General features: G+C 60.0%; 70 protein-coding genes and 3 pseudogenes. 51 read left to right on the top strand and 22 right to left on the bottom strand.

The genetic code is table 11. The features are described from left to right. The 4 genes from FFS64_RS24235 to gcvP form a co-directional block, all read left to right on the top strand. Positions 1-1,615: iron ABC transporter permease (locus tag FFS64_RS24235; RefSeq protein WP_137807440.1), on the top strand; the 1,615-nt coding region annotated here is incomplete at its 5' end. 156 nt (positions 1,616-1,771) lie between these two features. Continuing rightward, positions 1,772-2,854 carry a glycine cleavage system aminomethyltransferase GcvT gene (gene gcvT, locus FFS64_RS24230; RefSeq protein ID WP_137807439.1) on the top strand — a complete coding sequence of 361 codons (1,083 nt, stop codon included), beginning with the start codon at positions 1,772-1,774 and terminating at the stop codon, positions 2,852-2,854. A gap of 49 nt (positions 2,855-2,903) precedes the next feature. Further along, entirely contained in the window at positions 2,904-3,287 is a 384-nt protein-coding gene (gcvH, locus tag FFS64_RS24225; RefSeq protein WP_137807438.1) for a glycine cleavage system protein GcvH, read from the top strand. Positions 3,288-3,454: 167 nt separating this feature from the next. After that, a complete protein-coding gene (gene gcvP, locus FFS64_RS24220; protein ID WP_137807437.1) occupies positions 3,455-6,328 on the top strand; it encodes an aminomethyl-transferring glycine dehydrogenase in 2,874 nt (957 codons plus the stop codon). A gap of 114 nt (positions 6,329-6,442) precedes the next feature. On the opposite strand, the gene FFS64_RS24215 is transcribed toward gcvP, so the two are convergent. From FFS64_RS24215 to FFS64_RS24205, 3 genes are all read right to left on the bottom strand, one after another. Continuing rightward, positions 6,443-6,760 (bottom strand): DUF2388 domain-containing protein, encoded by a 318-nt coding sequence (locus FFS64_RS24215; RefSeq protein WP_137807436.1) that lies wholly within the window; start codon positions 6,758-6,760, stop codon positions 6,443-6,445. Positions 6,761-6,832: 72 nt separating this feature from the next. Further along, entirely contained in the window at positions 6,833-8,617 is a 1,785-nt protein-coding gene (locus FFS64_RS24210) for a GspE/PulE family protein (protein WP_137807435.1), read from the bottom strand. A gap of 90 nt (positions 8,618-8,707) precedes the next feature. Then, complete coding sequence (locus tag FFS64_RS24205) at positions 8,708-9,037, bottom strand: hypothetical protein (protein WP_137807434.1); 330 nt, start codon at positions 9,035-9,037, stop codon at positions 8,708-8,710. Between the two features lie 126 nt (positions 9,038-9,163). Between FFS64_RS24205 and FFS64_RS24200 the strand changes: the two genes are divergently transcribed. Then, positions 9,164-9,628, top strand: a complete 465-nt coding sequence (locus FFS64_RS24200; RefSeq protein ID WP_095196284.1) for an Lrp/AsnC family transcriptional regulator — start codon at positions 9,164-9,166, stop codon at positions 9,626-9,628. Positions 9,629-9,749: 121 nt separating this feature from the next. On the opposite strand, the gene FFS64_RS24195 is transcribed toward FFS64_RS24200, so the two are convergent. Continuing rightward, positions 9,750-11,117 (bottom strand): inorganic triphosphatase, encoded by a 1,368-nt coding sequence (locus tag FFS64_RS24195; RefSeq protein WP_137807433.1) that lies wholly within the window; start codon positions 11,115-11,117, stop codon positions 9,750-9,752. 156 nt (positions 11,118-11,273) lie between these two features. On the opposite strand from FFS64_RS24195, the gene argE reads away from it, so the two are divergent. From argE to FFS64_RS24140, 11 genes are all read left to right on the top strand, one after another. Then, positions 11,274-12,431: an acetylornithine deacetylase gene (argE, locus tag FFS64_RS24190; protein WP_137807432.1), complete on the top strand. Its 1,158-nt coding sequence runs from the start codon at positions 11,274-11,276 to the stop codon at positions 12,429-12,431. A gap of 204 nt (positions 12,432-12,635) precedes the next feature. Beyond that, positions 12,636-13,934: an amino-acid N-acetyltransferase gene (gene argA / locus FFS64_RS24185; RefSeq protein WP_137807431.1), complete on the top strand. Its 1,299-nt coding sequence runs from the start codon at positions 12,636-12,638 to the stop codon at positions 13,932-13,934. 550 nt (positions 13,935-14,484) lie between these two features. Then, entirely contained in the window at positions 14,485-15,816 is a 1,332-nt protein-coding gene (locus tag FFS64_RS24180) for an OprD family outer membrane porin (protein ID WP_137807430.1), read from the top strand. A gap of 383 nt (positions 15,817-16,199) precedes the next feature. Further along, entirely contained in the window at positions 16,200-17,561 is a 1,362-nt protein-coding gene (locus FFS64_RS24175) for an OprD family porin (protein ID WP_137807429.1), read from the top strand. Positions 17,562-17,850: 289 nt separating this feature from the next. Then, on the top strand, positions 17,851-18,489 hold the full coding sequence (locus FFS64_RS24170) for a peroxiredoxin (protein ID WP_137807428.1): 639 nt from the start codon (positions 17,851-17,853) through the stop codon (positions 18,487-18,489). Positions 18,490-18,788: 299 nt separating this feature from the next. Beyond that, complete coding sequence (ssuE, locus tag FFS64_RS24165) at positions 18,789-19,382, top strand: NADPH-dependent FMN reductase (protein WP_095196291.1); 594 nt, start codon at positions 18,789-18,791, stop codon at positions 19,380-19,382. Positions 19,383-19,487: 105 nt separating this feature from the next. After that, on the top strand, positions 19,488-20,468 hold the full coding sequence (locus tag FFS64_RS24160) for a sulfonate ABC transporter substrate-binding protein (RefSeq protein WP_137807427.1): 981 nt from the start codon (positions 19,488-19,490) through the stop codon (positions 20,466-20,468). Positions 20,469-20,493: 25 nt separating this feature from the next. Then, positions 20,494-21,642 carry an FMNH2-dependent alkanesulfonate monooxygenase gene (ssuD, locus tag FFS64_RS24155; RefSeq protein WP_137807426.1) on the top strand — a complete coding sequence of 383 codons (1,149 nt, stop codon included), beginning with the start codon at positions 20,494-20,496 and terminating at the stop codon, positions 21,640-21,642. Positions 21,643-21,650: 8 nt separating this feature from the next. Beyond that, a complete protein-coding gene (gene ssuC, locus FFS64_RS24150) occupies positions 21,651-22,433 on the top strand; it encodes an aliphatic sulfonate ABC transporter permease SsuC (RefSeq protein WP_095196293.1) in 783 nt (260 codons plus the stop codon). After that, entirely contained in the window at positions 22,430-23,236 is an 807-nt protein-coding gene (gene ssuB, locus FFS64_RS24145) for an aliphatic sulfonates ABC transporter ATP-binding protein (protein WP_137807425.1), read from the top strand. Before ssuC ends, ssuB begins: the two co-directional genes overlap by 4 nt. 32 nt (positions 23,237-23,268) lie before the next feature. Then, positions 23,269-23,484, top strand: a complete 216-nt coding sequence (locus FFS64_RS24140; protein ID WP_007967989.1) for a molybdopterin-binding protein — start codon at positions 23,269-23,271, stop codon at positions 23,482-23,484. Positions 23,485-23,614: 130 nt separating this feature from the next. Here FFS64_RS24140 and FFS64_RS24135 read toward each other — a convergent pair whose 3' ends face one another. Together FFS64_RS24135 and FFS64_RS24130 are read right to left on the bottom strand one after the other, a co-directional pair. Continuing rightward, complete coding sequence (locus FFS64_RS24135) at positions 23,615-24,253, bottom strand: TetR/AcrR family transcriptional regulator (protein ID WP_137807424.1); 639 nt, start codon at positions 24,251-24,253, stop codon at positions 23,615-23,617. Between the two features lie 153 nt (positions 24,254-24,406). Next, positions 24,407-25,783, bottom strand: coding sequence for a glutamine synthetase family protein (locus tag FFS64_RS24130; protein WP_137807423.1), 1,377 nt, complete (start codon positions 25,781-25,783; stop codon positions 24,407-24,409). Positions 25,784-26,061: 278 nt separating this feature from the next. Here FFS64_RS24130 and FFS64_RS24125 point away from each other — a divergent pair, with 278 nt between their 5' ends. From FFS64_RS24125 to FFS64_RS24090, 8 genes are all read left to right on the top strand, one after another. Beyond that, complete coding sequence (locus tag FFS64_RS24125) at positions 26,062-26,370, top strand: glutamine amidotransferase (protein ID WP_171017127.1); 309 nt, start codon at positions 26,062-26,064, stop codon at positions 26,368-26,370. A gap of 91 nt (positions 26,371-26,461) precedes the next feature. Further along, complete coding sequence (locus tag FFS64_RS24120) at positions 26,462-27,820, top strand: glutamine synthetase family protein (RefSeq protein WP_137807422.1); 1,359 nt, start codon at positions 26,462-26,464, stop codon at positions 27,818-27,820. A gap of 61 nt (positions 27,821-27,881) precedes the next feature. Continuing rightward, positions 27,882-29,246, top strand: a complete 1,365-nt coding sequence (locus FFS64_RS24115) for an aspartate aminotransferase family protein (protein ID WP_137807421.1) — start codon at positions 27,882-27,884, stop codon at positions 29,244-29,246. A 169-nt stretch (positions 29,247-29,415) separates the two neighbouring features. Beyond that, positions 29,416-30,528, top strand: coding sequence for a polyamine ABC transporter substrate-binding protein (locus FFS64_RS24110; RefSeq protein ID WP_137807420.1), 1,113 nt, complete (start codon positions 29,416-29,418; stop codon positions 30,526-30,528). 253 nt (positions 30,529-30,781) lie between these two features. Next, the gene (locus tag FFS64_RS24105) at positions 30,782-31,879 is read left to right on the top strand and encodes a polyamine ABC transporter substrate-binding protein (protein ID WP_137807419.1); all 1,098 of its coding nucleotides are present in this window, start codon (positions 30,782-30,784) and stop codon (positions 31,877-31,879) included. Positions 31,880-31,951: 72 nt separating this feature from the next. After that, complete coding sequence (locus tag FFS64_RS24100) at positions 31,952-33,094, top strand: ABC transporter ATP-binding protein (RefSeq protein ID WP_137807418.1); 1,143 nt, start codon at positions 31,952-31,954, stop codon at positions 33,092-33,094. Positions 33,095-33,129: 35 nt separating this feature from the next. Beyond that, a complete protein-coding gene (locus FFS64_RS24095) occupies positions 33,130-34,011 on the top strand; it encodes an ABC transporter permease subunit (RefSeq protein ID WP_171017129.1) in 882 nt (293 codons plus the stop codon). After that, positions 34,008-34,898, top strand: coding sequence for an ABC transporter permease subunit (locus FFS64_RS24090; protein ID WP_137807416.1), 891 nt, complete (start codon positions 34,008-34,010; stop codon positions 34,896-34,898). Before FFS64_RS24095 ends, FFS64_RS24090 begins: the two co-directional genes overlap by 4 nt. A 142-nt stretch (positions 34,899-35,040) precedes the next feature. Here the strand turns inward: FFS64_RS24090 and FFS64_RS24085 are convergent. Continuing rightward, positions 35,041-35,487 (bottom strand): annotated as a pseudogene (locus tag FFS64_RS24085) (phosphohydrolase); the annotation flags it as partial. Between FFS64_RS24085 and FFS64_RS24080 the strand changes: the two are divergent. Next, a pseudogene (locus FFS64_RS24080) lies at positions 35,487-35,926 on the top strand (GlxA family transcriptional regulator); the annotation flags it as partial. The pseudogenes FFS64_RS24085 and FFS64_RS24080 sit on opposite strands and share 1 nt — an antisense overlap. A gap of 127 nt (positions 35,927-36,053) precedes the next feature. On the opposite strand, the gene FFS64_RS24075 reads toward FFS64_RS24080, so the two are convergent. Further along, entirely contained in the window at positions 36,054-38,456 is a 2,403-nt protein-coding gene (locus FFS64_RS24075) for a penicillin acylase family protein (RefSeq protein ID WP_137807415.1), read from the bottom strand. Between the two features lie 110 nt (positions 38,457-38,566). Beyond that, positions 38,567-39,148 (bottom strand): DUF6436 domain-containing protein, encoded by a 582-nt coding sequence (locus FFS64_RS24070; RefSeq protein WP_137807414.1) that lies wholly within the window; start codon positions 39,146-39,148, stop codon positions 38,567-38,569. Between the two features lie 96 nt (positions 39,149-39,244). On the opposite strand from FFS64_RS24070, the gene FFS64_RS24065 reads away from it, so the two are divergent. Further along, positions 39,245-40,192 carry an alpha/beta hydrolase gene (locus tag FFS64_RS24065; protein WP_137807413.1) on the top strand — a complete coding sequence of 316 codons (948 nt, stop codon included), beginning with the start codon at positions 39,245-39,247 and terminating at the stop codon, positions 40,190-40,192. Positions 40,193-40,249: 57 nt separating this feature from the next. Here FFS64_RS24065 and FFS64_RS24060 read toward each other — a convergent pair whose 3' ends face one another. After that, on the bottom strand, positions 40,250-41,002 hold the full coding sequence (locus FFS64_RS24060; protein WP_137807412.1) for a DUF2059 domain-containing protein: 753 nt from the start codon (positions 41,000-41,002) through the stop codon (positions 40,250-40,252). 108 nt (positions 41,003-41,110) lie between these two features. On the opposite strand from FFS64_RS24060, the gene FFS64_RS24055 reads away from it, so the two are divergent. Both FFS64_RS24055 and FFS64_RS24050 read left to right on the top strand, forming a co-directional pair. Next, positions 41,111-41,743, top strand: a complete 633-nt coding sequence (locus FFS64_RS24055; protein ID WP_137807411.1) for a 2OG-Fe(II) oxygenase — start codon at positions 41,111-41,113, stop codon at positions 41,741-41,743. Positions 41,744-41,745: 2 nt separating this feature from the next. Then, on the top strand, positions 41,746-42,231 hold the full coding sequence (locus FFS64_RS24050) for a DUF523 domain-containing protein (RefSeq protein WP_137807410.1): 486 nt from the start codon (positions 41,746-41,748) through the stop codon (positions 42,229-42,231). Between the two features lie 124 nt (positions 42,232-42,355). Here FFS64_RS24050 and FFS64_RS24045 read toward each other — a convergent pair whose 3' ends face one another. Further along, the gene (locus FFS64_RS24045; protein ID WP_137807409.1) at positions 42,356-42,943 is read right to left on the bottom strand and encodes a transporter substrate-binding domain-containing protein; all 588 of its coding nucleotides are present in this window, start codon (positions 42,941-42,943) and stop codon (positions 42,356-42,358) included. Between the two features lie 135 nt (positions 42,944-43,078). On the opposite strand from FFS64_RS24045, the gene FFS64_RS24040 reads away from it, so the two are divergent. After that, positions 43,079-43,504 carry a DUF4399 domain-containing protein gene (locus tag FFS64_RS24040; RefSeq protein ID WP_137807408.1) on the top strand — a complete coding sequence of 142 codons (426 nt, stop codon included), beginning with the start codon at positions 43,079-43,081 and terminating at the stop codon, positions 43,502-43,504. 51 nt (positions 43,505-43,555) lie between these two features. On the opposite strand, the gene serA is transcribed toward FFS64_RS24040, so the two are convergent. After that, positions 43,556-44,785, bottom strand: coding sequence for a phosphoglycerate dehydrogenase (gene serA / locus FFS64_RS24035; protein WP_137807407.1), 1,230 nt, complete (start codon positions 44,783-44,785; stop codon positions 43,556-43,558). A 204-nt stretch (positions 44,786-44,989) separates the two neighbouring features. Between serA and FFS64_RS24030 the strand changes: the two genes are divergently transcribed. The 4 genes from FFS64_RS24030 (at position 44,990) to FFS64_RS24015 (ending at position 49,306) form a co-directional block, all read left to right on the top strand. Then, the gene (locus FFS64_RS24030; RefSeq protein WP_137807406.1) at positions 44,990-46,384 is read left to right on the top strand and encodes an FAD-binding oxidoreductase; all 1,395 of its coding nucleotides are present in this window, start codon (positions 44,990-44,992) and stop codon (positions 46,382-46,384) included. Between the two features lie 31 nt (positions 46,385-46,415). Next, complete coding sequence (locus FFS64_RS24025) at positions 46,416-47,081, top strand: fumarylacetoacetate hydrolase family protein (protein WP_137807405.1); 666 nt, start codon at positions 46,416-46,418, stop codon at positions 47,079-47,081. A 264-nt stretch (positions 47,082-47,345) separates the two neighbouring features. Beyond that, entirely contained in the window at positions 47,346-48,272 is a 927-nt protein-coding gene (locus FFS64_RS24020) for an SdiA-regulated domain-containing protein (RefSeq protein WP_137807404.1), read from the top strand. Between the two features lie 116 nt (positions 48,273-48,388). Beyond that, a complete protein-coding gene (locus FFS64_RS24015) occupies positions 48,389-49,306 on the top strand; it encodes an SdiA-regulated domain-containing protein (RefSeq protein ID WP_137807403.1) in 918 nt (305 codons plus the stop codon). 128 nt (positions 49,307-49,434) lie between these two features. On the opposite strand, the gene rpiA is transcribed toward FFS64_RS24015, so the two are convergent. Beyond that, positions 49,435-50,109, bottom strand: a complete 675-nt coding sequence (gene rpiA, locus FFS64_RS24005) for a ribose-5-phosphate isomerase RpiA (protein ID WP_137807401.1) — start codon at positions 50,107-50,109, stop codon at positions 49,435-49,437. Between the two features lie 147 nt (positions 50,110-50,256). Here rpiA and ilvA point away from each other — a divergent pair, with 147 nt between their 5' ends. Then, positions 50,257-51,771, top strand: coding sequence for a threonine ammonia-lyase, biosynthetic (gene ilvA, locus FFS64_RS24000; RefSeq protein WP_137807400.1), 1,515 nt, complete (start codon positions 50,257-50,259; stop codon positions 51,769-51,771). 39 nt (positions 51,772-51,810) lie between these two features. Beyond that, positions 51,811-52,236 carry a DUF2269 domain-containing protein gene (locus tag FFS64_RS23995; RefSeq protein ID WP_137807399.1) on the top strand — a complete coding sequence of 142 codons (426 nt, stop codon included), beginning with the start codon at positions 51,811-51,813 and terminating at the stop codon, positions 52,234-52,236. Positions 52,237-52,342: 106 nt separating this feature from the next. Here FFS64_RS23995 and FFS64_RS23990 read toward each other — a convergent pair whose 3' ends face one another. Beyond that, a complete protein-coding gene (locus FFS64_RS23990) occupies positions 52,343-52,999 on the bottom strand; it encodes an HAD family phosphatase (protein ID WP_137807398.1) in 657 nt (218 codons plus the stop codon). A 143-nt stretch (positions 53,000-53,142) separates the two neighbouring features. Here FFS64_RS23990 and FFS64_RS23985 point away from each other — a divergent pair, with 143 nt between their 5' ends. Both FFS64_RS23985 and ptsP read left to right on the top strand, forming a co-directional pair. Next, a complete protein-coding gene (locus tag FFS64_RS23985) occupies positions 53,143-53,622 on the top strand; it encodes an RNA pyrophosphohydrolase (protein ID WP_007897732.1) in 480 nt (159 codons plus the stop codon). Between the two features lie 22 nt (positions 53,623-53,644). After that, complete coding sequence (gene ptsP / locus FFS64_RS23980; protein ID WP_137807397.1) at positions 53,645-55,924, top strand: phosphoenolpyruvate--protein phosphotransferase; 2,280 nt, start codon at positions 53,645-53,647, stop codon at positions 55,922-55,924. Positions 55,925-56,072: 148 nt separating this feature from the next. Here ptsP and FFS64_RS23975 read toward each other — a convergent pair whose 3' ends face one another. Then, positions 56,073-56,819, bottom strand: coding sequence for an NRDE family protein (locus tag FFS64_RS23975; RefSeq protein ID WP_137807396.1), 747 nt, complete (start codon positions 56,817-56,819; stop codon positions 56,073-56,075). Positions 56,820-56,942: 123 nt separating this feature from the next. On the opposite strand from FFS64_RS23975, the gene FFS64_RS23970 reads away from it, so the two are divergent. From FFS64_RS23970 to FFS64_RS23960, 3 genes are all read left to right on the top strand, one after another. Beyond that, complete coding sequence (locus FFS64_RS23970) at positions 56,943-57,725, top strand: sulfite exporter TauE/SafE family protein (RefSeq protein WP_137807395.1); 783 nt, start codon at positions 56,943-56,945, stop codon at positions 57,723-57,725. A 96-nt stretch (positions 57,726-57,821) separates the two neighbouring features. Continuing rightward, positions 57,822-58,634 carry a prolipoprotein diacylglyceryl transferase gene (gene lgt / locus FFS64_RS23965; protein ID WP_095196328.1) on the top strand — a complete coding sequence of 271 codons (813 nt, stop codon included), beginning with the start codon at positions 57,822-57,824 and terminating at the stop codon, positions 58,632-58,634. Positions 58,635-58,682: 48 nt separating this feature from the next. Continuing rightward, positions 58,683-59,654 (top strand): thymidylate synthase, encoded by a 972-nt coding sequence (locus FFS64_RS23960; protein WP_137807394.1) that lies wholly within the window; start codon positions 58,683-58,685, stop codon positions 59,652-59,654. A gap of 53 nt (positions 59,655-59,707) precedes the next feature. Here the strand turns inward: FFS64_RS23960 and cadR are convergent, their stop codons facing one another. Next, positions 59,708-60,157: a Cd(II)/Pb(II)-responsive transcriptional regulator gene (gene cadR / locus FFS64_RS23955; protein ID WP_137807393.1), complete on the bottom strand. Its 450-nt coding sequence runs from the start codon at positions 60,155-60,157 to the stop codon at positions 59,708-59,710. Positions 60,158-60,242: 85 nt separating this feature from the next. Here cadR and FFS64_RS23950 point away from each other — a divergent pair, with 85 nt between their 5' ends. The 6 genes from FFS64_RS23950 (at position 60,243) to FFS64_RS23925 (ending at position 68,101) form a co-directional block, all read left to right on the top strand. Continuing rightward, positions 60,243-62,498 (top strand): heavy metal translocating P-type ATPase, encoded by a 2,256-nt coding sequence (locus tag FFS64_RS23950; protein WP_137807392.1) that lies wholly within the window; start codon positions 60,243-60,245, stop codon positions 62,496-62,498. Positions 62,499-62,514: 16 nt separating this feature from the next. Next, on the top strand, positions 62,515-63,378 hold the full coding sequence (locus FFS64_RS23945) for a LysR family transcriptional regulator (RefSeq protein WP_137807441.1): 864 nt from the start codon (positions 62,515-62,517) through the stop codon (positions 63,376-63,378). 162 nt (positions 63,379-63,540) lie between these two features. Then, complete coding sequence (locus FFS64_RS23940; RefSeq protein ID WP_137807391.1) at positions 63,541-64,617, top strand: putative 2-aminoethylphosphonate ABC transporter ATP-binding protein; 1,077 nt, start codon at positions 63,541-63,543, stop codon at positions 64,615-64,617. Continuing rightward, positions 64,617-66,341, top strand: a complete 1,725-nt coding sequence (locus FFS64_RS23935; protein ID WP_137807390.1) for a putative 2-aminoethylphosphonate ABC transporter permease subunit — start codon at positions 64,617-64,619, stop codon at positions 66,339-66,341. Before FFS64_RS23940 ends, FFS64_RS23935 begins: the two co-directional genes overlap by 1 nt. Before the next feature lie 40 nt (positions 66,342-66,381). Beyond that, on the top strand, positions 66,382-67,407 hold the full coding sequence (locus FFS64_RS23930; protein ID WP_095196333.1) for a putative 2-aminoethylphosphonate ABC transporter substrate-binding protein: 1,026 nt from the start codon (positions 66,382-66,384) through the stop codon (positions 67,405-67,407). A gap of 136 nt (positions 67,408-67,543) precedes the next feature. Further along, positions 67,544-68,101: a phosphonate degradation HD-domain oxygenase gene (locus FFS64_RS23925; protein WP_137807389.1), complete on the top strand. Its 558-nt coding sequence runs from the start codon at positions 67,544-67,546 to the stop codon at positions 68,099-68,101. 52 nt (positions 68,102-68,153) lie between these two features. On the opposite strand, the gene FFS64_RS23920 is transcribed toward FFS64_RS23925, so the two are convergent. Both FFS64_RS23920 and FFS64_RS23915 read right to left on the bottom strand, forming a co-directional pair. Then, on the bottom strand, positions 68,154-69,530 hold the full coding sequence (locus FFS64_RS23920) for a GTPase/DUF3482 domain-containing protein (RefSeq protein ID WP_137807388.1): 1,377 nt from the start codon (positions 69,528-69,530) through the stop codon (positions 68,154-68,156). Further along, positions 69,523-70,893: a DUF2868 domain-containing protein gene (locus FFS64_RS23915; protein WP_137807387.1), complete on the bottom strand. Its 1,371-nt coding sequence runs from the start codon at positions 70,891-70,893 to the stop codon at positions 69,523-69,525. Before FFS64_RS23915 ends, FFS64_RS23920 begins: the two co-directional genes overlap by 8 nt. 85 nt (positions 70,894-70,978) lie before the next feature. On the opposite strand from FFS64_RS23915, the gene FFS64_RS23910 reads away from it, so the two are divergent. Further along, positions 70,979-71,491, top strand: a complete 513-nt coding sequence (locus FFS64_RS23910; protein WP_137807386.1) for a dihydrofolate reductase — start codon at positions 70,979-70,981, stop codon at positions 71,489-71,491. 122 nt (positions 71,492-71,613) lie between these two features. On the opposite strand, the gene FFS64_RS23905 is transcribed toward FFS64_RS23910, so the two are convergent. Beyond that, positions 71,614-73,005, bottom strand: a complete 1,392-nt coding sequence (locus FFS64_RS23905; protein WP_137807385.1) for an L-cystine transporter — start codon at positions 73,003-73,005, stop codon at positions 71,614-71,616. 239 nt (positions 73,006-73,244) lie between these two features. On the opposite strand from FFS64_RS23905, the gene FFS64_RS23900 reads away from it, so the two are divergent. Further along, complete coding sequence (locus FFS64_RS23900) at positions 73,245-74,300, top strand: haloacid dehalogenase-like hydrolase (RefSeq protein WP_137807384.1); 1,056 nt, start codon at positions 73,245-73,247, stop codon at positions 74,298-74,300. A gap of 186 nt (positions 74,301-74,486) precedes the next feature. Here FFS64_RS23900 and ilvD read toward each other — a convergent pair whose 3' ends face one another. The 3 genes from ilvD to FFS64_RS23885 all read right to left on the bottom strand — a co-directional run bounded on the left by ilvD (position 74,487) and on the right by FFS64_RS23885 (position 79,115). After that, positions 74,487-76,328 (bottom strand): dihydroxy-acid dehydratase, encoded by a 1,842-nt coding sequence (ilvD, locus tag FFS64_RS23895; RefSeq protein ID WP_137807383.1) that lies wholly within the window; start codon positions 76,326-76,328, stop codon positions 74,487-74,489. A gap of 258 nt (positions 76,329-76,586) precedes the next feature. Beyond that, positions 76,587-77,786 (bottom strand): MFS transporter, encoded by a 1,200-nt coding sequence (locus FFS64_RS23890; protein WP_137807382.1) that lies wholly within the window; start codon positions 77,784-77,786, stop codon positions 76,587-76,589. A gap of 132 nt (positions 77,787-77,918) precedes the next feature. Continuing rightward, positions 77,919-79,115 (bottom strand): class I SAM-dependent rRNA methyltransferase, encoded by a 1,197-nt coding sequence (locus FFS64_RS23885; protein ID WP_137807381.1) that lies wholly within the window; start codon positions 79,113-79,115, stop codon positions 77,919-77,921. Between the two features lie 248 nt (positions 79,116-79,363). Between FFS64_RS23885 and FFS64_RS23880 the strand changes: the two genes are divergently transcribed. The 3 genes and pseudogenes from FFS64_RS23880 to FFS64_RS23870 all read left to right on the top strand — a co-directional run. Beyond that, entirely contained in the window at positions 79,364-80,173 is an 810-nt protein-coding gene (locus FFS64_RS23880; protein ID WP_171017128.1) for an HDOD domain-containing protein, read from the top strand. Further along, positions 80,166-80,978: a bifunctional DNA-formamidopyrimidine glycosylase/DNA-(apurinic or apyrimidinic site) lyase gene (mutM, locus tag FFS64_RS23875; protein ID WP_137807379.1), complete on the top strand. Its 813-nt coding sequence runs from the start codon at positions 80,166-80,168 to the stop codon at positions 80,976-80,978. Before FFS64_RS23880 ends, mutM begins: the two co-directional genes overlap by 8 nt. A gap of 53 nt (positions 80,979-81,031) precedes the next feature. Then, positions 81,032-81,206: pseudogene (locus tag FFS64_RS23870) on the top strand (multidrug transporter); the annotation flags it as partial.

Below are 81,206 nucleotides of genomic sequence, written 5' to 3'. Positions count from 1 at the left end.
GGCCCACCCCGCCCAACGCCGCTGGTACCCCCTGGTCTTCGCCATCGCTGCGCTGGTCCTGCTGCCCCTGAGCGTGTTGCTGCTTTCCTGGCAAGCCGTCGATCAACAGATCTGGTCTCACCTGTGGGACACGCAAATGCCGCGTCTGCTGGGCAACACCTTGACCCTGGTGCTTGGCGTCGGTGTCGGGGTGACGGTCCTCGGTGTAAGCCTGGCCTGGCTCACGAGCCTCTGTGAATTCCCCGGCAGGCGTTGGCTGGATTGGGCCTTGATGCTGCCCTTTGCAATTCCGGCCTACGTGTTGGCCTTCGTTTTCGTCGGTCTGCTGGATTTTTCCGGCCCCGTGCAAACCCTGCTGCGCGAGTGGTTCGGCACTGGCCTGCGTTTGCCGCGCGTGCGCTCCACGGGCGGGGTGATTCTGGTTCTGGTACTGGTGTTTTATCCGTACGTTTACCTGCTGGCGCGCACCGCGTTCCTCGCTCAAGGCAAAGGCCTGATGGAAGCCGCGCGGGTGTTGGGGCAATCGCCATGGCAGGCATTCTGGCGGGTGGCAATGCCCATGGCGCGTCCCGCCATCGGCGCTGGCGTGGCGTTGGCGCTGATGGAGACCCTGGCTGATTTTGGCGCGGTGTCGGTGTTCAACTTCGACACGTTCACTACGGCGATCTACAAGACCTGGTATGGGTTTTTCAGTCTTTCCACCGCTGCACAACTGGCCAGCCTGTTATTGCTGGTGGTGATGGTGGTGTTGTACGGCGAGCGTCGAGCGCGCGGGGCCAATCGGGCGAGCAATGAACGGCCACGGGTCAAGGCGTTGTACCACTTGCATGGCATCAAAGCGCTGTTGGCCACGGGGTGGTGCGCTCTGGTATTCGCCTGCGCCTTTGTCATTCCGGTGCTGCAACTGTTGGTGTGGTTCTGGCAGCGCGGGCGCTTCGATCTGGATGAGCGTTACAGCGGTTTGATTCTCCACACCCTGTACCTGGGTGCGATGGCCGCGTTAATCACCGTCAGTGTTGCGCTGATATTGGCATTTGCCCGACGCCTGGCGCCGACCCAGGGGATTCGCGCCGGGGTCAGTCTGGCCAATCTTGGCTACGCCTTGCCAGGATCGGTGCTGGCGGTATCGATCATGCTGGCGCTCAGTTACCTGGACCGCGAACTGGTGATCCCCATCTCCGGCTGGCTCGGTGGCGCTGGCAAGCCACTGCTGCTGGGCAGTCTGTCGGCTTTGCTGCTGGCCTATCTTGTGCGCTTCATCGCTGTGGCTTACGGACCGCTGGAGAGCAGTCTGGCGCGTATACGGCCATCTTTGCCCGAAGCGGCACGTAGCCTGGGGGTCAGTGGACCGCGACTGTTTTTCAAAGTGTATCTGCCGTTGTTGCTGCCTGGTTCGTTGAGCGCGGCGCTGCTGGTGTTCGTCGATGTGCTCAAGGAAATGCCCGCGACCCTGCTGATGCGCCCGTTTGGCTGGGACACACTGGCCGTGCGGATCTTCGAAATGACCAGCGAGGGCGAGTGGGCGAGGGCGTCTTTACCGGCACTGACCCTGGTTTTGGTCGGGCTGCTACCGGTCATCGGATTGATACGACGTTCGGCGCATCGAAACAGCTAGGTGTCAGTCCTACACCTTGCGGCTACAATGCGCGGCATTCGGTGCGGTCTGTCTGACAGACAAGGTAGTAGAAGTCGGCTGGAAGCCTTTTGTTTCAAGGCTTTTACTCGATAGAACACTCGCCCGCACCTTCGCCACGCCCGGAAGGAGAAACCCATGGGACAGCGTACGCCTCTGTATGACCTTCATCTCGCCCTCGGCGCGAAGATGGTCGATTTTGGCGGTTGGGATATGCCTCTGCATTACGGATCGCAGGTCGAGGAGCACCATGAGGTGCGCCGCGATTGCGGTGTTTTCGATGTATCCCACATGACCGTGATCGATGTCGACGGCCCCCAGGCCAAGGCCTGGTTGCAGCATTTGCTGGCCAATGACGTCGAGCGCCTGCACAGATCGGGCCGCGCGTTGTACAGCACCATGCTCAACGAGCGCGGCGGCATCGTCGACGACATGATCGTCTACCGCCTCGATGACGGTTATCGTCTGGTGGTCAATGCTTCAACCCGCGATCAGGACATGGCCTGGATGCAGGCCCATCTCGACGGCTTCGATGTGCAGCTCAGCGAACGTTCCGAGTTGGCGATGCTGGCGATTCAAGGCCCTCACGCCCGGCAGAAGGTTGCTGAATTGGTGACCCAGTCCCGCGGCAATCTGATCCAGCTGCTCAAACCCTTCGAAGGGCAGCCCGACGGTGACTGGTTCATCGCGCGCACCGGTTACACCGGTGAAGACGGACTGGAAATCATCCTGCCGGCCGATCAGGCGCCGGGGTTTTTCAACGACCTGGTGGGCGCGGGTATCTCCCCGATCGGCCTGGGTGCGCGGGATACCCTGCGGGTCGAGGCCGGCATGAACCTGTATGGCCGGGATATTCACCAAGACGTTTCACCGCTGGCCTCCAACATGGCCTGGAGCATTGCCTGGGAACCAGCCGCTCGCCAGTTCATCGGGCGCACCGCGCTGGAAGCCGAACGCAGCGCTGGCGTACAGCACAAACTGGTCGGTCTGGTTCTTGAAGAGCGTGGGGTTTTGCGCGCTCATCAAGTGGTCCGTATCGCCGATGTTGGCGAAGGAGAGATCACCAGTGGTAGTTTCTCTCCTACGCTTAGCAAGTCGATTGCACTGGCGCGCGTGCCGATGGCAACTGCCGACCGCGCGGAAGTGGAAATCCGTGGCAAGTGGTACCCGGTCCGAGTGGTCAAACCGACCTTCGTACGCCATGGCAAAACCTTGATCTAACCTTTTCTGGCGGCAATCACCGCTGACAATATCCTTGAGGACACAGAACATGAGCGATATCCCTGCCGACCTGCGTTTTGCCGAAAGTCACGAATGGGCTCGCCTGGAAGCCGATGGCACCGTTACCGTGGGCATCAGCGATCACGCGCAGGAAGCGCTGGGCGATGTGGTGTTCGTCGAACTGACCGAAGTTGGAAAAGTCTTCGCTGCCGGTGATCAATCCGGTGTGGTGGAGTCGGTTAAAGCGGCGTCCGACATCTATGCCCCGGTGTCCGGTGAAGTGATCGCGATCAACGATGACCTGAGTGCTTCGCCTGAGCTGCTGAACTCCGACCCGTACGGCGCGTGGATCTTCAAGCTCAAACCAAGCGACAAGGCTGACCTGGACAAGCTGCTCGATGCAGCCGGATATAAGGCCGCCATCGGCGAATAAGCCTTTAGCGTCATTCCAAAGCCCCGATCCGTCGGGGCTTTTTGTTGCCTGCCCAATTTCCCACAAGGGTAAGTAAGCTCTGCCAAAGGCTCGCTGTTGGCAGTGACTGCTATGCTGGTTTGACCGTGTTGCATCGACGTTGAGCGCCAGTCAAGAGAGAGCCCGTCATGTCCCAGTTGCCGTCCTTGAGCCAGTTACGCGACCCCAATGCCTTTCTTCGCCGCCACCTCGGGCCGGATGCCGCCGAGCAGCAGGCCATGCTCGACAGTCTCGGCCTCGGTAGCCGGGTCGAGCTGATCGAGCAGACGGTCCCGCCGGGTATTCGCTTGAACCGGGCGCTGGATTTGCCGCCGGCCCTCGACGAAGAGGCCGCGTTGGCCAAGTTGCGAGGCTACGCCGAACAGAACCAGGTATGGACCAGCCTGATCGGCATGGGGTATCACGGCACGCTCACGCCGGCCGTCATCCTGCGCAATGTGCTGGAAAATCCCGGTTGGTACACCGCGTACACGCCCTATCAGCCGGAAATCGCCCAGGGGCGGCTCGAAGCGTTACTGAATTTCCAGCAATTGACCATCGATCTGACCGGGCTGGAACTGGCCAATGCCTCGCTGCTGGATGAAGCCACCGCGGCAGCGGAAGCCATGGCCCTGGCCAAACGGGTGGCCAAGTCGAAAAGCAATGTGTTCTTTGTTGATGAAAACTGCCATCCACAGACCATTTCCGTGGTGCAGACCCGCGCCGAAGGCTTCGGCTTCGAGTTGATCATCGACGCTGTGGATAACTTGAAGCAGCACCAGGTGTTCGGCGCGCTGCTGCAATATCCCGACACCCATGGCGAGATCCGCGACCTGCGTCCGTTGATCGACCATCTGCATGCGCAACAAGCGTTGGCCTGTGTGGCGGCTGATCTGCTGAGCCTGCTGCTGTTGACGCCGCCTGGGGAGTTGGGGGCAGATGTGGTGTTCGGTTCTTCCCAGCGCTTCGGCGTGCCCATGGGCTATGGCGGACCGCACGCGGCGTTTTTTGCCAGTCGCGACGAGTACAAACGGGCGATTCCCGGGCGGATCATCGGCGTGTCGAAAGATGCGCGCAGCAACGTTGCCCTGCGCATGGCCCTGCAAACCCGTGAGCAACATATTCGTCGTGAAAAGGCCAACTCGAACATCTGTACCGCGCAAGTGCTGCTGGCCAACATTGCCAGCTTCTATGCGGTCTACCACGGACCGGAAGGGCTCAAGCGCATTGCCCAGCGCGTGCACCGACTGACCTGCATCCTCGCTGCGGGCCTGGAGCGCAAGGGCATCACGCGCCTCAACCCGCATTTCTTCGACACCCTGACCCTGGAAGTCGGCGGCACCCAGACCGCAATCATCGAAAGCGCCCAGGCCGCGCAGATCAATTTGCGCATTCTGGGGCGTGGGCAATTGGGCTTGAGTCTCGACGAAACCTGCGACGAATCCACCGTAGCCAAGCTGTTCGATGTATTCCTGGGAACCGATCATGGGCTGAGCGTCGATGAACTCGATGCCGAGGCGCTGGCTCCCGGTATCCCGAGCCATTTGCAAAGAACCACACCCTATCTGCGCCATCCGGTGTTCAACGCCCACCACAGCGAAACCGAGATGCTGCGCTACCTCAAGCAGTTGGAAAACAAGGACCTGGCGCTCAATCAGTCGATGATCCCGCTGGGCTCTTGCACCATGAAACTCAATGCCACCAGCGAGATGATTCCGATTACCTGGCCGCAGTTCGCCAATCTGCATCCGTTCGCACCGAAAGAACAGGCGGTCGGATATTCATTGATGATCGAAGAACTGGAGCGCTGGCTCTGCGCGATCACTGGTTTCGATGCAATCTGCATGCAGCCCAATTCCGGTGCCCAGGGCGAGTACGCGGGGCTGCTGGCGATCCGCAAATACCACGAGAGCCGTCAGCAGGGCGGGCGGGATGTCTGCCTGATCCCGTCTTCGGCCCACGGCACCAACCCGGCCTCGGCGCAGATGGCCGGGATGCGTGTGGTGATTGTCGAATGTGACGAAGCAGGCAACGTTGACCTGGATGACCTGAAAGAAAAGGCCGCCGAAGCCGGCGACAAGCTCTCCTGCCTGATGGCGACCTATCCGTCGACCCACGGCGTGTACGAGGAAGGCATCAGCGAGATCTGCGAAGTTATCCACAGCCATGGCGGCCAGGTCTACATGGACGGCGCCAACCTCAACGCCCAGGTCGGGCTGGCGCGGCCGGCGGACATTGGCGCCGATGTGTCCCACATGAACTTGCACAAAACCTTCTGCATTCCCCATGGCGGTGGCGGACCGGGCATGGGTCCGATTGGCGTACGTGCGCACCTGGCGCCGTTCGTCGCCAATCACCCGGTGGTGCCGATCGAGGGGCCGCTGGCGCAGAACGGTGCCGTCAGTGCCGCGCCCTGGGGCAGCGCGAGCATTTTGCCGATCAGCTGGATGTACATCGCCATGATGGGCCCGCAACTGGCCGACGCCAGCGAAGTGGCGATTCTCGCCGCGAATTACCTGGCGCGGCATTTGTCCGGGGCGTTCCCGGTGCTCTACACCGGGCGCAACGAGCGGGTGGCCCACGAATGCATTCTCGATTTGCGACCGCTCAAGACGTTGACCGGCATCAGCGAGGAAGACGTCGCCAAGCGCCTGATGGACTATGGCTTCCATGCACCGACCATGTCGTTCCCCGTGCCGGGCACGTTGATGGTCGAACCGACCGAAAGTGAATCGAAAGCGGAACTGGACCGCTTCATCGGCGCGATGCTGAGCATCCGTGCGGAAATCACCGAGGTGCAGAACGGCAACTGGCCGGCCGAGGACAACCCGCTCAAACGTGCGCCGCATACCTTGGCCGATATCACCGGGATTTGGGAACGTCCCTATAGCATCGAACAGGGCGTGACGCCGGATGCTCACACCAAGGCCCACAAATACTGGCCAGCGGTGAACCGGGTGGACAATGTGTATGGCGACCGGAATCTGTTTTGTGCGTGTGTGCCGCTGGATGAGTACCGCTGATCTCCTGGCCAAGCCCGCTCCCACAGGGATCTTCAATGAATGTGTAGTTTATGTATGAAATCCGGGCAAAAAAATGCCGCTCAAGTGAGCGGCATTTTCTGTTTGGCTGGAAGCTTATTCCGAAGCCACGGCGTTCTTCGCCAAAATCGCGTTCGCCAACTCCATGTCCGTGGCCTGCAGGCCCGGGTTGTCAGCGCGGACTTTCTGCATCGCGGCTTCCAGATACGGGCCGCGGATGCCGCCGTCACTGGCGACGAAACTGCCGGCATCGTCCTGGGCAGCGACGATCAGCTTGTTATCCTTGAAGGTCAGGTAGGTCGAACCGGTGGTTGCACCGGAAGTAAGAACGTTACGCCAAAAGCTATCAGCCATCGCCGAACCGACAGGCAGGGACAACAGGGCGATGGTAGCGATAGCAAGTTTGAGACGCATAGAAGGTAACTCCACTGGATAAACTACCGCCTTTGATAGCGATTCCCCCAATCGAGTTCCATTGCCGCTTACCTACTTCTGCTCGCTCTGCGGCGTCACGCGCAGGACCTCCTCGACAGTGGTCAAGCCGGCCGCCACCTTCTGTGCGCCTGACAGGCGCAAGCTGCGCATGCCTTCCTTGAACGCCTGACGCCGCACCGCCAGCAAATCGGTGTCGGGACTGATCAGCGCTTTCAGACCGTCGGTCAATTGCATGATTTCGTACACCCCGGCGCGGCCGTGATAGCCGGTGTCGCGACACTCCAGGCAGCCGATGGCGCGTTGTGCGTGGGTGGGCAGGGGGGCTTGCCAGGGCCGGGTCAGTGTTTGCCAGTCTTCTTCCCCCAGGGTGTTCGGAGCCTTGCAGTGCGGGCACAAGGTTCGCACCAGCCGCTGGGCCATGACCCCGAGTACCGTGGCCTTGATCAGGTAATGCGGCACGCCCAGTTCCAGCAGGCGGCTGATGGCGCTCGGTGCATCGTTGGTATGCAGCGTCGACAGCACCAGGTGACCGGTGAGGGCGGCCTGGATCGCCATCTCGGCGGTTTCGAGGTCGCGGATCTCGCCGATCATGATGATGTCCGGGTCTTGCCGCATCAACGCGCGCACCCCGGAAGCGAAGGTCAGGTCGATGTTGTGCTGGACCTGCATCTGGTTGAACGCCGGCTCGACCATTTCAATCGGGTCTTCGATGGTGCAGAGGTTGACCTCCGGCGTCGCCAGTTTCTTCAGCGTGGTGTACAGCGTGGTGGTCTTGCCTGAACCGGTCGGCCCCGTGACCAGAATGATGCCGTTGGGCTGACGGGTCATGTCCTGCCAGCGCCGCAGGTCATCGGCTGAAAACCCCAGCTGATCGAAGTCCTTGAGCAACACCTCCGGGTCGAAGATCCGCATGACCATTTTTTCGCCGAAGGCAGTCGGTAGGGTCGACAGCCGCAGCTCCACTTCGCCGCCGTCCGGGGTCTTGGTCTTGACCCGGCCATCCTGGGGTTTGCGTTTCTCCGCGACGTTCATCCGCCCCAGGCTTTTCAGGCGGCTGACGATGGCCATGGTGACTTGCGGCGGGAATTGGTAGACGTTGTGCAAAACGCCGTCGATGCGAAAGCGCACCGTGCCTTGTTCGCGTCGGGGTTCGATGTGGATATCGCTGGCGCGCTGCTGGAACGCGTACTGGAATAGCCAGTCGACGATGTTGACGATATGCGCGTCGTTGGCATCCGGTTCCTGATCGCTGGCGCCGAGATTGAGCAACTGTTCGAAATTGCCCAGGGTGCTGGTCTGCTGATCGGCGTTGCTCGCCCCCGTGACCGATTTGGCCAGGCGGAAGAACTCCACACTGAAGCGCTGGATATCCACTGGGTTGGCCACTACACGCTTGATCGGCAACTTCAGCACATGCGTCAGGTCGGCTTCCCAGCCGTTGACGTAGGGCTGGGCGCTCGCCACCGTCACAGCGTCGCGGTCAATGGAGACCGCGAGAATCTTGTGGCGCTGGGCGAAGGCGTAGGACATCAGCGGTGTCACGGCCGCGACGTTGATTTTCAGCGGGTCGATACGCAGGTAGGGCTGGCCAGCCTGTTGGGACAACCACAGGGTCAGGTTTTCCAGATCGAGGTGCTTGCCGGGGCGACTGAGGTCGTTCAGCTGTTGGCTGGCGATGAACTCCAGTGGATGCATCTGGCCATGAGCGGCGTGGCGGCGACGGGCATTGAGCGCGTGTTCTGCCGAGTCCTGGCTGATGAAGCCTTGGGCGACCAGCTCACGCAGCACTTCATTGAGATCCAGCCAGCGGTCCTGAATGGCGAGTTGAACGGACATGCGGGCTCCTTTTGAACAACAGTGCGCAAAGGATAGTCGTGGCGCCACAGACCGTTGGGCCACTACCCGACGAAGCCGTATCGGGTTTTTTCAGCCGATTGCCTGAGCGGCTTCAACCCAGGCAGGGTCGGCGCTTTGCAGATCCACCGAGCAGACGCTGATCAGGTTACGTAGTTTTTCTGCGATTACCTGGGCGCGGTGCCAGCTCAGTCTGTCGATGACCACCTCGATGGCCAGCAAATCGTCCTGGCGCTGCACGTGCACCTCATCCGGCGTCAAGAACTGCAAGGCGAACAGGTTGAGCGCGCGACACAGCAGGTCGGGCTCGGCTTCGGCCAGTAATTGGTAGCGCACGCGGCAGTGCACGTTACTGACATTCCAGACATCGGCGCGGGTGTTCACGGCTTCCAGGTGCGGCATGGTGGTTCTCCACAATCAATGGAGAAATTTTTACATTCGGTGGCGGGTATTTCTTATCTATGATGGGCTGAATGGCGGTTAAATCGAATCGCATAATTCATAAAATCAGTAATCAAAGGTTTTTTTATGCAAAGCGAGCTGGACGGCTACGACCGCAAGATCCTTGCGCTGCTTCAGGAGGACGCTTCGCTTTCCAGTGCGCAGATCGCCGAGCAGGTGGGACTTTCGCAGTCGCCCTGCTGGCGGCGAATCCAGCGGATGAAAGAGGAGGGGATCATTCGCGCCCAGGTGACCCTGCTCGACCGCAAGAAAATCGGCCTGAACACGCAGATTTTCGCCCAGGTCAAACTCAACGCCCACGGACGCTCGAACTTCACTGAGTTCACCGAGGCGATTCGTGGGTTTCCCGAGGTGCTGGAGTGTTATGTGTTGATGGGGGCTGTGGATTTCATGTTGCGGATCGTCGCGGCGGACATCGAGGCTTATGAGCGCTTCTTCTTCGAGAAGCTGTCGATGGTGCCGGGGATTCAGGAGGTCAACTCGATCGTGGCTTTGTCAGAGATCAAGTCCACGACGAGTTTGCCGGTCTGAACTGCGTTGATTGTGTGGGCCTCATCGCTGGCAAGCCAGCTCCCACAGGTTTTTGTGTTGAAACACAATATGCATTTCAACATCGACCCTTGTGGGAGCTGGCTTGCCAGCGATGGCGGTGTCAGAGGCGCAGCAAAGTCTTCCAGGCCCGATTCTGATACACCGCAATCGCCTGCTGCTTGCGCGCATCCAGGGCTTCGTCGGTGATCGGTTCGTTGGCCAGTTGCGCCAGTTTATTCAGCTCGCCATACAGGCGATCCATTTCCGGGATTTCCATCACGTTGCGCGCGTGGTGCAGCCAGGCCTGGATACGTTCGATACGCGGCAGTTGCTCGGCCAGGTCTTCCGGTTGTTGCTGGTAGCGCTGCAATTGCAGCGAGTTGGCTTCTTCGCCCAACAGTCGCGGCAACCAACTACCCAACTGCGCAGCGCCCTGGCGATTGCCACGGGTGTTACGGTCGGCGGTCCAGGTGCGGGCCAGCAACCAGCGTGAAGTACTCAGGGAAAACAGGCCCCAGCGCGGGTCTTCGAGTTCTTCGAGGAACTGTTCCGGCGCGGCTTTACGCACGTCTTCATCATCCATACCGGCCTGGACCAGCGGACGCCAGTCTTCCAGCAAGGCATCCAGTGCGGCGCGCAGGTCGTGGGTCGATTGACGCGGCGCGGCCTGGCCGAGGCTGCTGATCAGTGCACGCAACTCGGCGAGGTTTTCCACCCAGTCTTGCAGCAATCGCCAGTGGCCGTTGAAACGATACTGCTCGGCCAGACGCTGACTGCTGGCCAGCAAATGCCAGCACAGGGCGGCGAAGGCATCGTCCAGCGGCGTTTCGGCGCTGAGTTGCGGTGCCGGCAAGCTCAACGAGTAGCTGTTGGCGTCGTGCAAGCGATAACCGCGTTCGGCCTTGCTGATGTCACACGGCATCAGTGGTAGGGTCGCGGCCAGTTCAGCGGCCAGTTCCAGCAGCGCGGCCGGTTCGCCTTCGCGCAATTCCAGTTCCAGTTCGCAGATTTCTTCTTTCTGCTTGCCGACGATCACCTGGCCCAGATCCAGCGCGGCTTCGATGACCACTTTGGACTTGCCGCGACCCCAGGCGATCTCGGCGTATTCGCGCACGAAATCGGTGGTGAAAATCGGCTTCAGGGTTTTCTTGTCCAGTTCGGCCAGCGCTTCGGGCCAGCATTCGCCGTCGAGTTTCTTCACATCGAGCTTGGCTTTGGGCAGGTGCCATTCGAACTCGTTACGCTCGGACAGACCGGCGACGCTCTGGCCGCGGGTCTTGAGGGTCTGAATCACGGCATCGCCATCCTTGCGCAGACGCAGGGCCACCTTGGCGCGGGCCAGGTCGCGTTCGGGCGTGTCGAAGTACTGGTTCATCAATTCACGGCTTTCCCAGCCACTTTTGTTGCGTTTTTTCAGTAACGGGTGCTCGCGCAGGGCGGCGAGGGTTTCGCGGCTGACGCGGAGTTTGATTTCGGTTTCTTTCTGCATGGCCGGAAAATCCAGGATCGGGAGCGCAGCCGGGGGAATGTGTGGCTGCCAAGGTCGTGCAGTGTACAGGACTCGTTCAACCTACGCGCCGCAACGGTTTATTCCTGTCATTGGATGGCTCTATGATGGACTTCAATTCGGGAGTTGGAGCCAGCGATGCCTTTGCCATCCATGAAAGATCAGTTCGCTGCACTGATCGCTGCACCGTCCGTCAGTTGCACCCAGGCGAGTCTCGATCAATCCAATCGTCCGGTGATCGACCTGCTGGCCGCCTGGCTCGGCGACCTTGGATTTGCTTGCGACATCCAACAGGTCAGCCCCGGCAAATTCAATCTGCTGGCCAGTTTCGGCAGCGGCCCCGGTGGTCTGGTGCTGGCCGGTCACAGTGACACGGTCCCGTTCGATGGCGCGCTGTGGCAGACCGATCCGCTGAAATTGACCGAGGTCGACGGCCGTTGGGTCGGCCTGGGCAGTTGCGACATGAAAGGCTTTTTCGCCCTGGCCATCGAAGCGGTGAAGCCGCTGCTCGATCAACCGTTCAAACAGCCGCTGCTGATCCTTGCCACCTGTGATGAAGAAAGCTCGATGTCCGGTGCCCGGGCGCTGGCTGGAGCAGGGCGCCCTTTGGGGCGGGCAGCGGTGATCGGTGAACCGACCGGACTCAAACCGATCCGTATGCACAAGGGCATCATGATGGAACGCATCGATATCCTTGGGCAGAGCGGTCATTCCTCGGACCCACGCCTGGGCCACAGCGCCCTGGAAGCCATGCACGATGCCATCGGTGAACTGCGCGGTTTGCGCTTGCTGTGGCAGCGTGAATTTCGCAACCTGCAGTTCAGCGTGCCGACCCCGACCCTGAATCTCGGTTGCATCCATGGTGGCGACAACCCGAACCGCATCTGCGGCCAGTGTTCGCTGGAGTTCGACCTGCGACCGTTGCCGGGCATGGACCCCAAGGCGCTACGTGCGGAGATTTTGCAGAGGCTCAGGCCGGTCGCCGAGCGGCATCAGGTCAAGATCGATTACGCGCCACTGTTCCCCGAAGTGCCGCCGTTCGAGCAGGCCGAGGACGCGGAGCTGGTGCGAATCGCAGAAAAGCTCACCGGCCATCGTGCCGAAGCGGTAGCGTTCGGCACCGAAGCGCCTTATCTTCAGCGTCTTGGCTGCGAAACACTGGTACTCGGCCCTGGCGATATCGCCTGCGCTCACCAGCCGGGGGAATTCCTCGAAATGTCACGTTTGCAGCCTACGGTGCATCTATTACGTCAGTTGATTGAACATTACTGCCTGACACCGGCACCGGTGAGTTGATTGCTATCAATGTGGGAGCGAGCCTGCTCGCTTCCACAGGGTTTGTGCATTGCCCGAAAGGCCGTATAAATTGCCGGTATCCCAACCCGTATTCATGAGGAGAGCGCGCGTGTCGCCAAGCCTGTTCCGACGATAACCACCAGCCCGCTGTGCGTTTTCTGTTTCGCCCTTTTTTCGGCTGCTATTTATTACAGGCCCAGGTTCATGCCCGAATACGTCAATTGGCTTCGTCACGCTTCGCCTTACATCAACGCCCACCGCGATTGCACCTTTGTCGTCATGCTTCCCGGTGACGGTGTCGAGCACTCCAACTTCGGCAATATCGTCCACGACCTGGTGTTGTTGCACAGCCTGGGCGTGCGGCTGGTGCTGGTGCACGGCTCCCGCCCGCAAATCGAAGCGCGTCTTGCCGCCCGTGGTCTGACCCCGCATTACCACCACGGTATGCGCATCACCGATGCCGCGACCCTGGAGTGCGTGATCGACGCCGTTGGCCAACTGCGCATCGCCATTGAAGCACGGCTGTCGATGGACATGGCTTCCTCACCCATGCAGGGCTCGCGCCTGCGGGTGGCCAGCGGCAACCTGGTGACCGCACGACCGATCGGTGTGCTCGAAGGCGTCGACTATCACCACACCGGCGAAGTGCGCCGGGTCGACCGCAAGGGCATCAACCGCCTGCTGGACGAGCGCTCCATCGTGCTGCTGTCGCCATTGGGTTACTCGCCGACCGGCGAAATCTTCAACCTCGCCTGTGAAGACGTCGCCACCCGCGCCGCCATCGACCTGGGCGCGGACAAACTGCTGCTGTTCGGTGCTGAGGAAGGCTTGATCGATGAACACGGGCGACTGGTGCGTGAGCTGCGTCCGCAACAGGTGCCGGCGCATCTGCAGCGCCTGGGCAACAACTACCAGGCGGAACTGCTCGATGCCGCGGCTGAAGCCTGCCGGGGCGGCGTGGCCCGCAGCCATATCGTCAGCTATGCCGAGGACGGTGCTCTGCTGACCGAACTCTTCACCCGTGACGGTGGCGGTACGCTGGTCGCCCAGGAACAGTTCGAAGTGGTGCGCGAAGCGGCCATCGAAGATGTCGGTGGATTGCTGGATTTGATCAGCCCGCTGGAAGAGCAGGGCATTCTGGTGCGGCGTTCCCGTGAAGTGCTGGAGCGCGAGATCGAGCAGTTCAGCGTGGTCGAGCGTGAAGGCATGATCATCGCCTGCGCGGCGTTGTATCAGATTGCCGATTCGGATGCCGGTGAGCTGGCGTGTCTGGCGGTGAACCCGGAGTACCGTCATGGCGGTCGCGGCGATGAACTGCTGGAGCGCATCGAAACCCGCGCCCGGGCTAAGGGATTGAAAACCTTGTTTGTCCTCACCACCCGCACGGCCCACTGGTTCCGCGAGCGTGGCTTTGCGCCGAGCAGCGTCGAGCGCCTGCCGTCGGCGCGGGCGTCGCTGTACAACTATCAGCGTAATTCGAAGATCTTCGAAAAGGCCCTCTGATCGCCCCACCCACTGTAGGAGCGAGCTTGCTCGCGATGAGCGCGAAGGCACCTCGTTCATCCAGGACGCCGTCGTCTTCGTTGACGTCCATCGCGAGCAAGCCCGCTCCTACAAGTCCTCCGAAAAATAAAATCGCCGATACATAAACTGTAACAAACGGGCTGGATAGTGCGCGTTTGGTCGGCAGGGCGTTGGCCATTTCGACAGCAATTGTTGCGGGATTGTGTCAAGGCCGGATCGATCTATAGATCGCTTGGGGGATATCCTTTAGGAATTAGCTAATCAGCCGCCGCTCTATTCTGAGCAGTCGCAGGACGGGGAGCTTAATTCCTAAACGGTATGAGAAAAGAATCCACCCATTCTTTTCAGGTTCATGACGAACTCATGACCCTGCATGGACCAAAAAACTGGGGATTAGACTATGGTCGTAGACACACATGGTTACGATTGACTTGTGAGTCACCGTCCGGCGCTAATCGCGCATCTTAGGATTCCGGGCAATGGACCCGGGACCAGGACTACAAGAATTAGAGACGAGAGGAGCTTAACAATGAACAAGTCCACCTTGGCCCTGGCCGTGGCCGTAGGGGTTTTGGCGCAGCAGGCAGGCGCCGCGGGTTTCATCGAAGACAGCAAGGCTTCCATCAGTTCGCGCACCATGTATTACAACGACGATAACCGTGATGCCGGGGGCTCGGATCAGAGAGAGACCGCTGAAGGCCTCAAGCTCGATTATCTGTCTGGTTTCACACAAGGTACCGTTGGTTTTGGTATCGATGCTCAGGCGCTCATGGGTATCCACCTGGACGGCGGCAAAGGTCATCACCCAGCCAACAACAACACGTTCTTCCCAAGCGACACCGATGGTTCGGCCGTGGACGAATGGAGCCGTGCGGCTGCCAACGTCAAGGCTCGCTTCTCGAAGACCGAGGCCCACTTGGGTGGCGCTCTGCAGCCGAACATGCCGATCCTGGTAGCGAACGACAGCCGTTTGCTGCCGCAGACCTTTGACGGTGGCACCATCACCTCGAAGGAAATCGACAACGTGACCTTCAACGTAGGTCAGCTGGAACACTCGGCGGGTCGCGCCTCGTCAAACTCCACAGGTCTGGCCGTGGCTGGCGGTACTCAGGACAGCAACCAGTTCCGCTACGCCGGTGCTGATTGGAAGGTCACCAAAGACCTGATGCTGCAGTACTACCACGCTAATCTGAAGGACTACTACAAGCAGGACTTCCTTGGCTTGGTTCATGTCTTCCAGATCGACCCAAAACAGTCCTTCAAGACTGATCTGCGCTATTTCGACAGCAGCTCCGATGGCAAGAACGGTGACGTTGGCTACCGCTTCAATAACAACGGTGGTTTTGCCAAGACCCCGGGCGAGGTCGATAACAAGACCTGGAGCGCCATGTTCACCTACACCCTGGGTGGCAACGCCTTCTTGTTGGGTCATCAGCGGGTCAACGATGACGGTGGCTTCGTTTACCTGAACCAAGGCAACGTGGTTGATAGCAATGGTCGTCCGGAAGCGAATGGGGGCTCCAGCTTCTACCTGTTCACCGATGCCATGATCAACGGCTTCGTTCGGGCAGGTGAAAACACCACCTTTGGCCAGTACACCTACGACTTCGCTGCTGCAGGCGTGCCAGGTCTGAAAGCTTCTGTGGCTTACTTGAAGGGTGAAAACATCAAGTCCGCCACCGGCGGCAGTGATGCATCCGAGTGGGAACGCGACATGCGGGTGGACTACACCATCCAGCAGGGCGCGCTCAAAGGCCTGGGCGCAACCGTGCGTCATGGTGTTTACCGTGGCGACGCGGTCGGCCTGCCCGACAAAGACCAGACCCGTCTGATCTTCAACTACACCTACGCCTTCATGTAAGCTGTAGCTAAAAAGCCTCGTCAATTCGACGAGGCTTTTTTTCGGGTTGATTTTTATATTCCATAAAGAATGCACATGATGATTTTTTATTCTTTTTAGATTCTGTCGTGACCACCTAAAGTAGGCCCACCTGACACATCAGGCCCCCGCATGACCTCTTCAGTCCTCTAGTAGAACAACCTCAGTAATTGATTTTCGAGCCGATACCGATGTCCTGGCTCGGGCAACTGCTGCGAATCCATATTCCATTGCGATATGAATAATGATGCGCTGATTCTTTTTAGATTTATGAACAGGTATCCTGCGCGGCCCAAATTCAAGGATCCAGGGCGTTCGACCCCGGACCAGCAACACAAAAATTAGAAACGATAGGAGCGAAACACATGAACAAGTCCACCCTGGCCCTGGCTGTGGCCGTAGGGGTTCTGGCGCAGCAAGCAAGCGCCGCCGGTTTCATCGAAGACAGCAAGGCTACTTTGGGGCTGCGTAACTTCTACATCAACCAGGACTTCCGTGACGGGAGTGCCGAGCCGAACAAAAACGAAGAATGGGGCCAAGGTTTCGATCTGCGTTTCACTTCCGGCTACACCCAAGGCACCGTTGGCTTCGGTATCGACGCCATCGGCCTGCTGGGTGTGCGTCTGGATTCGGGCGGCGGCACTAATGGCAACGTTAACGCTAATGGCACCTCTGGTAACGCTTATGGCGGCACTGTGTTTCCGAGCAAGTCCAACGGCGAAGCAGTTGATAACTTCTCCAGCCTGGGTCTGACAGCCAAGGCCAAGATCTCCCAGACTGAGCTGAAGCTCGGTACTTTGCAGCCGAAACTGCCGGTGATCGTGACCAACGACGGTCGTCTGCTGCCACAAACCTTCCAGGGTGGCCAGATCACCTCGGGCGATATCAAAGACCTGACACTGATCGGTGGTCAGATCGAACACGCCAAGGGTCGTAACTCCAGCAACAATGAAGAGCTGTCGATTGCCGGTGCCAACGGTCGCACGGCTGCTGGTCGCGACAGCAACAAGTTCATCTACGGTGGCGGTGACTACAAAATCACCAAAGACCTGACTGCCCAGTACTATTACGGCAATCTGGAAGATTTCTACAAACAGCACTTCCTGGGTCTGACACACAACTGGGCAATCGGGCCAGGCGTACTGAAATCCGATCTGCGCTACTTCAACAGCCGTGATGACGGTGCCAACGGTCACGATCCGTTCTACTACACCTCGGGCGACTACAACGCGCCTAATGGTAAAGGCAAGGTCGACAACAACCTGTACAGCGGCCTGTTCCTGTACACCGTTGAAGGTCACACCTTCGGTGGTGGTTATCAGGTCAGCAACGGCAGCAGCGACTTCCCGTTTCTGAACCAGGGTGATGGCTCGTCGGCCTACATCATTACTGACATGCAAATCCAGAAGTTCGCCCGTGCCGGCGAGCGCACCTGGCAGGCACGCTACTCGTTTGACTTCGCCAAGGTCGGCGTACCTGGCCTGACGGCTGGCGTGATTTACCTGCACGGCGACGACATCGATACCGTCAACGCGGCCGGTGGACAAGCAGCTAATGGTGCTTCCGAGTGGGAACGCGACCTGACCGTAGGCTACGTCGTCCAGTCGGGCCCGCTGAAGAACCTCGGCCTGCAGTGGAGAAACGCCATGTGGCGTACCGACCTGCCGAATACTCGCTCGCAGGACGAAAACCGCCTGATCGTCAGCTACTCGATCCCGCTGTTGTAATCGCGTAACCGACGCAAAAAAAGCCCCGCCCGGCATCACGCCGGGCGGGGCTTTTGCGTTTTCAAGCCGGGCTCACCCCCGTAAACCCGCCTTGAAGTTCCCCTCTTTTGCAGCAACTCAAGGCCTTCTCGAACCTTGTGGCCGATGTTCGACGGGATGGGAAGTCGCGTCCAGTGAACAGATCTTTAATATTTCATTTGGATCTAAATAAATTGATATTTATTCTTTTTAATAGATAAGAAACGCAGGCACAGTTGAGTTCAACCAGCACTCACCAAGGAGCAGCACAATGAGCATCAGACTGGGCGATATCGCCCCCGACTTCGAACAGAATTCCAGCGCCGGCACCATCCGTTTCCATCAGTGGCTGGGCGATAGCTGGGGCGTGCTGTTCTCCCACCCGGCGGACTTCACGCCGGTGTGCACCACCGAACTCGGCTTCACCGCCAAATTGAAAGATGAATTTTCCAAGCGTGGCGTCAAGGCCATCGCACTGTCCGTCGACCCGGTGGATTCGCACCACCGCTGGATCGAAGACATCAACGAAACCCAGAACACCGTCGTTAATTTCCCGATCCTCGACGACGCCGACCGCAAGGTCTCGGACCTCTACGACCTGATCCATCCCAACGCCAACGACACCCTGACCGTGCGCTCGCTGTTTGTGATCGACCCGAACAAGAAGGTGCGGCTGACCATCACCTACCCGGCGAGTACCGGTCGCAACTTCCACGAAATCCTGCGGGTAATCGACTCGCTGCAGCTCACCGACAACCACAAGGTGGCCACCCCGGCCAACTGGCAGGACGGTGACGAGGTGGTCATCGTGCCTTCGCTCAAGGATGAAGATGAAATCAAGCAGCGCTTTCCCAAGGGTTATCGTGCGGTGAAGCCTTACTTGCGCCTGACGCCGCAACCAAACCGTTGAGTCATTGAGCCTGGTGGTGTGGCGGATGCCGCGGTCAACTCTGGGAGCGAGCCTGCTCGCGAAGACGATGGCCCAGGCGCCGCAAGTTTCAAGGTGAATTGAATCCATAAAGCAGGGGATTTTCAGGCCGTTTCGACGGCCTGTTTTTTTGTCTGGAACACATGAAACTGCATATTGCTTAAATGCATAACCAAATGAATAAATATGATTTATGGATATATAAGTCAGCTGTTAAGGTCACTCCATCGAAGCGAGATCGCAAACCGCGAATCGCCAACACCGTTCAAGGAATTGTCTGAATGCTGGTCGTCTCACTCGGTGGCAGTCCCAGCCAACGCTCCCGTTCCGGAGTGCTGCTGGAGCGCTCCCAACGTTGGTTGCAAGGGCAAGGCGTGGAAGTGGTGAGTTACCAGGTGCGGGACTTCCCGGCCGAAGACTTGCTGCATGCGCGCTTCGACAGCCCGAAGGTGATCGATCTGCTGCAACAGATTGAAAACGCCGATGGCTTGCTGATCGCCACGCCGGTCTACAAAGCCTCTTTTTCCGGTGCGTTGAAAACCGTGCTGGACCTGCTGCCCGAGCGCGCTCTGGCGCACAAAGTGGTTCTACCGATGGCAACGGGAGGCAGCATCGCCCACATGCTGGCGGTGGATTACGCACTCAAGCCAGTGTTGTCGGCCTTGAAAGCCCAGGAACTGCTGCAGGGGATTTTCGCGGTCGACAGCCAGATTGCTTATGGCGAAGGCAGTGCCCAGGCGCAGCTGGCTCCTGAGCTGGAAGAACGGCTGAATGAATCGCTGGAATTGTTTTTCAGCGCCATGGCGCGACGGCCCAAGCCGCTCGATCCGAATCTGTTGAATGATCGTTTGTTGAGTGCTCGCTGGAGCATTTGAATTCCACTGAAAGTAAGCCCCACCCAAAATTGATGTACTGGCCTTACTCGCCCGCCAACGGGCAAGCAGGTGCAGCCAAAACCCAACAGCAAAAAGGAGAGCGCCATGCGCCCTGTCATTTTGCGTCGTGGTCTGGTCGCTCTGTTTGCTGCGGCTGTCACCTTCGGCGCCATTACTCAAGCTCAGGCCGAGACGTTACGAATCGGCTATCAGAAATACGGCACCCTGGTGCTGCTCAAAGCCAAAGGCACTCTGGAAAAACGCCTCACCGCCCAGGGCGTGGACGTGCAATGGACTGAATTCCCCGGCGGCCCGCAACTGCTCGAAGGGCTGAACGTCGGCTCCATCGACTTCGGCGTGACCGGCGAAACACCACCAGTGTTCGCTCAAGCGGCAGGCGCCGATCTGCTCTACGTCGCCTACGAACCACCAGCACCCCACAGCGAAGCGATCCTGGTGCCGAAAGACTCACCGATCAAATCGGTGGCCGAACTCAAGGGCAAGAAAGTCGTCCTGAACAAAGGTTCCAACGTGCACTACCTGCTGGTTCGCGCCCTGGAAGACGCCGGCCTCAAATACACCGATATCCAGACCGTGTTCCTGCCGCCGGCCGATGCCCGCGCCGCATTCGAGCGTGGCAGCGTCGACGCCTGGGTCATCTGGGACCCGTACCAGGCTGCCGCCGAACAGCAACTGCAAGCGCGCACTCTGCGCGATGGCCAAGGCATCGTGGACAACCACCAGTTCTACCTGGCGACCAAGCCTTACGCACAGAAAAATCCTGAGGTGATCAAGACCCTCGTGGAAGAAGTGCGTGCGGTTGGCGAATGGTCCAAGGCTAATCCTGAAGACGTGACCCAACAGGTTTCACCACTGCTCGGCCTGCCGGCGGACATCACCCTGACCTCGGTGAAGCGCCAGGGCTACGGTGCGCTGTTCCTTACTCCGGAAGTGGTCGCCGCGCAGCAGAAAATCGCCGACAGCTTCTACCAGCTCAAGCTGATTCCGAAGCCGTTGAGCATCAAAGACGTGATCTGGACGCCACCGGCGGCCGTTGCCCAAAGCTCAGTAACCAAAGCCCAGTAATTCGATTCCCCAAGGAGACCACTCCATGAGCCTCAATATCTTCTGGTTCCTGCCTACCCACGGCGACGGCCATTACCTTGGCACCGCCGAAGGCGCTCGCGCTGTCGACCATGGTTACCTGCAACAGGTCGCGCAAGCGGCTGATCGCCTGGGTTTCGGCGGGGTGCTGATTCCTACCGGTCGTTCCTGCGAAGACTCTTGGCTGGTAGCTGCATCGCTGATTCCTGTGACCCAGCGTCTGAAGTTTCTTGTCGCCCTGCGCCCCGGGATCATTTCCCCGACGGTGGCCGCGCGTCAGGCGGCGACGCTGGATCGGTTGTCTGGCGGGCGAGCATTGTTCAACCTGGTAACGGGTGGTGATCCGGAAGAATTGGCCGGTGATGGCCTCTTCCTGACTCATGAGGAGCGCTATCAGGCCTCGGTGGAGTTCACCCGTATCTGGCGTCGGGTGCTGGAAGGCGAAACCGTCGATTACGACGGTCAGCACATCAGCGTGAAGGGCGCCAAGCTGCTCTATCCGCCGATCCAGCAACCGCGTCCGCCGCTGTACTTCGGTGGCTCTTCCGAAGCGGCGCAGGACCTGGCGGCAGAACAGGTGGAAATGGTCCTGACCTGGGGCGAACCACCGGCGGCCGTTGCCGAGAAGATCGAACAGGTACGCGCCAAAGCCGCCAAGCTCGGGCGCACCGTGCGCTTCGGTATTCGTCTGCATGTGATCGTTCGCGAAACCAATGCCGAGGCCTGGCAGGCGGCGGATCGACTGATTTCGCATCTGGACGACGACACCATTGCGCGCGCCCAGGCTTCGCTGGCGCGTTTCGATTCGGTTGGCCAGCAACGCATGGCCGCGCTGCACGGCGGCAGTCGCGACAATCTGGAAGTCAGCCCCAATCTGTGGGCCGGTGTCGGTCTGGTGCGTGGCGGTGCCGGGACGGCGCTGGTGGGCGATGGTCCGACCGTGGCCGCCCGCGTGAAGGAATACGCGGACCTGGGCATCGACACTTTCATATTCTCCGGTTATCCACACCTGGAAGAGTCCTATCGCGTCGCGGAATTGTTGTTCCCGCATCTGGATATCGAACGTCCCGAGCGGCCGAAAAGCGCCGGCTACGTCAGCCCGTTCGGCGAGATGGTGGCCAACGATATTCTTCCCAAAGCCGCGTCCCAGAGCTGAGGCGCGCCATGAAGAAAATCATCCACAGCCTCGCGCCCTGGGCGTTGCCGGTATTGCTGTTGGCGGTGTGGCAGTTGTCGGTGTCGGCGGGCTGGTTGTCCACACGGATTCTGCCGGCACCCATCGCCGTGATCGAAGCCGGTGTAAGCCTGGTGCGCAGCGGCGAGATCTGGACACACCTGGCTATCAGTGGCTGGCGTGCGGCGCTGGGCTTTGCCATCGGCGGGGGCCTCGGCCTGACCCTGGGCTTTATCACTGGCCTGTCGAAATGGGGCGAGCGCTTGCTCGACAGTTCGGTGCAAATGATCCGTAACGTGCCGCACCTGGCGCTGATTCCACTGGTGATCCTGTGGTTCGGCATCGACGAGTCGGCGAAGATTTTCCTGGTGGCGCTGGGCACGTTGTTCCCGATCTACCTCAACACCTATCACGGCATCCGTAACGTCGACCCGGCGCTGGTGGAGATGTCCCGCAGTTACGGTTTGTCCGGTTTCAGTCTGTTTCGCCAAGTGATCCTGCCAGGCGCGCTGCCTTCGATTCTGGTCGGTGTGCGCTTCGCCCTGGGCTTCATGTGGTTGACGCTGATCGTGGCAGAAACCATTTCCGCCAGCTCCGGCATCGGTTATCTGGCGATGAATGCCCGGGAATTCTTGCAGACCGACGTGGTGGTGCTGGCGATTCTGATGTACGCGGTACTCGGCAAACTCGCTGATCTCGCGGCCCGTGGACTTGAGCGTGTGTGGCTGCGTTGGCACCCGGCCTATCAAGTCGTTAAAGGAGGTGCCGCATGACGGCTCAACAACCTCTACGCCTGCTGCGCGGCATTCCGCTGGCGGTGCGCAAGTTGCAAAAAACCTTCGGTTCACGGCAGGTGCTGCGCGAGATCGATCTGCATATTCCGGCGGGCCAGTTCGTCGCGGTGGTCGGTCGTAGCGGTTGCGGCAAAAGCACCTTGCTGCGCTTGTTGGCCGGCCTCGATCAGCCTACGGGTGGTGAATTGCTGGCCGGTTCCGCGCCGCTGAGTGAGGCGCGGGAAGACACCCGGTTGATGTTCCAGGAAGCGCGTCTGCTGCCATGGAAAAAGATCATCGATAACGTCGGCCTCGGGCTCAAGGGCAACTGGCGACCAAAGGCACTGGAAGCCCTGGAAGCGGTCGGCCTGGCGGACCGCGCCAACGAGTGGCCGGCGGCCTTGTCCGGTGGGCAGAAGCAGCGTGTGGCGCTGGCCCGTGCGTTGATCCATCAACCGCGCCTGCTGTTGCTCGATGAGCCCTTGGGCGCGCTGGATGCCCTTACCCGAATCGAAATGCAGCAACTGATCGAACGGCTCTGGCAGCAGCACGGCTTCACTGTGTTGCTGGTGACCCACGACGTCAGTGAAGCGGTGGCGATTGCCGACAGGGTGATCCTGATCGAGGACGGCGAAGTCGGCCTCGACCTGCACGTGGAGCTGCCGCGCCCTCGGGTCCGCGGTTCCCAACGGCTGGCGGCGCTGGAAACCGAAGTCCTCAATCGCGTGCTGTCACTGCCCGGACAGCCGCCGGAACCGGAACCTGTTTCACCCTTGCCTACGCAGTTGCGTTGGGCTCAATAACTCAAGCCTTATCCACGACAGGAATCAACATCATGACTATCAAAGCCATCAACGTTCGCAACCAATTCAAAGGCTCCATCAAGGAAATCGTCCTCGGTGACGTGCTGTCGGAAATCGATGTGCAGACCGCTTCCGGCATTGTCACGTCGGTGATTACCACTCGTTCGGTGAAAGAGCTGGAACTGGCGGTGGGCAGTGAAGTGATCGCTTTCGTGAAATCCACCGAGGTGTCGATCGCCAAGTTGTAAGGCGCGTGCGGTGCACACAACCCCGGAGGGTTTGAGTCCTTCGGGTTTTTTTATACGTATGAATCAGTCAGTTCGGCGGTGAGGCCTTCGCGAGCCTGCTCGCGAAGAGCCCCATGAAGCCAATAAAGAATCAGGCAGGGATTACGCGCTTTGGCAAATACGGCGGCAGGTACAGCCCCAGATACGCATCAAACACGCGCATGCCTTCCTCGGCCATGCGTGGGGTGATCTGCCCGTGTTGCTGCACCGAACGTGCATATACCCGGTCGCCGAGTTCCATGGCCAGGGCAAACACATCGACGTCATTCGGCAATTTAGGTAGCTCGAAGTGGTGATCGAACAGCTTGTGCATCAGGTCGCCCAGTTCGATGTCGTGTTGGCGGTCGGCCTGGGTGACTTCGGTGAGGCCATGCTGGGCGAGGATCAATTGGCGGGCGGCGGCGTCTTCGCTGTAGATCGCCAGCATGCGTTGTTCCACCAAGCGCGACAGATCACGCCAGCCGCCTAAGGCGTGATGGTCGATGGGCGCTTGCAGACAGGCACGGAACGCCGCGTGGACATCGGCCGTCAGCGCTTCGAGCAGGGCCGGGACGCTGGCAAAAAAGTGGTAGACGGAAGAGGGCGGGATCTCGGCGCGCTCGGCGACGCTGTAGATCGACAGACTGGCCACGCCCTCGGCCGCCAGCAGCGTGCGCGCCGCATCGAGTATCGAGTCGATCCGGGCCTGGCTGCGTGCACGGGGTTTGCGAACGGTGGCGGTGCGCGTCATTGGAGTCTCCTGCGGGGCAGCGGGCATTGTACGAGCAGGGTTGTGTGTTGTCTTCTAGGCCGCCATCGCGGGCAAGCCCGCGATCCGCCGCAGGCGGACATAAAAAAACGCCGCAGGCCTTATCAGCCAACGGCGTTTTTTCGCTACAACCGCTTAAACGGTATGCAGGTACCAGTTGTACTCAAGGTCGGAGATGGAGTGTTCGAACTCCTCCAGCTCACTCTCTTTGCACGCGACGAAGATATCGATGTATTTCGGATCGATGTACTTGGCCATGACTTCGCTGTCGTCCAGCTCACGCAAGGCATCGCGCAGGTTGTTCGGCAGACTTTGCTCGTTCTGCTCGTAGCTGTTGCCTTCCACCGGCGCGCCGGGTTCGATCTTGTTGACCAGGCCGTGGTGCACGCCCGCCAGGACCGAAGCCATCAGCAGGTACGGGTTGGCATCGGCGCCGGCTACACGGTGCTCCAGACGCACCGCGTCGGCGGAGCCGGTCGGTACGCGCAGGGCCACGGTGCGGTTGTCCAGGCCCCAGCTCGGCGAGTTTGGCACGTAGAACTGTGCGCCGAAACGGCGGTAGGAGTTGACGTTCGGGCAGAGGAAAGCCATCTGTGCGGGTAGGGTCTCGAGCACACCGCCGATCGCGTGACGCAGCGCGGCGTTCTGCTCGGGATCCTCACTGGCAAAAATATTCTTGCCGTCTTTGTCGAGAATCGAGATATGGACGTGCAGACCGTTACCCGCCTGGCCCGGGTAAGGCTTGGCCATGAAGGTGGTGTCCATCTCATGGTCGTAGGCGATGTTCTTGATCAGACGCTTGAGCAGGACCGCGTAGTCGCAGGCCTTGATCGGGTCGGCCACGTGGTGCAGGTTCACTTCGAACTGCGCCGGGGCACTTTCCTTGACGATGGCGTCGGCCGGGATGCCTTGCTCTTTCGCGCCTTCCAGAATGTCCTGGAGGCAGTCGACGTATTCGTCGAGGTCGTCGATCAGGTAGACCTGGGTCGAGTGCGGGCGTTTACCGGAAACCGGTGAGCGAGGCGGCTGCGGACGACCGTTCACGTTCTCCTGGTCGATCAGGTAGAACTCCAGTTCGAACGCGGCGCAGATGGTCAGGCCCAGGTCGTCGAATTTGCGCACGACATTGGCCAGCACTTCGCGCGGGTCGGCGAAGAACGGCTCGCCTTCGAGTTCGTGCATGGTCATCAACAGTTGCGCGGTCGGGCGCTTCTGCCAGGGTTCATTGCACAGGGTATCGGGGATTGGATAGCAGATTCGGTCAGCATCACCGATGTCCAGGCCCAGGCCGGTGCTTTCCACCGTCGAGCCATTGATATCCAGAGCAAATAGAGAGGCCGGCAGGTTGATGCCTTTCTCGTAAACCTTGTGGAGGCTGGTGCGTTCGATGCGCTTGCCGCGCACCACACCATTCATATCCGCAATCAGAAGGTCAACGTACAGAACCTCAGGATGTTCCTTAAGGAACGCGTTCGCTTCGTTAAGCTGAACGGCACGCGGGGGTACCGACATGATGCAACACCTTTGTTGTTAAAAATATCAATCATTGATCTTTTCAGATTCCAGTCAACCCGAACGGCCTGCCGAAGTCAAGCGAGGCCTTTTTTGCCCTAAAAAAGCGCCGTGACGGCATTTATGGGGCAGTTTGGGGCGTTTTTTTATCCATGGGGGACGCGACACCCGCAGGCTTGAGCAGACCGTGTTGTATTTTTTACGGGGGTGTTGTGTAAAAAAATGAACAAGGCTAAGCTCGAATCAAACCCATAACAGCAATAATACCGGGGTGCTTCATGTCTCGCCTGCCGTTAATCGGCGTCACCGACTGCTCCAGGCAGAACGGTCTGCATGCTTATCACATCAGTGGCGATATCTGCTTGAGCGTTGAGGCTCCAGAGGCTTCGGACCTGTCGGTGATCCTCGCTTCCCTGGCGGATCGACCATCCCCGTCCGTTATTCTGGACAGCCTCGATGGCACACCCATTACGGTTACTCCATTCAATATAGAACCTATTCACAATAGCGGCTCGGCCATCGTGCAAGGTACCGCTCGTGATTTTGCACGCCCCATGTTTACCGGGGTGCCCAGAAAATCACGATAGCCTGTGCCAGATACGTATTTCAACGCGACGCCGATGCGTCAAACATCGCCTGACTCGCAAGGGTCGGGAAACTCAAAGCCTAGAGGCATTTATGAGTAACAACCTCGACCAGCTCACCGATTGGTTGAAAGACCACAAGATCACAGAAGTCGAATGCATGATCGCCGACTTGACCGGGATTACCCGGGGCAAGATTTCGCCGACCAACAAATTCATCGCCGAAAAAGGCATGCGTCTGCCAGAAAGCGTGCTGTTGCAGACCGTAACCGGCGATTACGTCGAAGACGACATCTATTACGAACTGCTCGACCCGGCCGACATCGACATGATCTGCCGTCCCGACCAGAACGCGGTGTACCCGGTGCCATGGGCCATCGAACCGACCGCCATCGTCATCCATGATACCTACGACAAGCAAGGCAACCCGATCGAGCTGTCGCCGCGCAACGTGCTCAAGAAGGTCCTGAAACTCTATGCCGACAAGGGCTGGCAGCCAATCGTGGCGCCGGAAATGGAGTTCTACCTGACCAAGCGCAGTGACGACCCGGACTATCCGCTGCAGCCACCGATCGGCCGCTCCGGCCGCCCGGAAATCGGTCGCCAGTCGTTCTCCATCGAAGCGGCGAACGAATTCGATCCGCTGTTCGAAGACGTCTACGATTGGTGTGAATTGCAGGAGCTGGACCTCGACACGCTGATCCACGAGGACGGCACGGCACAGATGGAAATCAACTTCCGTCACGGTGATGCCCTGTCCCTGGCCGACCAGATTCTGGTGTTCAAGCGCACCATGCGCGAAGCCGCGCTCAAGCACGACGTGGCGGCGACCTTCATGGCCAAGCCCATGACCGGCGAGCCGGGCAGTGCGATGCACTTGCACCAGAGCATCATCGACATCGAAACCGGCAAGAACATCTTCTCCAATGAAGACGGGACCATGAGCCAGTTGTTCCTGCAGCACATCGGTGGTCTGCAGAAACTGATTCCCGAGCTGTTGCCGCTGTTTGCGCCCAACGTCAACTCGTTCCGCCGCTTCCTGCCGGACACCTCGGCCCCGGTGAACGTGGAGTGGGGCGAAGAAAACCGCACCGTGGGACTGCGGGTGCCGGATGCAGGGCCGCAAAACCGCCGGGTGGAAAACCGCTTGCCGGGCGCCGATGCCAACCCGTACCTGGCGATCGCCGCGAGCTTGCTCTGCGGTTACATCGGCATGGTCGAAGGCCTGAACCCGAGTGCGCCGGTGGTGGGGCGTGGCTATGAACGCCGCAACCTGCGCCTGCCACTGACCATCGAGGATGCGCTGGAACGCATGGAAAGCAGCGCCACCATCGAGAAGTACCTGGGCAAAAATTTCATCACTGGCTACGTCGCGGTCAAGCGGGCCGAGCATGAAAACTTCAAGCGCGTCATCAGTTCGTGGGAACGGGAATTCCTGCTGTTTGCCGTCTGATGCACCGGGCGCTGCCGTTGTCGAGCGGCGCTCTCACCTGGATTTTTTTAGGAGATTCGTAATGACCAGCAACAATCCGCAAACCCGTGAATGGCAAACCCTGAGCAGCGATCACCACCTGGCCCCGTTCAGCGACTTCAAGCAGCTGAAAGAGAAAGGCCCGCGGATCATCACCAATGCCAAGGGCGTCTACCTGTGGGACAGCGAAGGCAATAAGATCCTCGACGGCATGGCCGGCCTGTGGTGCGTGGCGATCGGTTATGGTCGCGATGAGCTGGCCGACGCCGCCAGCAAGCAAATGCGCGAACTGCCGTATTACAACCTGTTCTTCCAGACCGCTCACCCTCCGGTGCTGGAACTGGCCAAAGCCATCGCCGACATCGCGCCAGAAGGCATGAACCACGTGTTCTTCACCGGTTCCGGTTCCGAAGGCAACGACACCATGCTGCGTATGGTTCGTCACTACTGGGCGATCAAGGGCCAGCCGAAGAAGAAAGTCATCATCAGCCGCAAGAACGGCTATCACGGTTCCACCGTGGCCGGCGCGAGCTTGGGCGGCATGACCTACATGCACGAACAGGGCGACTTGCCGATCCCGGGCATCGTCCATATTGCCCAGCCTTATTGGTTCGCCGAAGGCGGCAAAATGACCCCGGAAGAATTCGGTATCTGGGCTGCCAATCAACTGGAAGAGAAAATTCTGGAAATCGGCGTCGATAACGTTGGTGCCTTTATTGCCGAGCCGATCCAGGGTGCCGGTGGCGTGATCATTCCGCCAGACAGCTACTGGCCGCGCATCAAGGAAATCCTCGCCAAGTACGACATCCTGTTCGTGGCTGACGAAGTGATTTGTGGTTTCGGTCGTACCGGTGAGTGGTTCGGTACCGATTTCTACGACCTCAAGCCCGACATGATGACCATCGCCAAAGGCCTGACCTCCGGCTACATCCCTATGGGTGGCCTGATCGTACGCGATGAAGTGGTCGACGTACTCAACGAAGGCGGTGACTTCAACCACGGCTTCACCTACTCCGGACACCCGGTGGCGGCGGCTGTGGGCCTGGAAAACATCCGTATCCTGCGCGACGAAAAAATTGTCGAGCGGGTCAAGGCAGAAACGGCACCGTATTTGCAGAAACGCCTGCGGGAACTGAACGATCACCCGTTGGTGGGCGAGGTTCGTGGGGTGGGTTTGTTGGGGGCCATTGAACTGGTTCAGGACAAGGCCACGCGCAAGCGCTACGAAGGCAAGGGCGTCGGCATGATCTGCCGGCAGTTCTGCTTCGATAACGGGCTGATCATGCGTGCCGTGGGTGACACCATGATCATCGCGCCACCGCTGGTGATTACACCGGCTGAAATCGATGAGTTGGTGACCAAGGCACGCAAGTGCCTGGACCTGACCCTCAGTGCATTGAAGGGCTAAGTGCTAGGCTCTGAGTGGAAGCATGAAACTTTCGCTCGGCTCAGTCATAAAGGGCGGCCTTTCCTTGAAAGACCGCCCCGGATCTTGCCAGACTAGCCGCGGTTCCAGTTGTCAGGGTTCGGCCGCTGAACAAAGTGGTTCAAAAAAGAAAAATTTGGAGCATTAACGCATGAAGGCATTAGGAAAAAAGCTTGCTGGCAAGACTCTCCTCGCCATGTCCCTGATGGGCATTATGGCGGGTGCGGTTCAGGCGGACGACAAGGTGTTGCACGTCTATAACTGGTCCGACTACATCGCTCCGGACACCATCAAGAAATTCGAAACCGAATCGGGCATCAAAGTCGTCTACGACGTCTTCGACAGTAACGAAACCCTTGAGGCCAAGTTGCTGGCGGGCAAGTCCGGTTATGACATCGTCGTACCGTCGAACAACTTCCTGGCCAAGCAGATCAAGGCCGGCGTCTACCAGAAGCTGGACAAGTCCAAGCTGCCTAACTGGAAAAACCTGAACACCGACCTGCTCAAGGCCGTATCGGTCAGCGACCCGGGCAATGAGCACGCTTTCCCGTACATGTGGGGTTCGATCGGCATCGGCTTCAACGCCGAGAAGGTCAAGGCTGCGCTGGGTGCCGATGCACCGACCAATTCCTGGGACCTGCTGTTCAAACCTGAAAACGCCGCGAAGTTGAAATCGTGCGGTATCAGTTTCCTCGACTCGCCAACCGAGATGATTCCGGTGGCGTTGCACTACCTGGGTTATCCAACCGACAGCCAGGACAAGAAACAACTGGCTGAAGCCGAAGCGCTGTTCCTGAAAATCCGTCCTTCGGTTGGCTACTTCCACTCGTCCAAGTACATCTCCGACCTGGCCAACGGCAACATCTGCGTGGCCGTGGGTTACTCGGGTGACATATACCAGGCCAAGGCGCGTGCCGCCGAAGCCGGTGACAAGGTGAAAGTCAGCTACAACATTCCGAAAGAAGGTGCCGGCAGCTTCTACGACATGGTCGCCATCCCTAAAGATGCCGAAAACGTCGAAGGCGCCTACAAGTTCATGACCTTCCTGCAGAAGCCGGAAATCATGGCTGAAATCACCAACGCCGTACGCTTCCCGAACGGTAACGCGGCAGCCACGCCTATGGTCGAAAAAGAAATCACTGATGATCCAGGCATCTACCCGCCGGCGGACGTACTCGCCAAGTTGTACGCGATTGCCGACTTGCCGGCCGCGACCCAGCGGATCCTGACTCGCAGTTGGACCAAGATCAAATCCGGTAAGTAGTAAACCCCCTGTAGGAGCGAGCTTGCTCGCGATGAACCTGAGAGTACCGCTGGTTGTCAGGCACCCAGCGTTATCGTTGACGACCATCGCGACGGTGCGACGATTCGACAGGCTCGCTCCCACAAGGGTCTTTATAAAGTTTGCTGGAACGGTTTTTCGAGGGTAAGTTGCGCGCCGGTTTTGTTGCCAGGCAGCCATGGCTGTCATGTAGCGCGGGGCAACTTGGGCCCAACTAATTTTAGAGGACCTCCACTTGCCTATTTCTTCTTTGTTGCGTAATGCCATGCTGCTCGGCGCCGGACTGACGCTTGCCGTCAGTGTCCAGGCCGCCGGCACCGTGCATATTTATAATTGGTCCGATTACATCGGCGAGACCACCCTGGCCGACTTCCAGAAAGAGACCGGTATCAAGCCGGTCTATGACGTGTTCGATTCCAACGAAACCCTGGAAGGCAAGTTGCTGGCCGGGCGTACCGGTTACGACGTGGTTGTGCCGTCCAACCACTTCCTTGGCAAACAGATCAAGGCCGGTGCTTTCCAGAAACTCGACAAGTCTCAATTGCCGAACTACAAGAATCTCGACCCGGTACTGCTCAAGCGCCTGGAACAGAACGATCCGGGCAATCTGTACGCCGTGCCGTACCTGTGGGGCACCAACGGCATCGGTTACAACGTCGAGAAGGTCAAGGCGGTGTTGGGCGTCGACAAGATCGACTCCTGGGCAGTGGTATTTGAACCGGAAAACATCAAGAAGCTGCAGAGTTGCGGCGTGGCGTTCCTCGATTCCGCCGATGAAATGATGCCGGCGGTCCTCAACTACATGGGCCTGAACGCCAACAGCACCAACCCTGAGGACTACAAAAAGGCTGAAGCCAAGTTGCTGGCGGTGCGGCCTTACGTGACCTACTTCCACTCTTCCAAATACATCGCGGATTTGGCCAACGGCGATATCTGCGTGGCCATCGGTTTCTCCGGCGACATGTTCCAGGCTCGTAATCGCGCGGCTGAAGCTAAGAAAGGTGTGGAAATTGCCTATTCGATTCCCAAGGAAGGCGGCGCGCTGTGGTTCGACATGCTGGCGATTCCGAAGGACTCGGCCAACGTGAAAGAGGCGCACGCGTTCATCAACTATTTGCTGAAACCTGAGGTGATCGCCCAGGTCAGTGATTACGTCGGCTACGCCAACCCTAACCCCGGGTCGGACTCACTGATGGAACAGTCCATTCGCACCGACGAAGCGGTTTATCCACCGCAATCCGTACTCGACAAGACCTACGTGTCCATCGAGCTGCCACCAAACATACAACGTTTGATGACCCGCAACTGGACCAAGGTCAAGTCGGGTAAATAGCTTCAAGGCTCAAACTATCCAAGGTTGGCTCACCTTGAGCGAACTGCACTCTTTTTTTTGGGAGTTTCGTAAATGGCAGTTGCCTCCGGCGCCTATAAGAAAGCCCTCGAGGGCGACCAGTCACCTAAACAGGTGCTGGTCAAAATCGACCGGGTCACGAAGAAGTTCGACGAGACGATTGCCGTGGACGATGTGTCCCTGGAAATCAAGAAGGGCGAGATTTTCGCCCTGCTCGGCGGTTCGGGATCGGGCAAATCCACCCTGCTGCGCATGCTCGCCGGCTTCGAACGACCGACCGAAGGACGGATCTTCCTTGATGGCGTAGACATCACCGACATGCCGCCCTACGAGCGGCCGATCAACATGATGTTCCAGTCCTACGCCTTGTTCCCGCACATGACTGTGGCGCAGAACATCGCCTTCGGCCTCAAGCAGGACAAGCTGCCCGCCGCTGAAATCGATGCGCGGGTGGCCGATATGCTCAAGCTGGTGCAGATGAGCCAGTACGCCAAGCGCAAGCCGCATCAGTTGTCCGGCGGCCAGCGTCAGCGTGTGGCCCTGGCCCGTTCCCTGGCCAAGCGACCGAAGCTGCTGCTGCTCGATGAACCGATGGGCGCCCTGGACAAGAAGCTGCGTTCGCAAATGCAACTGGAGCTGGTGGAGATCATCGAGCGCGTGGGTGTGACCTGCGTGATGGTGACCCACGACCAGGAAGAGGCCATGACCATGGCCGAGCGCATCGCGATCATGCACCTGGGCTGGATTGCCCAGATCGGCAGCCCGATCGACATCTACGAAACCCCGACCAGCCGCCTGGTCTGCGAATTCATCGGCAACGTCAACATCTTCGACGGCGAAGTGATCGACGATGCAGAAGGCCACGCGACCATCACCTGCAAAGACCTGGACCGCCAGATCTATGTGGGTCACGGCATCAGCACTTCGGTGCAGGACAAGTCCGTAACCTATGCGATCCGCCCGGAAAAACTGCTGGTGACGCCGGACATGCCGACCTGCGAATACAACTGGTCCAGCGGCAAGGTGCACGACATCGCCTACCTGGGCGGTCACTCCGTGTTCTACGTCGAACTGCCGAGCGGCAAGATTGTCCAGTCCTTCGTCGCCAACGCCGAACGCCGTGGCGCGCGTCCGACCTGGGGTGACCAGGTCTACGTCTGGTGGGAAGACGATAGCGGCGTGGTGCTTCGCTCATGAACATGCGCAAATTCAAACGCCGCCTCAATCGAATAATTCCCGGTGGCCGTCAGCTGGTCATCGGGGTTCCCTTCATCTGGCTGTTCCTGTTCTTCATGTTGCCGTTCTTCATCGTCCTGAAGATCAGCTTCGCCGAAGCCGACGTGGCCATTCCGCCGTACACCGAAATCTACAGCTACGCCGAGCAGAAACTGCAGGTGCTGCTGAACCTGGGCAACTACGCGATACTGGGCGACGATGAGCTGTACATCGCCGCTTACCTGGGTTCGTTGAAGATGGCGTTATTCAGCACCATCCTCTGCCTGCTGATCGGCTACCCGATGGCCTATGCCATCGCCAGCGCCCGCAAGGAACTGCAAACGGTGCTGGTGCTGCTGATCATGATGCCGACCTGGACCGCGATCCTGATCCGCGTCTACGCGTGGATGGGCATCCTCAGCAACAACGGCCTGCTCAATGGCTTCCTGATGACCATGGGCTGGATCAGCGAGCCGCTGCAGATCCTCAACACTAACCTCGCCGTGTATATCGGCGTGGTGTATTCGTACCTGCCGTTCATGATCCTGCCGCTGTACGCCAACCTGGTGAAACACGACACCAGCCTGCTGGAAGCCGCATCGGACCTGGGCTCGAGTACCTTCAACAGCTTCTGGAAAATCACTGTACCGCTGTCGAAAAACGGCATTATCGCCGGCTGCATGCTGGTGTTCATCCCGGTGGTGGGTGAGTTCGTGATTCCTGAACTGTTGGGCGGTCCGGAAACCCTGATGATCGGTAAAGTGCTCTGGCAAGAGTTCTTCAACAACCGTGACTGGCCGGTGGCGTCTGCCCTGGCGGTGGTGATGCTGGCGATCCTGATTGTGCCGATCATCCTGTTCAACCGCAGTCAGGCCAAGGAAATGGAGGGTAAAGAATGAAGCGCTTCCGTTTCTCCAGCCTGATGCTGGTACTGGGTCTGCTGTTTATCTATCTGCCGATGCTGATCCTGGTGATCTACTCGTTCAACGCCTCGAAACTGGTGACGGTCTGGGGCGGCTGGTCGATCAAGTGGTACGTCGGCCTGATGGATAACACGCAGCTGATGGGTTCGGTGGTGCGCTCGCTGGAAATCGCCTGCTACACGGCGGTGGCCGCCGTGGCGCTGGGTACCCTGGCCGCGTTCGTCCTGACCCGCATCACCCACTTCAAGGGCCGTACGCTGTTCGGTGGCCTAGTCACCGCGCCATTGGTGATGCCGGAAGTGATCACCGGTCTGTCGCTGTTGCTGCTCTTCGTGGCCATGGCGCAGATGATCGGCTGGCCGCAGGAGCGCGGCATCGTGACGATCTGGATCGCCCACACCACGTTCTGTGCAGCGTATGTCGCGGTGGTGGTGTCGGCGCGCTTGCGTGAGCTGGACCTGTCCATCGAAGAAGCGGCCATGGACCTCGGTGCGCGGCCGTGGAAGGTGTTCTTCCTGATCACCATCCCGATGATCGCGCCATCCCTGGGGGCCGGCGGCATGATGTCCTTTGCGCTGTCTCTGGATGACCTGGTGTTGGCCAGCTTCGTGTCGGGTCCGGGTTCCACGACGCTGCCGATGGAAGTGTTCTCGGCGGTGCGCCTGGGCGTGAAGCCGGAGATCAACGCCGTGGCCAGTTTGATTCTGCTGGCGGTATCGCTGATGACTTTCCTGGTCTGGTTCTTCAGCCGCCGCGCCGAAGAAGCGCGCAAGCGTGCGATCCAGCAAGCCATCGAAGAAAGCGCTGCCGACTCCTGGAAACAACCGGACGTGCGTCGCGCGCAGGCGCCGGAAGCGGCTTGATCTGAAATCGGGTAGACCACCTTTGCGTGGCCAACCCTAATCCACTGTGGGAGCGAGCCTGCTCGCGAAGGACTATCAGTCGACATCTTTGTTGGCTGACACTCCTTCGCGAGCAGGCTCGCTCCCACAGGTTATTTTGAGGTCAGGCAGTCCAGGGCGACTGGCGGATGACCTCGACAAAGTTCATCGGCTTGAACCCCGGCTCCTGATCCATCAACACATCGGTCTTCACGTTGCCGAACGTGGTCTGCGGACGATGACGCAAGCCATCGGCGAAGGCGCAGATGATGCACTCCTTGAACCCTTCACCCCGTGGATGCGCATGCACTACCGCTTCGCGCTGCACGGTGGAAAACGCCGCGTAGTCCATGCCCAGCACATCCATCTCGACACCAGCGGTCACCAGCGCCACGGTCGGCCGCAAGTGTTGCGGCACACCCGGTGTGGTGTGCAGGGCAATCGACAGCCAGACCTGCTCGATATCGTCATCGCTCAACCCGTAAGGCTTGAGGAACGCCGCCGCTGCGTTGGCGCCATCGACTTCGAAACGCTCGTTGTCGCTGCGCTGGCCTTCCACCAGGTCCAGGTCGCGATCACGGTCCGGACGTGGCGTTGAGCGTGGCCAAGCGGCTGGTGGTGTTCACCCAGCGCTCGGGTGGCCAGTCACAGTTCAGCCCGTTTCTCACGCCCCACGCCGAGCCGACTTCGGCCGTGGCGATGGTCCAGCACTACGTGTTGGCCAACCTGACCGGCGACCTGACCATCGCCGACCTGGCCAACGCCGCCAACATGAGCGCGCGCAACTTTTCCCGGGTGTTCGCCAAGGAGGCGAAAATCACCCCGGCCGAGTTCGTCGAGCGGGCGAGGGTGGATGCGCGCGGGTACTGCTGGAAAGCACCAGCGCGCCGCTCAAGACGGTGGCGTACCAATGCGGTTTCCGCGATGCCCAGCACATGCGCAGCGTGTTCAACCGCAGGCTGGGGGTGACGCCGCAGCAGTTCCGGCTGAATTTTGCGGCGATGGTTTGAGGCATGAATATGCGTAGTTCTCGAGGGCCTCATCGCCAGCAGGCTGGCTCCCACAATGGATCTGCGTGCACATCACCCCTGTGGGAGCCAGCCTGCTGGCGATGAGGCCAGTCCAGCCAGTACAAATTTACTGAGCTGACCGCGCCGGCAACAGCTTCAACGTACTCTTCGTATTCGCTGTCACCTCTTCATCATTGAGATGCGCCTGGTAGTAAACCCCTTCGATGTACGCTTCGGCCTGATCGTCATAGTGACGGTCAAACAGCACGCCGCTCTGGCCGACCGGGTTCACGGTCAGGCTGTGGGCCGGGTCGGCGAAGTCGATCAGGCGCCGGGTCGACGGGCCGTAAGTCACTGGCCAGGGGGCAGGGCCGATCTTGGCCGACAGGTTGTTTGGCACTTCATGAGTGCCGGGAGCGGCGAACGGACCGACGTTGAAGAGACGATCCAGCGGCTTCTGCTGGCCCAGTGGATGACCGTGGGTCAGGGTGTGCGCCTTGCCCCACTGCCATTGCGCGAAGTCCGCACCGAGGGTGGCCTTGAGGTGGGCGACGCTGGCTTGCCATGCCACCTTGACCGTATCGGCGCGGGTTTCCTTGGCGAGGGTACTGCGGTTGTCCCACCACGGTGAATCGGCATTTGCCGCCAGGCGCGGCAGCGCTGCATCGATCACCCGGGTCGAGAGCAGAGTCTCGAAGAAATCGTTGCCCAATTCATCGCGCATCGCTGCGTCAGCCAGGTTGAACAGCAATTGGTTGAACACCGTGGCGCTGGTGGAGTCGAGGGGGTAATCGCCTTTCCACTGGGCCAGTTGTTCCACCAGTTTCAGCTCGGCAGGATCGCTCACCACGCTGCGTAACACCGGCAGCAGCGGCGCCAACAGGCGCGGGCCGTAGGCGGTGGTGGTGCCCAGTTGCAGCTTCTGGCTGGATTCCAGATCCCACTTGATGCTCTTGTCGCCGAGCTGATGATCGAGCTGCTGGCCACGGTCGGCCAGGTTGTAATAGCCGGGAATCTCTATACCCGCCGACGACACAGGCTGGAAGTTGGCCGAGACGATATAACCCCGTGCCGGGTTCTCTTCCTGGGGGTTGGCGCTGAAGGGGTAGAAGCCGTCCTTGTCCGCTTCGGCGCTGCTGCCGTCCAGTATGAACCAGGGACGTACACCGGCAGGACGCTTCGGCAATTGCGCCGCGGCCCACCAGCCGATGTCGCCCTTGGCGTTGGCCCAGACGATGTTCAGGCCGGGCGCCTGGACTTTCGCGGCAGCACTGCGCGCCTTGGCCAGGGTGTCGGCGCGGTTGAGCTGGTAGAAGCCTTCAAGTATCGGGTTCTGGCTTTCGAGAAAACCCCACCACATGGCAATCGGCGTTTTGCCGACGCTGTTACCCAGCGCATCGTTGACGATCGGGCCGTGGGGCGACTGGCGCAACACCAGGGTGACGGGAGCCTGGCCCTTGACCGCGATCTGCTGCTCGCTGCTCACCATGTCCACCCACTTGCCCCGGTACCAGACCTGATTCGGATTGTCCGGGTTGACCTTCTCGGCAATCAGGTCGAGGTCGTCGTTCTGGAACATGGTGATGCTCCAGCCGAAGTCACGGTTCATGCCCAGCGAGGCGAAGGGCATCAAGGCCTGATAGTGACCGTAGAGTTCGAAGCCCGGTGCCGAGAGCTGCGCCTCGTACCACACCGAGGGCGCGGAGAAGCGAATGTGCGGGTCACCCGCCAGCAGTGGCTTGCCACTTTTGGTACGGCTGCCGGAAACGGCCCAGGCGTTGCTGCCCTCGAACTGTGGCAGGCCGTTGTCGGCCAATGCCTGTTCGCTCAGGCGGGCGAGGGCGTTGAGGTCCTTCCAGTCGGCGCTGGCCAGCGTCGGTGACGTGCGGTCCGTCAGCACGCCCTTGGGCTGCCAGTCGAGATCGAACACGTTCAGGTAGTCGACACCCAGTTGATCACGCACGAAGGTCAGCAATGGTTCGGTACGAAACGCTGCGGCAAAACTGTAGGCCATGTAGCCGGCGATGCTGATGGTGTCCTGGGCGGTGAACGGGCGCTTCTGAATGCCCAGCACGTCGAACTCCACGGGTCTTGCGTGGCTGTCCTGATACTGGTTGATGCCATCCAGATAAGCTTGCATGGCGATGAAGGCGGGCGATTGTTTGTCCAGATTTGCCAGGTAGGTTTCGGCGCGTTCGCGAATGCGCAGGCTGCGCATCAGCTTGTCGGTGTCCAGCAGTTTCGGGCCGAGGACTTCGGCCAGCTCGCCACGGGCCAGGCGACGCAGCACTTCCATCTGGAACAGCCGGTCCTGGGCGTGGACGTAGCCGAGCGCGCGATACAGGTCGGGTTCGTTTTCGGCGCGGATGTGCGGGATGCCGCGCTCGTCGTAGCGCACAGTGACCGAACCTTGCAGGTGTTGCAGTTCCACCATGCCCTGGCGTGTCGGCTGCTTGCTGTAGACGTACCAGCCACCAACGGCGGCGAGGGTGACGATCAACGAGCCGAGAGCGGTCAGGCTGCGTTTCATGGTGACTCCTTGTTGTTATGAGCGGCTTCAGTTCCCTGGTGCCACTGTTTAACACGGCTCACCGAATTGGCCCATCGCCCGTAGGAGGGATTCGTATTGCAACGTTTTTACTACTTCGCAGGGTCGACAGGCCACGGGCAGTAACACCCCACCGCCAGTGTGTGCGTGGCACTCACCGCGCGACCTTCGTTTAACGCTTGCAGGATCGGTTCAATAAAACTGTTGCTGGAATTGCAGGTCAGGCCTTCGCTGTACGGGCCGAAGTACGCCAGTTTGCCGCTGCGATCCCAGATCGCCACGGCAGGGCTGGCGGGGATCTGCTCGGAACCGGGCAGGACAGTGAGGCTTTTCAGGTTGCTCAAGGTACTCGGCAACTGGCCGTGGCTACCAGGTTTTTGCACCGAGTAGAACTCGACGCCTTGTGGCCCGTACTGTTCGACCAACTCACTGAGGTGTTGCTGATTGCCGACATTGCAAGGGCAGGCCGGGTCCCAGAAGTGGACGAGACGGATGGCGCCGGGACCGGCAAGCGTATCGGGCAGGCGCAGCGGGTCACCGGAGAACACGGCCGTATGTTCGCTGAATGCGCGCAGGTAGCGGCCCTGGAACCAGTCGTAAGCCGTCCACAGCGCGCCGGCGCACATCAGGGCGAGCAGGCTGGCAAACAGGGTGGCGCGCAAGGGCGATCGCATGGGTTCAATCCTCGAAGGGCCGCTAGCTTGCCATGCTTGCCGCGACAGATGAATATCGCAGGTCCATTAAGTCGGTTTAACGCTCTGGAATCGCCCATGTCTGTCACCTTCAACCCTGATCATCTGCGCGCCAGCCTGCGGCCATTGGCCGAAGGGCAGCCACTGTCAGCGGAGGCACAGGCCTATCAGCGGTTTTACGGGCTGGATTTTTCTTCGCGCAACGTACGCAGTGGCCTAGGGCGATTTCAGGTCGACGGTTATGAAGTGGTCAGCCAGGTCTGGTGGCCCGAGCGGGCGAAGGCGACGTTGTTTGTATTCCACGGTTTCTACGATCACACCGGGCTCTACCGACACGTCATCGAGTGGGCGCTGGAGCAGGGCTTTGCGGTGATTGCCTGCGACTTGCCGGGCCATGGACTGTCCAGCGGCGAGCGGGCGAGCATCAAGGATTTCGCTGAGTACCAGGACACCTTGCAAGGGTTGTTTGCCGAAGCGCGTTCCCTCGATCTGCCGCAGCCGTGGCACCTGTGCGGGCAGAGTACCGGAGGTGCGATCGTGATCGACCATGTACTCAATGCGGGGGCGAGCAGTCCGGCCCAGGGTCAGGTGATTCTGTTGGCACCGCTGGTGCGGCCGCGGGCGTGGGGCTGGTCGCAACTGAGCTATTACCTGCTCAAGCCTTTCGTCAAAGCCATCGCCCGACGCTTCAGCGAAAATTCCAGCGACCCGGACTTTCTGCCGTTCCTGCAAGCCGATCCATTGCAGCCGCTGCGATTGCCGACGGCGTGGGTGGGAGCATTGGCGCGCTGGATCAAGCGCGTCGAAGCTGCACCGGCCAGCCCCCGGCGACCGTTGATTGTGCAGGGGCAGGCGGACATGACCGTGGATTGGCAGCACAACCTTGAGGTGCTGCGTGCGAAATTCGACCGGCCTCAGGTCTTGATGTTGCCCGAGGCGCGGCATCACCTGGCGAATGAGGCATTGGTATTGCGGGGGGAGTATTTCGGGTTTTTGAGCAAGCGGATCAAGGGCAGGAATCTTTAGCGACGCTGTTGGCCCCTTCGCGAGCCTGCTCGCGAAAGCGATTTATCAGACGACAAATTACTGGGTGAGACTCGAAGTGCTTTGCCCCACCGCCAACCCCGCCCGAATCGCCGCCAGCGCCGCCTGGTAATACGCCTTGCCCTCGGCCGACTCGGCAAAGGTGGCAAACTCTTCCAGCTCTTCATCCGACAGGTCGCGATAGACGTACAGCAAGGTGTTGTTCAGGTCGCTGCCGATCTGGTCCATCAAGCGCTGACGCTGCCCGTTCAGCATGCCCTGGGCCTGGCCCGCACCGAGCAGGCCTGGGATCATTGAACTCAGGCTGTCGGCGGCGACACCGGCAATCGCCAGGCTGACTTCGGCGCCGGCCTCGCGCGCAGGCAGCGCCTGGGCCAGGTGGCCGATGATCAGCAGGCGGCTGTCGCTGGCTTGCATCTTCGGCAAGCCCTTGGCGTTTTTCGCCAGTTGATCGCGACGGGTCGCGAGCAACTCTGCTGCGACGATTTTCTTGCCCAGCGGGGATTGAAAGAACGCCAGTGCGGGCTTCGGATCGGCGAGGTTCTTGCGCAATTGTGCTTCGGCGCGTTGGTCAACAGCCTTGGGGTCAAAGCGCTGATTACTGTTGTTGACCAACGCCTGGAACACCGCCGGTGGCAGGCTGGTTTCGTAGCGTTGCTGCGCGGCGGAGAGGGCGTCGTTGAAATGCGCGCGTTGCTCCGGCCAGCCGGCGACCTTGTACAACTGGTCGTGGCCGTCTGCCCAGGCGGGCAAAACGCAGAACATCAGCAGGGAGAAAAGCAAACGGCGCATAGGGACTCCTGTCAGCAGGCGACTATTCTCCGTGCGGCATACAGTCTTGTCGAGAATTCGTATCAACCCGCTGCGTGGCTCTGTCGGATTTTCAGGCGCAGGAATACTATGCGCGCCATGCGAATATCTTCTGATCACCCACTGCTGTTACGAATCGTCGATGACCTGGCTGCCAACGGCTGGTCGCAGCAAAATATTTTCCTGCCTCTGGATTTGACCCGGGCGCTGGCGGCCGAGTGCCGTAAACGTGCCGCCGAGGGCGAACTGGCTCCGGCAGCGGTGGGGCGCGGGCCTTCCTCGGAGATTCGCGAGGGGATTCGCGGCGATCATATCCAGTGGATCGAACCCGGCCAGGCCGAGGCGTGCGACAGCTATCTGCGATTGATGGACAGTCTGCGTGAGGCGATGAACCGTGGTCTGTTCCTGGGCCTGGAAGATTTCGAAAGCCATTTCGCGCTGTACCCGCCCGGTGCGTTCTACCTCAAGCACGTCGACCGATTCCGCGACGACGATCGGCGCATGGTGTCAGCGGTGGTCTACCTCAATGACGCCTGGCTGCCCGAGCACGGTGGTCAGTTGCGCATGTACCTGGATGAAGGCGCGCAATACGATGTGGTACCGACCGGTGGATGCCTGGTGGTGTTCCTGTCGGGTGAGGTCCCCCATGAAGTCCTGCCCGCGACCCGTGAGCGGCTGTCATTGACAGGCTGGTTCCGGCGTCGGGGCAATGAGCCGTTTTGATCATGCAGAAAATTCTGGTAAGCCGCTGCCTGCTGGGCCACCGCGTACGCTACGACGGCGGCGCCAGTGGGCCATTCGACCAGCTTCAGCTGTGGCTTGACGAAGGTCGGGTCGTGCCGCTGTGCCCGGAAGTCGCCGGAGGTTTGCCGACGCCGCGAGCGGCCGCGGAGATCTCGGGCGGGCAGGGCAGTGAAGTGCTGGATGGCCAGGCGGCGGTGATTACCACTGAGGGTATCGATGTCAGCGCGCAGTTTCTGTCCGGGGCTTATCAAGCGCTGGAGCTGGTGCAACAACACGGCATCCGCATTGCCATACTCAAGGCCAACAGCCCGTCCTGCGGCAACCTGCTGACCTATGACGGTACGTTCAGCGGGGTGAAAGTCAGTGGCGAAGGGGTGACGGCGGCGTTGCTCAAGCGCAATGGGGTTCAAGTCTTCAGCGAACTGGAGTTGGCTGAAGCGGCGCAATTGCTGGCTACACAAGACTAACTAACACCACAAAACACTGTGGGAGCGGGCTTGCCCGCGATGAGGCCATAGCATCAAACATCGATGCTGAATGTACGGTCGCCATCGCGGGCAAGCCCGCTCCCACATTTGATCTCCATTGCCTTCAGGGTTTTGGTGCCAAACCCGAATCCACCCCAAACCACTTCTTCTCCAGCGCCTCAAGCCGCCCATCCGCCTTGATCCGCTGCAACGCGTTTTCCAGGCTGACATGAAACGCCGGGTTACCCTTCTGAAACGGAATCGCCAGGTTCACCGCCGTGGCGGTTTTCGGTTTTTCTTCCGTCAGCGACTGCACCAGCAGAATTGAACGCGGCTCTTCGTCTTTCTGCGCGATCAATTGCGCATCGGTACGAATGTAAGGTTCGCTGAAGTCGAAACGATCCTGAAGCGCCGGGGTCTCTGCAATGTGATTGATGGCGATGTCGTATTTGCCGCTTTCGACACCGGTCAACAGATCGGTGGCGTCAGTGATGACAAAGTCGGCGCGCACATCCAGTTCGTTGGCCAGCATCTGACCCAATTCGACTTCGAAGCCTGCAAGATTGCCGTCTTCCTTGAAATTGAACGGTGGGGTATTCGCCTCAAGGGCAATGCGCAATTCGCCGCGGTCGTTGACGTCGTCAATCAGTTCGGCATGAGCCAAAGGGCTCAGAAGGGGTAGCAGGCAGATCAGGCCAGGCAGAAAGCGCATGGTCACTCCTTGAATTCATTATTTGCGATGCTCTGGTTCAGGCTCGCTTTGCTATGGTTGTCGAGTGCCTTCGACAACGATTGACCATGAAGTTGTGATGGTCACGCGAATTTTACGGAAAAACTGGAGAAGAGAATGAAAACCTTTATGTCACGTGCTGCTTTGGCTGGCCTGCTGATGGGTGTTTCGGTATTGGCCAGTGCGGCTACACCGGCACCCAAGGGTGCTGAAGTGTCCATTGTTTCTCCCAAGGACGGCGGCACGGTTCCGCAGACCTTCATGGTCAAATTCGCTGTCGAGAATATTGCGCTGGCGCCGGCGGGGGATGTTACCAAGAACACCGGGCATCATCATTTGCTGATCGACGTTGACGAGTTGCCTGCCGCCGGGCAGACGATCCCGGCCGATGCCAGTCACGTGCACTTCGGCAAGGCACAAACCCAGGCTGAAGTCACACTGACACCGGGCAAGCACACGCTACAACTGATACTGGGCGACAAAAATCACACCGTGTTCGATCCTCCGATTGTTTCCGAGAAAATCACGGTCAACGTTAAATAAAAAAAGGGAGCCCCGGCGAGGGGCTCCCTTTTTACTTACCGCTTGCCGCTCTTAGAACAGTACGCGACTACGGATGGTGCCGTTGACGTGTTGCAACTTCTGTTGCGCCAGGTCCGAGTACTCGGCGTCTACGTCGATCACCACGTAGCCGACTTTCTCGTTGGTCTGCAGGAACTGACCGGAGATGTTGATGCTGTTTTCGGCGAAGACCTTGTTGATTTCGCTCATCACACCCGGGATGTTCTCGTGGATGTGCAGCAGACGGTGCTTGCCAGGGTGAGCCGGCAGGGCCACTTCCGGGAAGTTCACGGACGATACCGAAGTACCGTTGTCGCTGTACTTGACCAGTTTCTCGGCCACTTCCAGACCAATGTTGGCTTGCGCCTCGGCGGTGGAACCACCGATGTGCGGGGTCAGGATCACGTTGTCCAGGCCACGCAGCGGGCTTTCGAATTCTTCGTCGTTGGAGCGTGGCTCCACCGGGAATACGTCGATGGCCGCGCCGATCAGGTGTTTGTCCTTGATGGCAGCCGCCAGATGGTCCAGCTCGACCACGGTGCCGCGCGCGGCGTTGATCAGGATGCCGCCCTTCTTGATGGCGCGGATCTCCTTCTCGCCGATCATCCACTGGGTGGCAGCGGTTTCCGGAACGTGCAGGGTCACGATGTCGGACATGCCGAGCAGTTCGTGCAGGTTGCCGACCTGGGTGGCGTTACCCAGTGGCAGCTTGGTCACGGTGTCGTAGAAGTAAACCTGCATGCCCAGGCCTTCAGCCAGGACCGACAGTTGAGTGCCGATCGAGCCGTAACCGACGATGCCCAGCTTCTTGCCACGGATTTCGAAGGAATTGGCCGCGCTCTTGATCCAGCCGCCACGGTGGCAGGAAGCGTTCTTCTCAGGGATGCCGCGCAACAACAGGATCGCTTCGGCCAGCACCAGCTCGGCAACGGAGCGGGTGTTGGAGTACGGGGCGTTGAACACGGCGATACCGCGCTCGCGTGCCGCGTCCAGGTCGACCTGGTTGGTACCGATGCAGAAACAACCGACAGCCACCAGCTTCTTCGCGTGATCGAAGATCTCTTCGGTCAGTTGAGTGCGCGAACGAATGCCGATGAAGTGAGCATCAGCGATCTTTTCCTTGAGCTGGGCTTCCGGCAGAGAACCTGTGAGGTACTCGATGCTGGTGTAGCCCGCCGCCTTGAGGACGTCGACAGCCGATTGGTGGACGCCTTCGAGAAGAAGGAACTTGATCTTGCTCTTATCGAGAGAAGTCTTGCTCATCTGCGTAAACCTGTATCCCGGAGAAAAATGGCAGGAGATAGCCAGCAGACGCTGACCCGGACGGCGTGACAGCCGTCGCCGCAGTACAGCCTTTGGGCACTATGCTGCGGGGTCGGTATGCTAGCATATGCGCCCCGCTAAACACTCATTCCTGCGACGTGAAGCGTTCTCAGGATGACCATGAATTGTTCGAGAGTTCTGTCGATGACCAATCCTGCCCTGATTGATGAGCTGAAGACCTTGGTTGAGCCTGGCAAGGTGCTGACCGATGCCGACTCCCTGAATGCTTACGGTAAGGATTGGACCAAGCATTTCGCCCCGGCTCCGACCGCCATTGTGTTCCCGAAGACCACCGAACAGGTCCAGGCCATTGTCCTGTGGGCCAATAAACACAAGGTAGCGCTGGTGCCGTCGGGCGGTCGCACCGGGCTATCGGCCGCCGCAGTGGCAGCCAATGGTGAAGTGGTCGTGTCCTTCGACTACATGAATCAGATCCTCGACGTGAACCTGACTGACCGCACTGCCGTTTGTCAGCCAGGCGTGGTCACCGAGCATTTGCAGAACGTGGCCGAGGAAAAGGGCCTGTACTACCCGGTGGACTTCGCTTCGGCAGGATCGAGCCAGATTGGTGGCAATATCGGCACCAATGCCGGCGGGATCAAGGTCATTCGCTACGGCATGACCCGCAACTGGGTTGCCGGCATGAAAGTGGTCACCGGAAAGGGCGACGTGCTGGAACTGAACCGCGACCTGATCAAGAACGCCACCGGCTACGACATGCGTCAGCTGTTCATTGGCGCCGAAGGCACTCTCGGCTTTGTGGTTGAAGCAACCATGCGTCTGGATCGCGCCCCGAAGAACCTCACCGCGATGGTTCTGGGTACTGCCGATTTCGACTCGATCATGCCGGTGCTGCACGCGTTCCAGAGCAAACTCGACCTGACCGCCTTCGAATTTTTCTCCGACAAAGCCTTGGCCAAGGTCCTGGCGCGGGGCGACGTGCCGGCACCGTTCGAAACCGATTGCCCGTTCTACGCGCTGCTGGAATTCGAAGCGACCACCGAAGACGTGGCCAATCACGCCCTCGAAACTTTCGAACACTGCGTAGAGCAAGGCTGGGTGCTGGATGGCGTGATGAGCCAGAGCGAAACCCAGTTGCAGAACCTGTGGAAGCTGCGCGAATACATCTCCGAGACCATCTCCCACTGGACGCCGTACAAAAACGACATCTCGGTCACCGTGTCGAAAGTGCCGGCGTTTCTCAAGGAAATCGACGCGATTGTCGGCGAACACTACCCGGACTTCGAAATCGTCTGGTTCGGCCACATCGGCGACGGCAACCTGCACTTGAACATCCTCAAGCCGGATAACCTGAGCAAGGACGAGTTCTTCGCCAAGTGCGCCACCGTCAACAAGTGGGTATTTGAAACCGTCGAGAAGTACAACGGCTCGATCTCCGCCGAACACGGCGTGGGCATGACCAAGCGGGATTACTTGACCTACAGCCGTTCCCCGGTTGAGATCGAGTACATGAAAGCCGTCAAAGCCGTGTTCGATCCGAATGGCATCATGAACCCGGGCAAGATTTTCGCTGTTTGACTTTTAAGAGCTACGAACCAGGAGTCGGTCCATGAGCTATCAGCACCAGTATGTCGACGGCACGCGTATTCACTTCCCGCTGGGGAAAGTGGTGTGCATCGGCCGTAACTACGCCGAACACGCCAAGGAGCTGGACAATCCGGTGCCTACCGAGCCGTTGCTGTTCATCAAGCCGGGCAGTTGCGTCGTGCCGCTGGAAGGCGGTTTCAGCATTCCGACCGAGCGTGGTTCGGTGCATTACGAAGCGGAAATCGCGGTGCTGATCGGCAAACCATTGTCGACCCGGCCGAGTCGTGAGGAAGTACTCGACGCCATCTCCGGTTTCGCCCCGGCTTTGGATCTGACCCTGCGCGACAAGCAGGCCGAACTGAAATCCAAGGGCCTGCCCTGGGAAATCGCCAAGTCCTTCGACGGTGCAGCGGTGATTGCCCCGTTCGTGTCCGGCAGCACATTCGCCGACCTGGCCGACATCGGCATCCGCCTGACCATCAACGGCGAAGTTCGCCAGGATGGCAACAGCAGCGCCATGCTCAACCCCATTGTGCCGATGATCCAGCACATGGCCGGCTGCTTCTCGCTGCAGGCCGGCGATGTGATTCTCACTGGTACGCCAGTTGGCGTCGGCCCGCTGAATGTTGGTGATGAAATTGTCCTGGAGCTTCCAGGCGCCAGCAGTTTCACCAGCAGCGTCCGCTAAGACAACGCAAACCCATTGTAGGAGCGAGCTTGCTCGCGATGGACCTGAGAACGACGCGGGGTGTCAGGTTTCCAGCGTTATCGTTGACGACCATCGCGAGCAGAGCTCGCTCCTACATTAGGGCGTGCGATTGCTCCCAAAAGGGCTTTCCCGCCATTTCCCGTTTTTTTCACATCCCATCTGGATAATTCCAGGGCTTTCGGCGTCTGAGCCGATCCCAATTGTGCTATTACCCATAGCCTGAATTTCTGGATGCATTCGCCGATGGCCACCCAACCGCTACCTTCGCTTGAAACTGCTCGCCGCTCGCGCTTTGCCCTGCGTTGGTATGTCTGGCTTTTGTTGGTGGTCGCTGCCGCCTACGGACTCGCGTTTGCCATGCATTGGGATGACCGTGGCGCACTTTGGCTGCAAGAGAGTTTCCAAAGCACCACTGAGCGCCAGGAGAGTGTCTGGCTGCCGGACTATCAGGTGGTGATCGATGCCAAGCCGCTGCCGGGCATGGAAGAGGATGAAGCCTCTGACCTGGCCTACGATCCTCAGAGCAAAACCTTGTATTCGGTGATGGGCAATAAACCGTTCCTGGTCGAACTGTCCTTGCAGGGTGATGTGCTGCGCAAGATTCCTCTGGTGGGCTGGAGCAACCCTGAAGGGGTAACCGTGTTGGGTAACGGTCTGCTGGCGATTGTCGATGAGCGCGATCACTTGCTCACTGTGGTCAAGGTCGATGCCGATACCCGTGAGCTGAACGTTGCCAACTTCCCGAAGTACGACCTGGGGACTTCGAAAAACCAGAACAAGGCGTTCGAAGCCATTGCCTGGGATTCGCGCAATCAACAAGTGTTGCTGGGCGAAGAGCGTCCGCCAGCGCTGTTTACCTGGAAGAGTGACGGTCAGAAGCTGATTGGCGATAAACAGAAGCTCGCCAGTAACGAGCTGGACTTGCGCAATCTGTCAGCCCTGGCGATCGACCCTCGAACCGGCCACACACTGGTCCTGTCCGCCGATTCCCACTTGCTGCTGGAGTTGGACGAGAAGGGTGAGCAAGTCAGTTTCATGACCCTGCTGCGAGGTTTCAATGGCCTGAAAAAGACCATTCCCCGTGCCGAAGGTGTGGCTCTGGACGAAGCCGGGACGCTCTACATCGTGAGCGAGCCGAACCTGTTCTATCGTTTCGAAAAACAGCGCTGAACCGAACTTGTAGGACTTTTGGCGCTTGGTTGTAGGAATTGGCAAGTGGCCATTAAGCTTCAATTCAGACTGTCGTGATATTCCATCCGCCTGTTTTGATTCCGAGCCTGCCCCCAATGCGCCGATTTGCCCGCCCCAAACCGCTGATTTTCATCGTGTCGATGATCGCGTTGATCCTGTTGATCGCGTTCGGCCAGCACCTGCGTCTATTCGAGCGTGCCTGGTTCAACCTGCAGACGCTCTGGCAACCGATGAGTACTCAATCCATCGGCCTGGACCAATACCGGGTGGTGGTGGAGGGGCAGGTCATTGAAGGGTTGGACGACGATGTTTCAGCGCTTACCTACGACCCGGTACGCAAAAGCCTGTTTACCGTCACCAACAAGAACGCCGAGCTGATCGAGCTTTCCCTTGATGGCAGGATTGTGCGCCGCATCGCGCTGGTCGGTTTTGGCGATCCGGAAGCGGTGGAGTTCATCAGTGCCGATACCTACGTAATTACCGATGAGCGCGAACAGCGGCTGATCAAGATTCATCTGGAGCCGGACACCACTTTTCTCGATTCCGCCGATGCCGAACAGATGACCCTCGGCGTGCACATGGCTGGCAACAAAGGTTTTGAAGGTCTGGCTTACGATTCGGTGGGCAAGCGCCTGTTTGTCGCCAAGGAGCGCGACCCGATGCTGATTTACGAAGTGCACGGTTTTCCGCATTTCAATCCGGAAAAATCCTACGCGGTACACGTCGTGAACAATCCCAAGCGGGACGCCGGGATGTTCGTGCGCGATCTGTCGAGCCTGCAATATGACGAACGCAGTGGTCACTTGATGGCGCTGTCCGACGAGTCGCGGCTGATTCTGGAGCTGGATGTGGACGGGCGACCGCTGAGTACCATGTCGTTGAGCAAAGGGCGTCAGGGGCTGCAGAAGACCGTGCCGCAAGCGGAAGGAATCGCCATGGATGACGACGGCACGATGTACCTGGTGAGTGAGCCGAATCTGTTCTACGTCTTCAAGAAGCCAACACAACCCTGACAAACACCCAAAAACAACTGTGGGAGCGAGCCTGCTCGCGAAAGCGATCTGCCAGCCAACATCTCTATCGACTGACAGGACCCATTCGCGAGCAGGCTCGCTCCCACAGGTTTTTCGGCGTGCCTGGCTTACTTGGCGCGCAGGGTTTTCACACCTTCACTGGTTCCCAGCAGCAGCAGATCCGCCGGACGGGCCGCGAACAGGCCGTTGGTGACCACGCCCACGATCGCATTGATCTGCGTCTCCAGTTCTACTGGATTGGTGATCTGCAGGTTGAACACATCGAGGATGATGTTGCCGTTGTCGGTCAGTACGCCTTCACGGTAGACCGGGTCGCCGCCGAGTTTCACCAGTTGGCGGGCCACGTGGCTGCGGGCCATCGGGATCACTTCCACAGGCAGCGGGAACGCGCCGAGTACCGGAACCAGTTTGCTGGCGTCGGCGATGCAAATGAAGGTCTTGGCCACGGCGGCGACAATTTTCTCGCGGGTCAGGGCTGCGCCACCGCCCTTGATCAGGTTCAGGTGCTCGTCGCTTTCATCGGCGCCATCGACGTAGAACTCCAGGTCACTGACCGTGTTGAGTTCGTACACCGGAATGCCATGGCCCTTGAGGCGGGCAGCGGTGGCCTCGGAACTGGCAACCGCGCCATCGAAGGCACCCTTGTGTTGCGCCAGGGCATCGATGAAGCAGTTGGCGGTGGAGCCGGTGCCGACCCCGACGATGCTCTTGTCGTCGAGTTTCGGAAGGATGAAGTCGACGGCGGCCTGAGCCACTGCCTGTTTGAGTTGATCCTGGGTCATGCGGGCTCCGGAAGCGGGCAAGGTAAGACGGAAAGGCCGGCATTATAGCTCCAAGTCGAGCTAAAACCTCTTGATTCGTGTGGTCGCCCGCCCAAAAGCCGGGTTAGACTCCGTGGTCCTGCCCAACCCGCTCAGTGATGCTTTCCGATGCTTGAACAGTACGTCAAAAAGATCCTCACCTCGCGCGTTTATGACGTTGCCGTAGAAACCCCATTGCAGACTGCCCGTCAGCTCTCCGAGCGGCTGGGCAACGAGATTTGGCTCAAACGTGAAGACTTGCAGCCGGTGTTCTCGTTCAAGATTCGTGGCGCTTACAACAAGCTGACCCAATTGAGCGATGAAGAGCGCGCCCGTGGCGTGGTTACGGCTTCAGCCGGCAACCATGCGCAAGGCCTGGCCCTGGCGGCGAAGGTATTGGGCGTGAAGGCGACCATCGTCATGCCCAAGACCACCCCCGAGATCAAGGTCGAAGGCGTGCGTTCGCGCGGTGGCAAAGTGGTGCTGCACGGTGATTCGTTCCCCGAAGCCCTGGCCTACTCGCTGAAACTGGTCGACGAAAAAGGCTACGTCTACATTCACCCCTATGACGATCCCCACACCATTGCCGGGCAGGGCACGGTGGCCATGGAGATCCTGCGTCAGCATCCGGGGCGCCTGGACGCGATTTTCGTTCCGGTGGGCGGCGGCGGCTTGATTGCCGGCATCGCGGCGTACGTCAAATACCTGCGTCCGGACATCAAGATCATTGGCGTCGAGCCGGACGATTCCAACTGCCTGCAAGCAGCCATGGCCGCTGGCGAGCGCGTGGTGCTGCCGACCGTGGGCATCTTTGCCGATGGCGTGGCGGTGGCCCAGATCGGCCAACACACGTTTGATATCTGCAAAGATCATGTGGATGAAGTCATCACAGTCAGCACCGACGAAATCTGTGCGGCGATCAAAGACATCTACGACGATACCCGCTCGATCACCGAACCTGCCGGCGCCCTGGGCGTGGCCGGGATCAAAAAGTATGTCGAGCAGCATGGCATCACCGGGCACACGTTGGTGGCCATCGACTCCGGCGCCAACGTCAACTTCGATCGCCTGCGCCACGTGGCCGAGCGCGCCGAACTGGGCGAGGGCCGCGAAGCCATCATCGCCGTGACCATCCCCGAAAAACCGGGCAGCTTCAAGGCGTTCTGCGAAGCCATCGGCAAGCGCCAGATCACTGAATTCAACTACCGCTACAACACCGGCAGCGAGGCGCACATCTTCGTTGGGGTGCAGACGCACCCCGACACCGACCCGCGCAGCGCATTGATCGCCAGCCTCGGCGAGCAGGGCTTCCCGGTGGTCGACCTGACCGACAACGAACTGGCCAAGTTGCACATCCGTCACATGGTCGGCGGTCGCGCGGCGCATGTGGTGGATGAAGTGATCTTGCGTTTCGAATTCCCGGAGCGTCCGGGAGCGCTGTTCAACTTCCTCAACAAGTTGGGTGGGCGCTGGAACATCTCGATGTTCCACTACCGCAATCATGGTGCGGCGGATGGCCGCGTGGTCGCGGGCCTGCAAGTGCCTCACGATGAACGCCACCTGGTGCCGGCGGCGCTGGAAGAAATCGGCTACCCGTACTGGGATGAAAGCGACAACCCGGCCTATCAGCTGTTTCTTGGCTGAACGGCTACGCTGATGGGCACGGCATAAGGAAATCGAACCATGGAAACGTTAACGGCCCTGAAAGCGGCGCACATGGTGGCGACGGTGGTGGTGCTGCTGTGTGCGCTGGGTCTGGGGATCTGGGTCTGGCGGACCCGGCGTAATGGCGATGCAACGGCGGCAAGCCGCACTCTGCAACGGCCGCGCGTGTTCATCTGGCTGTTGATGGGGCTGGCGCTGCTGAGCATGCCGTTTACCGGCTGGTGGATGGTGCACCTGGTGGGCTGGCCGTTGGGGCAGACCTGGCTGCTGGCGTCGAGCGTGCTTTACACCGTGGGGGCGCTGGCGTGGTTCTGGTTGCTGGTGCGACTGAACAAAGTGCGCAAGACGCCGGGGGGCGTGGGCAAATTCACCTTTGCCCTGGCGTTGTTCAGTTTTGCCTGCTTTATCGCCATTGCCGGGTTGATGGGGGCTAAACCCGTGTAGGAGCGAGCTTGCTCGCGAAAAACTCAAGATCGCTGCGGGGCATCAGGCGCCCCGCATAATCGTTAACGACCATCGCGAGCAAGCTCGCTCCTACAGTAAGGTGATGTCAGTCGCGCAGTGTGATCACCGGCCAGCCACGCTTATCTGCTTCGGCGCGCAAATTGGGATCCGGATCGACCGCAATCGGATTCGTCACCTGTTCCAGCAGCGGCAAGTCATTCATCGAGTCGCTGTAGAAGTAACTGTCTTCCAGGTTGTGCCCTGTCTCTTCCAGCCAGCGATTCAACCGCGTCACCTTGCCTTCACGGAAGCACGGCACATCGGTGCTGCGCCCGGTGTAGCGGCCATCGATCATTTCGCATTCAGTGGCGATCAGGGTGTCGACGCCCAGGCGCTCGGCAATGGGACCTGTAACGAAGCGGTTGGTCGCCGTGATGATGACCAGTTTGTCGCCAGCATCGCGGTGTTGGGCCAGCAGTTCGAAGGCTTTGGGCAACATGAGTTGGTCGATGCAATCGCGCATGAACTCGCTGTGCCATTGGTCCAGCGTGGCCATTTCGGTACGGCCAAGCACTTCCAGGCAGAAGTTCAGGTAGGCATCGTTATCCAGTTTGCCAGCCAGGTAGTCCTGATAGAACTCGTCGTTGCGTGCCTTGTAGGCGACGGCGTCGAGGAAGCCGCGCTCACAAAGGTAATCGCCCCAAGCGTGGTCGCTGTCGCCGCCCAAAAGCGTGTTGTCCAAGTCGAATAAAGCCAGCCGCATTGCAGTTACTCGCTGAAAAGTCTGTAGAAAGGCGTCCAGAATACGGACTTTTCACAAGAGTGCACATAACGTAGTCCGGCGCGTTGCTGCCCTCACAACCTTTGTGGAACAATGCGACGACATGCGTTTGCGAGGTTGTTGCCGTGATCGACCCCGATGGTTTCCGTCCTAATGTCGGGATCATTCTTACGAATGATGCCGGCCAGGTGCTATGGGCTCGCCGTATCAATCAAGATGCCTGGCAGTTTCCTCAAGGCGGGATCAACCCCCAGGAGACGCCGGAAGACGCCTTGTACCGCGAGTTGAACGAAGAAGTGGGCCTGGAGCGCGAAGATGTTGAAATACTCGCCTGCACCCGGGGCTGGTTGCGCTATCGTTTGCCGCAACGTCTGGTCAGGACCCACAGCCAACCGCTGTGCATCGGCCAGAAGCAGAAATGGTTTCTCCTGCGCCTGATCTCCAACGAGCAGCGGGTGCGGATGGATTTGACCGGTAAACCGGAATTCGATGGCTGGCGCTGGGTCAGCTATTGGTATCCGTTGGGCCAGGTGGTGACATTCAAGCGCGAGGTGTATCGCCGCGCTCTCAAAGAGCTTGCCCCGCGCCTTTTAGCGCGCGACTGACGACGGAGTTCGACCCCGAGCCATGCTCAATACGCTGCGCAAGATCGTCCAGGAAGTTAACTCCGCCAAGGATCTCAAGGCGGCGTTGGGGATTATTGTGTTGCGCGTCAAAGAGGCCATGGGCAGCCAGGTCTGCTCGGTCTACCTGCTCGATCCCGAGACCAACCGTTTCGTGCTGATGGCCACCGAGGGCTTGAACAAGCGTTCGATCGGCAAGGTCAGCATGGCCCCCAATGAAGGTCTGGTCGGTCTGGTCGGCACGCGTGAAGAACCCCTGAACCTCGAAAACGCCGCGGATCACCCGCGCTACCGCTACTTTGCCGAAACCGGCGAAGAGCGCTACGCCTCGTTCCTTGGGGCGCCGATCATCCACCACCGTCGCGTCGTCGGCGTGTTGGTCATTCAGCAGAAAGAACGCCGCCAGTTCGATGAAGGTGAAGAAGCCTTCCTCGTGACCATGAGCGCACAGCTCGCCGGCGTTATCGCCCACGCCGAGGCCACCGGTTCGATTCGTGGCCTGGGCCGTCAGGGCAAGGGTATTCAGGAAGCCAAGTTCGTCGGCGTACCGGGTTCGCCAGGTGCGGCGGTCGGTACTGCGGTCGTCATGCTGCCACCAGCCGACCTGGACGTGGTGCCCGACAAGACCATTATCGACATCGAGGCTGAGCTGGGGCTGTTCAAGACTGCTATCGAAGGCGTGCGCGCCGACATGCGCACCTTGTCCGCCAAGCTCGCCACGCAGTTGCGCCCCGAAGAGCGGGCCCTGTTCGACGTTTACCTGATGATGCTCGACGACGCGGCGCTGGGCAATGAAGTGACCACCGTGATCAAGACCGGGCAGTGGGCCCAGGGCGCCTTGCGCCAGGTGGTCACCGATCACGTCAACCGTTTCGAGCTGATGGACGACGCCTACCTGCGTGAGCGTGCGTCGGACGTCAAGGACCTGGGACGTCGCCTGCTCGCTTATTTGCAGGAAGAGCGTCAGCAAACCCTGGTCTACCCCGACAACACCATTCTGGTCAGCGAAGAGCTGACGCCGGCGATGCTCGGCGAGGTCCCGGAAGGCAAGCTGGCCGGTCTGGTTTCGGTACTCGGTTCCGGCAACTCCCACGTGGCGATCCTGGCACGGGCCATGGGCATCCCGACGGTGATGGGCCTGGTCGACCTGCCGTACTCCAAGGTCGACGGCATCCAGATGATCGTCGACGGCTACCACGGCGAGGTCTATACCAACCCGAGCGATGTGCTGCGCAAGCAGTTCGCCGAAATCGTCGAGGAAGAAAAACAACTGGCCCTGGGGCTCGATGCGCTGCGCGATCTGCCCTGCATCACGGTCGATGGGCATCGCATGCCGTTGTGGGTCAACACCGGCCTGCTGGCGGACGTGGCGCGGGCACAGAAGCGCGGCGCCGAAGGTGTCGGCCTGTACCGTACCGAAGTGCCGTTCATGATCAACCAGCGTTTCCCGAGTGAAAAGGAACAGCTGGCGATCTACCGCGAGCAACTCGCCGCGTTCCACCCGCAACCGGTGACCATGCGTACCCTGGACATCGGCGGCGACAAGTCGCTGTCGTACTTCCCGATCAAGGAAGACAACCCGTTCCTCGGCTGGCGCGGCATACGCGTGACCCTGGACCACCCGGAAATCTTTCTGGTGCAGACCCGCGCCATGCTCAAGGCCAGTGAAGGCCTGAACAACCTGCGGATTCTGCTGCCGATGATCTCCGGCACCCATGAGCTGGAAGAAGCCCTGCACCTGATCCACCGGGCCTGGGGTGAAGTGCGCGACGAAGGCTGCGACGTGCCGATGCCGCCGATTGGCGTGATGATCGAGATTCCGGCGGCGGTGTATCAGACCAAGGAACTGGCGCGGCAGGTGGACTTCCTGTCGGTCGGCTCCAACGACCTGACCCAGTATCTGCTGGCCGTGGACCGAAACAACCCGCGGGTGGCCGATCTCTACGACTACCTGCACCCGGCGGTGCTGCAAGCCCTGCAAACCGTGGTGCGTGACGCCCATGCCGAAGGCAAGCCGGTGAGCATCTGCGGCGAGATGGCCGGTGATCCGGCGGCGGCCGTGCTGTTGATGGCGATGGGTTTCGACAGCTTGTCGATGAACGCCACCAACTTGCCGAAAGTGAAGTGGATGTTGCGCCAGATCAACTTGAGCAAGGCCAGGGAATTACTGGCTGAGCTGATGACCATCGACAACCCGCAAGTGATCCACAGCTCGCTGCAACTGGCGCTGAAGAACCTCGGGTTGGCGCGGATGATCAATCCGGCGGCGATCAAACCCCACTAGATCTGCTGCGCCCCCATCGCGGGCAAGTCGCACCGCCGCTCCCACAAGGTTTGTGGTGTGACATAGATAACATTCACACCAGAGATCACTGTGGGAGCGGCGGTGCGACTATTCGACTTGCCCGCGATGGCGTCAGCTCGGGCGCCGTCTAAAGCAGAATCTCCACTTCCCCAAGATGCCCGCCATACGGCCCGAAACTCCTTTCGACCAGATGCCGCGAGCCGTCCGCCCGTACAATCAACGCCGTACTCGCCCGAGTCCCATAACTCTGGCTGGCAATGAACACGCTCGACAGCAGCGTCTCGGTGGCCAACCCCACTCCCGTGTCCGGCAGATCGGCAAACGGTGCTTGCTGGGCATCGCTGAGCAATGCCAGCAGCGCCTGAGGTTGCGGATCGTTCAGGACTTCGTTCAATGCAGCCTTGGCCTTGAGCAGTTTCGGCCATGGCGTATCCAGCCCGGCGTTCGACAGCCCATAAACCCCGGGAGGCAGCATCACTGCTTCCGATTCCCGGGCATTGAAGTGCCAGAGCCCATGGGGATTGCCAACCAGCAGGTTAAATCCGCCGTATTCCGGTGAACGTGCGACAACATCGGCTAGATAATCATCGATCGGCATTTCGCCAGTGAGGAAGCGTGCCACCAGTTCACCCCGGGACTTGCGCCCTGGTGGTCGATGGGGATCGCGGATGTTCGTCAGTGCGGCAAACCGCCCGTTGGCGCCGACACCGAGCCAGGTGCCCCCTGCCTCCAGGTCGCGGCCGGCGAACACCTGCGGTGCTTCGGGCCATGGCGCCAGCGGCAGGCTGGGGCGGGCATAGAACTCGTCGCGGTTGGCCGCCACGATCAACGGCTGGGCATGACCCGGTCGCCAGGCGAAAACAATCAGGCACATAAGGTGGTCCTTGTGTGTTTTTTTACCCACTCTACGCAGTCAGGGTGCGGGTATCCATCGCCATCCAGTGGAGCCTGAGGCCATGCATCCGTTACCATGCCGCTCCGGTTTTGGGGATGCACCATGGAATTTCTGCTCTATCTGGCGCTAGGCGCCTGCGCAGGCGTGCTGGCCGGGCTGTTCGGGGTCGGTGGCGGGATCATTATCGTCCCGGTGCTGGTGTTCAGTTTCAAGGCGCAAGGTTTCGATCCGTCGATCCTGACGCACCTCGCGGTCGGTACATCACTGGCGACGATCATCTTTACCTCGGTCAACGCCGTGCGCGAACACCATCGTCGTGGCGCCGTGCGCTGGCCGATCTTCGTGTGGATGACCGTCGGCATTCTGATCGGTGCCGGATTCGGCGCCCTGACCGCCGAAGCGATCTCCGGACCCAACCTGCAAAAAATCATCGGTGTGTTCGCCCTGGTGATCGCCGCGCAGCTGGCGCTGGACATCAAGCCCAAGGCCAGTCGAACCGTGCCGGGTAAAGCCGGGCTGACCGTGGCCGGTAGCGTGATCGGTTGGGGCTCGGCGATTTTCGGGATTGGCGGTGGTTCGCTGACCGTGCCGTTCCTGACCTGGCGCAGCGTACCGATGCAGCAGGCGGTGGCAACCTCCTCGGCGTGCGGCCTGCCGATCGCGTTGGCAAGTGCATTAAGTTTCATGATTCTGGGCTGGCACGATCCTCTGTTGCCGGCCCATAGTCTCGGTTTTGTTTATTTGCCGGCCGTGCTGGGCATTGCCCTGACCAGCATGGTCTTTGCCCGCTTCGGTGCGCGACTGGCGCACAATCTGTCGCCAAAGTTGCTGAAAAGACTGTTTGCCGCTTTGCTGTTCTGCGTTGGTCTGAACTTTCTAGTCTGAAGCATCTGCTCTGACGCGCAGCGCAATCCTGGCTTAATCCTGAGGTGACAGCGTCGCCCGGGAATTTGAAGATTTGAACGCTAATAAGGAGTCGCAATGCTGCCTTACCCGCAGATCGACCCGGTGGCCCTGGCCATTGGTCCACTGAAAATTCACTGGTACGGGTTGATGTACCTGATCGGCATCGGCGGCGCCTGGTGGCTGGCGTCACGCCGGTTGAACCGCTTCGACCCGACCTGGACCAAGGAGAAACTCTCCGACATGGTGTTCTGGATGTCGATGGGGGTGATTGTCGGCGGGCGCCTGGGTTATGTGCTGTTCTACGATCTGCATGCCTACCTGGCCAACCCGACGCTGATATTTGAAGTGTGGAAGGGCGGCATGTCGTTCCACGGCGGCTTCATCGGCGTGATGCTGGCGGCGCTGTGGTTCGGCAAGAAGAACAACAAGTCGTTCTTCCAACTGATGGACTTCGTTGCACCGATGGTGCCGATCGGTCTGGGTGCCGGGCGCATCGGTAACTTCATCAATGCAGAGCTGTGGGGCAAGGCGACCGACGTGCCGTGGGCGATGATTTTCCCGCCGTTCAGCGACCCGGCGCAGTTGCCGCGTCATCCGTCGCAGCTGTATCAGTTTGCGCTGGAAGGCGTGGCGCTGTTCCTGATCCTGTGGCTGTTCTCGCGCAAACCGCGGCCAACCATGGCGGTATCGGGCATGTTCGCGCTGTTCTATGGCATTTTCCGTTTCATCGTCGAATTCGTCCGCGTGCCGGACGCGCAACTGGGCTATCTGGCCTGGAACTGGCTGACCATGGGTCAGGTCTTGTGCGTGCCGATGATCGTCGGTGGTCTGTTCCTGATCTGGCTGGCGTATCACCGCGCTCCGGCCACTCCAGCGGCAGCCGTATAAATTCGAACCCCGCAGCGACGGCTGCGGGTTCAAGGACACAGGTAACTCATGAAGCAATATCTCGAACTGGTCGCCCACGTCATCAAGAACGGCACCAAACAGGCTAACCGCACCGGCGTAAACACCATCAGCTTTCCCGGTGCGATGCTGCGTTATGACCTGCAGGAAGGTTTCCCGGCGATCACCACGCGTAAGATGGCCTTCAAATCGGCCATCGGCGAGATGTGCGGTTTTCTGCGTGGCGTGAACAACGCCGCCGAGTTCCGTGCGCTGGGCTGCAAGGTCTGGGACCAGAACGCCAACGAAAACGCCCAGTGGCTGGCCAACCCGTTCCGTCAGGGCGAAGACGACCTCGGCGAAATCTACGGCGTGCAATGGCGCAAATGGCCGGCGTACAAGCAGATCCCGGTCAGCAACCCGGCCGCCATCGAGCAGACCCTGAAGCAAGGCTACCGTCAGATCGCCGAAGGTGAGGAAGACGGCCAGGCCTACGTGGTGCTGTACAAGGCCATCGATCAGGTGCGCCAGTGCGTCGACACCATCATCAAGGACCCGGGCAGCCGCCGCATCCTGTTCCACGGCTGGAACGTCGCCCAACTCGATGAAATGGCCCTGCCGCCGTGCCACTTGCTGTACCAGTTCCACCCGAATGTCGAGACCAAAGAGATCTCTTTAACGCTCTACATCCGCTCCAACGACCTGGGCCTGGGCACGCCGTTCAACCTCACCGAAGGCGCCGCGCTGTTGAGCCTGATCGGTCGCCTGACCGGCTACACGCCGCGCTGGTTCACCTATTTCATCGGCGACGCCCACGTCTACGAAAACCACCTGGACATGCTCAACGAACAGCTCAAGCGCGAGCCGTTCCCGATGCCGAAACTGAAAATCTCCGACCGCGTGCCGGAGTTTGCCAAGACAGGTGTGTATCAGCCGGAGTGGCTGGAATTGGTCGAGCCGGGCGATTTTTCGCTGGAAGGCTACGAGCACCATGCGCCGATGACGGCGCCGATGGCGGTCTAAAGACAACCCTGTGGGAGCGGGCTTGCCCGCTCCCACAGGGTTAAGTGGTGTTCCTAATGGCCGTGGCTGCGGCCCACATGGGAATGCTCCACCTCGGTCGCAACGACCCCGCCACTCACTTCCAGCCGCTGCAAAATCCCGCATTGATCGATATCCGGCCCTTCGCCGCAGCGTTGGCGCAGGTCGAGCAATTGTGTCTGGAGCGCCAGCAACCCATCGATCCGCGCCTTGACGTGGTGGATGTGCTCGTCGATCAGCGCGTTGACGCTTTCGCACTGGTCCTGCGGGCTGTCACGAAAGGCCAGCAGGCTGCGGATTTCTTCGAGGGTCATGTCGAGGGTGCGGCAGTTGCGGATGAAGGTCAGGCGCTCGGCGTGGGCCTGGGTGTAGACACGATAGTTGCCGTCGCTGCGTGCCGGTTCCGGCAGCAGGTTTTCGCGTTCGTAATAGCGGATTGTTTCAACCGCACAATCCGTGAGTTTCGCCAGCTCTCCGATCTTCATGACGACGATCTCCAAAAAGGGTGCTTGACCCTATAGTGGCTACAGGGTCTTTACTTGGCAACAGGCACTTTTATGGACGAAACCCATGAGCGATTCCCTGCACACCCACAAACCCGAAGATGCTTGCTGCAGCACATTCAAACCCGTGAAGGCTCATGTACATGGTGGCCATGGTGATACTTGCTGTTCGTCGAAAGTCGCAGCGCCCGCGCTGATCCAGTTGAGCGAGGCGCCCAGTGCCGATGCGCGGCTGAGCAGTTTCCGCATCGAAGCGATGGACTGCCCCACCGAGCAAACGCTGATTCAGAACAAGTTAGGAAAACTGACTGGTGTGCAGCAGCTGGAGTTCAATCTGATTAATCGGGTGCTGGGTGTCACGCACAACCTGACGAGTACCGCGCCGATCATCGACGCCATCAAGTCCCTTGGCATGCAGGCCGAGCCGCTGGAGCAGGGCGCCGAAGCACCGGCGACGACACCGGGGAAAAAGCCCTGGTGGCCGTTGGCGCTGTCCGGCGTCGGTGCTCTAGTGGCGGAAGTGATCCACTTCACCAGTGCCGCGCCGAACTGGGTAGTCGCGGTTATTGCATTGATCTCAATCCTCAGTGGCGGCCTCGGCACCTATAAAAAGGGTTGGATCGCCCTGAAGAACCTCAACCTGAACATCAACGCGCTGATGAGCATCGCGGTGACGGGCGCGATCCTGATCGGGCAGTGGCCGGAAGCAGCGATGGTAATGTTCCTGTTCACCGTGGCCGAGTTGATCGAAGCCAAATCCCTGGATCGCGCACGCAACGCCATCAGCGGCCTGATGCAGATGACCCCGGAACAGGCGACGGTGTTGCAGGCCGACGGTAGTTGGGCCGCGCAAGACGTGAAAACCATCGACCTTGGTGCGCGGGTACGGGTGCGGCCCGGCGAGCGTATCGGTCTGGATGGCGAGGTACTGGCGGGCAACTCGACCATCGATCAGGCGCCGATCACCGGTGAAAGCCTGCCGGTGGAGAAAACGGTTGGCGACAAAGTGTTCGCCGGCACGATCAATCAGGCCGGTTCACTGGAATATACCGTGACCGCCGCGGCGAACCATTCGACCCTGGCGCGGATCATCCACGCCGTTGAACAAGCCCAGGGCGCGCGGGCGCCGACCCAGCGATTCGTCGACAGCTTCTCGAAAATCTACACCCCGGCGGTGTTTATCCTGGCCCTGGCGGTGGCGGTGATTCCGCCGCTGTTCATGAATGCACTGTGGTTTGACTGGATCTATCGCGCCCTGGTGTTGTTGGTCGTCGCCTGTCCCTGTGCCTTGGTGATCTCCACTCCGGTGACCATCGTCAGCGGCCTCGCGGCGGCGGCGCGCAAGGGCATTCTGGTAAAGGGCGGCGTTTATCTGGAAGGCGGCTACAAGCTCGATTATCTGGCCCTGGACAAGACCGGCACCCTCACCCATGGCAAACCGGTGCAGACCGATTACCTCTCGCTCGATCCCACAGCCGATGCATCGGCCCCGGTGATTGCCGCGGCGTTGGCCGGTCGTTCGGATCACCCGGTGTCGCGGGCCATCGCCAACGAGGTTGTGGATAAACAATCGGCGCCGCTGGCTGTGGATAACTTCGAGGCCCTTGGCGGGCGCGGGGTGCGCGGAGAAATCAACGGCAAGCTCTACCACTTGGGCAACCATCGCTTGGTCGAAGATCTGGGCCTGTGTTCGCCGGCGCTGGAAGACAAGCTGTTCGCCCTGGAAAAACAGGGCAAGTCGGTGGTGCTGTTGCTCGACCAGTCCGGCCCGTTGGCGCTGTTCGCAGTGGCTGACACGGTGAAGGCGTCCAGCCGCGAAGCGATCCGGCAACTGCACGAGCTGGGCGTCAAAACCCTGATGTTGACCGGCGATAACGTCCACACCGCCCAGGCGATTGCCGCGCAGGTCGGCATCGATCAGGCGCAGGGTGACCTGCTCCCGACCGACAAGCTGCAAGCCATCGAAGCGCTTTATGCACAGGGTCACCACGTCGGAATGGTCGGCGACGGTATCAATGACGCCCCGGCGCTGGCGCGTTCGCAGATTGGTTTCGCCATGGCCGCCGCCGGCACCGATACCGCCATCGAGACCGCCGATGTCGCCCTGATGGACGACGATCTGCGCAAAATTCCAACCTTCATTCGTCTGTCGCGGCAGACCTCGAGCATCCTCAAACAGAACATTGCCCTGGCATTGGTCATCAAGGCGATCTTTCTTGGGGTAACCTTCGCCGGGCTCGCTACCATGTGGATGGCAGTGTTTGCCGACATGGGCGTGAGCCTGTTGGTGGTGTTCAACGGTTTGCGCCTGCTGCGCAAATAGAAGAAGAGGGATGGTTGTGCTGAGTGCCGAGCTGAAGGCGTTTTACATGGTTGCCCGTCTGGGCAGCATTACCCTGGCAGCGAAAAAGCTCGGCCTGAGCCAGCCGACGGTGACGACCCAGATTCGCAACCTCGAAAGCCAATACTCGGTGGAACTGTTCTACCGTGGCGGGCGCCGTCTCAGCGTCAGCGAAGAAGGGGCGCGCCTGTTGCCGATGGTCAAGGCGTTGATGCAGCAGGAAGCCGACATCGAGTTTTTCCTGCGTAACAGCGGCCAGGTTCAAGGCACATTGCGCATCGCCGCCACGGCGCCGTATTACATCCTCGATCTGGTGAAGACCTTCCGCGAGCGCTTGCCGCAGGTGGAGGTGTCGGTGGAAATCGGCAACTCCCAGCAGGTACTCGAAGCGCTGGAGGAATACCGGGTCGATGTCGCGGCGTCGTCGCAGTTGCTGGAGGATGCGCGGTTGATTCGGCGGGTACTTGGCAGCGATCCGCTGGTGCTGGCGGTGCATCGCAACCATCCGTTGGCGGTCCACGACCACGTGCCGCTCAGCGCGCTGGCCGGACACACCTTGTTGATGCGCGAACCGGGCTCGACTACCCGGCGCATGACCGAAGAGTTGCTGGCCGGCGCGGGAGTGGGTGTCGGGCCATTGCTGGAGATCGGCAGCCGCGAGTCGATCCGCGAAGCGGTGCTGCGCAACATCGGCATCAGCCTCATCGCCCGCCAGGAAGTGCCCCACGATCCTCAGTTGCGGGTGCTGAGTATCGAGAATGCGCCCTTGCTGCCGGAGTATTTGTATTGCCTCAAGGAGCGCAAAAACGCGCGGTTGCCGGCGGCGTTTCTTGGGGTGGCGCAGGAAATGTCCCCGGCCTGAGATCTCGATTGCCTATGCTTACCAGCGATGGCGGTAGATCAGACAACACAAAACTTGAACCAAAAATCCCGAATACCACTATCGGCCGATTTTGCCTCACTGCCATATGACGGACGCATTACAACCCTAGGATGGCTTTCATCTGCTAGATGAGGTCCGTCCATGAACAACTCGATCGCCACTGCCCTGACCAACCCCGGCGCGCCAATGAAAGTGCGCGGCGTGCACAAGCGCTTCGGTGCCTTCACCGCACTGGATAATGTGTCCCTCGACGTGGCGGCCGGTGAGCTGGTCTGTCTGCTCGGGCCGTCCGGTTGTGGCAAAACCACGTTGTTGCGTTGCATCGCCGGTCTTGAACGGCAGGACAGCGGCGAGTTGTACCTGGGTGATCGCGACGTTTCCCACCTGGCGCCACAGGCTCGGGACTACGGCATTCTGTTCCAGTCCTACGCGCTGTTTCCCAATCTCACTGTCGAAGCGAACATCGCCTACGGCCTGGCCGGCAGTGGTCGCGATGAAGTGCGTCAGCGTGTCGGGCAGATGCTCGAATTGGTCGGCCTGAGCGGCAGTGAGAAAAAGTACCCGGGCCAATTGTCCGGTGGTCAGCAGCAACGGGTCGCGCTGGCTCGGGCCTTGGCACCGGCGCCGTCGTTGTTGCTGCTGGATGAACCGATGTCGGCCCTCGACGCCCGTGTCCGCGAGCACCTGTGTACTGAACTTCGGCAACTGCAACGGGAGCTCGGCGTTACCACCCTGATGGTCACCCACAATCAGGACGAGGCCATGCTGATGGCTGACCGCATCGCCGTGATGAACAACGGCAAGGTCGAGCAGTACGCCACGCCGCAGGACATCTACAACCGCCCGGCCACGCCATTCGTTGCTGAGTTCGTCGGCCAGGGCAACTGGTTGCCGTTCCACAGCGGCAGCGACAGTCACGCCCAGGTCGGTGGGATGAACCTGCGCCTGGCCGAGGGCAGCGCTAAGACCGCCTCGGGCCGTTTGTTCTGCCGTCCCGAAGCCATCAACGTCAACCCTGTGGTACACGAAGAAAACCTGTTCCCGGCCAAGGTTCGTGAAATCACATTCCTCGGCAACCGTTGCCGCATGAGCTTCGAACTCGATCAACTGCCGGGCCATGCACTGCTGGCCGAACTGGCACCGGACGCCATGCCGCGTCTCGGTGCGCAGCAGATCATGGTTGCCTTGCCACCGCGCAGCCTGCAGGTGTTTACCTGATGAGCGCGAACATCGCGCTGCCGCTACCGCGCAAGCAGGTGCGGCCAGTCTCTCGTGCCGAGATCGGTGATCGGTTGTTTGTGGTCGGCGGCAAAGTCCTGTTGCTGGTGTTGCTTGGCGTCGCTGTATTGATGCCGTTGCTGGCCATCTTCTGGCGCGGCTTCAGTTCCGAAGCCGGGCAGGGCGGTGGCTGGCTGGCGGCGCGGGAATTGATGACCAGTGCCAACTTCCACTGGCTGCTGGGAAACAGCCTCAAGGTTTCCCTCAGCGTTGCGGCCATTGTCGTACCGCTGGCCTACCTGTTTGCCTACGCCCTGCAACGCACGCTGATTCCGGGCAAAGGCATCTGGCGCGGGATCTCGTTGCTGCCACTGATGGCGCCATCGATGCTGCCGGGCATTGCGCTGGTTTATCTGTTTGGTAACCAGGGCATGCTGCGAGGGTTGCTCTCGGACAATATCTACGGCTTCTGGGGCATTGTGCTGGGGGAGGTCATCTACACCTTCCCACACGCCTTGATGATTCTGCTGTCAGCCTTGTCTTTGGCGGATGCGCGACTGTTCGATGCCGCTTCCAGCATGGGCGCCGGTCCGGCTAAAGCGTTTCGCAGCATCACCTGGCCAGCGACGCGCCAGGCGGTATTCGCCGCGTTCTGCCTGGTGTTCACTTTGACCATTACCGACTTCGGCGTGCCCGTGGTGGTCGGTGGCGACTATCAAGTGCTGGCGCTGGAAGCCTACAAAGCCGTGGTCGGTCAACAGCAGTTCGGTCGCGGTGCCTTGATCGGCATGGTGTTGCTGTTGCCGGCGCTGTTCAGCTTTGGCGTCGACGCCTGGTTGCGTCGCCGTCATGGCGATTCCATGAGCGGTCGGGCGCAAGTCTTCAAACCGGTGCCGTCGAAGCTGCGTGACGGCTGTTACCTGGCCATCGTGCTGCTGATTTGCGCTGCGTTGCTGATGGTGTTCGGCATGGCAGTGTTCTCGTCGTTGGTGAAATTCTGGCCATACAACCTGTCGTTGTCTTTGAACCACTACCAGTTCAACGACACGGCGGGCGGTGGCTGGCTGGCCTACGGCAACAGCGTGAAGATGGCGTTGTACACGGCGCTGATCGGCAGTGTGCTGATCTTCACCGGTGCCTACCTGATGGAAAAAACCAAGGGCCAGCGCGGACTGAATCTGACACTGCGCATGCTCAGTTTCATACCGATGGCGGTGCCGGGTCTGGTGCTTGGCCTGGGTTATGTCTTCTTCTTCAACCTCACCGGCAACCCGCTGCACGTACTCTACGGGACCATGACGCTGCTGGTGGTCTGCACCATTGCTCACTATTTGACCACCGCACAAATGACCGCGACCACCGCATTGCGCCAGCTCGACGCCGAGTTCGAAGCGGCCGCGCTGTCGCTCAAGGCGCCGCTGTACCGGCATTACCTGCGGGTCACCGTGCCGATTTGCCTGCCGGCGCTGCTGGACATCGTGCGCTACCTGTTCGTTTCAGCCATGACCACCGTATCGGCGGCGATCTTCCTTTACAGCCCCGACACCATCCTCGCGGCGGTGGCGGTACTGAACATGGACGACGCCGGCAACGTCGGCGGCGCGGCAGCGATGTCGACCCTGATTCTATTCACCTCGGCGGGCGTGTCCCTGCTGCTGGCCTGGGCTTCGCGTGGCTTGCTGCGCCGCTCGCAGGCCTGGCGGCAGACCGCGCCCGGTCATTGATCCCGTGCACACCCCTCAACTCAACAACAGGAAAAAGATCATGTTCAAGCCTATGGCCCTGGCCGCCGCTGTCCTCACCGCTTTCAGCCTGAACGCCTTTGCGGCGAAAACCGAGTTGACGGTGTACACCGCCCTCGAAGCCGAACAACTGAAGACCTACAAACAAGCGTTCGAAAAGGCCAACCCGGACGTAGAAATCAAATGGGTACGTGATTCCACCGGCATCATCACCGCCAAGCTGCTGGCGGAAAAGGCCCGCCCTCAGGCTGACGCGGTCTGGGGCCTGGCCGCTTCGAGTCTGGCCATCCTCGACCAGCAAGGTATGCTGCAAAGCTATGCGCCGAAGGACCTGGGCAAAATCGGCGGCAACTACCGCGATGCCGCCAACCCGCCGGCGTGGGTCGGCATGGACGTCTGGGCCGCGACCATTTGCTTCAATACCGTCGAAGCCGAAAAGCAAGGCCTGACCAAACCGGTGAGCTGGCAAGACCTGACCAAGCCTGAGTACAAGGGCAAGATCGTCATGCCTAACCCGGCTTCGTCCGGTACCGGTTTCCTCGACGTCAGCGCCTGGTTGCAGACCTTCGGCGAGAAGCAGGGCTGGCAGTACATGGACGACCTGCACCAGAACATCGGCCAGTACGTTCACTCCGGTTCCAAGCCCTGCAAACTGGCGGCGGCGGGTGAATTCCCGATTGGTATTTCCTTCGAGTATCCGGCTGTACAACTGAAGCGCCAGGGCGCGCCGTTGGACATCATCCTGCCGAAAGAAGGGCTGGGCTGGGAGATCGAAGCGACTGCCGTGATCAAAGGCACGCCACATGAAGACGCCGCAAAGAAACTAGCGGATTTCTCGGCCAGTCCTGAGGCGATGGAGTTGTACAAAGAGAACTTCGCCGTGCTCGCCCAACCGGGTATCGCCAAGCCGCAGACCGAATTGCCGGCTGACTATGAGCAGCGTTTGATCAAGAACGACTTTGCCTGGGCGTCGAAGAATCGCGACGAAATCCTGACCGAGTGGCGCAAGCGCTATGACGGCAAGTCCGAGAAGGTGGCCGCTAAGTAAGATCTTCATCGTTTGACAGGGCCTCTTCGCGAGCAGGCTCGCTCCCACAGGGGGATGTGGTCACCTGTGGTAGCGAGCCTGCTCGCGAAAGCGGTCTACCATTCAACGCAAATCCCACTTCATCGAGAGATTTCTGATGAACCACAACGAACAGGTAGTCGCCAAGGTGTTCGCCCTGTACGAACGCTTCGGCGACAGCGATTACATCGGCGAGCCGGTATCGCAGATCGAGCACATGTCCCAGGCCGCGCAGTGTGCGATGGCCGAAGGCTTCGATGACGAAGTGGTGCTCGCCGCGTTTTTCCACGACATCGGGCATATCTGCGCCGAAGGCGCCGAGAACATGGGCGGTTTTGGGGTGGTCAGCCATGAACGGCTGGGCGCCGATTACCTGCGCAGCGCTGGCTTCAGCGAGCGCATGGCGCGTTTGGTGGAGTATCACGTTCAGGCCAAGCGCTACCTGACGCTCAGGGAGCCGGGTTACTACGACCGTTTGAGCGAAGCCAGCCGCCGCACGCTGGAGTATCAGGGCGGGGTGATGACCGACGCCGAAGCCGATGCCTTCGAGCAGGATCCCTTGTGCGAAGTGAGTCTGCGCATGCGTCAGTGGGATGAACTGGCCAAGGAGATGCATGTGCCGGTGATTGATCTTGGTCTTCTGAAGGAAAAGGCGTTGCGGCTGTTGGCGGCGTAGAAATGTGAGATCGAGGTGCGGCTATCGCGGGCAAGCCCAGACACCACAATACTTACAACTGCCCCGCCAATTCCTCAACCTGCTCCTGCCGCTCCGCCTGATTCAACTTTGCATGCGCATTGAGCGACGACCACTGCGGATGCGCCCGCGCCTTGTTCAGGGCTTCGGGCAACTTGCCTTCGCGCCAGGATTTGTCCTGGGGCGTGGCCACCTGGATGCTGTCCATTGCCGCATGCCCGCGGGCGTCCAGCGCTTGCAGCAGTTGCCGTTGGCGCAGCGCCAAAAGTCGCAGCACCTGATCATCGACGGTCAGTTCACGCTGGCCTTTGATCTTGCCCAACAGCCGGCTGCCATAACTGCGCGCGGTTTGCAGGGCGCCACCGGCGATGGCACCGGCCAGTGCGGCGGCGCCGAGGGTTATGCCTCCCACCAGCAAGTCGACACCGGCACCGGCGGCCGCGCCGGCCGCGATCCCGCCGCCGACCCGCACGCCCAATTGTTTGAGGGTTTCGGGGTTGAACAGGTCATCGCCCCAACGGCCATCGAGCAGCGGCAAGTCACTGGCCGCCGCGTCTTGTGGGCGGAAGGCATAGAGCTTGAGCAGGGCATCGACGCAACGCTGTTCCCGTTGGCGAACGGTTTTGCGCAGTTCGCCGATGGCTTGCTGTTCCTGTTCGGCATCGCTGACCACGCTACGGCGGCAGGCGGCGCAATCGATCAATAACTCGGCTATCAGACGCGCCGCACTTTGTTGGCGGGCAAGGCGTTGAGCCTGTTGATCGGCAATCAACCGCTCAAGTTGCGGACGAGCATGTTCCAGCAGGAGTGCGAGGCTTTCATAGAGTCGGCGCTCGCCATCCTCCGGCGGCGCGACGCTGTCGAATCGCACCAACGCATGCAGGCCCAGGCGCGCCAGCGCTTCACGCCACGCCGGTTCGCGGTGATTGGCGCTGCTGACGAAATTCAGCACCGGCAGCAGCGGCTTGCCACACCCAGCCAGCACTTCCAGTTCGTCACGGTACTTGGCCAGCACCGGTTCGCGGGCGTCGATCACGTAGAGCCCGGCATCGCAGGTCAGCAGTTGTCGCAGGACTTTGGCTTCCTGTTCGAAACGCTGCCGCGCTTCACTGCCTTCCAGGAATCGCGTCAGTCGCGCCGGGCCGTCGAGGCGTTCACCGGGGCGCTCCAGGCGTTCGAGGTAGTCGAGCAGGGCGATGGCGTCTTCCAGGCCGGGTGTGTCGAACAAGTCGAGCAAGGGTTCGCCGTCCACCGACAAGCGCGCACCCTCGACATGGCGCGTGGTGCTGGGGCGATGGGAGACTTCGCCGAAGCCGACATCGCGGGTCAAAGTGCGCAGCAATGAGGTTTTGCCGACGTTGGTGTGGCCGACCACGGCGAGTTTGAGAGGCCCGCTTCTGACATTAGTCATGACCCGTCTCCAGCCAATTCAGCGGCGCACAATCGGCAAACGGCAGCTCCAACTGTTGCAGTGCTGCATGCCAATCACCAAGGCGGTCGGCATCCAGCGCTTCGCCGGGCGGCGCTTGCAGCAGCCATATGCGAGTGGCGCTGGCGCTGCGGGCCAGCTCGGCGATCAGCGCCAGGCTGCCGCGATCCGGCGAGCGCCGTGGATCGCACGCGATGGCCAGACGAGCCGGGGGGAAGCGGCTCAGTTGTTCGAGGAGTTTGTGCCGCGATTCACGGCTGTCGAGAATACCGGCGTTGCTCACATTCTTCGGCAATTGCGGCGGCCACGGGCGTTGATCGTCCAGCTCGATGGCCACCAGTAATGCGCCGTCGCTTTGCTGGTCGCTGACACCGCTTTCGACCCGATGCAGTTGCGCAGGCGCTTCATCGCTGATGCCCAGGCGTTCGCTGGTGGGCATCAGGCGTTCACGCAGTTGCGCATAACCGGGCAGGTTCAAATCCAGCTGCAACTGTGCCTGGCCGGCTTTCCAGCGCCAGAGGCAAAACACTGCCAGCAGCAATCGCGGTATAACGCCAAAGACCAGCAGCACACCGACCAGCCAGGCGGCCCAGGCCTGGCGGGCGCTTTCGATGTTCAGTGCGGCATCGCCACTGGCGCGGATCATTTCCACGGTCGGCACGCTGAAACCGAGTAGCGCCGGCAGGGCGCCGAGGCCTTGGATCATGGTGATAAAGGTATCCGCACCGAGGATGGTGGTTTCCCAGACAAAGCCGTAGCGCCGGGTGGCCATCAATGTCAGCAGCATCACCAGCGCACTGAGCATCGCCAGCAACCACACGCCGTTGACCAGCACGCCGATTGCCCAGCGATTGAGTTTCTGTCGTTGCAGCAGCAAGAGCAGGGCAGGCGCCAATTGTGCGGCCTTGGCGTCGCGGGCGAGCTTTTCGCTGAGCCATAACCACAGACGTCCAAGGCTGGCGCCGTGTTCGCCGGCAAACACCAGACCTATCGCCCAGCTCAGCAGCAGAATCAGATTGATCCCGAGCAGACTGCCCAAAGCCCAGAACACATTCACCGGCGTCTGGCCGTCACCCAGTGCAGCAAATGCCAGGCCGGCGCCGCTGACCACGGCCAGCACCGCCAGTACGATCAACGCTAGTCGTGCCCCTTGTAGCCAGTGCTTGAGCGCGTCGCCCAAGCCATCCCGTTCGGCCAGCCACAGGGCCCGGCGTTGAATGCGTGTCGGCAGGTCGCCGCCCGCGCTGCGGGCCAGTCGATTGGCTTCCAGGTCTTCCAGGGGACCCGCGTGTTCTTCACGCAGGCGGATGGTTTCTGTCAGCCAGAGGTTATTCAGTTCAGTCACGCGGCATCCCGTCGCTTAATTGAGCTGTGAGCATAACCGCTGTGGCGCTTATCGGGGAAAGCGAGGCTCTGGTATCCTCGCCGGCATGACTAAATCACTCCCCTTAAGCCTGATCGCAGCCCTCGGTGAAAACCGTGTGATCGGCATCGACAACAGCATGCCCTGGCACTTGCCGGGGGACTTCAAATACTTCAAGGCCACCACCCTGGGCAAGCCGATCATCATGGGCCGCAAGACCTGGGATTCCCTCGGTCGTCCGTTGCCTGGGCGCTTGAACATCGTAGTCAGCCGTCAGACGGATCTGGTGCTGGAAGGCGCGGAGGTTTATCCGTCGCTGGAAGCCGCCGTGGTTCGCGCCGAGCAATGGGCGAAAGAGCAGGGTGTCGATGAGCTGATGCTGATTGGCGGGGCGCAGTTGTATGCGCAGGGGTTGGCGCAGGCTGATCGGTTGTATTTGACGCGCGTGGCGTTGAGCCCGGAAGGGGATGCTTGGTTTCCGGAGTTTGATTTGAAACAGTGGAAATTGGTTTCCAACATCGAAAATCCGGCAGTAGATGACAAACCGGCGTACAACTTCGAAGTCTGGGAAAAAGCCTAAAAGCATCGCCAGCAGGCTGGCTCCCACAGTGGGTTTGAGGTGAAACACAGATTGTGTGAACACCCAAAATCCCTGTGGGAGCCAGCCTGCTGGCGATGAGGCCAGATCAGACGCTAAAGAATTTAAGCGTGCGCCAACGCCGAATGCTCATCCGCCTCCAGCAACGCTTTATCCGTCTGCTGCATCACCTGGCTGGCAACCGCACCGGCCGTGATCGAACCACTGACGTTCAACGCCGTACGCCCCATATCAATCAACGGCTCGACCGAAATCAGCAACGCCACCAATGAAACCGGCAAGCCCATCGCCGGCAGCACGATCAGCGCGGCAAAGGTCGCACCACCACCCACCCCGGCCACACCGGCCGAACTCAGCGTGACAATCGCCACCAGCGTCGCGATCCACAGCGGGTCCAGCGGATTGATGCCCACGGTCGGCGCCACCATCACTGCCAACATCGCCGGGTACAGACCGGCACAGCCATTCTGGCCAATGGTCGCGCCGAACGATGCGGCGAAGCTGGCGACGGACTGCGGAATACCCAAACGGCTGGTCTGCGCTTCAATGCTCAACGGGATCGTCGCCGCGCTCGACCGGCTGGTGAAAGCAAACGTCAGCACCGGCCAGATCTTGCGGAAGAAGCGCAGCGGATTGATCCCCGCAGCCGACACCAGCAGGCCATGGACGACAAACATCAGGCCAAGGCCGATGTAGGAAACCACCACGAAACTGCCGAGCTTGATGATGTCCTGCAGGTTGGAACCAGCGACGACTTTGGTCATCAGCGCCAGGACGCCGTATGGGGTCAGCTTCATCACCAGACGCACCAGACGCATCACCCAGGCTTGCAGGGTGTCGATGGCGTTGATCACTTTCTGACCCTTTTCCACGTCATCCTTGAGCAGTTGCAGAGCCGCGACGCCGAGGAAGGCGGCGAAGATCACCACGCTGATGATCGACGTCGGTTTGGCCCGCGCCAGATCGGCGAATGGGTTTTGCGGAATGAACGACAGCAGCAATTGCGGCACATTCAGGTCTGCGACCTTGCCCACATAGTCAGTCTGAATGGTTTGCAGACGCGCCATTTCCTGGGTGCCGGCCACCAGGCCTTCGGCGGTCAGGCCGAACAGGTTGGTCAGGCCGATGCCGATCAGCGCCGCGATGGCCGTGGTGAACAGCAACGTGCCGATGGTCAGGAAGCTGATCTTGCCCAGCGACGAGGCGTTGTGCAGACGTGCCACGGCACTGAGGATCGAGGCGAACACCAGCGGGATGACGATCATTTGCAGCAGCTGCACATAACCGTTACCCACCAGATCGAACCAGCCGATCGAGGCTTTCAGCACCGGATTGCCGGTGCCGTAAACAGTGTGCAGCGACACACCGAACACCACGCCCAGCACCAGTGCGAGCAGGACCTTTTTTGCCAGGCTAAATGTAGTCTGGCGGGTTTGCGCCAGGACGAAGAGCAAAGCGAGGAACACCAGCAAGTTGAGAATCAGCGGCAGATTCATTGGAACTCCCATTAGACATATGCCAACTGCCTTCCGGGGCAGCTGCGAACCGGCAAGCCTAACAGCTTGATTTCCAATGAATTAATATCGAAAACGTCTTGAAACTGTCGTTTTTGGAATAAGCGTGTGTCGCTTTTGGGAATACGGCTGGCGCGATAGGCACGTTGGCGGTCGCTGACGGACGAGGACTGTCACACTTATTTGTTAGCGTCGATGTCTTTCACTCAGGGAGAAAGTCGATGAAGTTAGCACCGAAATTACTGGCTGCAGCTCTTTGCCTGGGCCTTGCCGGCCAGGTACTCGCCACGGATCTGAAACACTGGCCTGCCGATCAGGCCAAGGCGCTGGACGCGATGATCGCCGCCAACGCCAACAAAGGTAACTACGCGGTGTTCGACATGGACAACACCAGTTACCGCTACGACCTCGAAGAGTCGTTGCTGCCGTTCATGGAGAACAAGGGCCTGATCACCCGCGACAAACTCGACCCCTCCCTGAAACTGATGCCGTTCAAGGACACCGCCGACCACAAGGAAAGCCTGTTCAGCTACTACTACCGCCTCTGCGAACTCGACGACATGGTTTGCTATCCATGGGTCGCCCAGGTGTTTTCCGGCTTCACGCTCAAGGAACTCAAGGGCTATGTCGATGAGTTGATGGCTTCCGGTAAACCGGTGCCGGCCACGTACTACGAAGGCGATGTGGTCAAGAAGCTCGACGTCAACCCGCCGAAAATCTTCACTGGCCAGCAAGAGCTGTACAACAAGCTGATGGAGAACGGCATCGAGGTCTACGTGATGACCGCCGCCTCCGAAGAACTGGTGCGCATGGTCGCGGCCGATCCGAAGTACGGCTACAACGTCAAACCGCAGAACGTGATCGGCGTGTCATTGCTGCTCAAGGACCAAAAGACTGGCGAACTGACCACCGCGCGCAAGCAGATCACCGCCGGCAAGTATGACGAGAAGGCCAACCTCGGCCTGGAACTGACCCCGTACCTGTGGACTCCGGCGACCTGGATGGCCGGCAAGCATGCCGCGATCCTGACCTACATCGATGAATGGAAAAAACCGGTCCTCGTCGGCGGCGACACCCCGACCAGTGACGGCTACATGCTGTTCCACGGTGTCGACGTGGCCAAGGGTGGCATCCACCTGTGGGTCAACCGCAAGGACAAGTACATGACCCAGATCAACGGCATGATGGCCAAGAACGCCGCGGCCCAGGCCAAGGAAGGGCTGGCGGTGACGGCGGACAAGAACTGGGTGATCGTTACGCCGCAAGAGATTCAATAAAGACCGCGGCGCTCCCACAGGGGGCTTGGGTGTTCACACGACCTGTGTTTCACCCGAGACCTTGTGGGAGCAGGCTTGCCCGCGATGGCGGCGTCACATTCAAAGGAATATCCATTGCCGACCCGGCTTCATTAGCAAAAAAATACCCCGCACTTGGCGGGGTATTTTTTGTTCAACAGTTAAGCATCAAAGCCCGTCAAGCATCGCCTTGTTACGCACCGCACCCTTGTCGGCACTGGTCGCCAGCAGCGCGTAGGCTTTCAGGGCAGTGGTCACTTTACGTGGACGCACTTCCACCGGTTTCCAGCCTTTCTTGTCCTGCTCGACGCGGCGCGCGGCCAGTTCTTCGTCGCTGATCAACAGGTTGATCGAGCGATTCGGAATGTCGATCAGCACTTTGTCGCCGTCCTGCACCAGGCCAATCGCGCCACCGGCAGCGGCTTCAGGCGAAGCGTGGCCGATGGACAGGCCCGAGGTGCCGCCGGAGAAACGACCGTCGGTGAGCAGGGCGCAGGCTTTGCCCAGGCCTTTGGATTTCAGGTACGAAGTCGGGTAGAGCATTTCCTGCATGCCCGGGCCGCCTTTCGGGCCTTCGTAGCGAATGATGACGATGTCGCCTTCTTTCACTTCGTCGGCGAGGATCCCGCGTACGGCACTGTCCTGGCTTTCGAAGATCTTCGCGTTGCCTTCGAACACGTGGATCGACTCGTCGACGCCGGCGGTTTTCACCACGCAACCGTCCAGGGCGATGTTGCCGTACAGCACGGCCAGGCCGCCTTCTTTCGAATAGGCGTGCTCGACACTGCGGATGCAGCCGTTTTCACGGTCGTCGTCCAGGGTTTCCCAACGGGTCGACTGGCTGAACGCGGTTTGCGTCGGGATGCCCGCGGGACCGGCCTTGAAGAAGTGATGCACCGCTTCGTCGTCGGTCTGGGTGATGTCCCACTTGGCGATGGCTTCTTCCATGCTGCGGCTGTGCACGGTCGGCAACTGGGTGTGCAGCAGGCCGCCACGGGCCAGGGAGCCGAGGATGCTGAAGATCCCGCCGGCACGGTGCACGTCTTCCATGTGGTACTTCTGGATGTTCGGCGCGACCTTGCACAGTTGCGGCACGTTGCGCGAAAGGCGGTCGATGTCGCGCAGGTCGAAATCGATCTCGGCTTCCTGGGCGGCGGCCAGCAAGTGCAGGATGGTGTTGGTGGAACCGCCCATGGCGATGTCCAGGGTCATGGCGTTTTCGAACGCTTGGAAGTTGGCGATATTGCGCGGCAGTACCGACTGATCGTTCTCGCCGTAGTAACGCTTGCACAGCTCGACGATGGTGCGGCCGGCCTGCAGGAACAGCTGCTCGCGGTCGCTGTGGGTGGCCAGGGTCGAACCGTTGCCCGGCAAGGCCAGGCCCAAGGCTTCGACCAGGCAGTTCATCGAGTTGGCGGTGAACATACCGGAACACGAACCGCAGGTCGGGCAGGCGCTGCGCTCGTACTCGGCAACCTTCTCGTCAGAAGCGCTGGAGTCGGCGGCGATCACCATGGCATCGACCAGGTCGAGACCGTGGCTGGCCAGTTTGGTCTTGCCGGCTTCCATCGGGCCGCCGGATACGAAGATCACCGGGATGTTCAGGCGCAGGGCGGCCATCAGCATGCCAGGGGTGATCTTGTCGCAGTTGGAGATGCAGACGATGGCGTCGGCGCAGTGGGCGTTGACCATGTACTCGACGGAGTCGGCGATGATCTCGCGGCTTGGCAGCGAATAGAGCATGCCGTCGTGGCCCATGGCGATGCCGTCATCGACCGCGATGGTGTTGAATTCTTTTGCCACACCGCCGGCGCGTTCGATTTCGCGGGCGACCAGTTGGCCCAGGTCCTTGAGGTGGACGTGGCCCGGTACGAACTGGGTGAAGGAGTTGGCAATGGCGATGATCGGCTTTTTGAAGTCGTCATCTTTCATCCCCGTGGCGCGCCACAGTGCGCGGGCACCGGCCATGTTGCGACCGTGGGTGGATGTTTTCGAACGGTAATCAGGCATGAAGCACTCCGGGCGGCTAATCAGGTATCAAAAGGGAAGTGAGCTTCTAGTGACGTCTGGAGTACTCGGAAATGGCCGTGTGTCCATAGGTTGCCGATAACTTTGCGGGATCGCCGCGCGCTTCAGCTTGAGCTCATAAACCCGCCGGGGATGACTGGCGATGAATGTTCGCGATTCTACACGGCTGGCGGCTGGAGGGAATGCCGGGAAGTGCTGATCCAGTGTTGACGAAGCGTGCGGGATGACGACTGGCAGGTATCAGCTCATTTTCGCCGCCAGACTCCGCTGCATGATCAATGTGTTCAAGCCAAGACCCGCTGCGCTCAAGATAAGGAAACACAAGGCCAGCGCGGTAGTCAGGTTCTCTGAGGCGAAATTGATCACGGCGCTAATCACACCTCCGCACATGAAGATCATTAGGCCGCCGACCGAGGAGGACGTACCGCCATCATGTGGATAGAGGGTCATGGCTTTGGAGTTGGCGATAGGCCTGGCAATGGTGGTGCCGGCCGTACAAATGAGCATGGGAATCAGCACCGCAGCGGCAGTGAGACCGAATTGATTCGCCAGCCACAGCATGACCAGCCCCGACAGTGCGATCAGCCCCAGGCCGACAATAATCTGCGTATTGGCCTGCAGACGCCGATGCAGCGCGCTGGCGACTATCCCGCCGAACACATAAGCCACGCCATACAGCAACAATGCCCAGGCGAATTCGTATGATGAGAGCCCCAGACGCTCCATGAAAATGATGGGCGAGATGACGATGAATGAAAAATGACAGGCAAAAGCCAGGGCCGAAATCAGCCAGTAACCCATGAAGCTAAAATCGGAACACAACCGCCAGTAGGCACTGAAAAAGCCGCCGGACGACATATTGCGACTGCGCGGAGTTTCCTTGAGCAGGGCACTCGCCCTTATCCAGACAATGGCCGCCAACGCCATAAAGACATAAAAGCTGCCTTGCCAGCCCAGATGCATTTGCAGCCAGGTGCCAAGTAGCGGCGATATGGAAATGAACACCCCGCTGCCGGTCGTCATCCAGATCCTGATTCGCTCCTGTTCCCTGCCGACGAACAAATCCTGAATCAGCGCCTGTGACAACGCAAAGGATCCGCACCCCACTGCCTGGATGACCCGAAAGAACAGAAACCAGCTGTATTCGCTGGAAACCAGGCAGCCCGCGGCGCCAATCGCAGCGATGGCGATACCGCCGAGCAGCAGTCTCTTGCGTCCCCACAGGTCGGAAAACGGTCCGATCAGCAGCACGGACAACGCCAGGCCAATGGCAAATAAACTGACGGACAGGGCAATGTCGGACGGTGAGGTCTGGTAGTAGTCAGAGAGAGCGGGAAAGGAAGGAAGTACGACGTCCAGCGGAAAAACGCCCAGTAGCGTCATGGTCATCAACAGCAGGATGAGCGACGATTTTTTCGCGGCGTGCGTGGAAGGGTTCATCAACAACGCTCTCGATCCGTGAGGGGGGGTCGAGAGTCGACTTGATGAACAGGGAAGTCAATGCAGCAAGTGTGGGACTGTTCTGAATCTGTTGCGGGAACGAGCTGACTCGCTCCCGCAATTAGATAGCGGTTAGCTGTTAGGCAACAGCCGGCAAGTAATGCTCTTGATGTAACGCGTTTCAGCAATCGCCGGGTGCACCGGATGGTCCGGGCCCTGGCCGCCGCGCTCCAGCATCTGGATGTTGCGATCCAGGTGGCGGGCGCTGGTCAGCAGGATATTTTGTAGGTCGTCTTCCGGCAGGTGCATCGAGCAGGAGGCGCTGAACAGGATGCCGTCCTTGGTCAGCAGGCGCATGGCTTGCTCGTTCAGGCGACGGTAGGCGCCTTCGCCGTTTTTCATGTCTTTCTTGCGTTTGATGAACGCCGGCGGGTCGGCCACGATCACGTCGAAACGTTCTTCGCTGGCTTTGAGCTCTTTCAGGGCTTCGAACACGTCGCCTTCGATGCAGGTCATCTTTTCGGCAAAACCGTTTAGCGCGGCGTTGCGCTCGACGCCGTCGAGGGCGAAGGCCGATGCGTCGACGCAGAACACTTCGCTGGCGCCGAACGCCGCCGCTTGCACGCCCCAGCCGCCGATGTAGCTGTACAGATCCAGTACGCGCTTGCCCTTGGCATACGGTGCAAGGCGTGCGCGGTTCATGCGGTGGTCGTAGAACCAGCCGGTTTTCTGGCCTTGAATGACCGGTGCTTCGAACTTCACGCCGTTCTCTTCCAGCGCCACCCATTCCGGCACCAGGCCGAACACGGTTTCGACGTAGCGGTTCAGGCCTTCGGCGTCACGGGCGGCGGAGTCGTTCTTGAACAGAATGCCGCTCGGCTTGAGTACTTGGGTCAGCGCCGCGATCACGTCGTCCTTGTGGGCTTCCATGGTCGCCGAGGCGATCTGCACCACCAGAATGTCGCCGAAACGGTCGACCACCAGGCCCGGCAGCAGGTCGGAATCGCCGTAGACCAGGCGGTAGAACGGCTTGTCGAACAGGCGATCGCGCAGCGACAGGGCCACGTTCAGGCGATGCACCAGCAGCGACTTGTCCAGCGGCAGCTTGATGTCGCGCGACAGCAGGCGGGCGCAGATCAGGTTGTTCGGGCTCATGGCCACGATGCCCAGCGGCTTGCCGCCGGCGGCTTCGAGGATCGCCTGATCGCCGGCCTTGAAACCGTGCAAAGGGGTCGCCGCTACATCGATTTCGTTGCTATAGACCCACAAATGACCGTTGCGCAGACGGCGGTCGGCGTTGGCTTTGAGGCGCAGGCTAGGCAGGGACATGACGTCGCTCCGGAAAAAAGAGCGGGAGTATAGCGTGTTGCAGCCTGTGGCGGGATTGATGGGCGATGAAACGCTGATGGCCCCTGCTCGCGAAAGCGGTTTCAAATGGATGAAAGCTCCTGCGATGTACTCACCGGCATGTCGGATCCGATTTTTAGAAGCTAGAATCTGCGCCTGGCCCAGAGTGTGTACCTATGTCCCAAGAGTTGACTCCCGAACAAATCCAGCAATCCCTGCAAGGCATCAGCGTGCCGGCCCAACCGCAGATCATGGTGGATCTGCAGATGGAGCAGTACATGCCCGACCCGGATCTGGACGTGATCGCGAAGCTGATTTCCCAGGACCCGGGTCTCTCCGGAGCCTTGCTGAAAATCGTCAACTCGCCGTATTACGGTTTGACCAACAAGATCGCCTCGATCCAGCGCGCGGTGAATCTGCTGGGCAGCCGCTCGATCATCAACCTGATCAACGCGCAGTCGATCAAGGGTGAGATGAACGACGAAACCATCGTCACCTTGAACCGTTTCTGGGACACCGCGCAGGACGTCGCGATGACTTGCCTGACCCTGGCCAAGCGCATCGGGGTCCAGGCCGGCGACGAAGCGTACGCCCTGGGTCTGTTCCACGACTGTGGCGTGCCGCTGATGCTCCAGCGTTTTCCCGAATACATGACGGTGCTGGAACAGGCCTACGCCAACGCCGGTCCCGATTGCCGGGTGGTGGACACCGAGAACCAGGCGTTCAACACCAACCACGCGGTGGTTGGCTATTACACGGCCAAATCCTGGCGCCTGCCGGACCACGTCACGGCCGCGATCGCCAATCACCACAATGCCCTGGCGATCTTCAGCGATGAGTCGTCGCGCAACAGCTCGCTGAAGAACCTGCTGGCGATCCTGAAGATGGCCGAACACATTTGTGCGTCCTACCGGGTGCTGGGCAACCAGACCGAAGACCATGAATGGAACAGCATCGCGCATCTGGTGCTCGATTACGTCGGCCTCTCGGATTACGATTTCGAGACCCTCAAACAGACGATCCGCGACCTCCATGCCTGAACTGCCAGAAGTCGAAACCACCCGCCGTGGCATTGCCCCGCACCTGGAAGGACAGCGCGTCAGCCGGGTGATCGTGCGCGACCGCCGTCTGCGCTGGCCGATTCCCGAAGATCTTGATGTGCGCCTGTCCGGCCAGCGCATCGTGCTGGTGGAGCGGCGGGCCAAGTACCTGCTGATCAATGCTGAAGTCGGCACCTTGATCAGCCATTTGGGCATGTCGGGGAATTTGCGTCTGGTGGAAGTCGGCCTGCCCGCGGCCAAGCACGAGCATGTGGACATCGAACTGGAGTCGGGCCTGGCCTTGCGATACACAGACCCACGCCGGTTTGGCGCGATGCTCTGGAGTCTCGACCCGCTCAATCATGAACTGTTGATTCGCCTGGGGCCGGAGCCGCTGACCGACCTGTTCGACGGTGACCGTTTGTTCCAGCTGTCTCGCGGGCGTTCGATGGCGGTCAAACCGTTCATCATGGACAACGCGGTGGTGGTCGGCGTCGGCAATATCTACGCGACCGAAGCGCTGTTCGCCGCTGGTATTGACCCGCGGCGGGAGGCCAAGAGCATTTCCCGAACTCGATATCTGAAGTTGGCGATCGAAATCAAACGCATCCTGGCCGCCGCCATCGAGCGCGGCGGTACCACGCTGCGGGACTTTATCGGGGGGGACGGTCAGCCGGGCTACTTCCAGCAGGAGCTGTTCGTGTACGGCCGGGGTGCCGAGCACTGCAAAGTCTGTGGCACGCAATTGCGCGAAGTGAAGCTCGGGCAGCGCGCCAGCGTCTTTTGCCCGCGCTGCCAGAGCTGAAACGCCGACGTTCTATAGTCAGTGTTCTGACTGTTTAGCCGAAGGACCGTGTCATGAAGCTGCTTCAAACCCTTGTCGTCGCGATGCTGTTGAGCGTCGGCACTTCAGCCGTCGCCAACAGCGGCAGCGGTGATCCGCGGTACACCATCCAGAACCCGCCTGCGTACGCCATGATCGGCGATCTGCTGATTGCCCGGCCCTTGCTGGTCGTGGCGACGGTAATGGGGG

It is taken from the genome of Pseudomonas sp. G(2018) (genome assembly GCF_005502415.1).
Taxonomy (GTDB): Bacteria; Pseudomonadota; Gammaproteobacteria; order Pseudomonadales; family Pseudomonadaceae; genus Aquipseudomonas.
The sequence above is the reverse complement of the archived record's forward strand: the minus strand, read 5'-3'. Positions and strand labels throughout refer to the sequence as shown.

Excerpts from the sequence above, each read along its gene's own strand:
- gcvT (WP_137807439.1), top strand. The coding sequence starts at position 1,772 with ATGGGACAGCGTACGCCTCTGTATGACCTTCATCTCGCCCTCGGCGCG.
- gcvH (WP_137807438.1), top strand. The coding sequence starts at position 2,904 with ATGAGCGATATCCCTGCCGACCTGCGTTTTGCCGAAAGTCACGAATGG.
- gcvP (WP_137807437.1), top strand. The coding sequence starts at position 3,455 with ATGTCCCAGTTGCCGTCCTTGAGCCAGTTACGCGACCCCAATGCCTTT.
- FFS64_RS24215 (WP_137807436.1), bottom strand. The coding sequence starts at position 6,760 with ATGCGTCTCAAACTTGCTATCGCTACCATCGCCCTGTTGTCCCTGCCT.
- FFS64_RS24210 (WP_137807435.1), bottom strand. The coding sequence starts at position 8,617 with ATGTCCGTTCAACTCGCCATTCAGGACCGCTGGCTGGATCTCAATGAA.
- FFS64_RS24205 (WP_137807434.1), bottom strand. The coding sequence starts at position 9,037 with ATGCCGCACCTGGAAGCCGTGAACACCCGCGCCGATGTCTGGAATGTC.
- FFS64_RS24200 (WP_095196284.1), top strand. The coding sequence starts at position 9,164 with ATGCAAAGCGAGCTGGACGGCTACGACCGCAAGATCCTTGCGCTGCTT.
- FFS64_RS24195 (WP_137807433.1), bottom strand. The coding sequence starts at position 11,117 with ATGCAGAAAGAAACCGAAATCAAACTCCGCGTCAGCCGCGAAACCCTC.
- argE (WP_137807432.1), top strand. The coding sequence starts at position 11,274 with ATGCCTTTGCCATCCATGAAAGATCAGTTCGCTGCACTGATCGCTGCA.
- argA (WP_137807431.1), top strand. The coding sequence starts at position 12,636 with ATGCCCGAATACGTCAATTGGCTTCGTCACGCTTCGCCTTACATCAAC.
- FFS64_RS24180 (WP_137807430.1), top strand. The coding sequence starts at position 14,485 with ATGAACAAGTCCACCTTGGCCCTGGCCGTGGCCGTAGGGGTTTTGGCG.
- FFS64_RS24175 (WP_137807429.1), top strand. The coding sequence starts at position 16,200 with ATGAACAAGTCCACCCTGGCCCTGGCTGTGGCCGTAGGGGTTCTGGCG.
- FFS64_RS24170 (WP_137807428.1), top strand. The coding sequence starts at position 17,851 with ATGAGCATCAGACTGGGCGATATCGCCCCCGACTTCGAACAGAATTCC.
- ssuE (WP_095196291.1), top strand. The coding sequence starts at position 18,789 with ATGCTGGTCGTCTCACTCGGTGGCAGTCCCAGCCAACGCTCCCGTTCC.
- FFS64_RS24160 (WP_137807427.1), top strand. The coding sequence starts at position 19,488 with ATGCGCCCTGTCATTTTGCGTCGTGGTCTGGTCGCTCTGTTTGCTGCG.
- ssuD (WP_137807426.1), top strand. The coding sequence starts at position 20,494 with ATGAGCCTCAATATCTTCTGGTTCCTGCCTACCCACGGCGACGGCCAT.
- ssuC (WP_095196293.1), top strand. The coding sequence starts at position 21,651 with ATGAAGAAAATCATCCACAGCCTCGCGCCCTGGGCGTTGCCGGTATTG.
- ssuB (WP_137807425.1), top strand. The coding sequence starts at position 22,430 with ATGACGGCTCAACAACCTCTACGCCTGCTGCGCGGCATTCCGCTGGCG.
- FFS64_RS24140 (WP_007967989.1), top strand. The coding sequence starts at position 23,269 with ATGACTATCAAAGCCATCAACGTTCGCAACCAATTCAAAGGCTCCATC.
- FFS64_RS24135 (WP_137807424.1), bottom strand. The coding sequence starts at position 24,253 with ATGACGCGCACCGCCACCGTTCGCAAACCCCGTGCACGCAGCCAGGCC.
- FFS64_RS24130 (WP_137807423.1), bottom strand. The coding sequence starts at position 25,783 with ATGTCGGTACCCCCGCGTGCCGTTCAGCTTAACGAAGCGAACGCGTTC.
- FFS64_RS24125 (WP_171017127.1), top strand. The coding sequence starts at position 26,062 with ATGTCTCGCCTGCCGTTAATCGGCGTCACCGACTGCTCCAGGCAGAAC.
- FFS64_RS24120 (WP_137807422.1), top strand. The coding sequence starts at position 26,462 with ATGAGTAACAACCTCGACCAGCTCACCGATTGGTTGAAAGACCACAAG.
- FFS64_RS24115 (WP_137807421.1), top strand. The coding sequence starts at position 27,882 with ATGACCAGCAACAATCCGCAAACCCGTGAATGGCAAACCCTGAGCAGC.
- FFS64_RS24110 (WP_137807420.1), top strand. The coding sequence starts at position 29,416 with ATGAAGGCATTAGGAAAAAAGCTTGCTGGCAAGACTCTCCTCGCCATG.
- FFS64_RS24100 (WP_137807418.1), top strand. The coding sequence starts at position 31,952 with ATGGCAGTTGCCTCCGGCGCCTATAAGAAAGCCCTCGAGGGCGACCAG.
- FFS64_RS24090 (WP_137807416.1), top strand. The coding sequence starts at position 34,008 with ATGAAGCGCTTCCGTTTCTCCAGCCTGATGCTGGTACTGGGTCTGCTG.
- FFS64_RS24075 (WP_137807415.1), bottom strand. The coding sequence starts at position 38,456 with ATGAAACGCAGCCTGACCGCTCTCGGCTCGTTGATCGTCACCCTCGCC.
- FFS64_RS24070 (WP_137807414.1), bottom strand. The coding sequence starts at position 39,148 with ATGCGATCGCCCTTGCGCGCCACCCTGTTTGCCAGCCTGCTCGCCCTG.
- FFS64_RS24065 (WP_137807413.1), top strand. The coding sequence starts at position 39,245 with ATGTCTGTCACCTTCAACCCTGATCATCTGCGCGCCAGCCTGCGGCCA.
- FFS64_RS24060 (WP_137807412.1), bottom strand. The coding sequence starts at position 41,002 with ATGCGCCGTTTGCTTTTCTCCCTGCTGATGTTCTGCGTTTTGCCCGCC.
- FFS64_RS24055 (WP_137807411.1), top strand. The coding sequence starts at position 41,111 with ATGCGCGCCATGCGAATATCTTCTGATCACCCACTGCTGTTACGAATC.
- FFS64_RS24050 (WP_137807410.1), top strand. The coding sequence starts at position 41,746 with ATGCAGAAAATTCTGGTAAGCCGCTGCCTGCTGGGCCACCGCGTACGC.
- FFS64_RS24045 (WP_137807409.1), bottom strand. The coding sequence starts at position 42,943 with ATGCGCTTTCTGCCTGGCCTGATCTGCCTGCTACCCCTTCTGAGCCCT.
- FFS64_RS24040 (WP_137807408.1), top strand. The coding sequence starts at position 43,079 with ATGAAAACCTTTATGTCACGTGCTGCTTTGGCTGGCCTGCTGATGGGT.
- serA (WP_137807407.1), bottom strand. The coding sequence starts at position 44,785 with ATGAGCAAGACTTCTCTCGATAAGAGCAAGATCAAGTTCCTTCTTCTC.
- FFS64_RS24030 (WP_137807406.1), top strand. The coding sequence starts at position 44,990 with ATGACCAATCCTGCCCTGATTGATGAGCTGAAGACCTTGGTTGAGCCT.
- FFS64_RS24025 (WP_137807405.1), top strand. The coding sequence starts at position 46,416 with ATGAGCTATCAGCACCAGTATGTCGACGGCACGCGTATTCACTTCCCG.
- FFS64_RS24020 (WP_137807404.1), top strand. The coding sequence starts at position 47,346 with ATGGCCACCCAACCGCTACCTTCGCTTGAAACTGCTCGCCGCTCGCGC.
- FFS64_RS24015 (WP_137807403.1), top strand. The coding sequence starts at position 48,389 with ATGCGCCGATTTGCCCGCCCCAAACCGCTGATTTTCATCGTGTCGATG.
- rpiA (WP_137807401.1), bottom strand. The coding sequence starts at position 50,109 with ATGACCCAGGATCAACTCAAACAGGCAGTGGCTCAGGCCGCCGTCGAC.
- ilvA (WP_137807400.1), top strand. The coding sequence starts at position 50,257 with ATGCTTGAACAGTACGTCAAAAAGATCCTCACCTCGCGCGTTTATGAC.
- FFS64_RS23995 (WP_137807399.1), top strand. The coding sequence starts at position 51,811 with ATGGAAACGTTAACGGCCCTGAAAGCGGCGCACATGGTGGCGACGGTG.
- FFS64_RS23990 (WP_137807398.1), bottom strand. The coding sequence starts at position 52,999 with ATGCGGCTGGCTTTATTCGACTTGGACAACACGCTTTTGGGCGGCGAC.
- ptsP (WP_137807397.1), top strand. The coding sequence starts at position 53,645 with ATGCTCAATACGCTGCGCAAGATCGTCCAGGAAGTTAACTCCGCCAAG.
- FFS64_RS23975 (WP_137807396.1), bottom strand. The coding sequence starts at position 56,819 with ATGTGCCTGATTGTTTTCGCCTGGCGACCGGGTCATGCCCAGCCGTTG.
- FFS64_RS23970 (WP_137807395.1), top strand. The coding sequence starts at position 56,943 with ATGGAATTTCTGCTCTATCTGGCGCTAGGCGCCTGCGCAGGCGTGCTG.
- lgt (WP_095196328.1), top strand. The coding sequence starts at position 57,822 with ATGCTGCCTTACCCGCAGATCGACCCGGTGGCCCTGGCCATTGGTCCA.
- FFS64_RS23960 (WP_137807394.1), top strand. The coding sequence starts at position 58,683 with ATGAAGCAATATCTCGAACTGGTCGCCCACGTCATCAAGAACGGCACC.
- cadR (WP_137807393.1), bottom strand. The coding sequence starts at position 60,157 with ATGAAGATCGGAGAGCTGGCGAAACTCACGGATTGTGCGGTTGAAACA.
- FFS64_RS23950 (WP_137807392.1), top strand. The coding sequence starts at position 60,243 with ATGAGCGATTCCCTGCACACCCACAAACCCGAAGATGCTTGCTGCAGC.
- FFS64_RS23940 (WP_137807391.1), top strand. The coding sequence starts at position 63,541 with ATGAACAACTCGATCGCCACTGCCCTGACCAACCCCGGCGCGCCAATG.
- FFS64_RS23935 (WP_137807390.1), top strand. The coding sequence starts at position 64,617 with ATGAGCGCGAACATCGCGCTGCCGCTACCGCGCAAGCAGGTGCGGCCA.
- FFS64_RS23930 (WP_095196333.1), top strand. The coding sequence starts at position 66,382 with ATGTTCAAGCCTATGGCCCTGGCCGCCGCTGTCCTCACCGCTTTCAGC.
- FFS64_RS23925 (WP_137807389.1), top strand. The coding sequence starts at position 67,544 with ATGAACCACAACGAACAGGTAGTCGCCAAGGTGTTCGCCCTGTACGAA.
- FFS64_RS23920 (WP_137807388.1), bottom strand. The coding sequence starts at position 69,530 with ATGACTAATGTCAGAAGCGGGCCTCTCAAACTCGCCGTGGTCGGCCAC.
- FFS64_RS23910 (WP_137807386.1), top strand. The coding sequence starts at position 70,979 with ATGACTAAATCACTCCCCTTAAGCCTGATCGCAGCCCTCGGTGAAAAC.
- FFS64_RS23905 (WP_137807385.1), bottom strand. The coding sequence starts at position 73,005 with ATGAATCTGCCGCTGATTCTCAACTTGCTGGTGTTCCTCGCTTTGCTC.
- FFS64_RS23900 (WP_137807384.1), top strand. The coding sequence starts at position 73,245 with ATGAAGTTAGCACCGAAATTACTGGCTGCAGCTCTTTGCCTGGGCCTT.
- ilvD (WP_137807383.1), bottom strand. The coding sequence starts at position 76,328 with ATGCCTGATTACCGTTCGAAAACATCCACCCACGGTCGCAACATGGCC.
- FFS64_RS23890 (WP_137807382.1), bottom strand. The coding sequence starts at position 77,786 with ATGAACCCTTCCACGCACGCCGCGAAAAAATCGTCGCTCATCCTGCTG.
- FFS64_RS23885 (WP_137807381.1), bottom strand. The coding sequence starts at position 79,115 with ATGTCCCTGCCTAGCCTGCGCCTCAAAGCCAACGCCGACCGCCGTCTG.
- mutM (WP_137807379.1), top strand. The coding sequence starts at position 80,166 with ATGCCTGAACTGCCAGAAGTCGAAACCACCCGCCGTGGCATTGCCCCG.